Source organism: Acinetobacter sp. Z1 (genome assembly GCF_024296945.1).
GTDB classification, from domain to species: domain Bacteria; phylum Pseudomonadota; class Gammaproteobacteria; order Pseudomonadales; family Moraxellaceae; genus Acinetobacter; species Acinetobacter beijerinckii.
The window spans coordinates 1,441,781-1,557,123 of the sequence record NZ_CP101115.1 but is presented as its reverse complement, the minus strand read 5'-3'; the positions used below and the strand labels follow the sequence as shown (position 1 = coordinate 1,557,123).

Genomic DNA, 115,343 nt, shown 5'->3' with positions numbered 1-115,343 from the left:
GCTTGGGGTTTGATGCTTACTGGCAAGCTGATGGAAACACCTAAGCAAACCAGCTTATCTAGTGTTTTGACAGGCTTATTGGCTCGCAGTGGTCGTGGCATCATCCGTAAAGCAGTTGACGTCGCAATGCGTATGATGGGCGAACAGTTCGTAACTGGTGAAACTATTCAAGAAGCACTTGAACATGCTAAACCATTTGAGCACAAAGGTTTCCGCTACTCATACGATATGTTGGGCGAAGCTGCACTTACTGAACATGATGCTGAGCGTTATTACAACGATTACACCCAAGCGATTCATGCCATTGGAAAAGCATCAAATGGTCGTGGTGTTTACGAAGGCCCTGGTATCTCAATCAAGCTATCTGCTTTGCATCCACGTTATCAGCGTGCGCAAATTGATCGTGTGCATCATGAGCTTTACAACAAAGTTTTCGAGCTTGCGTGCTTAGCAAAACAATACGACATCGGTTTAAATATTGATGCTGAAGAATCTGAACGTTTAGAAATTTCACTCGAATTACTTGAACGCTTATGTTTCGAACCGAAACTTGCCAACTGGAAAGGTATTGGTTTCGTTATTCAGGCATATCAAAAACGTTGTTTCTATGTGGTTGATTACATCGTTGATCTTGCAAAGCGTAGTAACAAACGCCTGATGATCCGTTTAGTAAAAGGCGCATATTGGGACAGCGAAATCAAGAAAGCGCAAATTGATGGCATGACTGACTATCCTGTGTTTACACGTAAAGTGCACACGGATTTATCATACATTGCTTGTGCCAAGAAACTTCTTGCTGCACCAGATCAAGTATATCCGCAATTTGCGACACACAATGCGCAATCACTAGCAACCATCTACACCTTGGCTGATCCAAGCAAATATTATCCAGGTCAATACGAGTTTCAATGCTTACACGGTATGGGTGAGCCATTGTATGAGCAAGTTGTTGGTGCTAAAGAAGATAATAAACTCGGTATTCCATGTCGTGTTTATGCACCTGTTGGTAACCACGAAACCTTATTGGCTTACTTAGTTCGTCGTTTACTTGAAAATGGCGCAAACACATCGTTTGTAAACCGTATCGCAGACAAAACTTTGAAAGTTGATGATTTAATTCAATCACCGATCAAAGATATTCAAAATGCTGCAAAAGAAGAAGGTCAACTTGGTTTAAAACATCCTGCGATCCCACTTCCGCATGATCTTTACCCATTACGTCCAAACTCAAATGGCTTTGATCTGAATAACGATCAACCATTAGCTGACTTGGATGCGACTGCACAGAAATTGCGTAGTCAGATTTGGAAAAGTGCACCGTTACTTGGTTTCGAATCAACAGTACATGACCAAAGTAATGCACTTGCAATTACAAACCCTGCACAAAATAGCGAAGTTGTCGGTTATGTGAATGAAGCGACGAGCGCTGATGTACAACTGGCACTAGAAGCTGCAGTACAAGCTGAGCAAAGCTGGGCTGCAACCGATAAAGTTGAACGCGCTGCATGCTTAAAACGTGCTGCTGACCTAATGGAAGCTCGCATTCAAGAATTGATGGTATTACTTTGCCGTGAAAGTGGTAAAACTTATGCCAATGCGATTGCGGAAGTTCGTGAAGCTGTAGACTTCTTACGTTACTACGCAACTCAAATTGAGAACTTACCTGCAAAGGCGCAAGTAAAGCCATTAGGTACAGTCTTGTGTATTAGCCCATGGAACTTCCCTCTTGCGATTTTCTCGGGTCAGATTGCAGCAGCATTGGTGAGTGGCAACTGTGTGATTGCCAAACCAGCTGAGCAAACACCATTGATCGCGGCTCAAGCAGTACAAATGCTTTGGGAAGCTGGTGTGCCACGCGGCGTTGTTCAACTTCTTCCGGGTCGCGGTGAAACAGTTGGTGCGCAATTAAGCCAAGATGATCGTATTCAAGGCATTATGTTCACTGGTTCTACTGAAGTTGCTAAAATCTTGCAAAAAACAGTGGCAAAACGTTTATCTCCAAATGGTCAACCAATTCCGCTTATCGCGGAAACGGGTGGTCAAAATGCGATGATTGTAGATTCTTCTGCACTTACTGAACAAGTGGTTCTCGATGTCGTCAGTTCTGCATTTGATAGTGCTGGTCAACGTTGTTCTGCACTTCGTATCTTATGTGTGCAAGAAGATAGCGCTGCAACAGTCATCAAAATGTTAAAAGGTGCAATGCAACAGTTGATCGTAGGTAATCCTGCAATCTTGAAAACTGACATTGGTCCTGTAATCGATACTGAAGCTAAAGGAACCATTGATACGCATATTCAAAAGATGAAATCTAAGGGCTACCCTGTTCATCAGTTGATGTTTAACGATGCAGTAAGTCAACAAGCACTTGCACAAGGTACATTTGTTCCACCTACAGCGATTGAATTACCAAATCTTGATGATTTAGAGCGTGAAGTATTTGGTCCTGTCTTGCACATCATCACTTATAAGTATGGTGAGCTTGAGCAGTTGATCGACCGTATCAATGCTAAAGGCTATGGCTTAACGATGGGTCTACATACTCGTATCGATGAAACCATCAATACAGTGATCCAACGTGCTGAGGTGGGTAACTTATATATCAACCGTAATATCGTCGGTGCTGTTGTAGGCGTTCAACCATTTGGTGGAGAAGGCTTATCTGGTACTGGTCCGAAAGCGGGTGGTCCTCTGTATATGTACCGTTTGATGGAACATTGTTCAGAAAAAGTTTTAGCAACACCTTTTGCGGTAAAAGCTGAAATCTCTCAATTTGATGCTATTTCTAATGTTGCGTACCAAAACTTATTGACTTGGGCTAAACAAAACATGCCACAAGCAATTCCTACGATTCCAGCATTTGGTGTTGGTAAATTCTATGAGTTGCAAGGCCCAACTGGTGAAAGCAATCAATACATTATCTTACCTCGTCATCGTGTGCTTTCTATCGCAAATGATGAAGCGAGTCAGTTACAACAGTTACTAGCGATTTTCTCTGTTAGCAGTTCTGCTGCTGTAACTCAAGATAATGCTTTCTTAGTGAAACATCAAAAATCTTTACCCAAAGATGTTTTAGCTGCAATCACAGTCATTTCTAGCATTGAAAAAGATGCTTTTGATGCTGTTTTACATCATGGTTCAGTTGATCAATTGACTGAACTACAAACTAAAATTGCGAACCGTTCTGGAGCAATCGTGGGCATTACTCATCTTAAGAAAGATGAGCAGGTTCCTTTAGAACGTCTAGTCATTGAACGCGCTATTAGCGTAAATACTGCTGCTGCCGGTGGTAATGCGAGTTTAATGACTTTATCTGAAGACTAATTTAAGTCTTCAAATCTCCCAGCCCGAATCATGTTTACATGGTTCGGGTTTTTTATTAATGCAAATAATTAAACAGTTTTAATTCAATCTACCCACCAAGATAAGCATATCAATAAGTGAATGTCATAATTTCCTGCACCTTACTACGCTTTTTTGATACCATTCCCGTTTAGATTTCACCTGTAGTTTTCTTTTTTATGACTGTATCCTACCAACAGCAACTTCAAGAGAAAGTTGAACGCATTACCAGACAATTTGCACCGTTCAATCCCCCTGCTTTAGAAGTGTTTCAATCACCTGAGCAACATTTCCGTATGCGCGCAGAATTTCGTATCTGGCATACTGAAGATGATTTGTTCTATGCCATGTTTGAACGTGCTGAAGATGCTAAACAAAAAGAAGTAATCCGCGTCGATGAGTTTCCGATTGCGGATCAAAGCATCAATGATTTGATGCCACGTTTATTAGATGAATTAAAAGCAGCCCCTATTTTATCGCAACGTGTTTTTGAGGCAGACTTTCTCTCAACCTTAAGTGGCGAAATGCTGGTCACGCTGATATACCACCGTAAATTAGATGCTGAATGGGAAATTGCTGCGAAAGCCTTAGCAGAAAAACTAAATATTAAAATTATGGGTCGTAGCCGTGGTCAAAAAGTTATTATTGGTGATGACTACGTGGTTGAGCAGCTCACTGTTCACGGTCGTACGTTTAAATACAAACAAATTGAAAGCAGCTTTACTCAGCCTAATGCACAAGTATGTCAACATATGTTGGAATGGGCCTGTGATGCTGCCGCAAGCTCTCAGAAAGATCTATTAGAGTTATACTGCGGTAATGGTAATTTTACCCTTCCATTATCTTTGAAATTTAAACGTGTGCTGGCAACAGAACTGGCAAAGTCTTCGGTTTATGCTGCACAATGGAACATCGAACAAAATAACATTGATAATATTCAAGTGGCGCGTTTATCTGCCGAAGAGTTTACTCAGGCATATCAAGGTGAACGTGAATTTAGGCGTTTACAAGAAGCTGAAATTAACATTCACAGCTACGATTTTGACACGGTTTTTGTTGATCCTCCTCGCGCAGGCATTGATGATGAAACGTTAAAATTACTTCAAGGTTTTAAACGGATTCTCTATATCTCATGCAACCCAGATACCCTGCATGACAATTTAGAAATACTCAGTCAAACACATCGGATTGTGAAATTTGCCATGTTTGATCAGTTTCCTTTTACCCATCATGTTGAATCGGGTGTTTTGCTTGAAAAGATTTAAACAAATTATTGCAACGTAACAGTTTTAAATAAAGGGTTGCTTTAACCCTTTATTTTTTATCAAACTAATTTATTAAAAAAGTTATAATTTTCAAAGATCAAGTCATTATACCGTCATAATTTCGTTTAATTTTTAAATTATCATCGAAAAAATTGAAGTTTAACTGCTGCTTTTATCACTTATGTTGACTTGTATTTTATTTTAAAGTGATTATATTTCGATCTATGTTAGGTCGTATATGAAGGCTCTATGAGTTTCTGGCAAAAACTGTTTAATGCAGATGAACAATACAATGAACACAAGAACCAAACTTCTTGTGTTGAAAATGATTGCTCTTGCAAATCAAACGAACAACTGTTGGATGCTTTAGTAAAAGCAACAGATGAAGATGTTATTCGTGGCATCAAAAAAGTACTTATTTCTCGTGGTTATAGTCGTAAAGAACTTCTTGCGATGATCAATCCACCAATTCAATAAAAATAACAGCCCTAGTCTTTTTCGAGTAAAAAGATTAGGGCATCATCATTTTTTGCAATTTTCTACATCAATTTCAGCAACAATTGGCCCTAAATTGAAGGTTTCATCATTTCTTTTAATTTGCGCTGAATATAAACTGGAAATTGAACCATCTAAATATAAAGCATCTTCGATTTTCAATTGTTGTTTAAAAAAATCAGCAAATTGATAGAAGCTGACGCGCTGCTGAGAAATCACAAAATATAACTGATTATTTTTTACACCCACTCCATTTCTAATTTTTAACGAGTTTGAGTTAGGTAGAAATTGCTTATTTATTTGACCTTGACTCACCAACATTGGCCCTGACTGCGTTGCAAACTGGGCTTTAAATTGATCATGCTTATAATCAGCCGTGGTTTTTATTACTGCTCGACGATCATTCCAAGCAACGACACCATTGGGCTGCATAAAGAAATTACCAAAACCCTTTGCCTCATTTAGCTGAGTAAGCACTTTGCCATTTTCCACATATAAACCGACTGGTTTAAAATCTGCATGATACATCCCCGCATTCATAGCAAAATTTAAATATTTACAAGCAGCTAACTTATCCTGAAGATTACTGAACTTTTGATAATACCGATTAGTGCTTTTATCTTTGAGAAACAGCTTTAATTTATTTAAATTTTCTATTTTTACGACATTATATTGAATACCATCGGCTTCAATCAGGTTATGTTCTGCCGCATAAGTTGGCATACTCATAACGATCATAAATGGAAGTAAAAAACTAATTCTCATCATAGTTTATTTTTCTAACAACTTATTCATAATATTTTCCCATAGCGAGATGGTTATCTAAAGCTTAGATACAAACTCAACACATATACCCTATTTTCAGTGTATAAACGTACTCGATTCATTCATCCTTTTTCACTAAAATTACTATGTAAATACAATATCTTTGTATCCCCAATGCAGCCCAAACAACAACGCTTTCCGCTTGGTTCACATCTCATCGTTAAACATTTTGGCTATAGTCATCATGGAATCTATGCCGGTCGTGGTAGAGTCATACACTATTCAGGATTTGCTCATATATTCAAAAAGCACCCTATAGAAATGACAACGATTGAACGATTCGCACGCGGTAAAACAATTTATACGAGACTTTACCCTTCACCACGCTATCAAGCTAAAGCTGTTGTTAAGCGTATGCGTTCACGTATGCATGAAAATCACTATCATTTAATTATTAACAACTGTGAGCACTTATGTACATGGGCAATTACAGGCGTTGAATCAAGCACGCAAGTCGAGCGAATGCAACGTCGCCTTGCCACTATCGGTTATGTGAGCTCAATTATGAGCTATATGAATAGTTTAATGCTGACTGTAGCGACAGCGTGCTTTGCGATTGTTTTGTACATTAAACTTATGCTTAGAAAACAAGCGAAAAAGACGATTCCAACCTACTTACAACTTAAAAAGAAAACCTCTAAAAAATAATTAGAGAGTAATTTCCCAAAACTCTACTCCCCAATATAAAGTAAAATTCACATAAATATTTACTTGTTTTATTCAATCTCATATAATTCTTTCGGATACATTTCGTATCTCTTCTATATTGAGGGTTTTATGTTGGAGATAGCAGTAATCTGATAATCGTATTTCAATAACAAATTGAAATGGGTTATCGACGCGATTTTATTGGCTTTTTAAAGCTTAACTTTGCTTATGATTACTTATCTGGATAACAACATGAACTTATCTAAGTCCGAACAAAGGACACTTCACGTCTTAGCTAAAGGCGGAAAAATCGTAAAAGTTAAAAATGATTCAGGACAACTCATCGCTGTAGAATGTTATAGCCGTGAAGGTTTTGTATTGTCTGACTGCACTCTCGATGTTTTTCGAAAACTTAAAAAGAAACGATTGATCAAATCACAGGAAGGACAACCCTATCAAATCAATTTGAACGGGCTTAGAAGCGTACGTCCTCAACTCGACAATCAATAAACATAGGTAACAACTAATCTGATGAAATATGAACATGATTTTGCTTCATCAGTGATTTTAAAAAGTAATAGGTAACTAAAATGAACATTCAAATACGTAATGAACAGAACACTGACATACAAGCCATTTTTGATTTAACACAATCAGCATTCACACAAGTTAAATATTCAAGCCACACTGAACAATTCATTGTAAATGCGCTTAGAGAAAATAATCAGTTAACCCTTTCTTTAATCGCTGAAATTAACAATCAAGTTGTTGGGCATATTGCCTTTTCACCAGTCTCTATTTCAGATGGTGCGACAGATTGGTATGGTTTAGGTCCTATTTCAGTTCTACCAGAATATCAAGCAAATGGTATAGGCTCTCAACTTATCAAAGAAGGTTTGAATAGGATCAAGGCACTGAATGCAAAAGGATGCGTATTACTCGGTGATCCTAATTATTATGGAAAATTTGGCTTTAAGGCTGATGCTAGATTGATCTTAGAAGATGTTCCCGCAGACTATTTTCAAATTCTTGCTCTTACCGATCATATACCAAATGGTTATGTGACTTATTCAGAAGCATTCAATGCTACTGCATAGTCATTGTATCTAGATAATAAACAAATAAAAAAGCTCACAGCTATTGAGCGTGAGCTTTTTTGAAGTTTAAGTACTTCGATATTACTTAGCAGCAGTTGCTTCAGTTGTAATATTCACAGTGATCTTATCCCCTACATTCGGAACATAGTTTCCGATACCAAATGCAGAACGATCAAATGAAGTCGTTGCATTAAATCCAATTGCAGGCACTTTAGCCATTGGATGCTCACCTTGTTTATTAAGCACAGCATCTAAAACCACAGGCTTTGTTACACCTTTAACTGTTAAATCACCCGTAATTTTGAAGTGTTTCTTGTCTTTAGTTTCGACTTTAGTACTTTTAAAAGTGATATTCGGATACTTAGCAGCGTTAAACCAAGCTTCTTCTTGGAACTCTTTATCCAAAGCAGGTACATTGGTATTTACACTACTTAAAGGAATCGTCACTTCTACAGATGAGCTTGCTGGTTTTGCATTATCAACTTTAATCGTACCTTGAATATCAGTGAAATTTGCGCTTGGAGTTGAAAAACCAAAGTGATTCCAGCTGAATACTGTTGCTGTATGTGTTGGATCAATTTTATAGTCTACAGGCGCAGCTAAAGTTACAGAACTTGCGATGGCAACAGCTAAACCGAGGCTTAATGTTTTAAATTGCATTTTTCGTATCCTTGTTTGGTATAGGCAATAGTGTATAGATCAAGTATTTTTATTCACCATTCTTTATAAAACGATATGTTTCATCCGTGCAACAATAAAAGCGTTACAGTACTTATCAAACACAATTATGATAAGACTATTCGATACTAGACAATTGAGCTTATAAGCAACAAGATCAATTGGTATATTTTGATTTAGATACTTCACGATAAACAACAAGGTAAAACATGACACATACAGCACAAGCACTCAGTACAACAACACCTTATCGAGTTACATTGACAGATCCTGCTGGCCATACATGGTATGCAGATGAGCCTACAGATAAAGGTGGTCAAGATACTGCACCCAACCCAATCCAGATACTCTTGTCTGCTTTAGGTGCTTGTACAACTATTACACTGGAAATGTATGCCAGTCATAAGGGAATTAAACTTGATCATGTTCAAGTAGATCTTTCATTAAATCCAAATGGTCAACCAGAGTCTGGTCAAAACAATATTGAACGTAAAATTATCTTAAAAGGTGAATTTACCGAAGATCAGCACAAACGCTTGTTAAAGGTAGCAGAAAGCTGCCCTGTTCATAAATTATTAACGTCGAATATTTCTATTCAGAGTGAATTGAATATAGGATAAGTGCGCTTACTAAATTTCAATTAAATCTGTTTTCCATTCCAATGATTCACTCATAGTAACGATTATCGCTGAATTCACCGTTTCGATGAATTCGGCAGGAATGTATGAATACAAGATTCCCCCATCAAAATGAATCCATAATTCTGGTGGTGGAGTATCGCATCCATCGATAAACCCACCTGTTTCACCTTCACCCAAACTGTCAAACATGGTTAAATGAACATTCAAAGCTAAAATTTTCCCTTCTAATTTTAATGATGACTTATTTATATCTAGCTTAAGTCTATTTTGAATTACCTTATCAAAATAGGAATGTAATCGAGAAGAATAGTTATCAACTCTCTTTTATCTTTGAACTTTAGTGGAGAAAACGAATCAAAAAATCATATTCAGCATGTTGCCAAAATCTTTTATCTACGTTCAAATTAAAAAAGTATAAAGATTTGACATTATTTAATATTTTTTCAAAAGCACTAAGTTCGAATTCACTTTTCATCGCAACACCTTAATCTCTTAAATTTCAATAAAGTACCACTGATCGGCTATATAATTATCAGCTTCATATTCTGAATGGATATAACGGATTTTTATCCCTCGTTCATACATATTCTCAGGAATTTGCAGATTCCAACTTTGAGCCAAACTTAACTCATCTACCAACATAAATTGAGAATCATATCTATCTGCTGATAATGTATGTGCATTAAAATAATCTTCATCCAGATATAAGCAAAACTCGCTAGCAAACATATTTGGCTGTTCAATCATACAAACCACTTTACAGAATTTTAATCCTTGAGGTTTCGCTTCAATTAAATATTTACAAGCATTGATTAGGTATTGAGCACATTCTGCTTTGATTTCATAGCTTGCATGCTTACCCTCAACAAGATTTATCGGAACAGGTATTTTCCAATTATAGTATCGATCTTCATATCCATTTAAATCAGGAAAATATCCTCTAAAACTTTCACTCCAGCATCTAAGATTTCTTAATTTCCTTGGTATTCCTCGTTCTTTCTTATTCGATAAAGCTAATCTTCTCATTTATTATTCCAATTTAAAAAAAGCGCCCTAATCAGGACGCTTTTTACCACTTAATTTGATTAAGCAGTCAATTCTTTAACCGCAGCAACAACCGCTTCAGTGGTAATACCGAAGAATTGGAACAAGTCTTTTGCTGGAGCAGATTCGCCATAAGTGGTCATACCGATCACTTTGCCGTCTAAACCAACAAACTTCCACCAGTAATCCACATGAGCCGCTTCAACCGCTACACGTGCACGGATATGCGCAGGCAATACCGCTTCACGATATGCAGCATCTTGCTTCATGAATTCTTCAGCACATGGCATAGACACAACACGCACACCTTCAAGCTGTGCATATGCTTCGATCGCTAATGAAACTTCTGAACCTGTTGCGATGATAATTGCTTTTAACTCACCTTTCTCTTCTGCAAGTACATAGCCACCTTTTGCAACGTTTTGAATTTGAGCTTCATTACGTGCTTGGAATGGCAAGTTTTGACGAGAGAAGATTAATGCTGTTGGACCATCTTTACGTTGTAGCGCAGATTTCCAAGAAACAGCCGCTTCAACCGTATCACATGGACGCCATGTATTTAAATTTGGCGTACCACGTAATGATGCAATTTGCTCAATTGGCTGATGTGTAGGACCATCCTCACCTAAACCGATTGAATCATGTGTATATACATGAATCACACGTTGCTTCATCAATGCAGACATACGCACTGCATTACGTGCATATTCCATAAACATCAGGAATGTTGCAACGTAAGGAACAAAACCACCGTGTAAAGCCACACCATTCGCAATCGCGGTCATACCGAATTCACGAACGCCGTAATACACGTAGTTACCCGCTGGATTTTCTTGTACGCCTTGGCAACCTTTCCAAAGTGTTAAGTTAGAACCCGCTAAGTCAGCAGAACCACCTAATAATTCAGGAAGTAATGGGCCGAATGCCTGTAAAGTATTTTGGCTTGCTTTACGTGTTGCGATGGTTTCTGCTTTTGCATTTGTTTCAGCAATAAATGCATCTGCTTGTGCAGCAAATTCAGCAGGTAAATCACCATTGATACGACGTAATAATTCAGCTGCATCAGTTGGATAATTTGCTTGGTATTGAGCAAACAATTCATTCCAAGCTGCTTCAGAGCTTTGACCTTTTGCTTTTGCATCCCAAGCTGCATAAACATCTTCAGGAATAACAAATGCGTCTTCTTTCCAGCCTAGAGCTTCACGTGTTAAAGCAATCTCATCTTTACCCAATGGTGCACCGTGGCAATCTTCTTTGCCTTGTTTATTCGGTGAACCTAAACCAATAATCGTTTTACAGATAATGATCGTTGGCTTATTGCTTTCCGCTTTCGCTTCAATAGTTGCTTGGCGAATCGCATCAGCATCATGACCGTCTACACGAAGTACTTGCCAGCCATAAGCTTTGAAACGTTGTTCAGTATCATCACTGAACCAACCTTCTACTTCACCATCAATCGAAATACCATTGTCGTCATAGTAAGCAATCAACTTACCAAGACCTAAAGTACCTGCAAGTGAACATACTTCGTGAGAAATACCTTCCATCAAGCAGCCATCACCTAAGAAACAGTAAGTGAAGTGATCAACAACGTTTAAACCATCTTTGTTAAATTGTGCAGCTAAAGTTCTTTCAGCTAAAGCAAAACCAACAGCATTGGCAATGCCCTGACCCAATGGACCAGTTGTAGTTTCAATACCAGGCGCATAACCCAACTCTGGATGACCTGGTGTTTTAGAGTGTAATTGACGGAATTGTTTTAAATCTTCAATTGATAATTCATAACCAGTCAAATGCAATAAAGCATATTGCAACATAGAACCATGACCATTTGACAATACAAAACGATCTCGGTTTGCCCATTGTGGGTTTGTTGGATTATGATTTAAAAATTCACGCCAAACTACATCAGCGATATCTGCCATCCCCATTGGAGCACCAGGATGCCCTGAGTTTGCTTGTTGCACAGCATCCATAGCCAAGACACGAATTGCATTTGCAATACGACGTTCATTTAAAGGGGTTGTCATAAGTCAGAATCCGATTAAATCAATTAGATGAGAGAAGATGAGAAATCACCTTTCAAAAGATGCGACTATTGTCTTAAAAAAAACACATGGGGTAAAGCCTAATACACGATATTTCTTATATTTCGATCAATCACCAACAATTATATAAACAAACGTTCAACCCATAGCCGAGTCCAGAAGGTTTTTATAAAATTGGCAGACAACTAAATTCAGAAAAACTTTACAATATAAGATTTAATATCAATTTTATTGATACACATATCAATAAAAAGATGATGAAAATGAAATAAATTCATGCATTTTAGTCAGCTTATGCTAGTCCTATACGTCAAGTCGATGTAACATACTCTGTCTTTTTGAAAATACCAGTGATAGGACGTTCATGCGCGAGTATGCTGTTTTTACTTCAGAATCTGTAAGCGAAGGTCATCCAGACAAAATGGCTGACCAAATTAGTGATGCTATTTTAGATGCAATCCTAAAAGAAGACCCGTATGCGCGTGTCGCTTGTGAAACATTAGTAAAAACAGGTGCCGTTGTTCTTGCTGGTGAAATCACAACAACAGCAAATGTGGACTTTGAAGCGATTGTACGTCAAACCGTAAATGGAATTGGTTATCACCATTCTGATTTAGGTTTTGATGGTTCAACTTGTGCGGTCATCAATATGATCGGTAAACAATCTCCTGAGATTGCGCAAGGTGTTGATCGTCAAAAACCTGAAGACCAAGGTGCAGGCGACCAAGGCTTAATGTTTGGATATGCAAGCCGTGAAACCGATGTTCTTATGCCAGCTCCTATTTCTTATGCGCACCGCTTAATGGAACGTCAAGCTGAGTTACGTCGTTCTGGCGCATTACCTTGGTTACGTCCTGATGCGAAGAGCCAAGTCACATTCGCTTATGAAAATGGCAAGCCTGTTCGTTTAGATGCAGTTGTTTTATCAACTCAACATGATCCTGAAGTTTCTCAAGCTCAGTTAAAAGAAGCAATCATTGAAGAAATTGTTAAACCGATCATCCCTGCTGAAATGTTCCATGCGGGCACTAAATTTCACATCAACCCAACTGGTATGTTTGTAATTGGTGGACCGGTAGGTGACTGTGGTTTGACAGGTCGTAAAATTATTGTGGATACCTATGGCGGTATGGCGCGTCACGGTGGTGGTGCTTTCTCTGGTAAAGATCCATCGAAAGTTGACCGCTCAGCAGCGTACGCTGGTCGTTATGTCGCAAAAAACATTGTTGCTGCTGGTTTAGCAGACAAATGTGAAATCCAAGTAAGTTACGCAATTGGTGTTGCTGAGCCAACTTCGATTTCGATTAATACATTCAACACAGGCAAAGTATCTGATGAGTTGATTATTCAACTTGTTCGTGAACACTTCGATTTACGTCCATACGGCATTACCCGTATGTTGAATCTGATTCAACCGATGTATAAGCAGACTGCTGCTTATGGTCACTTCGGTCGTGAAGGTTCTGATTCTGCATTTACATGGGAAAAAACCGATAAAGTTGAAATCCTAAAAGATGCTGCTGGATTGTAATAATTGTTAAATAAAAAAGCTCGCTTATTGCGAGCTTTTTTATTTATTCTTTACTTATTTGAATCAGAATTATTTTGCTTCAAAACTTCAAATATTGAATTTGTTTGTACAGGTTGTTCATCTTGATGATGCTGAGAATATAAATGAGCTATTTTTACAATAACAACAACTGCTAGACAAGCTGCAAAACAGAACATCCACAACCCATAAGGGCTACGAATATGATGCGAACCGCAATAAGGACACTCTTTATCAGTAGATGCGACGACCTTGTCACAACACGCACAATGATATTGATATAACATCATTTATTTCCTCCTAGTCGTTTTTTTATTTTCTTTTTACAACAATTTCCACCGTCATAGTTTTCATCCTATGAGAAACAAAAAGAGAATTCAATCCAGTTTTATGACTTACTCATTCAAATTAACAAAAAAATATGACAGTTTTATGAGTTTTCCGCTGTATTTAAATCATGAGCTATGAAGTATTCTTTTGATTTTTCACATAGTTTGTTAAACTATTTTTTTAGATTGTGGGGAAAATATAATGACACAATTAATTAATAAAGGTGGATTCCGTGAGCGAGCTAACCGCAATCGAAAATACAAACACTCAGAAAATGAAATAACCACCTTGAAGCCAAATCAATATCAGCCCGCAAAGAAAGATGATGAAAATGACTCAGAAATGAACTTGCTTGAGCAAAATAAAAAAAAGAAATAAAAAAAGCACACTCGTTTTAGTGTGCTTTCGATAAATTTTAAAAATTAATTTACATCTTTAAATTCAATTTTCTTTTGGTCAGGTTTAACTTCTCGTGCTTCACCATCAATAATAGTTGAATCCCGATATTGACCACCACCTTGTTGATTTTGCATGTCTTGCATTTGACGCATAAGGTCTGCAAATGGATTTTGACCTGCCGCATCATTACCCATGCCTCCCATCATCTTATCCATCATTGCTTGTTGACGCTTTGCCATCGTTTTCATTAACGCATTACGAAAAGCAGTCTGAACTGAAGGAATCAAAACAAGCATAGCTAAGACATCTGTGATTAAACCTGGAACCATCAACAAAAAACCAGCCATAGCCAATGCAAGTTTCTTAGTAACCGCTGGGTCGCCACCTAACTGTCCTGTCATTTGCATTTGTTGCAACTGCGGCATAATTGTTGAAGTACTTGATCGAACTAGATTCAAGCCGATGAAAAACGCAATCACAAACCAGAAGAATACGTACCACATACTCCCCACAAGGTCGCCTACGCCGATCCACACTAAAACTTCAGCAATTGCGCCAAACACCACGATAAGAAGTAGATTCATGTTAATGTTTCGTCTATCTCAAAATAAGAAAAATTTATACAAATAGAATTTTATATTGGATCTTCCAATACAACAAATATAATTGCATTAAATAATTGATGGGTGCTATTTGTCATTTATCAAGAGCAGAAGCTAAAATTAAGATATCTCTACATTAAAATGACGTGGAGAGATATCTTAAATTGAAAGGTTAACCGCAGTTCGCACTAATGATTTTTTTAGATTGCGGATCAACAGTAACAGTAATCCTATTATCTCTATAATCCATTGTCACAGGCTGATTTGGTCCAACACTGCGTACAATTTCCGACTTCGTTTTTTGTTTAATTTGCTGTTCAGATAGACCTGATTGGCCGATAAGCTTCTGAGCTTCTTCAGCTATACATTTAGGTTGATTTGTTCGAAAAAGCTCCCACTCCTCAACTACTTGACCATTTGGCAACTTACAATATCCAACTTGCCCGTTCGCCTCATTTCTAATATCAAGTTGACCACCCTGCTCAATACAGTATTTACTCGCTGGATTTGCCATTCCAATTTTTGGTGGGGTCATATCATGATTGGGTGTTGCTGAACAAGCTGCCAATGAGGCTACAACTGCACCTAAAAGTAAGATCTTTTTCATAGTTTGAATTCTGATAAAGTGAAAAGGCAAAGATACCAAAAAAACTTAGATCATTATGTCTATGATTTGAAACACAAACTAACCCTATCAGTTCTATTTATAATTTTTGCATAAAACTCAAAAATCTCTTAAATATATTAATTTTATTCTTATTTGATGGCTGATTACGGGAGCTATTATCTTCTGCTATTCTTCTTAGACGATACTGCATTTCATTGGCGATTTCCCTGTTTTCACTCTTTGCATATTTTCTTAACAATTCAAAGGCTTCGGCAGTACCAATATCAGCTAATGCATGACTAAACCATTTTGCGATTACACCATCGTCGGAAGCCGTATACTCAAAACGTTTAAAATCTTGTTCAAGTATCTTGGCAATAATGGCAACACTTGATGGATGACCAATATCTTGCAGCTTTTTAGTAATCACTTGATAGGCTTTGTTGCACAAAGGTTTGAAAGACAATACTACCCTAATTGAGCTAAATTTAAGTGACAACTTGGGTATGAGGTCGACCTAATTCTGTGAATTTATTCAAAACTGCTACACGTGCATGAATCTCATTCACCTGACTAGGAAAACTCCTTGCTGTTAATTTATCGCCTAATAATTTGATGCAATGCATTTTGGTTTCCACTAAACTTCGACGATGATAACCAGACCATTTTTTCCAAAGTGACCTACCTAGCCGTTTGACTGTTTTTAATAATTCATTCCTCTCTAAAGATCTCAATTTCTTATCTTTCCAAAGCTTTGCATTCTTCCTAGGTGGAATGACTGCATGTGCATCTCGATCTAAAATGACTTGTCGGCAGTGCTTTGTGTCATAAGCACCATCTGTATAGACTGAATCAATTCGTTCATCCAACGGAATTTGATCAAGCAAATCACCAAGTACCTGTGAATCACTCACATTGTTTGTTGTGAGCTGAACTGCTCGTATTTGAAGGGTCTTAGCATCTATACCAATATGAAGTTTGCGCCATTGGCGACGATATTCAGGCTGATGTTTCTTACGCTTCCATTCGCCTTCACCTAAAAATTTTAACCCTGTAGAATCGACGAGTAGGTGTAACCCATCACGACTTTTCTGATAGCTTATCGCAATATCAATATGCTTTTGTCGTCTACAGAGGGTGGAGTAATCTGGTGCTGTCCAATTCAAACCACAGAGTTTAATCAGGCTTTGAGAAAAGCCAGTGACCATACGTAAAGAAAGACGGAATAGAGATTTGATCATTAAACAGCATTGAATCGCTGTATCGGAATAAGTTTGATTTCGTCCATGCTTGCCTTGTGGCTGTGCATACCATTCGGTTTTGGGATCAAACCAGATTGAAATATTTCCTCGCTTGATTAAAGCTTGGTTATACGAGCACCAATTGGTTGTACGGTAGATTTTAGGGGCAGGCTTCTTCATCTGGAAATTATATTGCTGAAGAAACCTTCAAGAATAGCTTTGTGCAACAAAGCCGTTCATAACGAACAAACCAATCATTGCTCTCACTATGCATAATTTAACCATATATTTTTTTAATCTCATTGGACAATGAAATATTCAAGACGAATCGCTTGATCAACTAAGTAATGCTCTTTAATCTTATAAAAATGTGGTCGAGTATTGATCCATTCATCCATCGCCATTATTGCTTTTGTATATCCTTTTGATGCTGAAAAATCTATTATTTGCATGATATCCATAAGCTTATTCCTTTTTTATTAAGCCTATCATACCAAACAACAATTTTCACACTTACAGATTCATCCTGATGAGTCAATTTTTAAAAATTTTCTGACTTAAGGCATCAATGATTAAAATTAAAAAAAGCATCCGAAGATGCTTTTTTGTTTCTCATAGGCTTGTTGCAATCAATACTACAAAGCTAAATAGCAAAGTGCCTAAAGATCTTTTGCAATGCACATGAACTTCATGCTCAAACCCATGAGCATATGTCTCTAAGTTTTCCATAACTTTAACGCTCATTAAATGTACTACAGTTATTAATTTGCCTAAAAACTTAATGAAATTAAATTAGCAAAAAGTCGTATATCTAACTAGAGCATTTTATATCACTTAAAGCCACATACTGACAAAGAATGTCAAAATCATTAAATAAATTCTTAATATTTAAAATTCTAATATTAAAAAAGCTCACCAAAGTGAGCTTTTTTTTGGAATACCGTTAAATTAAGCAACTACAGTAATACCTGTTGCTTGAGGTCCTTTTTTACCATCAGCGATAGTAAAAGAAACACGTTGTCCTTCATGAAGAACTTTAAAACCACTACTTTGAATTTCGCTAAAATGAGCAAAAACATCTTGTCCAGAATCAGCATGAATAAAGCCAAAGCCTTTAGTTTCGTTGAACCATTTAACTGTACCAGTCACAGTGTTAGACATATACTTAACCTACTTTAAAAATTTGGAGTGCTTAGCAGCAAAGTAACTTGGAATCATAAACTCTGAGATTAAATCTGATAAAACGAAAGGTTTGACTAAACTACGAGATGAAAGATTTGCTGAATCAACAGTGTTATTCTTCTAGTTGTTCCCAACTATACACCACTTTACTTTTTTGACGCAATATTAATCTACTATTTCACTTGATTTAACAGTCTTTATTTTTATAAATATTTAATTTTATTGGAATATTAATTTATTAAATCAACCTTTAACCTCCAAAAAACAAAGAAGCCCACTTATGTGAGCTCCTTTTTTACCGAATTACTTCTGTTAGATAACGGTGATGTTTGTAGCTTGAGGTCCTTTTTTACCTTGACCAAGCACAAATTTAACGCGTTGACCTTCGTGTAAAACTTTAAAACCACTGCTTTGGATTTCGCTAAAATGAGCAAAAACATCTTGCCCAGAGTCAGCTTGAATAAAACCAAAACCTTTAGTTTCGTTGAACCACTTTACAGTTCCGTTAACAGTTTCAGACATAAAACCTAAACCTTTAAAATCTTTTGTTAAAAAAAGAGCAAAAATAAAGACAGAATGTCTTCTAATTTCTACTCTATCTATTTTACTTAAATAGATACTATAAGCATAACAAATTTTAAGTCAAACGATATAGCTGATTGACTGAAGTATAGAAACTTTTTCCATCTTGGTTGAATTCAATTTCTTGACCAGACTGCAAAAGTACTTTTTTTCCAACTTCAACCCACTTAAAACCATCCATTGTACTTTGTCGACGTTTAAGTGGAATAATTTGTACACTAATTTCGTTGCCATTTGTGGCAGTGGCAATATGCCATTTACTGATAATATTCAAAACTCTATACTCATTACTGAGCTCAAGTGATTGATCTTAATTTACTACATTGCTAGATAATAAGAGATTACATAACTAGAATTTAATAATTTTTAGCTTTTTGGGGTTATTTAAGCTAATTTAGTTGCTATTTGTTCTTTCCAGAATAGCAACTCTAATTCCATCACAGAGCATAATTCAAAAATTCGGTTGGTAGCGGGAGCTGGATTTGAACCAACGACCTTTGGGTTATGAGCCCAACGAGCTACCAGACTGCTCCATCCCGCACCGAAGATTTAGCTTTATACGCGCTTAAACTTCATAATGCAAATTATTTAAGTAAAAAACTCTTATTTGCCAATCAAGTGCTCAGAATAGATACAAATACGACTGAAAATTCATTTTCTCAAATATCAATTAGATTTTTTGAATCCTCAATAAAATATTGATTATTTGCATATTAACATCGAAACTTTTTGTTATTTTAAACATCTACAAAAAAAATATGCAGTAAAAAGTTGATTATGTAACAATATCAATAATCTTTTAATCATAAAGTGCTTCATGTCATTAATTATTGGTATTGATCCTGGTTCGCGTTTAACAGGTTATGGAATTATCGAAAAAGATGGCAATAAATTACGGTTTGTGGATGCGGGAACAATCCGTACTGAAACCCAAGCCATGCCTGAACGTCTAAAACGTATTTTTGCAGGTGTTGAACGTATTGTTAAATTTCACGGCCCAACAGAAGCTGCTGTGGAACAAGTATTTATGGCACAAAATCCTGATTCTGCTTTAAAACTAGGTCAAGCAAGAGGTGCAGCAATTGCAGCTCTCGTAAATTTAGATTTACAAGTTGCTGAATATACAGCTCGTCAAATTAAACAATCAGTTGTAGGTTATGGCGCCGCCGATAAAGAACAAGTACAAATGATGGTCATGCGTTTGCTCAATCTAAGCATTCAACCACAATCCGATGCGGCAGATGCGCTAGCAGCCGCTATTTGCCATGCTCATGCTTCTGGAAGTATGACTAAGCTAGCTGTGCTTAATGCTCTCGGAGGCATGGCTCGTGGGCGTAGTCGTGCAAGTACAAGACGACGTTAATATTCCCATTTGTTAATTTTTAAAAAATATTCGTATGTCTTTCAGTAATTATTGATCATACGAATATTTTTGAAACCAGCTTATTCTAGATGGTCGTGTTTTTAGATCAGTTTTTTCTAATCTCTCATTTCTTAATTCAAATGTCTTTTTAAAATACCTTTGCTCATTAACTCATAAACTTGCTCTAAATCTAATTGATTCGATTCTGCTAATAACTGAGTGTGCATTTTTAAAATATTTTCATCACCTCGTCTTGCTGGTCCAGTCTGCATCTCTTTAGGATCATTTGCGACTGCCTTACTTGCAGTTTCTAAAATTAATGGAAATAACAAACTAAAATCGACCTGTTCAACATCTACCACTTGCTTTGCCATGTCATAACAATAATTACTAAAATTACAGGCAAATACGGCTGCTAAGTGTAAAGTTTGACGTTGTTTTGAACTATATTGATACACTCTCTGGCTTAAACTATTTGCTAAAGCTGTTAAAAAACTTAAATCCTCATAATGACTTGCCTCAATAAAGAGAGGTGTAGTCATCCAATTCACTTCTCTTTCCATACTGAATGTTTGTAATGGGTAGAAAACACCTGATCGCTGATGCACTTCTTCAAGTCTCTGTAAATTGGTACTACCAGAAGTATGAACAATTAAATTATTTGGCAAATATCCATGAATAGACTTAATCACACTTTGAATAGCTTGATCACTTACCGCAATGATTACTAAATCAGTGTCTTGAGTGAGTTGCTCAACTTGGTTAATGGCGTGTGCATTAATTTTTTCAGCAAGTTCTTGTGCATTTAACAGGTTACGACTAAAGATTTGAACGATTTGATGTTGTGTGTGTAATACTTTTGCTAGATGGGTTGCGACTCTTCCAGCACCAATTAATGTAATTCGCATAATCTCAATCTAAAACAATTTTGGCTCTAGCATGCCAATAAACAAACAACGAATCAATTCTTCCTTTCTACGAAGCATTACAAGAAATTTATTAATTCTTTTTTTTAAATAATATTCCATCATTTCATTAGCTGATAAATCCATAATAATGATATACATGCTATAAATAGACTAAAATATGGAAACGTTTTAGACTTTGTTTTTACTCTAGGTTCAATTATCTCTTCAGTTATTTTATTATTTATTTGTACTTGCTCATGAACTTGGTAAAGCGGTTGTAAAACTTCACCACTCCAAATAGGTAATAAAGATTCAATTGAATCTCGGTGTCGACGCAAATAATAAAGAATATCTAAAGTATCATTATTAAAATGATTTGAAAGTACAGCTAAACTTTTTGGAATAGCTCTGTTTAAAGTTATTTCAGCTTCTACAATTGAAACTTTGCCTGCTGATAACCTTATAAGCAAAGCATTTTTCACTTGATCATTTCTTTCAAGTAAATCTGCAAATGTAGGCACCAACATTTCTTTTAACATATCAATAATCTGTGGTTTCGTTAAAAAACGATAAAGCAATATTGGATAAAATCTTGATAAAATATCATTTTTTTCATTCATCAAACATGTTTTATCATTTACAATTAATGCAGACACATTTGTCTTTAATAATTCCATTGGGTTCATATCAGTCATATTCACTCCAAAATATCAATTAAAATCTCATTTTTATAGTTTTAAGTTGTTTATGTCGCATTTTTAAGTCGTTACTTTAGTATATTTTTTATTGCTGTTCTTCTATTTTTATAAATTAGATACAATATCTACATCACATTTAACAAAGCAGAATAAAGTAGTTTGAATTACTTTATTCTGCTGATTTTATTTATGCAAAAGTATGCAACACTTTTCCAGTCAAGTTTTGTCCAAGTAATGGCGTATTTTTCCCTTGTGAAACAATTGTCTCCTTTGAAACATTCCACTCTAAATCTGGATCAACAAGTACCCATCCTGCTTCTTGTTGCCAACGCTCAGCCATGTTAGCCACGACAGCTGGCGTCAATGTCACTTTTTCTACCCATTCTAAAGGTTCAAATATTCCCTCTTTAACAAGCTGCACACCTAAAGCAACATAAGTATCAAAAGCGGTAATTCCTGATAGCGTCTCTGCAAATGGTGCCATTTTTGCTGAACTACTGAGTGGCTCGTGGTGTGTACAGATAGCATCAATCACACCATCTTTTACCCCTTGTCTTAATAACTCTTTGTCTTGTTCAGAACGTAACGGCGGACGGACATGCGCAAGAGAGTTAAAACCATCAGTGAGTTGTTCAGTTAAATGCAACTGATGCATTGCAACGTCTGCTGTGATCGGTAAGCCTTTTGCTTTGGCTGCACGAATTAACTCAACTGAAGCACCACATGACAATAAACCAAAGTGCGCTTTCACACCTGTTGCTTCAATCATCAGAATATATTTTGCAATTGCGACCGTTTCAGCAATCGCTGGAATCATGGGTAAGCCCTGACGAGAAGCAATGAATCCTTCATGTGCACAGCCATCTTTGGCAATTTGAGGCTCTTCAGCATAAAAAACCACGGTTAGGCCTAAACCAGCAGCGTATTCAAGCGTGCGAATAACCACATCGTCATTCTCAAATGCAGCATTGGCATTTGAAACAGCAGTACAGCCACCTTTTTTTAAGCCAGCCATATTTGAAGGTTGTTTACCATTTAAGCCTTGCGTCTGTGCCCCAATGATTTGTAAATAAATACCACCATCAAGTTGCGCTTTTTCAATTAAACCATGAATTAAAGCACCATTATCTTGCACAATCGGCTTAGAGTCAGGCGGCGTCATCACATGCAAAATACCATTGGCGCGTGCAGCTTTACCTTCTGATTTTAAGGTACCATGTTGTTGTTGCCCTGGCTCGCGTAAACGTGCACATAAATCAACCATGGTCGGCATCAACCACTTACCTTGGCCATCTATGATTTCACTAACACTTTCAACACTATCTATCAATTTACCATTTTCAATATAAACAGTTTTTATTTGATCTGTTTTTTGAATCGGATCAAGCACACGGACATTTTCAATTTTTACAATACTCATGTGATTTATCCTTTACAGTGAAATTGCTTCAATTAAACCTTGTTCTTGCAACTGTCCTTGCATTGCAAGTGCCAGTACAGCCATACGAACGGCAATACCATTGGTAACTTGTTTTAGAATCACAGACTGCACACCATCAGCCACACTTGAATCAATTTCAACGCCACGATTCATAGGGCCTGGATGCATAACGATACAATCAGGTTTCGCTAATGCTAAACGTTCTTTATTTAAGCCATACATTTTGTAAAATTCAGCTTGTGAAGATAGCGCTGGAGAATCAATACGCTCATTTTGAATACGCAATGCAATAATCACATCACAATCAGTCACACCTGCATCCATTTGATTAAATAAACGGACATGTTCGCCATATTCATTAAATCCAACAGGTAATAACGTATTTGGTGCAATGACACGAATATCTTTACAACCTAATGTTTGTAGAGCTGCAACATTTGAACGTGCCACACGTGAATGTTTAATATCACCAATAATCGCAACACTGAGTTGTTCAAATGGCTTTTTAGTCTCACGACGGATGGTTAACATATCCAACATGGCTTGAGTTGGATGTGCATGACGCCCATCTCCAGCATTAATAATTGCCACGTTTGGACAGACATCTTTTGCAATAAAATGAGCTGCACCAGAAGAAGAATGACGCACTACAAAAATATCCGCAGCCATCGCTTCTAAATTCCAAAGCGTGTCTCGTAAAGTTTCACCTTTGGATGTGCTAGAACGTGCAATATCAATATTCAATACATTGGCAGACAATCGTTTAGCTGCTGCTTCAAAGGTGGTACGAGTACGAGTAGAGTTTTCAAAAAACAGGTTCATAACCGTTAACCCTTCTAACAAGGGACGATTAATCAAATTATTATTATCATCTAAAAAGCTTTGCGCGGTATCTAAAATCTTGGTTAAGCTTTCTTTAGACAGTCCCTCAATCGTTAAAAAATGTTTTAAGTTTCCTTGTTGATTGAGTTGAATCTGACTCAGAGTATGCATTGCTGCCAAGTGCATAAGAGATTCCCTATACGTTAAGTTAACGCATTATACAGATTTTAGATTTCATTCGTCGTTGAAGTTTTCAGCACTTAAGTAAAAATCTTTTAGATTGTTTTGAGTTGATTATTGTTCTTCAATACCACAAGCAAGTTTACCCAGATCTGTATCCATTGCTAAAACTGTAGGCTCTTGTTCTTGAAAATGTCCTAAATTTCCAAACTCATCAAATAAGAAAAATGTACGTTTTAAGCTTTGATCTTCACAGGACAACTCAGTTTTAGTGATTGAATGTCGAGGAAAACTGCCATAAGAAGCATTAATGGCTTTTTCGATAACAACTTTAACGCCCGTAGAATCCAACTCTTTAGCTCTAAAGAGAATAAATTGACTTTTATCCCCTGTTTCATACCCTTGCATAAAATTTGGATGCTTTTGTACTGTATAGACTTCATCTACAAACTGAGTAACATTGATCGTAATTGGTTCAGCAAAGACGTTTTGACTAGAAAGTAATATATTGAGGCGACTATTTTTTTCATTTTATGGTTTAAAAAAATGGGTGTGAAAATATAATACACACCCAATACATTTTTAATTATTATTTAATTTATGTATTTTTATTAATCATCGCAATGCACCAATATAGTGATGCGCGACTTGAGCTTTATAAATTTCTTCTTCTGTAACTTCCATGAAATAGGTTTCTTCTTCTTTTTCTTCTATCTTATTATTTTCAACTATGTCCAGTGTAGGCTCAGGATATAAGTCAATCAAAGGACGTAGACGGTCTACATAGTGAGCCAATTCCTGATCACTGGTAGCTAAAGCAATTTCTATAATGTGTTTTGCATATTCTTTATTGTGGACTAAGTACATCACATCAATTACACGACTAGATACACGTCTTAAACGAACATACATTTGAGTTGCTATTGCAAAAGCTTCAGCATTTACCTTAATTTCACTATTCATGCTTTCTTTCATAAAGTCCTCACGTCGTTGGGAGAAATGTTTATTCTTAACTCATTCCAAAGAAAGCAAAATATGTACCAACAATTAAAAAACACTTAAACTTGAAAATATTTTTATTATGAATGATTAAAAATTCTCAAAATAATAGTGAATAAAGCGGACGATCACACAAATTTGCACCGACAGTTTCATTAAAAATCAGTTAAAATAGCCGATTGCTAAAAATGTTTTGGAAAATTTGAATGAATGCTAAACAACGTCTAACAGACTATTGGGTTACCTGTGCGGACGGGCTTGAAACCTTATTACAAGAAGAGCTTGAAGATATTGGCATTCAAAACATCCAACGCTTTGCTGGACGTTTAATTTTCCAAGGTACGCTTGAACAAGCTTACCGAATTTGTATGTGGTCGCGTCTCGCGTCACGTGTACTCTTACCCATTCACACGCATGAACTTGAATACACTCATGATGCTCGTGATGTTGCAGAAGAACTCTATGAAGGTGCAATTAGCTTTGACTGGTCTCTAATTTTTGCACCACAAAGTACCTTTGCTATTCGTTTGCACGTGGAAAGAGATATTAAGGTCAATACCCAATTTGCCACATTACGCGTGAAAGATGGTGTTGTTGATTCATTCATGGAAGCTGTTGGTAAACGTCCTAGTATTGATATCAAGCAACCCGAAATTACACTTTATGTTTTAGCAGGAAAAACGCAACATACCTATTGCTTAGATTTATCTGGTGACTCTTTACATAAACGTGGTTATCGCCACTATATGACCGATGCGCCAATTAAAGAAAATTTAGCAGCTGCTATTCTTCAAAAGGCACAATTAAAGCAATTAAATCCAGACTTAATTGTCGATCCAATGTGTGGCTCGGGTACATTTATCATCGAATCGCTCATGATTTTGACTGATCGAGCACCTGGATTAGTTCGTCGTTTTGGTTTCAATGGTTGGCATGGTCATGATCGTGATTTGTGGCTAAACATTAAAGCTGAAGCAGCCGAAAGACACGAGATTGCTTTAGAACAACCATTAGCTAAGTTTTATGCCTACGATGCTGACTGGGAAGCAGTGAAAGCTACACGTCAAAATATTATTGCTGCTGGTTTTGAAAAACTGCTTAATCATATTCAAATTGAAGAAAGAACATTAGCAGATTGGGAAGACTTCGAAGCAGAAGGTAAAAAAGCCTTTATTGTTACCAATCCCCCTTATGGCGAGCGTTTAGGTGATAAAGCTTCAAGCCGATCTTTTTACTTAGGTTTGTCAGGTTTATTACAAAAGAATTTTCCGAATCAACCTGTCGCTGTTATTGCAGCTCAAATTGAGCAGGCAGATGTTCTAGCAATCAATGAACCTCAAACATTACGTTTGATGAATGGTAAACTGCCAATTTATGTTCGATTTGGCACAATCAAACCTGCAAGTGTTACACAACCATTTTTAGCAAACTGGCAACCTCAACAATTTGAAAAAATTGAAGGTGCTGAAGATTTTACCAATCGTTTGCAAAAAAATATGCAAAACCTAAAAAAATGGGCCGTTAAAGAAAATATCTATTGTTTACGTCTTTATGACGCAGACTTACCCGACTTCAATGTTGCGGTTGACATTTATGGTGATCGATTACATGTACAAGAATATGCACCACCAAAAACAATTGATCCTGAAAAAGCCAAAAAACGCTTTAATCTCGCTCTTGCCGCGATACGTGCAGTAACAGGATTGAATCGTGATGCGATTTTTATCAAAACACGTGCAAAGCAAGCGGGTGCTAATCAATATACCAAACAGAGCACTGCCTCTAAGCGATTTATTGTCCAAGAAGGTAATGCCAAAATTTTAGTAAATTTGACTGATTATTTAGATACCGGTTTATTCCTAGATCATCGTCAAATTCGCCTAAGAATTGCGAAAGAAGCAAAAGGCAAACATTTCCTTAACCTTTATAGCTATACCTCTACGGCAAGTCTACATGCTGCTTTAGGCGGAGCTGCTAGTACGACAAGTGTTGATTTATCAAATACTTACTTGAATTGGTCTAAAGAAAATTTCGTCTTAAATGGTTTAACTGTAGATCACGCAGATGAACAACATATGTTCTTTTCAAGTGACTGTTTTGAATGGCTCAAAGAAGGTCATGAGCAATATGATTTAATTTTTATTGATCCACCAACCTTCTCAAACTCTAAAAAGTTTTATGGAACGTTCGATGTACAACGTGATCACGTTTCATTGATTAAACGTGCAATGAATCGACTCACAAGTGATGGTACACTTTACTTTTCAAACAACTATCGTGGTTTTGAATTAGATGAAGAAATTGAAGCAATGTATCACATTGAAGAGATTACTTCTGAAACGATTGGGTTGGATTTTAAGCGTAATCATAAAATCCATCGTGCATGGAAAATTCAACACCCAAGTGTTTAAAGCTTGATTCTCGATTTCACCTATATGTTATTTTCGATCTTTTAATATTAGGTGAATCGAACTCATATATCATAAAGCGATCTGGAGACTCATCATGAGGCTTCATGGTCGCTTTCTTTTTCTCGCGACCATCTGATACAGCTGTTTTCTTTTGCTCTTCATAAGGCGATAAAGCACCTTCAGCCAACATATTTATACGAATTTCCCTTAAATTACGATCACTTAATACCTTTTGAGCAAGCCATCGCTCTTGCAAAGGTTTTTGAGCATCTTGCTCTGCTTTTTCAATAATCCTAGGTAAAGCGTTATTTAATACACCTGTTTGGAGTGCCAATGATCCTTCAGCTAGTGGTTGTACAGCCCAACCCGCTAAGGGTAAGACAGCAGTAAACAAAATCACACCCATGCTAGTGTAATGATGTTGCTTTTTCTCCATTGCAATTCATCCTGAATTTTTTTCTTATTTGGTTTTCAAACTAGCAAGTTTTTAATCAAGTAGCAATGTCATTGGTAATTTTCCTCTATAAATCTGACAAGTTGCATCAATAAAAAAAGGCGATGACTTTTGTCACCGCCTTTTACTGATTGTTAAAATTTAAGCTTAACTCAATTTCATTTTGTCAAAGACCAAATGCCCATCTTCAGCTTTAATCAGGATATTATCACCTGCTTGAAATGCGCCAGATAGAATTTTTTGAGCTAAACTATTTTCCACTTGCTGTTGAATAGCACGTTTTAAAGGACGCGCGCCATACACAGGATCAAAGCCAGCATCGATTAATAAGTCAAACGCTGTATCATCAACAGTTAAACCCATATCTCGCTCACTTAAACGTGAACGTAAACGATCCAACTGAATATCTGCAATCCCACGAATCTGAGCTTTTTTGAGTGAATGGAACACCACTAACTCATCAATACGGTTAATAAATTCAGGTCGGAAATGCTGACTCACAGCAGCCATGACGACAGTTCGAACTTCATCATCACTAGCACCCTCACCTAATTCGCGAACGTCTTGCGAACCTAAGTTGGACGTCATGACGATTACCGTATTTTTAAAGTCAACCACACGACCTTGCGAATCAGTTAAACGACCATCATCCAACACCTGCAATAAAATATTGAATACATCCGGATGTGCTTTCTCAACCTCATCAAATAGAACAACGCTATAAGGTTTACGGCGAACCGCTTCTGTCAACACACCACCTTCTTCATAGCCGACATACCCTGGAGGTGCGCCGACTAAACGACTAACTGAATGCTTTTCCATAAACTCAGACATATCAATACGAATCATGGCATCATCACTATCAAACAAAAAGTTTGCTAATGCTTTGGTCAACTCTGTTTTACCAACACCTGTTGGACCTAAGAATAAAAATGATCCGCTTGGTCGATTTGGATCAGACAAGCCAGCACGTGAGCGACGAACTGCATTCGATACAGCAACAACAGCTTCATCCTGCCCAACCACACGATTATGTAAAAACTCTTCCATATTTAGAAGTTTTTCACGCTCACCTTGCAGCATTTTCGACACAGGAATGCCTGTTGCAGCACTCACAACTTCTGCAATTTCATTCTCAGTCACTTTGGTACGAATGAGTTTCGGCTCTTCGTTTTCTTCAGCGACTTCGGCTTGTTCCAAACGTTTTTGAAGTTCTGGAATTACACCATACTGTAAACGTGCTGCTTCAGCCAAATCACCTTCACGCTTTGCTTTTTCCAAAGCCACACGTGCTTGATCGAGTTCAACTTGTGCCTTCTTATCACCTTCAACCAGTGTTTTTTCGGCTTTCCAAATCTCTTCAAGATCATTGTACTCTTTTTGCTTTTCAGCAATTTGCTGTTCAAGATGATTGACTTCGGCTTTACTACCAGCATCTTCATCTTTTTTGACTGCTTCTAACTGCATCTTTAACTGAATAAGACGGCGATCAAGTTTGTCCAAAGCTTCTGGCTTTGAGTCAATTTCCATCTTAATACGCGATGCAGCTTCATCAATTAAATCAATCGCTTTATCAGGTAATTGGCGATCTGTAATATAACGATGTGACATTTTTGCAGCAGCAATAATGGCTGAGTCTAAAATTTGTACGCCATGATGCGTTGCATATTTCTCTTTTAGACCACGCAAAATCGCGATGGTATCTTCAACACTTGGCTCATCAACCAACACTTTTTGGAAACGACGTTCCAGCGCAGCATCTTTTTCAATGTACTGACGATACTCATCTAAAGTCGTTGCACCTACACAACGTAACTCACCTCGTGCCAATGCAGGTTTCAACATATTACCCGCATCCATAGCACCATCACCTTTACCTGCACCAACAAGCGTATGTAACTCATCGATGAATAGAATGATTTCACCTTCATGTTTTGCAAGATCTTTAAGAACTGCTTTTAAGCGTTCCTCAAACTCACCACGATACTTTGCGCCAGCAAGTAATGACCCTAAATCTAATGAAAGTACCCGTTTACTTTTAAGACTTTCTGGTACTTCACCATTAATAATACGCTGTGCTAAACCTTCAACAATCGCAGTCTTACCGACCCCTGGCTCACCAATGAGAACAGGATTATTCTTAGTACGACGTGACAAAACTTGAATGGTTCGACGAATTTCATCATCACGACCAATCACTGGATCTAACTTACCAGCTAAAGCACGTTCAGTTAAATCAATCGTATATTTATTAAGAGAGTCACGTTGATCTTCATGATTATTGCTCATGACTTTGTCATTTCCTCTAATATTTTCAATCACTTTTCGTAAGCTATCTGATGTTATACCCACACTATTTAATATCGTTTTGGTCTCACCTGTTTCGGCTAAGCCCAACAAAACCCAATCTGTAGATAAAAACTCATCACCGACCTTTTGTGCGTACCGATCAGCTAAATTCAGTGCTTTTACAGCTTCAGGATTGAGATTAATGTCTCCAGTAGGATTCGCCAATGTCGGTGCATTTTGCAAAGCTTGTTCTAACTTTTGCTTTAATTCAGGTAAACGAGCACCTGCCTGCTGTAGCAAACTCAAATTAGCGGGTTCTTCTAATAAAGTCATTAGAAGATGAATTCCTGCGATCGCAGTATGATCCTTACCCATTGCTAATGATTGTGCATCTGAAAGGGCTTGCTGTAGACGGTTTGTAAATTTTTCAAAACGCATTCTTGTTATTCCTCACAACAAATTTTTAACTTATCACTTAGATGGGAACGTTTTTTTAAATTTCAAATAAATTTTATATATTTTTCAAAATCTTATAAATAAATACATAAATAAAACTCAGTAATAATATGGGTCTATAAACAATCTATTTCAAGTATATTTTGTATAATTTTTCATTGAGCCGGAATATCAGAAAAGTATCATTGCTTATATTCTCTATTTCACCTACTTTAAACTGAATAATTTCTTAGCATTAAAAAAAATGTACTTTAATAAAATTTTTATATGTTCTGCTCTTCTTACAATTTCATATACCTCATCGGCAGAATTACCTCAAGATTCACGCAGAGCAGGCGGCATAGCGGTCATTCCTTTATCTGCTCATACAACTCAAGTTTTTTATGAGCGAAATCCTGTATTAATTACACAACAAAATGAACAGCGTTATGCTGTCCTAGGTATTCCTCTTTCTGCACCTACAGGTAAGTTAACTTTAACGACCAATACTAAGCCAATAGAAATTGAAATAATCTCTTATCCTTATGCCGAGCAGCGACTAACTGTAGTAAATCAAGATTATGTTAATCCTAACCAAGATCAGCTAGATCGTTATGCACGCGAGGCTAAAGAGCAAAACGATGTATATAGTTCATTTAGCAATAATAATTGGACTCATTTTCCAAATTTTATTCGCCCAACGGCAGGAAAATTTAGTAATTCATTTGGTCGAAAACGTTTTTTTAATGGTGAAGAACGCGCTCCTCACTCTGGTCTAGATATACCAGCCCCAATTGGACAGAAAGTCATCGCACCTGCTAATGGTATTGTGGTGCAAACTGGTAATTATTTTTTTAATGGCAATACTGTACTCATTGATCATGGTCAAGGTTTAATCAGCATGTTCTGTCATTTAAGTAAAATTAACGTAGAAAAAGGACAACCTATACGTCAAGGGGAACTACTAGGCTTAGTCGGTAGAACAGGACGTGTTACGGGTCCACATCTACACTGGGGAATGAGTCTTAATAATGCGCGTATAGATCCAACATTATTTCTAAAATAACAATCTAATAAAAAAGTGATCTACTTAAACATAGATCACTTTTTAGAAAAACTAAACAATATCGTGTTATTCTGCTTCTACAATCTCAAAATCGTGGGTGATTTCAACACCACCATCTGCAAGCATTTTACTTGCTGAACAGTATTTTTCAGCAGAAAGCTCAACTGCTTTTTCAACTTGTTTGGCTTTTACCGCTTTACCTGTCACAATGAAATGCAAATGGATTTTAGTAAACACTGCTGGGATTGAATCTGCTCTATCAGCTTTTAGCTGACATACAACACCTGTCACATCTTGGCGAGATTTCTTTAAAATGGTCACAATATCAAACGAAGCACAACCACCAAGTCCCATTAAAATCAACTCCATAGGACGTGGACCACGGTTTTCACCCCCATATTCAGCCGAACCATCCATCACCACACTGTGGCCACTTTCTGATTTCGCTTCAAAAGCAACATTCTCTAACCAATGTACACTTGTTTGCATTGCAACTACCCACGAAACGTTATAAATTTACTCTGTTCTTGTACACTAACATAAAATGAGTTGATAAGGAATTTCAGCTCTTCTGTGTAGAAAAGGCTCAAACAGAGCCTGTGCGATCGGTTTTATCCAAATTCGGAAATTTTAAGCATGACTTCAAATTTTTCACAACTTAGCACTGACGCTTTATCACCAGGCCAACTACCTGAATCAGTTAAAGCCTTGCTAAAACGTGCTCATATTAACAGATACCCTAAACGCACCGCGATTGTTGACGCTGGAACGGAATCAAAATCACTGTATTTAATATTAAAAGGTTCAGTGTCAATTATATTACGTGAAGATGACGAGCGTGAGATTGTTGTTGCCTACTTAAACCCAGGCGATTTCTTTGGTGAAATGGGTCTTTTTGAAACCAATCCTCAACGAACTGCTGAAGTACGTACCCGTGATGTATGTGAAATAGCAGAAATTACCTATGATAACTTCCATGAGTTAAGCAAACAGTATCCTGATCTAAGCTATGCTGTATTCGCTCAACTTGTGCGTCGTTTGAAAAATACAACGCGTAAAGTGACAGATCTTGCTTTTATCGATGTTTCTGGTCGTATTGCACGCTGTTTAATTGATTTATCTGCTCAACCAGAGGCAATGATTTTACCTAATGGTCGTCAGATTCGTATTACACGTCAAGAAATTGGTCGTATCGTAGGCTGTTCTCGTGAAATGGTTGGTCGTGTTCTTAAAACACTAGAAGATCAAGGCATGATTCAAACTGATGGTAAAGCGATTTTAATCTTCGATACTTCTTTAGAAGAAAACACATTTACTGAAGAAGAGTTTGATGACGAGGAATAAACATCCTTGTTGTTAACCAAGATATAAGCCAGTGTTTACACTGGCTTTAATTTTTTATGGATGTTTGTTTTAAAGTACAAAATAACATTGATTACATAATTACTATGATTATAGAGATATTCAGAATGTAATCCGATCTAAACATTTTCTATAATCCTTATTAATCATGAATATATTCAAAAATACTGATTTGGAGCGAGTAATATGAAGAAATTGGCTTTAAGCCTTTGCGCGATGACAATATTAGGGGTTTCTGGCTGCGCATCATTTGCAGAAATGGCAGGTGCTGACACAGCAACCTTGAATGCTCAATCGGCTCAAGGTTTTTCAAAAATGACTCAAGAAGCTCGTGCGAAAAATCAACTTGATACAAGCTCAAGCACTTATCAGCGTATTAATACCGTATTTTTACGCCTTAAACCGTACGCGGATCAAATGAATCAAACAGGCCAACGTTTTGATTGGCAATTGGCAGTATTAAAATCTGATACGGTCAATGCTTATGTTGCGCCAGGCGGAAAAGTTGTTTTCTACACAGGTATTGTAAATAAACTCAATCTTACCAATGATGAGATTGCAGCAATTATGGGTCATGAGATGACTCACGCCCTTGAAGAGCATGCTAAAAGTAAAATTGGTGCGCAAGCCCTGACTAACTTAGCCATCGGAATTGGTACTTCTTATGCGGGTGCTAACATTGGTGAGGCTGGGAATGCTGCAATTAACTTAGGCAGTCAAATTGGTATTGGTCTACCTTATTCACGTAATCTTGAAAGTCGCGCAGACTATGGTGGCTTAATGCTGATGGCTAGAGCGGGCTATAATCCAAATGCAGCGATTAGTCTGTGGGAAAAAATGAATCGTTTAGATGGTGCAGGTGGCGGTTCATTCTTATCAACCCACCCATCAAATACACAGCGTATTAGCGATATGCGTAAAAACTTGCCTGCTGCAATGGCATTGTACAATAAGCGTCGCTAATTCACATTTAAGCCATTAAATCATCAATTGATTTTAATGGCTTTTAGTCGATTGACAGAGAAATAATTTTAATTAATTTCAGCTATTTTTGTATCAGCAACCACCGTCTGATTTAGATTGAACAGCTTTTGAATTTTTCCCGTTTCATGCGCAACAACTGGAACTTCCATTTTCATTGCTTCCATAATGGCAATGGTATCACCCTTTTCAACTTGATTATTTTCTTGCACCTTCCAAGTTGTAATTACACCACTAATCGGTGCTAGAACTGCATTATCATTTTGAACAGGATCTGAATCATATGATTTTTGATTGAGCTGTTGTGTTCCCATTAAACTAAAAAGCCCATTTGGTAAACCAATCTGATGCAACTTGCCATCTATTTCAAGTGGATAACGTTTTAGCTCAGTTTGATTACTCAGTTTACTGCGTGAAGAGTGAGGATAATCATGCTGACAATCTTGTTCAATCCAACGCGTATGCACTTTAAATTCATCAATGAAATCATTATCTGACAAGATCGCACGATGAAATGGTAATACTGAGGCAATCCCTTCTATTTTAAAATGAGCCAGTGCTCTTTTAGCGCGTTGAATTGCAATCTCACGTGTCGCACCACTCACAATTAATTTCGCAATTAAAGAATCAAAATGACTTGAAACCATACTTCCAGTTTGCACGCCAGTATCAAGGCGAATACCAATTCCTGAGGGTGGTTGAAACTGAGTGATCTGTCCAAATGCTGGAATAAAACCACGCGCTGGATCTTCTGCATTAATCCGAAATTCGATTGCATGACCTACTGGTTTTGGCATTTCCTGAACAGAAAGTGGTTCACCTAATGCAATTCGAATTTGTTCAACCACTAAGTCTAGACCAGAAGTTTGTTCCGTCACAGGATGTTCAACCTGTAAGCGCGTATTGACCTCTAGAAATGACAGTTGACCATCTTGGCTGAGTAAGTATTCTACTGTACCCGCCCCGACATAATCAGCAGTTCGGCAAATTGCAATTGAAGATTGCACTAATTGCGATTGAATTTGCTCATTGATAAATGGCACAGGTGCTTCTTCTACCAACTTCTGATTACGGCGTTGTAAAGAGCAATCACGGGTTCCAACCACTACAATATTACCATGCTGATCGGCAATTACTTGGGCTTCCAGATGTCTAGGTTTATCTAGATATTGCTCAACAAAACATTCCCCGCGACCAAATGCAGTTAATGCTTCCCGCACAGCAGATTCATATAGAGCGGTGACTTCGTTCAATTGCCTTGCAACTTTCAAACCACGCCCACCGCCGCCATAGGCAGCTTTAATCGCGATTGGCAGACCATACTGTTTCGCAAAATCAACTGCTTCTTGAGCCGATTGGAGTGGTTGTTCAGTTCCGTGTACCAGAGGCGCATTTACCGATTGTGCAATCTTACGCGCCTGTATTTTGTCACCAAGTTTATTAATACTTTCAGGAGATGGGCCAATCCAGATCAGACCAGCATCTATCACTGCATGGGCAAATTCAGCACGTTCCGATAAAAAACCATAACCCGGATGAATCATTGAGACTTGGGCTTTATTCGCAATATCCAAAATTTTATTGATATCTAAATAAGTTTGCTGTGCTGTTTGCCCTGATAATGCCCAAGCCTCATCGGCAAGTTGAACATGCAAACTAGCAATATCATCATCTGCATAAATAGCCACTGATGTGATGTCCATATCTTTACAGGCTTGAATAATACGGACAGCAATTTCCCCACGATTAGCAATCAATAGCTTATGTTTTTTATGCATTTTCTTTGATGTCCATGAATTCTGAGACTTTATTAAATTGGATAGAGCATCCAACTGGAATCTGTGCGATCAAGTCCAAATGATAGGATGCGACCGCCGCAATCACAGGATAACCACCTGTAATCGGATGATCATTCATAAATAATACAGGTTGACCATTGGGTGGGATTTGCAAAGCACCAGTACAACAGCCTTCACTGGCTAATTCTTGATTGAACTGGCGTTCTAAAGGCATATTACCCACTAATTTCAATCCAATTCGATTGCTCTCTGTGCTAACCAACCAAGTTTGTTTAAACAATAAATCAAGGCTTTCTTCAACAAACCAATCCGTACGAGGTCCTAAGACAAGATCAACGTTAATCGTCTCACCTTGTTTCGGTAATTTAATCGGGATTGCGTTTAAACTAACAGGTTGAGTTTTTAATTCAGCAGAATAAATTTTATCATCGATTTGAACTGGCCGTGGACCTAAGCCTGCTAAAGAGTCATAACTGGCACTATTTAAAACCTGTTCAACGGCAATACCTCCACGTACTGCAACATAATTACGAATGCCTGCTGTAGGCGCTGCAATATAAATTTCATCGCCAGAATCTAAAGCAGTTGGCTGGTACATCGACACTTTTACTTTATCGGTACCAATATACCTAATCCAAACTTCTGTCTCTGCACCTGTCACAGCAATAACCGTTGGCTCTAAAACCTCGAATCTTAATCCACCACTTAAAACTTCTAAAACTGCTGCATTCTTTGGATTACCAACAATTAAATTAGCCTGTTGAAATGCAGTTTGATCCATTGCACCTGCTCGCCCTACGCCTAATTCAGCCAAATGCTTACGCCCTTCATCTTGGAGTAATACTTGTAAACCAACATTCTTAACGTGAAGTACGGCTGATTTTTTAAAAGAATCATCTTGAGAAAATGACTGCGCAGGCACGCTAACTTGCGTTGGATTACGGCTTATATCCTTAAAAATGACACGATCACTTGGCAGTAATAGAGCAGGTTGTTTTCGTTGGACATCCCATAACATCTCATCAGTCTGTCCAATTAACTGCCATCCTCCGGGGCTTTCTTTGGGGTAAATACCGCTATATTCACCTGCTAGTCCTACAGCACCCGCACTGACTTTTTTTCGGGGGGATGCTAAGCGCGGAATACTACCAAATACTTGTTTTGGGTTGATGAGATAAGCAAAGCCAGGCGCAAATCCAATAAATGCAACTTGCCAATCGGAATTAGTGTGTTTCTGAATGACTTGGCCTGTACTGATTCCCAGATATTCAGCGACATTGTTTAAATCAATTCCGTTATAGCGTGTATTGATCACTATTTCCTTACCTTGACGCAAAACATCCTGACTGATTTTTTGGTTTGAAATCCATTGAATAAGTGATCGAATTTCTACTAGCAAAGGATCAAAGTAAATCAATATGCTACGTGCCGCAGGAATGAGTTCTTTTATATGCGGATGCTGTGCCTGTTTTAAGCAGTAATAAACTGCCATCGTTTCTTCTAAACTTTGAAACTCAATAAGAAAACAATCTAAATTAACGGATAAAAATCGCATAAATCACTCGTTGGAAACATTCAAAATTTACTTAACGACTAAAAGCACGAATTTCAATTTTATTTTCTAACAATACATCACGAATCTTTGCCGCCATTTTGACTGCCCCTAACGTATCCCCATGCAAACAAATTGTATCAGCCTGAATGAGCGTGAAATCCCCTTCAATCGACTCAATACCGCCATTCTGGATCATATTCAGTACACGCTGCGCTATGATTTCAGCATCATGTAAAACCGCCCCCTCTAAGCGACGAGAAACTAGCGTTCCATCACGATGGTAAGCACGATCAGCAAATGCTTCAGAAATAACACTAAGCCCATGTTCACGAGCAAATTTAATTAATGGTGAACCCGCCAATGCGACTAAGACTAATGTTTCATCAAAATGCTGTATTGCATCAATTACCGCTTGAGCTTGAGTCAAATTGGTGGCAATAGTGTTATACAATGCGCCATGTGGTTTGACATAACTTACTTTGGTTCCTGCAACTTGAGCTAAACCTTGTAAAGCTGAGATTTGATAAAGCACGTCTGCATATAGTTCATCATAGGATAAATCCATATTACGGCGACCAAAACCCACCAAATCTGGATACGAAACATGCGCACCAACACATACATCATGCTTAACTGCTTGTTTCAAAGTCCTGAGAATATTTAAGGGGTCACCTGCATGAAAACCGCATGCGATATTGGCGCTACTAACAATTCCAAGAATCTGCTCATCATTGCCCATTTTCCAAGCGCCATAGCTTTCGCCTAAATCACTATTCAAATCAATATGCTTGCTGGTCATAGGTCCATAATTTTTAGATTTTAATAGAAATAATATATATAGTTTTTAGCCAATTACCTATCTTTAGGGCATAAATATTGGCATGAATTTGAGTCAAAATAGTGAATATTCATACCAGTAAACAAGTTAATTTACTCTTAATATCTCTTCCCAATTGGTTAAATAGCTTGGGGATTTGAAGTTCTGATTCATTGCCCATTTGCGACCATTTGGTGTAATTAATCGTCCTAATAACATCGTATCTTTACCAAATTTTTTATTAATATCATCAAACGTAACTGATAGCTCTTGTCGTCTTAACATTGCTGTGGTGTCTTGAAATAAATCAATAGCATGGCTATGTCGTGGAATAATATCTAGTAAGATAATTTCAGCTTTTTTATAGCGATGACCCGCTTGATAAATTCGATCTAAACCATGCTGTACTGCTTTGATAATTTCCAACCGATCATCACTATAGTCAGCTAAATAAACCGTAGTAAACGGACGACTATAGTGTGCATGATTAAATCGATTGGTACGAATACTGACACCAATAGCCTTACACAAAAGTTTCTGACTGCGTAAGCGCTCTACCGCTCTTAAAGTAAATTCAGTAAGCGCCTCACTTAAACTATCCTTATCTAAAATAGGCTGCCCAAAAGAGCGGCTACTTAAAACTTGTCGACGATCTGGAACGATATGTTCTACTTCTAAACAGGCGATGCCCCGTAACTCTTTTACCGTATTTTCTAATACTACCGAAAATTGTTTTCCAATCATCTTAGGATCAGCTTCAACTAAATCTAAAACTGAGGTGATCTGCATTTTTTCTAAACGTTGTCGTATCTTTCTCCCTACTCCCCACACTTCTCCAACTGGAGTTTGAGATAATAAGTCCTCAATAACGCATGGATCTTCGTCGACTATATTGCATATGCTATTAAAACATGGATTTTGCTTTGCTAAATTATTCGCCAATTTTGCTTGGGTTTTTGAATAACCAATACCAATACAGCAAGGAAGCCCCAACCAATTGTTAATTGTATTGAGTATATTACGCGCATAGTCAGTTAACTGAAAATGTTGCTGATACGCTGTTAACTCTAAAAAGCATTCATCAATCGAATAAATTTCTTGCTCACAAGAATCCACAAAACCACTTAATATATTCATGAAACGCCTAGACATTTCTGCATATAAAGCATAATTACTAGACAGAACTGCAACTTGATGCTGTTGAACAATCTCTTCAATTTGAAAAAATGGCACGGCCATTTTTATACCAAGTTTTTTTGCTTCGTAGGACCGCGAAACTACACAACCGTCGTTATTGGACAATACTACCACTGGGCGATTTTCCAGCTTTGGATTGAACACACGCTCACAACTCACATACGCGTTATTCACATCAATCAAAGCAAAAATTCGTTGTGGCAAACCCATATCGATTACCTCATCGGCTTCAAGTTATAAGTCACTACACCCCAAATCTGCAATTCTTGCCCTTCGTCAATATAGATATTCTGATAGTCTGGATTCTCAGCTTTTAACCACACTTTGGGCGGACTAAAATGGTGGTCAATCATCAATCTTTTTACTGTGAAATCATTGTCAATTAATGCTATGACAATATCTCCCGACTTTGCAGGAATACTTCGATCAACCACGAGAGGGTCATCAATATCAATTCCAACATCTAACATCGACAGTGAATTTGCCTTTACAATAAAAGTTGAGTTTTCATTGCGAATTAAATATTGATTTAAATCTAAGGCTTGCTCTACATGATCTTGCGCTGGCGATGGAAAACCTGCCGCAACACGTTCCGTTGCCAAAGGAATGTGGTAAATTCGATCATTGTTGGCTTGTACGTTCTGGATTTTTAATGAAGTGCTTAGATCAGAATGCTGACCTGTTTTGACATTATTCAGTAGCCAATTTTTGATGAAATCAACTTGAGATTCTGGCACTCGAATAACTTTGGTCGGCTCACTAAACTGAGCTTTACGTCCAGCATTATGTCTAGCACCGCCGTGTTCATATTCTGTTTTTTTGGACATAACTTCCCCCTCCCAACTCTGATTTGCATTAAATCAATTTAACTTGAAAAAGTTACAAATTCAAGTTGACGTAGAATATTTTTTGCATAACAATAAATTCCATAGATCAGATTTTAGCTTGTTCAACTTAGACAAGGATGTAAAACAAACTAAAATTAATATTTTAAATCAGTATCTTAGGTCTATTTAGCATATCATGCACGATATTAAGTTATTGATCTAATTGACTAATATATTTGATCTTTCAGCAGATAGTTTTTATTCAAATATTTTTGATGTGGAGACATGAAAAATGAACAATCAACGTGATGCTATTCTTGGCTATGCTGATGAACAACATGCCTATTTTATTCGCTTAATTGAGAATAACACGGTATTAGGTAACTGCTATGGACTGTTTTGTGAAAGTCCAGACAGTGAAGCAGCTGAAAGTATTATGACCACTTTGTTTTTAAAGAAATCATTTTGGTTAAATGGCAGTGAATTCCAACATATCGTACAAGGTTTACAACCCTTATAAATCGTAGATGAAAAAAGAATTTATAAGCTGCTTTAACACTAGATAAACCAAAGCAGCTTCTAGATCTATTTGATTAATCTTAAATGAAGCATGTGTGTTGCGATCGTATGTCGAAGATGGTCAGCTCGAGTATTAAAATAGCGATGACTTAAACCATCACCTGATAAATCTTCAGCAACTTCAAAACCCATATGATTTACAGAGTCATGGAATAACTTAGGTCGAAACTGCCCTTTTAACGGTTCTTTCAAAAATCGAGTAAATTGGGAAACAAAAAGGCTGCCAAATCGCTCTACACCTGATAATTCTCGATAATCAATCGAGTAGTCTAGAACTACTTCACTTTTTGGAGCAGCAATTTTTGCAATGCTTTTTAAAGTGTTCAATGTTGTTTGTGGTTCAAGATAATGTGTTGTTCCTAACCATGAAAAAAATGCAGGTTTATCTTGTTTGAAACTACTTCTCGATAATGCATCTGCAATCGATTCTTTCTCAAAATCAATTGCCACGAATTCAACATTTTTAGGAATTTCACCAAATCGTTGTAATTTTCTTTGTTTCGCTGCTTGTGTATCAGGATGATCCACTTCAAAAATTTTCAGATTCGGATATTGTTGTGCTTGTCGTAATATAAATGAATCTAATCCCGCACCAACCAATACATATTGCGTTATTTTCTTCTCAATCGCCTGTTGAAGTAAATCCTCTGCATAGCGTGAGCGACCAACAACTTGTCCTGTGAGCAATCCCAAGGTTCGATTAAGCACAGGAGAATTGATTAATTTAACGGTTAACTGTGTCGTAAGTAATTTTTGCCACCCTTTACTGGTCAAATCAAATGCAAATGGATCAGAAAAAACGGGATTTTCAGCATTTTTGAAATGATTAGCACGTAATGCTGCCGCTGCTTCAGCAGTTCGGCTCGATTGTCCTTCTTTCATATCTCTTTCCCAAGTTCTTTATATCTGGCAAAAAATAAGCAGTAAATTCCATCCTAAGATAAAATTTACTGCTCATACACTATTTATCTGAGATTATTTAGTTTTTTCAGTTTGATACGTGACTTGATAATCATTCAAATCCATATGCTTTAAACGTTGCTTTAATTTCTTCAACGACCAAGGCCAAGCCGCAAAGTTACGACCATTCGCATCTAAATAATAACTCTTACATCCACCCGCGTTGAATACCGTGGTTTTAAGATGCTTTTGTACCAACTCATTATGCTTCTTGATCACATCAGGCTTGATATTTAATTTAGCAATCCCTTGATCGCGGATTTTTAATAGACCATCGACAATATAATCCAATTGCGCTTCAGCCAAACCAATGAAAGAATCATATACCAACACGTTTGGACCTAACACCAAGAATGCATTTGGTACATTTTCAATACTGGTTCCTAAGTATGCTTCTGGTGAACTGCTCTTCCATAGATCATTTAAAATCTCGCCTTTTTCATTGGTAACACGCTTACCAATTGGCGGGTGAGAAACTTCAAATCCTGTACCCCAAATGATCACGTCTACTTCATGACGTTCACCATTCGCCGATACAACGGTATTGCCTTCTACTTTGACTAAACCATGCGGAATTAGATTAGTATTTGGTTGTTGTAACGCTGGATAATAGTTGTTAGCGAACAATAGACGTTTACAACCAATAGTGAAGTTTGGCGTAACATTTTTACGCAGTTCTGGATCTTCAATTTGGAAACGTAATATGAGTTTAGCCAACTCACCTACAGGCTTTAACACAGCTGGATTACGTAAACCAAAGTTAATCGCATTCAATGATTGAGCAACGGCTTGACGCCATGTTTTTTGAATGAGCGGGAACTGTTCGATAAGTTTTTTGCTGACATCACCCAAATCTGTATCAGGCTTTGGAACAACCCACGGCGCTGTACGTTGGTAAACATATAACTCTTTTGCCAAAGGTTGAATTTGTGGCACAAACTGAATTGCTGATGCGCCCGTTCCAATCACGGCAATACGCTTACCAGTCAAATCATAATCATGATTCCATTTTGCTGAATGGAACATTTCACCTTTGAATGTTTCCAAACCTTCAAGTTTTGGGATCTGTGCTTCAGTAATTGGACCTGTTGCAAAAATCGTAGTACGAGCCAAGAACTGTCCTTTATTGGTATCCATCACCCATAAATTACGTTCATTGTCCCACTTGGCATTGATAAGTTCTGTACCAAATTCTATTTTTGAACTTACACCAAAATTTTCACTGACTTCTTCTAAATAGTTCAGAATTTCAGGTTGACGCGCAAATAAGTGACTCCATTTTGCGCTCGGTGCAAATGAGTATGAATATAATGCTGATGGCACGTCACATCCGCAACCAGGATAAGTGTTTTCACGCCATGTACCACCAACACGTGTTGCCTTTTCAATAATCTTGTAGTTGCTATAACCGACTTGATCTAGACGGATCGCAGTCGCAATACCTGAAATACCTGCACCCACGATAAAGGTATCGTAGATATGTTGAGGTAATGCTTTTTTGTCAGCAGAATTTAATTTTTTTGCTTGAGCTGTCATTTAAACTATCCTTTCATCTAAAAACAGATGTCTATAACGGTGTCTTACCGAATTCTCATCTAAATTTCATCATTAGCCTTCGGCTCGACCTACTTTTCTTTCGGGAAAAGTAGGCAAAACCATTTTCATCCGCAAAACCTGTTCACCACTTGCATTTATTTAATACCTTCTTGAATATAAAACCTTATTATCTTTTAATACCATGCAGGTTGCGGATGAACTTTACACGTATCAAAACTCGGTAGAAATTTTATATTTGCTTAGGCTATTTCATTAACCGATATGAAGTTCCCAAAATTTTTGCATATAAATTAGGTGCAGTACGCTTCATTAACCAGAACAACTTGGCATCGATTTGCGGAATGGTATAAAGCTCGCCTTTATCCAAACGATCTAATGTTAGCTTTGCGACCTTATCACTGGTCGTAAATGCCAAATTGGTCAAGGCATAATCTAAAAGGCCTTTGTGCGGTACTTTGCCATTTTTAATAATATTGGTCGGTACTAAGGTCGGGCACAGTACATTCACTTTGATGTTTGACTTTCTAAGTTCAGCGGACAAAGTCTCTGATAAAGCACGTACCCCTGCTTTAGAAACGTTATAAACCGTCATCTCTGGTGCAGCAGTAAAAGAGGCTGCTGAAGCAACATTGATAATTGCACCATGACCCAGCTTTTTAAACTTTGGTACAAAGGCACGACAACCATAGATAACGCCCCATAGGTTGATATCCATGCACCATTTCCAGTCTTCTGATGACATTTCATCAAACTTACCACCTAGACCAATACCTGCATTATTAATCACTAAGGTGGCAGGATTTTGCATCAATTGCTCAGCTTGTTCAGCCAATTGATTCACCTGCTCCTCTTTAGCAACATCACATTGCACTGCAAAGGCTTTTGCACCAAGTGCTTCGACCATAGCAACAGTTTCATTCGCTGCATCAAGATTAATGTCTGAACACACAACTGTGCCTCCACGTTTTGCTAATTCAAGTGCAAAACTACGACCTATCCCACTTCCCGCACCAGTCACAACAGCAAACGCTTTTTGACTTGGCTTTGTTCTTTTTCCAAATAATTTCATATTTGTTTTCCAGCAATCTCGTGTTTAAACAGACCAAGTTATGCAGAAGCTGCACGTACAGGTGGGGTAAATTCTTTGAGGAAATAGGGTGTCAATAAACCTGTTTCTGGGTTTAATAAACGATCCTTGTAATATTCCATGTAGGCTGAGGTATCATGATCGTTTGGATGAAAACTTGGACGTAAATATTCCAAGATATGCATAAAGCTACTACCAAATACGCCTCGTTTACTGCCGAACAATAATGCAGTACTTTCGACAACATCTTTCATATAACGCGGATTAATGAGATTACTTGGCTTTCTCAAAAATGGCATGAGATAGCCACCTAAAGACACACCACCCAAAATAGTTAAGCTTGCAAGCAAGAAACCAGTAATCCGAACCCAGTAATCACCCGATAGCTCTAAAAAAACATCATAAGCAATATCTTTATGCTCTGATTCTTCTAGCATGTGCCACATCCACATCGCACGCTGTCTTTCATCTTGTGAGCCGAGCAAATAGTCTTCATGCTGCATCATAAATTCAGCAAGGACAGCCGTGTAATGCTCAATCCCAGCCATCAATGACAATTGCATTGAGTTTGGTAACTTATAAATGCCGTACTCAAATACTTTATCTGCAATTGCACGTAGCAGCTCCACGGGATAACCATTCTCTTTTAGAACTTCATCATTGAATTGATTATGAATTTTAGAGTGAATTGCTTCTTGTCCAATCAAAGAGGTTAATCTTTGTTTTAAAATAGGATCTTGAATAAAATCACGATGATGGCGAGCGGTATCGATAACAACATCTTCACCAAAGGTTAAGAATATCGATAGCGCATGAAAGTATGATGTCGCTAATTCTTTATTTAGAAAAAACCTCTCATCCAATTCATTTGGGTTGAATTTAAAATCAAAATGACGAATTGGAATGGGTGATTTATTCACAAAATTTTGAATAATGCCTTGATACTTAGTGCTTAATTTTTCTGAAAAAGCATTTCGAATAATTTGAGCGACCATAACTTGATCCCCATAGAGAGAGTTAAATAAAGCTAAAGAGCTAAAAATCAACTGGAACGATAAAATTGTCTATTAAGATTATTTCTGCAATTTTATTGATTCCAATTCCTACAAAATCTAAGTTTGATGACTTAGCTCATTTCGTCTTAGAAAATCCTTCAATTGATAAACTTTGAAGAATATTGATTGCATAGTGCACTAGCAAAATATGGGCAACAAGAACCAAATTGCTCATAAACATTTGAACGTTTATGCCAACTGAACTTACTGAATTTGTAATGCACTATTCATCCACTAACTGGATAATTAAGCCGCTTGAACTTTGGGCGTAAACTCTTTCACAAAGAAAGGATGTAATGCGCCACCTTCAGACAATAATTTCTTTTCGTAATACTCAAAATACGCAGAAGCATCATGATCATTCGGATGGAAATCGGTACGTAAATAATCAAAAATTCGACCTTGTGTACTACCAAAAACACCATCTTTAGGACTAAAGATCAACTTCACACCACGTCTTGCATCTTTCCAAAACTTAGCTGTCAGCATTTCTTGTGGTTTACGTAAAATCGGTACCATCGTCGCAGAGAATGGAATCAATCCAAGAATGGTGAAATATGCAAGGAAGAAACCTGAAATACGTAATGCATAGTTACCGTTTAAAGTTTGATAAACATCATAAGCAACGTCTTTATGTTCAGATTCCTCTAACATGTGCCACATCCACAATGCACGTGTTTTAGCATCATCTGAAAAATAGAAATTTTGCTCATGTGCCATCATGTATTCAGCCAACACAGCAGTAAAATGTTCAATTCCAGCCATCATTGAAAGTTTTAATGGTTGTGGGAATTTCAGGAAGATATGCTCAAAGAATTTTTCACCTAGAAAGCGATACAGTCTCACGGGATAATCCAATTCAACTATTGCATCATTAAATTCATTGTGTAGTTTTGAATGAATAGCTTCTTGACCAATGAGTGAAGTCACACGTTGCTTTAAGATAGGATCTTTTAATAAATCTCGGTGATGGCGTGCTGTTTCAATCACTAAATCTTCGCCATAAGTCAAAAACACAGACAACGTAGCAAAAAAAATCGTAGCAAACTGATTGTTCATATAGAATGATAAGTCGACTTGCTTGCCTTCAAATCCAATCGCCAAATGTCGAATTGGAATGCTTTTTTTACTTGCAAAGTCAATTTGCTCAGTTATTGGGTTAGATTTAAATAAACTTAAACCTTTCTTTAATGTGTTGCTGATCATGGCTACACCTACCTACTTCACTTGAGCGTCATTTGCCCTTAACATTTTTGAATCAGGTTCATCTCTTTTCGTATAACTAAATAATTTTTTGAGTTACGAAAAAATATTCGGGAGATTTTCTTGAACCTAATTTCCTACTACAAACACTGTAAACTGATCTTATGTTCGGATTCAATTCGGGTAAAATGCTATTCATCGCAGATAATAATATTTTCTAAAAAGTATCTTTTCAAAAGTTAAACTATATCTTAAGTGTTTTCAAAAATTTATTTATATTAATATATTTCAATAACTTAATTTTAAAATTAAAAATTAAAATTAATAAGAAATCATGACTCAATTAGTTAAAAATATTTTTTATTACAGTTTTAAATTAGATATTAAAAACAGTGTAATTTTATTTGTTCGGATTAATAACAGTATGCTTTCTCTCATTTCAACAGCATGTTAATCTGACAGTATGTTCGGATTTTAATAATAATACTTATGGCAACTCGTAAACCTCGTCAATCTCGCTCGAAAGTTACTGTAGATACCATTATTGAAGCAGGTTTTATAGCTGTTGCAACCAATGGTACCAGTGGTACAACCACACGCCACATTGCTGATATTGCAGGTGTGAGTGTTGGCTCTTTATATGAGTATTTTAAAAATAAAGAAGATATTTACGATGCCATGGCGAAATCTTTTGTCAAAGAAGTGCTTGATATGGTGAAGGAGCTGACGCCCATTATTGTTGAAATGGAGCTAGAACCTCTATTCGAAATGATTTTTTATACTTTCCGCGACTTGCTGACACGTGACAATGATCGCTATCTAATTTGCTTGCGCTATGCAACAGAGCTCAAGTATGAGCGTTATATTGGTCAGATCGAAATGGCGCTTATGGAGGTTCTGATGAAATATATGATGCGCCATCCAAGATATCTCAAAGTGAATAACTTAAGCGTGACGGCCTATATTAGTATTAATAGCAGTATCTTTAATGTGGCACGCCACCTGATTTTACCAAATCCACAAATTACTTTTGATGAAATGGTGAAAGGTTTAAGCAGAATGATCATTTGTTATATTGAAGCAGAATTAGCTGATGCTGAAAGTTAAAAAAGAGTCTTAATACTCTTTTTTAACTTATTTCATTTTCAATAAATATTATTCTTCTACTTGAACATCATGTCGTTGCTTGAAAGTTGATATTTCTTTACCTTTTGGATCAACATAGACTAATACAACCCAACGACTTAAAGCATGACCAAATTTCTGATTTTCATCTTTAATTATTTTTTACCTTTCGCCTCGACTGCGACTCGATCTAAATGAATCCCTTGTTATTGAAGGTATGCGAGCACATTCTGCGCTCGTCTCTCGAAAATTTAAATTATATTGTTCGCTTGCACCAGCATCAGTAAAGCCATACAAAGTTAACGTGTAGGTTGGATTATCTTTTAAGAATATTACAACTTGATTTAATACATTAATTGATTCTTTTGATAAGTTTGATTGATCTAAAGCAAAGTGAACTACATTTGGTACATTTGATGGAACTTTAGCTACCTATGGTTCAGCGATAACTTTCTGTTCAGGCGACCAAATTGGCCACTTGCCTTTGACTCCATGACAACCCTTAGCATCACCATTCAATTCTTGTAAAGATGGATAATTAATTTTAGGTAATTCTAATGCTGTTGCAGACTTACACGCAGACGCTTTGAGATTTGATTGATCAATTAAACTTTGAGCAGATAAAAATAGTTCTCTTGAGTGTCGCCATCCAAGTTCACAATATTCTGCTGCTGCCCAAACCAATATTACTTCCGCTTGAGCGATCTCAGCCTGAGCACATGAAAAACCTTCAGTTTGTTTTAATAATTCAGCATTTGCCCAAAGATCTCTGCGCATGACACTTGATTCAGAAAGAATAGCAGTTGTCAGCGTAAATTTTTCAATTTGTCCTTGTTCTAAAGCCTCAATAATATATTTTGCTTGTTGAAGTGCTTCAGTTCTCGCAGAACTTGGACTCTTTTCACTTCCTTCGTGAGCAGCGTAACTTAACCACGATAAGGCTTTTATCGCTTGATAATATGCAATATTTTCAGATGGTTTTAAATAAGGTATCAGACGTGTTTGTAATGCCGCAACTTGCTTATCTTTAGGATTATAAGGCTTCTGTTTATTGACATATTGTACCAAAGAACTAGATTGCTCTCCAACAACAATTTGCTCAGATGCAGACTCAGCAAATACAGAAGTGTTTACTGCAAACAAACCAGCAGAAACTCCTATATAAAAATAAGAACACATTTTATATAAATTATTGTGAAGATATTTCATGTTTATGGTTCTCTTGAAGCATTTATTCCAGCGTTATTACCAGCAAATAGATTCTCATCGAACTTGAATCTAAAACGAACATAAGCGCCCTGAATTGTAGTATCACTATCGACCAGATCATCATCTTTATAACCAGAGAAGTTATAGCCACCTGATAACCATAAATTTGCTGCAACGAGATACCCAACCTCACCACCAACGAGAACTCGACGCCCTGAACTCATATCAGACCATAATACACCTGTATGTACACCTGCATCCCATCTTTCATTGATGTCATACATTGCTCTAGCACTAAACATATGTGTCACACCTGTAGACTCTAAACCAGAGAATGTAGTCTGAACATTTTTCGCAGCATATTGACCCGACAACGTAAGATCTCTTGTTGGATGATAATTTAAATGATTTGAGAAAATATAAACATGTTTAAGATATGGATTACTTAAATCTGTTTTATTGTCATCATAACGATATTCAACTTTAGCTAAGGCATCAAAACGATTGTGTTCAGTATCACGATAAGCTAATCCTAATTGGAAGCGATCTACTAAACGATCACCGCTGCTATCATTTTTGCTATCTGTTAGACTGACAACATTTTTTGCCAATAATGTCACATCATCCGAATATTTATAAGCAGCACCTAAATTGTTCAAAATAGTATCTGATTGATCTGACCATCTTGCTTCAATACGAGCAACCGTTTTCCAGTTAGGATTCTTTAAATACTCAATACCTAAAGATGCCGCTGTACTATCAGAACTTAAATTATTTGCACTTGATAAAGTTTTGGTTTGTTCAAAACTCGTATTGGCATAAAAACCTTTTTCAAGTTCCCAACGATTACGTAAACCAATTGCTGCCTCTGCTTCTCTAGCGCTAATGCCATCGCGAATACGATATTCACTAAAGGCGGTACCGTTATTGTTATACTTACTATCCAAACCAAATACGGTTACATTGCGGCGCTGATTACTATTCAGATCATAAAGACCACTTAGACTAGAAACTAATTCATGGCGGCCATAAGCACGAAGTTTTGAATTAATTTGATAATTTGCCCCTAGTGCAAAAACACGGCGATCGGCTTCAGAAATGTCTTGTTCATATTCAGCGAAAACATTCGAACCTTGCCAAGGAAGTTGACTGGTTAACTTAGATCGAACGGTCACACCATGGTATGGCGCAATTTGTGTGGTATTCAGCGTTGCTGGGTTTGATGATTCATCATAATATTTTAGACCGAGCTCTACAGCTAAAATGCGATTTATTGCACGCTCAATACTGGCTGAAACACCTTGATTTACACCACTCAATTGATCTTCAGTACGAATCGCTTCTAGCTTCGCCAAACCAACTTTATTAAGTTGTACGCGCCCTTTAATTCCACTCTCTTTGCGACCAGCTGTAATCGGTGCGGCAGTATTATAAAAACTTGTATCTGCTTGGTTATGATAAACCTTCATTTCCAAGTCTTTATAAGCGTAGTTGAGTTCAACTCGTGCAGCATCACCTGATAATTTACCAGTTGCATCTGGTTGTACATTAATTTGTGTTAATGAATTCAGACCATCATTAATATTCTCAGATCGTGCAAATTCAGCAATTAACTTACCTTTATCATTGGCAAATTTAACAACACTATTCACACTCGCCAACTGATCTTGAGTCTGTGGATTATTGCTCTTGACATAAGAAGCTCCCACTTTCACTTTATCTGAGACTTTTACAGAACCAGATACACCGCCGACCGTATATTCTTCACCACCCTGATCAGATTCAACGGTGATGCGTAGAAATACGGGATTTAAATCTACATCGACACTTGGAACCGGGTCTTTGAGATAAATACTATTACTGAAGGTATCGACTTCATAATCCGTAAAACGGGCCAAGGTTGTACGCGTAATAATTAAACCTGGATTATTACGATCACGCGTAATCACTTCTACTTTTTCACTATTATCACGGACATCCTGAGCATTAACACCACCTAAACTATATGGACCAGAAATCCCCATAGCACGTTGTTCATTAACAACTTGTTGTGTATTTGTCTGCGCAGCAAATGCCGTAACTTTATATTTATCAGCTTCTACAGTACTACGTACACCTGTTAATGAACGGTTATATTGACCTAAAGATAAACCTTCATCGTTTTCAGTCCGTGTAACGTAATCACCATACATAGCATATGAACGACCTTTATCGACACGAATATACAATTTGCTAGTTGATTGAGCATCAAAGCCTTTAGCAGCAGAGTCACCGTAAACTGGGTAATATTCATCAGGGCGAATATCGCGGAATAATCTTTGCTTCTTATCTTTATCTGAATCATATGCAAGTGTAAGAAGGTATTCACCTTTTACCTTACCTTTCAAAAATAATGCAGCTCGACCAGTTACATTACGCTTTCCATCTTTTGACGCTGAAATCTCGTTTAATTCTTCTTCAAAACCATCATTTGAATTAATACCACTCAGTTCTTTAGGGTCAAACTTTTTAAAATTAAATGAACCTTCAACCATACCAACAGCAATAATTGGTCTTAAATCAGGTAAGAATCGAATAGGTGTATTTGAATGAAAGATACCACTTTCAACAGATAGAGTGCCTTCACCTGCTTCAATTGGTGCTTGAATTGGAACAATTAGAGTTCCGCCTTCAACGAATACTTGAATACCCGGTTGTTTTGGATCTAAGTCCAATAAATCAATCTTACCAATTGAGCTATCTAAGGTGATTGGTGTACGACTTGATACAAGCGTACCATGTCGATCAACAATTTTTAAATTGACATTAAAACGATCACGACCATTCGCTTGCGGAATCGTTTTACTAGGTTCAAGTTGCAATTTATCTAACTGGTCAGGTGCAATAACATTAATACGTTTAATGTCTCGGGTATTACCCATCATATCCACTTGGCGTACTTCGATGGTGTTCTGACCTGCACTTAAGTCAATACCAATAAAGTCTAAGCCTGAAACCTGCATATTTGGTAATACAGCACGTTTACCAATACGTTTTTCAGGAACACGTGTTCCATTTACCCAAAGCTCAAGCTGAGTGCCTGCCGCACCCTTAACCTGAATAGAGGTCTGAGGATAAGGCAATACTTGCCCATCTTTAAGGTTTAAAATTTCTAGTTGATTATTCACAGCTGTTTCTAAAGCTGTTTCAAGATTAATCATTTTCGCAGCATTAACTGTATCTACGTAATCTTCTTTTGGCAAAGCAAGAGTTGAAGAACTTGGTAAAGAGACAGATGATTGAACACCAGACTTTTCAGGTTCGAATTGTATTTGTTTGATTTCTTTAATTTGTTCCTTTGAAAAATCAAGATTACAATTCGCCTGAATTCCGACTGCTGAAATACAGCCACTTGATGGTTGTCCACGAACATCTGTAACTTTAGAAAAAATTGGATCAGCCGTTAAATCGGAACGCAATATTTGCTCTAAATTTGTATTATCCTGTTCAATGCTTTTTTTACGCTCTAGCACACGTTCAATTAGAGATTCTGAACATTGCCCTTCACCTTGAGCAATCGCAAAATCAGCACGATGCAACTCACCACGTTTTAAATCAACAAAACGGCTATTAGGATCACCTGCTTGTCGATTACTAATCAATACTAATTCAGAGCCAATCGGCAAACTTGTACGATCGACTTTTAAGACATGTGTTTTTGCACTAATCCCGTAGAAGTCATACTTACCTTCACTATCAGTAATAACATAACTACCATCTTCAAGATAAATACGGACACCAGGAACCCCTATTTCACCAACATCTTGGATACCATTCCGATTGCAGTCAGTGAAGATTTTACCCACAATAAAACCATCTGAAATCATCGCACCAGGCGTTACTTCTACCTTTGCCGATGCCTCATTAGACTCGATACCTTTCGCATCTTTGGCACGTACACGGTTAATACCATCGCCATTGAGTGCATTGGGTCCAATATAAACACGATATTGAACTTTAACTTCTTTACTTGGTGTGAGTGTGCCTAATCCAAGCTTTAAATAAGGACCTTTACCACCTAACGGATCTTCAACTTTGGTCCCGTCAACACGCATCGAACCTTGTACGTAAATAAAGCCTCGAGGAAGTGTATCGGTGATTGAGACATTTACCGAATCTGCAGTTCCACGATTTGCAACAGTAACCGTATATTCTTCAAATTCACCAATCTCAGCCGTCTTGTTTGAAGCAGCTTTTTTAACAAATAGAGATGAATTAGTATTTGTTACTTCTGGGTCAATTGGAATATCGATATTAAGTGCTGGATCACCATTATTTAATGTAAACTGCCCCGCATATGACCATCTTAAATCGACTGCTTTGTCTGCTGGAAAACTCGGATATGCAGTGCGATCACTTACAAAGGTATAACGCGTGTTACCTGGAATAGTCTGGGTATCAACAACAAAACTATACGTACCAGCTTTGACAAGTGGATAAATAAATTCACCTGCACTATTGGTCACCTGTGTTGCTGGTATAGAAGTCGTCTCACCAGTTTGAGTATCAATTTCAAATGCAACATTACTGCCAATTGGTTGACCATTTTGATCTAATAAAGTAACTGTAGCACCCGCTACAGGTAAACCAGTTTTAGCATCAAATACTGTACCATACGGATCCATTAACACACTTGTATTAATATCGGTGATTGTTCCTGTAGATTGGCCTTGCGCATCCAAGCAGTCGGTTAAACTAATATCAACCTTATCGCGTTTGAGCGTTTGCAAGACTGCATCAAATGAAATACCTTTATCTGATAATGTTGTTGGTAATGTATAATGAAATACACCTGTATTTGGCCCAGTCTCAACACCAACCACTTCTTCTAAATCACCAGTTTTTGTTGATTTAATTCGAATTTTTACACGATCTGCAGTATAACGATCTGCATTACAGCTTGCATTTTTAGCCTCGATATTCAGCGGTTTATTTATACTACCTGTTGCTAAAATACTCTTAAAATCACTTGAATTATTAGTAATATCTGCTGAACCGCTAACTAATGTAGATGCAACGTTTGAAAACACATCTTTTTGACTATCAGTAACAGCGTACGAAACTTTATAAGTATTTTTTACTGTGGTCTTTGCAATATTGCGATTCATACTAACAACAAGATCAACTTGCTCAGAGGTATTCGCTGCAATTTGTGGGAAACCTACAACAAGTTGGTTAATCTGTGTAACGTCACTTGGAGCAACAGTACTATAACTATTATTAGCAAGTTTGTATAAAATTTTGGCTTGAGTGTTTTTTACTAAAGCAGATTTAAATGTTGTATTTGGCGGTAAATCATCAACCAACAAAACCATCTTCTGTGTTTGACCATCCACCATAACATCGGTTGGATTAGCTGGCTTCTTACCTTCGTTGCTAATATTGAGCGTGTAATTTAAATCATAATTTGCACTTGCAGAAGGTTCAAAAGTTTTTTGTTGTACTTCTTTAGTTGCGATTAATTTTGCGCCATAGCTAATTGCACTATCTGTAGCAGTTGCAATTACAGTTTTGTCTTCAACAACTGTTGCTGTAATTGGTAAATTAAATTGCTGACCTTCAGTTAAATTTGAACTTGTGGTAGCAACAACCCATAGATTGACACTTTGACCAATTTCTAAAGGTACATTGGTTATTACTTGTTGATCATTCGTATCAAATTGACCATCTTTGTTGCTATCTATGTAGATTTTAATATTGTTTAATTCATTAATTGTTAACGCTTCTAGCTGAACATGAACTAGTGCGTTACTATTGTTAGATAAAGTATTTGCCCATATTACTCGCACACTAGGTTCAACATCGAGTACTGGCGGCGTAGTTAAAGTAATAGCATACAAAGCTGAAACATTAACTTCGACTGTATTTGAAACTGCTTGTTGTTCTTTACCATTTGCTGCTGTAAAAGTTGCGTAAGCAACGTTTTGGATTGTACTTCCAACTTCTGGAATATTCGCGGCGTGACCATACTGCGCGGACAATATTGATATTGTCAACGTTGATAACATGAAAGACATGTTTCGACTTACACGAATTTGCTTCTGTTGTAGCACAGCGCTCTACCCTTCAACTAAATAGTCTAAATAAAAAAACTTTAAAATTATTGTTGTGGACACCTGCTTTGCGCAAATGCCCACATATTTAATCAATTCATTTTAGGCAATCTAAATTGTTCAATGAATATTAATTATTTACTTTGATTACAAACTCTAATACCGCACTTGTATTAGGTACAAGAGGTGTTTTCTCAGCAGCGATAGTACCTGTTGATCCATCAGTTAATGCAGCGGTTGAAGTACTCAATGTCGCATTTGTAGCTACTGGAGATGCGCTTGCAATTACTTTCAAAGTTGTATATGCAGGTGTAGCATCGCTAATCACAACATTAGTTACGTCAGCATTACCTTCATTCGTTGCAGTAATTTTATACTTCACACATTCGCCTGGTTTAGCAGAAACTGTATTTTGAGTATAAGTACCAGCAACACCTGTTGAACAATTTGCTAAAGATTGCTCTTTCACTAAACGTACTTGACCACTTGTAACAGTCGTTAAGTCAGTATTCACTAGATCAGCAACAGACTGACCACCAACAACTGTTGGTTTGATCGTCAATACAACTGCACTAGGTGTTCCAGCAGTTGCATTTGTTGGCGCTTGAACTTTGATGAGTAAGTTAACAGATTCACCACGAGCAATACTTCCAGTTTTCACTGCAAGATCATTACCTGTAACTAATTCATTAGCATCAGCCACACCATCGTTATTCGAGTCAACAAATAAACTTGTTGTCCAACCATTTGCAGCCTGATCGTTTGTAAGCGTATAAAGCAAGCTACCTGCTGCTGCACCCTCTACAATGTTACCGTTGTTCGTCAAAGTATGCTTATAGACCACTGTACCGCCAGGAGCAACTTGACCAGTCCGATCATTTTGCAAGCTTAGTACACGATTAGTTTCAACCGTTACACGATCAGACATTACATCTGTTAAGCCAGTAGCAGGGGAAGCAACTTTAAAGATAACTTCTTGATCACCAGCTGCAGCATTTGCAGGAGGCGTTACAACTGCAACAAGTTGAACACTACCACCACTTGGTACATTACCAGTATTCGTGATTGGAGCACCTGTTGGGTTACCTGCACCATCAGCTAAGTAATATTGAACTGTCCAACCCGCAGGTAATGTAGGTGATGTAGATAAATTATAGTTATCTCCAGTTGCACCTTTATTATCAATAGTTAATGGGAAGTTAGTTGCTTGACCAGGTTTAGTTGATTTAGTATCAATAAATTGACCCGTATCTTTACCTGACGCGCCAACAACAGTACCTGTACTATTTGTTGCATCACCATTATGTAAGTCAACTGTAGATGCAACGACTTTATCAATAACTAAATTGATTGTATCTGTACCAGTAGAATTAGTAACAGGTGTTGAAGTTAAGATCGTGCTGATTGGCGTTGTAGAAGAGTAGCCAGAAGGTAGAGTTACCTTAGCAACAACTTGGTATGTAGCCCCGCTTGCGATTGGACCAGTGTCTGCAACACCATCACCATTCGTATCAGTTAATGGCGTTACACCATCAGCTTTGAATAATTCAACAATGCTACCAGCTGGTAAAGAGTTTTTGTTTACAGTAATGTTGAATGCTTCTGTAACATTACCAGTGTTATGTACAACGATTGGCTCACCACCGCCCGCAGTAACACCAAAGGTAACTGGAGTGCCTTGAGTTGTTGACTTAGTAATTACGTCATCAGCTGGAGCCGTAGAAGCTTGTCCATCAGCAAAGGCATCTGTCGTACTGTCGTTAATTGTACCTTTTTTAACACCTAACACTGTAATGTCATTCGGGTTAGATGGTGTTTTACCTTCTGTACCTGGACCATCTGGATCCACTTCAGCGATGTTTGTAATGATACCAGCTGGAGTATTTTGGTTTACTCGAACTTTGAATTTCAATACACCACTGCTATTTGCAACAACTGTAGGAATAACTAATGTAGCCGTTCCTGAAGTGAAGTTATATCCATCAGAATCAGCAGTACCATCGTTTACAGCTGTACCATTTACTGTAGCAGAACCAGCAACATAAGTTAAACCAGATGGAAGTACGTCTGTAATCGTAACGTTAGTTGCAGTCGTGTTACCAGTATTTTGATAAGCTAAAGTATATTCTACTTCACGTGCGGCAGGGTTTGATAATGTTGCATCTACATTGCTCACGCTTGCAGATTTTAATAAACTAATTACAGCACCGTTTGTAATCTTAACTGTATCTACGTTTTTAGCAGTTACACTTGTATCAAAACCACTGATTGCTGAAACCGTTAATTTACCTAAAGCATCCACAGCAGCATTGTTTGCTGTTGTTGCTTGAACGATTAAATTAACAGACTCGCCTGCGGCTAAAGTTACGCTTGTAACAGGAGTTTGACTATCTGGAACACCATCTTTATTTGCATCTAAATAAACGTTTAAACCACTGAAATCATAATTATCAGTCGTGTTATCACGTGTATCATTATTGGCAACAGCTACGTTAAAAGTATCACTACCATTACCAGTATTTGTTAATGTGTGAGATAAAGATACTTGACCGTTCGCGTTAGCAGTTTTAGTTTGATCAGTGATTAAAGTAAAGCTTGCGACTTGCAACACAGTCGTAGTAACTACATTTGATGTCACAGTTTTATTAGAACCATTGCTATCAGTATAGCTTGCAGATGCAATGTTACTAATGTTTGTACCCGCACTAGGAGCTGCTGCGTGTGCTGAAGGAAGGAAAGCTGCACCACCTGCAACAAATGCAATCGAAGCTGCTAATTGCGTTAGTTTTAAACGTTGAGTTTGATTTGACATTCGGAACTTACCCCTGTTGAATATTCAATGTCAGTTTGTTTAATTTTTGGTTTTGTCACTGTTAATACGTGTTTGTGCTGAGACCGTTACAGATTTTCCAGCAGGAAGTTCTGCGATTGTCCAACGTAATGCACGATAATCTTTCAGTGGAACATTCACCATTTGATTACCCTCTTTGCGTTTTAAAGGCATCGGGGCAAAATTTGTACCGTCTGTGCTTGCTTGTGCATTTTCTGGCTCAGACTTAGCCAAAAATAGAGTCTCAACTGGTATTGGTAACGTAGCAGTTAAATTTTTAATTTTTCCTGATGTATTATTCGTATAAGTTGCACGGTACTCGACTACATCATTGGGTTTAACTTTATTCACTAACTTAACATTTGCTTTACCTTCAGAATTAATACTTACCAAATAGGTTTTCAATTCCACCGAAACAGGCTCTTTAGAAGGTTTTGTCTCAGCAAAAGTACTTGTTGCCAAAAATAAAGCGGCTATCCCAAGTAAGTATTTTTTCCATTCACTATTCAAGTACATCTCTTTGATTCCTAAACTATTTTTTTGGACTCCTTGAACCTTGCTTAGGGCATATTTCAAAGAGACTACACTAATTACAAAAATACATCATTTTTATGCATTTTTGTTAAAAAAAATCACTTTTTTGTAAAAAAACATCTACCAGTTCAAATAAAGCAACTTCTATACCAACTAACATTACAAAATATGCTAAATAAATAATAACTTCGACATACTTCATCAGTTATCAACTATTGCGACACACAAAATCTTAAGGCACCCGAAGCTGATGGATTTAATAATCCAGTCAGGCTCCATTCAAGATAATCACCAGAATGGCTTGTATTACAAGTATTTCCGCTTGGTGTTACGCTACAACTCATACTGCCGAAATTAGTACCAATTGGTAAACTATCTTTCACTCTTACGTTGTGTAGTTTCTTAATACTGTTATTTTTGTAGGTGATTTCATACTCTAAATTATCTTGCTTAGCGACCTGATTAGTCGTTACAAATGCATTTGTATCGGAAGAAGTTGAAGGACAGCTTGCAACTGCACGAACTTTTTTTGTCAGTGTTAAACCAGCACTACCAATTAGTGTCACATCCTGACGTTTAAGCGTTTGACCTAAAATCGTTTGTGACGGATTTATCAGAGCAAATTGATAACTTGCTTGAAGAGTTCCGATATGCTGTGCACCAGCGGTAACATTAGTTGGTACATGAACTCGCTGTACTAAACAAATATCAACACTTGGCTGTAATAGAACAGTACTTGCAGCAGTTGGGTTAAATACAACTTCACCCATATCTACCTGACCATTACAGTTCGTATCTCGATAAACCAACACTTGCCATGGCTGATCAGCACTTGAATTCGGTTGCTGTGTTTGCGTCAGCAATAGTTGAGTAAGTTGAACTGGAATTTGTGTACTTAAGCGGTGAGGATAGTCCGTGACATCTCCAGCAATGGCTGTATGTTGCCCATCTTCATTCAACACAACATTAACAATCACATCACCAAAATTATTTGCTGTATAACTTGTCGCACTTGTCTTGGTTAAAGCAATTGTATCTGTTGAACGAGTGTAGCCCGTTGTGCCACTGACAGAAATATATTCAGGTAAATTCTGCTGAACAATACAAAATGATGATGGTAATAGGCTTTGTTCAATTGAGAAAGCATAATCACCATTTGCACTTGTAACTGTTGAAGCTAACTGCGTAGTACTGCAGTTATTCAAACGAATTGTACTATTTGCAATCCCAACTTCACCCGCATCTTGTATGCCATTATATGCTTTACTTACATCTAATGTTGTTCCGCTATTATCAACAAATACTCGTCCAGTAATATCAACGTAAATAAGCTTAGTATTTGTAAACGTACAGGTAATATTCGCGCCGTCTTTTATGCGAGCAGCAGGAATCGTCACAATATTATTGACAAGCGTCCAGAAATTACCTGTATTACCAGTTACGCCGCTATTTGCATCGACACAACTTACACCAGATAAAACATATCCAGCTAAAGCACTTTCAGTAATGGAAACATCAGTATTCAATGTTTGCGCCCAAAACTGTTGTGCAGAGGTTGCTGTTGTTCCTGCTGTCACTGTGGTTATAGAATCTGTTGTAACTGATGTTGTACTATTTACAAGATTGCTGAGATTAATATAGTTAAACGTACCTATCCCATTCACAGAGTTTTTAGCAATCTTAATTTTTGCACCATCTATAATATTGATACTTGCAGGGACCCCACTAGTAGTTGCATTGTCATAGTTTGCAGTTGAACAACTACCACTAAGTGATAAACCAATCGATCCATAACCACCAGCAGCACGCTCACTCACCCCAGCATAGGTGTTTCTATTTGCAATACGATAAGTAATTCGGTGATAACCTGGTGCTAAAGCAGAAGATGTTGATGCTGAAATCCCACCACCCAAATAGTTATTTGAGCTACTCACTACAACACCATCCACCATAATATAGCCACTATCATCAATACCGACACTTGTGTTACCCATACATACAGTGACTGTTTGTGAATTAGCAATATATACACCTGTGGTAAATTCCCATGCTCGACGGTTATCTCCAATATCAGGTGTATTAATTAAATTAAGTTGTACAGTTGAATTTGCATCTGAACTCATGCTAGTAATAATTCTTTGAATCATCGCAGAAGCTGTTGTGCTTGATGCTCCATAAGTTGAATCACTGGTACCATTATTACCAGAAACTAAATAACCACCTGTTGGACTCGCTTGATTTGCAGGCCATGCACTCACGATTGATGAACTTTCATCGGTAAAAGCACCAACTTTTGCAGTACCACCAGCTCCTTCATAGCCCACCCAAAATGCACCATTAGGTCTATATTCATTTTGTTGATTGGTTCCCCAAACTTTATAAAGTGTTTCACCGACACCACTACCAGGGTTAAATTCATCACTCGATACTTTAACAGTCGCTTGCTGAGCGGTGCCCAAAGTGGAAGCGGCTGTTGTACTGTAACTCACAGATAATTGTTTTATAGCCCCATTAGCCACGCTACCTAAAGGGCATGTCCAGTTGCTACCACTTTGAGCACATGCTGCCCCGCCAACAACACTAACCCCTATTACACTCACCCCAGTTTGTGGCGCAGCGACATATGTCGCAATTGTATTCGTTGCATTGTTCGGCCCTTCATTCTTAATATCGATAAGTTGAGAGCCTACTCGACCTCGAACAATGGTAGGCAAATTGGGAGTAACGCTAAAACGAGCTTCTAAAATACTTGTATCAGCAGTCACTGCTGTTGGATTTACGATAATCGCATTTACAGAACTCTGATCGTTAAGATTGCCAGTATCATTAGAATTAGCATCAACGCTTACAGCATTAGTAATATTCCCTACTATCGCGGCAGTCGTTTGAACCGTAAACTTACAAGTAGCACCAGTAGGCCCACTAAAATTACCACCTATACTATAACCTGTTGCATCTGTTCCAGTTAGAACAGGTGTACAGGTAGTTCCTGTACCAGTTGTTGAAGTTGCGCCAACTAATGAGACTGCTTTTAAATTTGAAGGAATTAAATCAGATATAGTTGCTAAATAAACACTACCGCCTAAAGTGGAGCCCGCTGGTTGATTATTACTAATTGTTATCTCGTACTGTAAGATCGAATTAACAGGCACATTATTTAATTGAGTTTGCACAAAAGTTCCAGAAGTACCAACTCTTTGTTTTTTAACCACACTTAAATCTGTATCAGCATCCATACTAGAAACACCAAAGTAAAATGCATCAGCCGCTACCCCCCATGTGGCCGCTCTACCATCTCCTCGAACATAAATATCAAATGTTAATGATGTAATCCCTTTACCTTTGATATATACACTTCCACTTGCTCCACCACTCCCACTACTCGCTGCAATTGTAGAGGCATTGTTTGTAATATCATTCCCACTAACTGTTAGCTCTTTACTTCCTGCTAAACGGCTCATTACCACGGGAACATTACTACCTGTTAATGTAAACTCAGCACTGAAACCCAATGATCCACTCTGTGCTCCAAGCGCGCTCGCTTGCAATATAGGATTAGTTACTGGGCGATTAAAGCTTATAACTATAGTGCCCATTTTAATTCTAGTATTTGTTGGCGCATTTGTGGCATTCAATCCCCGTGTAGTCATTTCCATAGCGACACCATGGTTTGTACTAACACTAATGCCACCATTCGCACTTAAACAAGCTGTACCATTACTACAACCTGTTGGCGCATTCTGCAAAGAAGCAGCAAACATATTGTCAGCAGGACTACCATAACCATTCATCGGTCTTAAAATATTTACAGGTTGTACAACATTATTTGTATCCGTGTCTCCACCCATAAAAATATCCGGCCTAGTCAATGAACTAGGAGCGCTTGAATACGGCGTACGGTTATATACTGAGTTAGTAATCGCATAACTAACAGTTGTTGTTGGTGCGTATGTCTCACTATTATTATCAGATGGATTATTCCTATTTAGCAAAAAAGTGTGCGTACCTGAGGATGCAGTTGGACCCTGCCCAGATCCAGAGCCTGAATAAATCTCAATAGTTGGTGGAGCAGCCAATACAGCTTGGCTACACATCAAACAAGTTAAGATAAACAAAACCAAGGTATATATATAACTAACTTTATGATTCATCATGCTGTAATTAGAGATATTCTTTTTCATTTTTTGCTTACTGACCAACATAGCGCACCCCAAAATTAAATTCATAACTTTGATTTGCAGCTACACTATTTAATGTTCCTGAAACCGCACCAGCATTACCAACTGTGGGAGCTGTCATACCACTACATGATGTGCAGATAGGCGATTGAGATAAAACTGTATAGGCAGGCGTCATATCTCTAAAGGTAAATGCAGTACTCAAACCAGTAGCACTTGTATTGGTTAAAATCACCTTATACAAAACACACTGACCTTGGCCATTTGCTTGTTTACCGATATTTAGACTATTTGTTGTATAGGACTCATCAGCTGTGCCATTACAATCAAAATCACGTGCTTGTAACTTATTCAACTTCAATTGTGTCTGATTCACTGTAGTTACATCAGTAATTGATGCCAAAACTTGACCATTAGCATTATTCGTTAAATTAATCGTGGTGGTATTCGCTTGGGCAATATTATTTGCTACAAGATTTTTAACCTGAAGCAATAATTTGACTTGAGTATGTGCTGCTAATTTTCCACCCGGCAAGTCAGCTAAACTTCTCATCACCAAATCCCCAGCATCAAAAACACCATTTGCATTTACGTCATAGAAAAGAGTGCTGTTAAACTCAACCTGATCGTTATTCGAAAGAAAACTGTAGTTCCCTGTATAATCAACATCAGTATTATTGATTAAAAGATGACTATAAATGACGGTGCCTAATGGCGAGACTTGTCCACGAGAATTTGGCGTGAATTCTACTTTAGCCACAGAATTGACACTTTGAATGGTGATCGCATCCTTAATAATATCTTGGCTCGGATTACTACTATTATTACCGCTTACAAAACTTGTAGAAAGAGCGCGAAAATAGATCGGTGTAGTTACACTACTATTCAACTGATCTACTTCGACAACAGCACAGATTAACTGACTTTCACCATTATTCAGATAGATGGTTTTACCTGTTTCACTACCTAAGACACTACAGTTTGAACCATTTCCAGAAACATAAAAACGAACACGGTTCACGCCATTAGGCAAAGTTAGGCTTGTAAAATCACTTGTTGAGTTCGCACTGAGTAAATATTCAGTTCCAATACCAGTATGGCTCACTTTTAATGGGAATATTGCTTGCCCACCCGCAACAGGATTGGTACTTGTTGATGCAATCACAGTTTTCCATGGGTTGCCAGCATTATCAACATTTCCATTACCCAAACCATTGTTTTCAGGACTATTCGTCAAATCAACTAAACGTGCTACCGTTGTGGCAAGTAAATTACCCTGATCTTTAATCAAACTCGTTTTGCTAATATCACCTAAAGACTGAGCTTGAGGTGAAACTTCGAATGTCGTATCAGTTGTTACAGCATAACTACTAGGTAAACGCACTTTAACAACGATTGGTAAATTTACGCCTGCGGATAATAAACCTGTATCAGGAATACCATCACCATTACTATCTAATAATGGGGTTACGCCATCTGCACGATAAAATTCAATTTGGCTACCTGCCGGAAAGGTACTGCCCGTCATCGTTACATTAAATCGATCAGTACTATTACCTGTATTCCAAACATAGTTATTAAACGTAAGCTCTCCACCTTGAGCCGCACCAGAAGCAATAACCGTAGCACTATTGTTTACATCACTTGCACTACCATTAATTTTGACAGCATAAATTGAAGCAACATTAAGTACAGCTATGTTACTGAGATCAGATATATTTGCAGTTGTTGCGTTATTATCATGATCATACTGTAAATTAACGGTATTATTGATTGATCCAGCAGTTGTTTTATTTACTTTAACTTTAAATTCAATATAGCCAGTTGCATTTGCTGGTATTGAGCTAATGACCGCAGTTACAGTATTTGCTGTCACACTGTAATTGATTCCTGCTGGATCATTACTCCCAGTACTTGGATTTACAGTTGTACCGTTCCAATTTTCACCAGCATTTAGTTGATAAGCCAAACTTGAATCAAGTGTATCCGTTAAAGTTACAGAGCCAGTCGCTGTGCTACCTAAGTTTTGATAATCCAAACGAACGGTAACAATGTCTCCAGTTGCCACACTTGTTTGAGAAAACTTTTTACGAACAAGCAAAGCAGACTGATTCGTAACAGTTGCTGTATCGATATTGGTTTTTGTTCCAGATGCACTATTTAAAGAATTTACAGTTAATGTTAATAATCCATTTTGACTAACCGTTACACCACTCGGTACATTTGCCGCCACAATAAGACCAACTGACTCACCTGCACTTAATGAATAAGAAGTAATCGCTGCGCCATCAGGCACGCCATCATTATCTTTATCTAAAAATACAGATAGATTACTGTAGTCATAGCTATCTCCAGTATTATTTGTCACTGCAAAGGTATACTGGTCGACTTCATTACCCGTATTAGTCAAAGTATGGTTGAAATATACAGTCTGACCCGCTACGACATTTTTAGTATTATTTGCCGTCAAATTAACAGAATAAACTGGAAGAATCGTTGTTTGAACTAAATTAGAACGGCTGACTTGAACAACGGTTGAACCTTCTTCAGTGTACTCACCTATCGCCATATTACTAATGATTTGGCGTGTAGGAACAGCAGCAGAGCTAGACTGATGCACTCCCAATAAAGTAATCAACAAAATCCCTAAAGTGATCTTGCTGTTGCGGAAATTTCCTAATGTATTGATTATATTCATCTTCTAGCATCCGCCTAACTTAAGGTGTAACCTGAATAGAAAAATACAACGCTGCTTGCTCCTGTGGTGCAAGTGCTCCAATATTTCCAGATATTTGATCTCCACTCACAGCTACAGAACCCTTACTCACTGACGGCGGCAATGCATTTCGCAAAATACTATAAGCAGGTACAACATCATTAATCACAACATTCGCTGCTGGTGTTGAACCATCATTTTTAATTGTTAAACGATAGGTAACGCATTGATTTGGCTTAATCGTCAATGGGTTACTTGCATAGGTCGCAGTGGCAACATTCATAAGTGCACATGCTTCATCTTTAGACTGTTCTTTGGTCAAACGAAGTTGCGTAGGATCAACTGTTGTTAAATCTGTATTTTGAATTGTTGTAAGTGTTAAACCTTGGATTGTATTCGTAGCAGAGACGACGATATTTGCTGCACTAGAAATACCATTTGCTGCTGTTAGTGGAGCTTGAACTTTTAAAATTAGCTGAACTGAACTTTGAGGGTTTAATCCACCTGTTATAGACAAATCAGTAGCGATCGGGTCTGTAGTATCTAATACACCATTATTATTGGCATCGTAATATAAAGTATAAGTGAAACCATCATTAATATTTTGAGGGACTACGCTAAGACTTACTTTTCCGCTTGTATCACCTTCAACAAATGTACCCATATTTTTTAATGTATGGAGATATACAACCGTACCACCTACATTAATCCGCCCTTGTTGATCATTTGCTAAAGTCAACTTGCGTACAGCCACATCAACTTGATCTTTAATACTGTCACCTTGAGCATTCATCGGTGATTTCATAGCGAACCAAATTGGTAAACTTGTTAAAGTCGTATTCGCAGGAACAGTGACAACTGCACAATACTGTTTAGTTGTTCCAGCCGCCATGTTGCCAGTACTGGTAATTTCTCCTTGTAACGTTTGACATGTTGCATCACCATTATAGAACTTCACTACCCAATCTGTTGGTAACGTCGTATTGATACTATTAATGTCAATCGTTGTACTCGATGCATACAAATTATAATTATTTGAGGCCGTGCTGTTATTTCGAATAACAAGTGGGAAAACAGCGGTTGCACCTTTTACGGCATTTTTCACCAATAAGCCCTGCCCACCTGAACCAGTAACGTTTCCAACTCCTACACCTGAATTGTTACTGTTATACAAATCGCTTTCGCCCACAGCAACTGTATTGACTAATCGATCACGCGTACTATTTTTTACACTAGTATCTGTTACGGAAGTTGCGGTAATATCGAAATCCATTGTGCTTGTAGAAGTACAATTCGCTGGGAAATAAACCCCTAATTTAATTCTTTTTGAAGTGCCGTAAGCCAATCCGCCTGTATCAATTACACCATCGCCATTAGTATCTGTCAGCAATGTACGACCATCTGCATGATATAAACGAACTACAGCACAACTTGGTACGTTACTTTTAACGAAGCTTAAATTATAAGTATCAGTCGCCTGTCCTGTATTCCAAACATAATTATCAAACTGGATTTCTTTTGCTACGCCCCCAAAAGTATTGTTTTGGGTCTGTAAATTATTCAAGCCACCATTTGGCTCGCCATCATCATTCGCATTACTTGGGCTATAGTTAAGTACAACACCTAAGGTTTGCTGAACGTTAAAAATTACAGTATTCGTTAGCGTATTTTTCAGAATAGCATTTGATGCATTGTATTGTTGATAATCAGCGGTATTCGCAACTTTTTCGGCAGCATTCGCATTCACAGTGACTTTAAAACTTACTGTGCCTTTACTTAAAGCTGCTACACTTGCAAGCTCTACATCTACTTGTCCATTACTCACTTTATATTTTATTGGCGTATTTGCACCCGTCTCAACATCATCAGCATCAGTTAAAGATCCTGAACCATTCCCCCAACTACCACTACCCGATTTATATGTTACATCTGTAGCTAATATATCTCTTAACACAAGTCTTGCTGCCGCAGTACCCGTATTTGTATAAGCTAAGGTATAAGTAATTTCTGTGCCAGTTTTACCTGTACTGATATTCTGTGATTTCGTCACTTGAATTACAGCATCATCCACAACTTTTGCTGTATCACTTACGGTCATAGCGATCGCATTATCATGCTGGCTTGTAGCTGTTAAAGTAAAGTTAGCGACGTTATTTGCAGTTACGTTGGTTGGAATACTTCCAACGACAACTAATGAGGCAAACTCGCCAGCTTCTAAACGAAAACTTGTGGTTGAATTCAGTAAATTATTATCATCAGGCTCGCCATTCTGATCCCGATCGATGTAAACGGCTACATTATCTAAATTAAATTGATCATTCGTTAACTGAGTAAGGTTTAATTTATAGTCGTCTACAATGTTACCAGTGTTGGTTAAAACATGCGGGAAGTTAACTTTGCTTCCAATAGTCCCGATATTTTGTTGATTACTTTGTAAAGTTAAAGAGTAAATTGGTTGAACAGTTAAAATAACTGCATTTGAATTAATAACTTGCAAATTACCTTGTTCATCATAGAAGTCACCACTTGCAATATTCGTGATACTACTTCCTGCTTTAGGTTGAGCAAATGCAATAGAACTATAAAATCCAACAAATAAGCCAAATAAAGCGATAAATGAAGTTTTTGAGACAGCACTTTTCTTGAATCGGCTTATCATGTTTCAGAACCCACAAAAATATATAAATAGATTTTTATTAACAAATTGTACTAATTTATTGACAATTTTAACAAAAGAATACTACAAAAATATCGACTTGAACACATAAATTGACAAAAACGTGATTTTTCTATTCAACTATACCAAATGGTAAAAAAACTTATAGATCAATGCTATGTCGGAATGATAATCTGATGATGATTAAAGATTGATTAATTTTATCCATTTTTTAATTATCATAATATATATTAATAAAAAATAAATTATATCAATATTTTAAACTAATCACTGAATTTATGACTGCCGAAAAATTTCATATATGATCTTTTCTGAAGGGAATAGTAATACTAAATTTGCTATTGTTATTAAAATTTTTATATTCAATCAATCCATTGTGTGCAATAACAATCGCATGCACAACCGCTAAACCTAAACCTGTTCCACCAAACTCTTTATTTCGGGACTGTTCCAATCTAAAAAAAGGATTAAATAATTCCTGCTGATGTTGTTGAGGAATACCAGGTCCCTGATCCTCAATCTCTAGAACCCATTGATCCGTTTCTATTTTTGATCTTATTTGCACTATTCCTGCATTTGCATATCGAACTACATTATCAATCAAAGCAATTAATACCTGCTCCATTCGTTGTCGATCACAATCTACACACTGTTCTGAAAGTTCTGTTTGAATATTAATTTGAGCATTTTTGAGTCGTTCGCTAAACATCGAAATAACTTTATCAACACTTAACTGAAAATTTACAGACTCAATATTTAATCTTAACTGCTGATTTTCGACTAAACTGAGTGTTCTTAAATCTTCGACCAAGTAAGATAGCCCTTCAACTTGGTTTAATAAATTTTGCATAAGTGTTGGATTCGGCTCAAATACACCGTCGACAATTCCCTGTAAACGCCCTTGTAAAATAGTAATTGGTGTTCTTAATTCATGTGCAATTGCTGCATTCCACATCTGCGCATTTTTTACAGAATTTTCTAACTTCTCCGCCATATCATTAAAATTATGAATTAATCCTGCAATTTCAGCCGAATGAGTTTGGCTATTATCTGCTCTTGCTGAAAGATCACCTAAACTGATCGTATTTGCTGCTTCTGCCAATGAGTTAATAGGTCCGACGAAACGCTTTGCGAGTTGCATGCCGATAATAAGAGAAATCACGGAACCGCCTAAAATAACGGTAAATAACCAAATCCAATCCACAAAATGAAAATCTGCCCAATCCTCTTGCACCTCATTCAGTAATAGCCAGCCATTTTCTATTGCATAATTATAAATAAAGTACCCAATAAAAGCTGAAAACAAGGTCACACTCAAATTTAATATGCTTAAAGCAATAAAAAGCTGCTTACTAATGCCGGATTTATTTTTCATAATGCTTTCCCAGATCGTTTATTTTTTTGCAGTCTATATAAAAGCTTAGCTGTCTCATGGATGGTCTAAGCGATAACCAACCCCGCGCACATTAATCAAGAAGTCTTGTAAACCTTGTTCCTCCAATTTCTTTCTCAGCTTACTCACATGACTATCCACAGTACGCTCTAAGGCATCACTATCAGGTAAGCAATGATGCATTAGCTCTCCACGACTAAAAACTTTGTGAGGCTGATCAATCATTAGAAGTAAAATTTTATATTCGGTCAGTGTCAGATTCAGCATAATTTTTCGATCTTGCTGATACACGTAGACACTATGAAGGTCGGTATTAATTTCAATATTTTTATAAGCTAAGGTTTTGTTTAAAACTTGACTATTTTGTTGTGTTCTTCTTAAAACAGCTTGCACCCGCGCCACGACCTCATTCGGGTTAAAAGGCTTCACCACAAAGTCATCAGCGCCAATTCTCAATGCCATGACCTTATCAATATCCTGATCGAGTGCTGTGAGCATAATCACAGGCGTTTGAGCTTTTTGGCGGATTTTACTCAGCACCTCCCAACCATTCAATTCAGGTAGTTTGATATCAAGTAAAATTAAGTCAATTGATTGTGCTGCGTGGATTTCAATCGCCTGCTTACCGTTCATAGCACGAATGACGCGCATGCCCTCACGCTTAAGATATTGCTCAATAATATCGCCAATATCATACTCATCTTCTACAACGAGAATCTGCTTATCACGACAATCAAAAGAAAATGAGGCTTCGAGCATGTATCAATCATCGAGTAATTTGAGGCAATCTTGATGATACGCTGATTTATCTTTTTATCTCCACACTTTTTCCACATTTCAAAGATCATCGTTACACAATCCTGAAAAATAATATCAGCATCAAAAACTCCCAAGGTTTGGACAGAATGCAAAAGCATCTATTACTTCCATTATTTTTATCCATCGGGCTTGTGCTACAAGGCTGTGGTTCAGAAGAGGCAAAGCCAACAGAAACACCTCCTGCGAAAGTGAGTGTTTTGAATGTTCAACCTCAATCAGTGAACTTTAGTGAAAACTTACCAGCACGGGTACAGGCTTTCCGAACTGCTGAGATTCGCCCTCAAGTCGGCGGTATTATTGAAAAGGTATTATTCAGACAAGGCAGTGAAGTCCTAGCAGGACAAGCACTTTTTAAAATTAACGCTGAAACTTTCCAAGCAGATGTAAACAGTAATCGTGCTTCTTTGAATAAAGCTGAAGATGAAGTCGTCCGTTTAAAAATTCAATTGGAACGTTTTGAACAATTACTTCCAAGTAATGCAATCAGTAAGCAAGAAGTCAGTAATGCTCAAGCTGCATATCGTCAGGCTTTGGCTGATGTTGCTCAGATGAAAGCCTTATTAGCTCGTCAAAACCTAAATCTGCAATATGCCACTGTCCGTGCCCCAATTTCAGGTCGTATTGGGCAATCATTCGTAACAGAAGGTGCCCTAGTCAGCCAAGGCGATACAAATAAAATGGCAACCATACAACAGATCGACAAGGTTTATGTGGATGTAAAACAGTCAATTAGTGAATACGAGAGTTTGCAGGCTGCGCTACAAAGTGGTGAATTGTATGCCAATAATGAAAAAACTGTCCGTATTTCTAATAGCCATGGTCAAGCGTATAACGTCACCGCCAAAATGCTCTTTGAAGACATTAATGTTGACCCTGAAACAGGTGATGTCACCATTCGTATCGAAGTTCAGAATCCTGAACGGAAACTCCTTCCTGGTATGTATGTGCGAGTGAATATCGACCGTGCTTCAGTGCCTCAAGCTTTGCTTGTCCCTGCCCAAGCAATTCAACGCAATATCAATGGCGAGCCACAAGTTTATGTGATCAATGCCAAAGGTTCCGCAGATATTCGCCCGATTGAACTGGGACAACAATATGATCAGTTCTACATTGCCAATAAAGGCCTAAAAACAGGCGATAAAGTGGTTGTAGAAGGTGTAGACCGTATTCAGCCCAATCAAAAACTTGAAATTAGCAACTGGAAAGTACCTGCAACACAAGGAGCTCAATGATGATGTCACAATTCTTCATTCGCCGTCCTGTCTTCGCATGGGTGATTGCGATTTTCATTATCTTGTTCGGATTACTCAGCATTCCCAAACTTCCGATTGCCCGCTTTCCAAGTGTTGCACCACCACAAGTCAATATTAGTGCGACTTATCCGGGTGCGACGGCAAAAACTATCAATGATAGCGTCGTCACGCTCATTGAAAGAGAATTATCGGGTGTAAAAAATCTGCTCTATTACAGCTCAACTACGGATACTTCAGGTACGGCAGAAATTTCTGCAACGTTTAAACCGGGTACAGATGTTGAAATGGCACAGGTCGATGTACAAAACAAGATCAAAGCTATTGAAGCTCGTTTACCGCAAGTGGTTCGTCAGCAAGGTTTGCAAGTTGAGGCATCGTCATCAGGTTTCTTGATGTTGGTCGGAATCAATTCACCCAATGGACAGTATTCTGAAGTTGACTTGAGTGATTATCTGGTCCGTAACGTCGTCGAAGAACTGAAACGTGTTGAAGGCGTGGGTAAAGTTCAATCCTTCGGTGCCGAAAAAGCCATGCGTATCTGGGTTGATCCCAATAAATTGGTGTCTTATGGTCAATCGATTAGTGACGTTAATAATGCCATCCGTGAAAATAACGTCGAGATCGCACCAGGACGATTAGGTGATCTTCCTGCAGCAAAAGGTCAATTGATTACCATTCCATTATCGGCACAAGGTCAATTAGGTGATGTTGAACAATTTAAAAATATCAGCCTAAAAAGTAAAACCAGCGGTAGCGTGATTAAACTTTCTGATGTGGCTAAAGTTGAAATGGGTTCACAGGCCTATAACTTTGCCATTTTAGAAGATGGCAAACCTGCAACGGCTGCTGCGATTCAGCTCAGTCCAGGTGCCAATGCTGTCAAAACGGCGGAAGGTGTCAGAGCCAAAATTGAAGAATTAAAACTCAATTTACCTGAGGGCATGCATTTCAGTATTCCTTATGACACCGCACCTTTTGTAAAAATTTCGATTGAAAAAGTGATTCATACCTTATTTGAAGCCATGGTACTGGTTTTCATTGTGATGTATTTATTCTTACATAATGTTCGTTATACCTTGATTCCAGCCATTGTTGCACCGATTGCGCTACTCGGTACATTTGCGGTGATGCTACTGGCAGGTTTCTCGATTAACGTACTGACCATGTTTGGTATGGTGCTCGCGATTGGTATTATCGTCGATGATGCGATTGTGGTGGTAGAAAACGTCGAACGAATTATGGCGACTGAAGGACTGTCTCCAAAAGAAGCAACTTCCAAGGCAATGAAGGAAATTACCAGTCCGATTATTGGGATTACCTTAGTATTGGCAGCGGTGTTCTTACCGATGGCCTTTGCCAGTGGTTCGGTCGGTATTATCTATCAACAATTTACCTTAACGATGTCAGTCTCAATTCTGTTCTCAGCACTATTGGCACTGATTTTAACACCTGCACTATGTGCCACGATTCTTAAACCCATTGATGGCCATCATCAGAAGAAAGGCTTTTTTGCATGGTTTGATCGCAGCTTCGACAAGGTGACTAAAAAGTATGAATTGATCCTGCTTAAAGTGATTAAACATAGCATTCCAATGATGGTGATCTTTGTAGTGATTACAGGGCTTACATTTGCAGGCATGAAGTATTGGCCTACAGCATTTATGCCAGAAGAAGACCAAGGCTGGTTCTTGACGTCGTTCCAATTGCCATCGGATGCCACTGCTGAAAGAACGCGAGCTGTGATCAATGAATTTGAAAGCAGTCTAAAAGACAATCCAAATGTTAAAAGTAACACGACCATCATGGGTTGGGGCTTTAGTGGCTCAGGTCAAAACGTGGCTGTCGCTTTTACCACATTAACTGACTTTAAAGACCGTACTTCAACAGCAACTGAAATGACCAACACTGTCAATGCCACGATGGCGCACAGTAAAGAAGGTGCAACAATGGCTGTACTTCCACCAGCGATTGATGAGTTGGGTACCTTTTCAGGTTTTAGTTTACGTTTGCAAGACCGTGCCAACTTGGGTATGCCTGCACTTTTAGCTGCACAGGACCAGCTTATGGAAATGGCCGCCAAGAACAAAAAGTTCTATATGGTTTGGAATGAAGGCTTACCGCAAGGCGACAATATTTCTTTAAAAATCGACCGTGCAAAATTAAATGTTCTCGGTGTGAAGTTCTCTGATGTTTCCGACATCATTTCTACTTCAATGGGTTCAATGTATATCAACGACTTCCCAAATCAGGGACGTATGCAACAAGTCATTGTGCAAGTCGATGCCAAATCACGTATGCAACTCAAAGATATTTTGAATCTGAAAGTCATGGGTTCAAATGGGCAATTGGTCTCTTTATCTGAAGTGGTGACTCCTCAATGGAATAAAGCACCACAACAATATAACCGCTATAACGGTCGCCCATCGTTGAGTATTGCAGGTATTCCGAACTTTGATACTTCATCAGGTGATGCGATGCGTGAAATGGAGAACCTGATTGCCAAATTGCCAAAAGGCATCGGTTATGAATGGACAGGTATTTCCTTACAGGAAAAACAATCTGAATCGCAGATGGCCTTTCTGCTAGCGTTATCAATGCTTGTTGTGTTCTTGGTATTGGCAGCGCTTTATGAAAGTTGGGCAATTCCGCTTTCAGTGATGTTGGTCGTCCCATTGGGTATTTTTGGCGCAGTGGTTGCGATTATGTCTCGTGGCTTGATGAATGATGTGTTCTTTAAAATTGGTCTGATTACCATTATTGGTTTATCTGCCAAGAACGCGATTCTGATTGTTGAATTTGCCAAGATGCTGAAAGAAGAAGGTATGAGTTTAGTCGAGGCCACTGTGGCAGCAGCAAAACTTCGTCTACGCCCTATTCTGATGACGTCTTTAGCTTTTACTTGTGGTGTGATTCCATTGGTTATCGCCTCAGGTGCAAGTTCAGAAACGCAGCATGCCTTAGGTACAGGTGTATTTGGCGGCATGATTTCAGCGACGATTCTGGCAATTTTCTTTGTCCCAGTGTTCTTTATTTTCATTCTGGGTGCAGTTGAAAAGCTGTTTTCATCGAAACAAAAAAATCCATCTTAAATGATATAGAGCAGAGGGAATCAACGGGTTTCCTCTGACTCTTCCTCTGCATTTATTCTTATCTTATTTGGAGAAGACCATGTCTAAAGCGACTGTCTTATCTCGTGGCCTACTTGTCTCTACGCTCTCAATTGCCTTGACCGCGTGTATGAATATGCAGGCACCAAAACCTGTGATTCAATCGGATATTCCACAGAATTTTTCTCAAACCACAACTGGAAATTCGATTGCCAATCAAGGTTATCAACAATTTTTTTCTGACCCACGCTTATTACAAGTGATTGAAATCAGTTTAAATCACAACCGTGATTTACGTACTGCAACACTGAATATTCAACGTGCACAGCAACAATATCAAATCAGTAAAAATGATCAGTTACCGACCATTGGTGCGACTGGCAGCGCTGTAAGACAGGTGAATCCATCTGCGAACCCAAACAATCCTTATTCAACTTTTCAAGTCGGTCTAGGAATGACGGCTTATGAGCTGGACTTTTGGGGCCGAGTCAAAAGCTTAAAAGATGTGGCCTTAAATAATTACTTTGCTACCCAAAGTGCAAGAGAAGCCACACAGATCAGTTTAGTCAGCCAAGTGTCGCAAGCTTGGTTAGATTATGCCTATGCAAAAGCCAATTTAAATCTGGCTGAGCAGACCTTAAAAGCACAGCTCGACTCTTATCATCTGAATAAAAAACGTTTTGATGTCGGAATTGATAGCGAGGTTCCGCTGCGTCAGGCGCAGATTTCAGTTGAAACAGCACGAAATGATGTCGCAAATTATAAAACCCAAATTTCGCAAGCACAGAATTTACTTGATCTATTGGCTGGACAAACGATTCCTAAGAACTTACTACCTGACCAAGCAATCTTGAATATTACCCAAGAAAAAATCTTTGCAACTGGATTAAGCAGCGATTTACTCAATAGCCGTCCAGACTTAAAAGGTGCTGAATATCAGTTGCAGGCTGCTGGCGCAAATGTCGGCGCAGCGAAAGCACGCATGTTCCCGACCATCAGTCTGACAGGTTCAGCGGGATATGCGTCGACAGATCTCAAAGATTTATTTAAATCAGGAGGATTCTCTTGGTCTGTTGGGCCAAGTATTGATCTTCCGATTTTTGATTGGGGAACGCGTAAAGCCAATATTAAAATTTCTGAAACAGAGCAAAAAATTGCAGTTGCCGACTATGAAAAAGCCATTCAATCTGCTTTTCGTGAAGTCAATGATGCCCTTGCTGCCCGTGCCCATATTGAAGATCGTTTAAGTGCTCAACGCCGTTTGGTTTCCGCAACCGATACCACCTATAAATTATCCACTGCACGGTTTAGAGCGGGTATTGTTAGTTATTTAACGGTTTTGGACGCACAACGTTCTGCATATGCCGCCCAGCAAGGCTTGCTCATACTTGAACAAACCAAGTTAAATAATCAAATTGAATTGTATAAAGCTTTAGGTGGTGGATTATCTCGGCATTCGTAAACGCTTAAGTCTATAATTTGGGCTGATTTTTAAAAACTCAGCCCTTATAGTGTTTAGGTTTAAATCAGAAAACAATAGTTAATTTATGTTTACACTTTCGATTACACCTAGATTCTATGAAACTGATGCTTTTGGACATATCAACAATACGGTGATCACTGGCTGGTTTGAAACAGCACGTGAACCTGTTTTTCGCTTATTCAATCCAAGTATGGAAATCAAAAACCTACCTTTGATTCTAGCTCGGGTTGAAGTCGATTTTGTAGCTCAAATCTATTATGGCGCTGATATCGAAATCAAAACATGGATTGAACAAATCGGGAATTCTTCTTTTATTGTGGCGCATGAAGCATGGCAAAATGAGCATTGCGTTGCACGTGGCAAGGCTGTTCAGGTGTATTTTGATTTCAGCACACAAAAATCAGGTCGTATCCCAGATCAATTCCGTGACCAGTTACAACAATATCTGAAAAGCCAATAAATATTGCCCGCTGAAATAAACTGATTTATTTCAGCGGATTAAACTTACTCGCCTAAATCTTCAAGAAAATCAAAAGTAGGTACAAAAAATAAGCTGCCTGAAACTGCGGTACTAAAATCAAGTAAACGATCGACATGTCCAGTTTCTTTACCTAAGAACATATTTTCAAGCATGGTTTTGGTGATATTAAAAGAACGTGAATAACCAATGAAGAAAGTGCCATATTCGCCTTCTGTTGGATTAGAAAATGGCATATTGGCTCTTAAGATTTTAAGCTCGTTCCCATCCGCATCATGTGCCTTACTTGCGACATTATGTGCACTTTGTGGTTTGACATCATCGCCAAGCTCGACGTCATCATATTTCTTTCGACCAATCACTTTTTCCTGCTCTTCGGTACTTAGACCCTTCCACATCTCCATGTTATGCAGGTACTTTTGGATAAATACATAACTGCCATCAAGGAACTCGGCATCTTCTTGTCCGACATAGGCAATCTCTCTGGCAATTTCATGCTCAGGATTTTCAGTACCATCGACAAAGCCAATAATCGCGCGACCATCAAAGTATCTAAAACCTTTGGTTTCACTGATTGGATAGGTATCTTCTTTTAACTGCTCATGCAAAATCGAGGCGAGTTCAAAACAAATTGCCATTTGATTGGCGCGAATATGAAAGAATAAATCACCTGTTGTCGCTACCGCTGTATGTCTTGGCCCTTTGATCTCTTGAAATGGTGCAAGCTCTTTCGGCTTATTTAAATCTGGGAACAGTAAATCCCAAGCATTTGAGCCAATCCCTACCGAAGCACTAAAATTACTGTTTGGAAAACGATTGGTCAGACTGCGGACCAATGCGGAAAAATTAGCAAGGAAATCAATTACACCAGAATGATCTGGATTGGTATTGATTCCGAGTACGATAAATAAAGCATTTTCACCTGAAAGATTATTGATTACAGGCTGAGGTCTTAAAGGTGTATTCATAATATTTGGGAATAAAAAACTTAATGCTTATATCCTACACAAATCAATGCATTAGAGATGAGACAAATCACAATTTTTTACTATTATTGCGTGTATAAAACAAAGCTATCACCACGGCAAAAACTAGCTAAGGTGAGATTCAATTTGTTTGCCATGTCAATCGCCATACTGGTTGGCGCAGAAATGGTCGCTAATAAACCAATATTGTATTGCGCACATTTACGAATCAGCTCATAACTGGCACGGCTGGTCATTACCACAAAACCTTCAGCAACATCGAGTTTTTGTTCTGCCAAATAACCCAATAATTTATCCAATGCATTATGCCTCCCAACATCTTCAAATAACGCTACGATCTGACCTTTCACGACCCATGCTGCGGCGTGTGCTCCACCAGTGAGTTCAGTAATTTTCTGTCTGACTTTTAATTGTGCAATTGCATTTGGAATTTGGCTTAACCATGTTGAAGAAACGTGGGTACTCACCGCAGGTAGATTTGTATAGAGTTGATTGAGACTCTCAATGCCACATAAGCCACAACCTGTACGCCCGACCATCATCCTTCGCTGTTCTTTTAAAGCCATAAAAGCACGAGATGAAATCGTCATTTCAATTTGCACACCTAATTCATTTTGAGTTATTTCTAGAGAATAAAGTTCGTTTAAGCTGCGCAAAATACCTTCAGATAAACTAAAACCTTTGGCAAAGACCTCAAGATCAGATGGTGTTGCCATCATCACCGCATGAGAAATGCCATTATATATCAGCGCAACAGGATACTCTTGAACAATATAGTCCATTTCATTTTCATAAATATCCTGATGAAAACGATGTACTTGCATCGTTTCGTAGCCGCGTATTTTTGTATCCACCTTTAAGCTCATTTATGCGCCTGACTCAAAAAATAGATGATGAATCAGCTATGCACTCCCCACTCGTTCATTGGCATGTTCGGGATCAACCTCAACTGCCAAGTTAAAATGCGCGGGAGCTTGCCCTGCATGAAGAATCACAGGAACACTTTTTGATGCTGGAATCTTAGCGTATTTATCATGACTACTTAATGCGACGAGTGGATTGGTTTCAGGATAATAAGCCGCCAGACTGCCTTGAGGAATGTTATAAGGCACGATGCGGAAACTATGTACAATCCGTTTAACCCCATCTGAGAATACACTTTCAATATCGACCCATTGATCAGCCTCAAAACCTGCCTCATCAATATCTTTTTGATTCATAAACAAGACACGTCGCTGCCCATATACCCCGCGATAACGATCATCTAAACCATATAATGTCGTATTGTATTGATCGTGAGAACGAGTCGTCATCAAGGTATATACTTTGCGTTCACTATAGGCTGCTGCATATTGATTTTCTTTATCTTCATAGACTTCTGCCAATGGCGTAATCATGAATTGTGCTTTACCACTGGGCGTATTCCAGACATGCTGATTGGCAGGATGTTCCAAATGAAAACCGCTTGGTTGATAGACTCGTTGATTGAAGTCATGAAACTCATCAAAAACATCGGCAATCGAGTCACGAATACGATCATAGCTATCGATATACCAACGCCATTTCACTTGACTGTTAGGTAAAGCCGCTTCAGCCATACGGGCTACAATATCAGGTTCAGATAAGATATTTTCAGAGATCGGAGGATTACGCCCTGCTGAAAGATGCACATTTGACATCGAATCTTCTACTGAAATTGCTTGAGGCCCATGCATTTGCATATCAACTTCTGTACGACCTAAACACGGCAGCATTAAAGCATCTTTACCACAAATCAGATGGCTACGATTCAACTTGGTCGTGATATTGACCGTTAAATTACAACGGCGTAATGCCTCTTGGGTATAAGGCGTATCAGGTGTAGCAACTGCAAAGTTTCCACCCAAACCAATAAAGACTTTTACTTCATTTTCGTACATCGCTTTAATCGTATCGACCACACCAAAGCCATGTTTACGCGGTGATTTAATCCCAAAGACACGATCAATACTATCTAGCAAGGCATCATTTGGGTTTTCATTGATCCCCATAGTTCGGTCGCCTTGCACATTACTGTGCCCTCGCACTGGACAGAGGCCTGCCCCCGGACGACCGATATGTCCTCGTGCCAGCATCAAGTTCGACAACATATGAATATTGGCTGTACCATGACGGTGTTGGGTAATTCCCATCCCCCAACAGAAAATAGCGGTTTTTGCGTCCAGATACATCTTGGCAATCGATTCTAAATGCTCAGGTGAAAGTCCCGTGTGCTTGTGAATTTCAGACCATGCTGTACCATCAATCTCTGCCAGCATGTCATCAAAACCAATGCTATTCATCTCAATAAAACTACGATCAAAAACGCTTGGCTTCCCTTTTGCAAGTGCTTTTTTATCCCACTCCAGCAAATGTTTCATCACCCCAAACATCAGGGCATAGTCACCCCCAATTTTAGGCTGGAAGTAATAACGACTAATTGGCGTACTGCCATTGGTCATCATTTCCAGTGGTGCTTGTGGATCTTGGAACCGTTCCAATCCACGCTCTTTGATTGGATTAATGGCAACAATATTACCGCCTCGTCGAGAGACTTCTCTTAAGGTTGCTAACATGCGTGGATGATTTGTACCGGGATTATGTCCAAAACTAAAGATCGCATCCGCCAAATCAAAGTCATCTAAAATGACAGTGCCTTTACCTAAACCAATTGTATCTTTTAAACCGACACTGGTAGTTTCATGGCACATATTGGAACAATCAGGAAAGTTATTGGTTCCGAAGCTTCTCACAAAAAGCTGATATAAAAAGGCTGCTTCGTTACTAGCACGACCAGACGTATAAAAAGCAGCTTGATCAGGATGATCGAGTGCTTGTAGATGTTTGGCAATCAACTGAAAAGCCTCATCCCAACAAATCGGCACATATTTATCTGTCACAGGATCGTAACGCATAGGGTCAGTTAAGCGTCCGAGATCTTCCAAATAAAAATCACTTTGTTCAGCGAGCCAACTCACAGTATGCTGCGCAAAAAAATCAGGTGTGACCGTTTTACTGGTTGCCTCAAATGCAACGGCTTTGGCACCGTTTTCACAAAAGTTAAAGGCATGCGCATCTTTTTTCTCAGGCCAAGCACAACCCGGACAATCAAAACCTGTAGGCTGATTTATGTTAAGTAATGTGATTGAACCTTTCTTTAAAATATCTTGTCTTTTGAGATTACGAGCAACACTGAGTAATGCTCCCCAACCACCCGCAGGTTGAGTATAAGGTTCGATTCTGGCGTAGCTCGTATTTGCTTGCTTATGAATGGTTTGTTCTGAGTCGTCCATCATGTTGCCCTCATCTGAGCTATTCTTAAAAATTATTAGCATTAGGATTAACACGATTTTTTATTCTTTTCTATTCTTGATTTGTCTAATTAAGCATCTAAAAATCAAGCCCAGATGAACTAGGCTTGATCAAGTTTTACAATACCAATATTGGTTTTTATTATTCCCCAGCCAAAGAGCATTCGAAATTTGTTTTATCTATTGAACAACGCGCTTTTTTTAATACAGACATCATACCTGCATCGTAAATACCTCTCTGCGTCAACTCAATACGACCATCACGCATCATTTTTTGATATTTCAATTTATCTTCCGGCGTAAGATTCATTTTGTATTTTGCAGAAATTTCAGCCTCAAGACGCTTGATCGTAGCGAAGACTTTTGGAAGCTGTTTGACTGACCAATCACGAGATTTCTGACCAAAACCTGCTGGAAATCTTTCAGGACGTATGACTAAGTTTGCCGTCACTTGCAGTACAGGAAAATTATACATAACACCATTTTTACCTAAGCCCTTGCTAAGCTCCAATGGTTTATAGGCATACGCTGGCGCACCAATCATATCCACCTGACCATTATTAAATTTAGCAGCGAAGTTAGAAATATCCGAAAGTACTGCTTGCGCACCAACACGTTGTACAATCAATTTTTGTGCATCGTCATACCCCAATACCGCAAATTTTTTCCCTGCAGCTTTTTCAATTGAGTTGATACTTTTGTCACGGACAAAGATATACGCTGAACCTAATGGAGAAATACCGGCGACTTCATATTTATTGCCAGCTAAATTTGTGGTCATTTTCGCTGCATTACGCGGGTCAGATACGAAAGTAATGGCACGTTTCGCAATCTCATCACTGGGTACACCACCAAGTGAATCAATCGAACCGACAAATTTATTATATGGACGGGCACGCATTGAGGTCATTGCCACACCCGCACATTTCCCTGCTTTAAAATTGTTGTCGGCAACTTGCTCATCAGTAATGGCAAGAAGATTAACATCAGCACCCCAACCTTTTGCTGCCAGTGCCCAGTCTTGCATCATTTTATAAGCCTCTCCAGACTTTCCTAAAATATCAAACACACAAACGTCAATTGCTGCTTGGGTCGAAGCAGAGACACTCAAAATTGAAGTTGTTGCGATAGCAAGTGCGATTTTTTTCATAAGTTCTTCCTTTGACAAACGTATCGTTTGATTTCCACATGACGACTACATTAAGTTTTTTTGATCGCTAATTTATGGCTTGATTCATATTTATCAGACGAAATAAACACATTTTTTCATTTACTTAGCATTTGAACCGCTGGAGAGCGTGCTAAATAATCCAAAGCTTGTTGTGTATTTCCCTCTGTTTCAGGATGAAATTTTGGTGATAACCAACGTACTGTTGTTTTAAGTAAAAATGTCAGCGTAGGACCATTATCTGTTTGTTTTGCTTGTCGATGATATTTGCTAAGTAATCCAACTAATGTCCGATTAGCAATTTTCTGAACGGCTTGATCAGGATCTTGCTTTCCAAGTTTGCGCCCTACATCAGCAAGAACATAAATGAAAATAGGAAAGACAAGCAGCATTAAAAACTGACGATATAAATAAAAAAACACTTTATTTGGCATCATTTCTTTAAATAAATCAAAAGCTACACTTCGATGCTCAACCTCTTCAGCCAAATGCCAACGAAACATATCTGCAATGACTGGATCTGCTTTGTCCCAAGACTTATTGTCCATACACCACTGACCAAGCGCACCTGTAAAATGTTCGATCGCTGCAACTACACCCACTCTAGTGACTAACCAGAAATGTTCTAATGGCTTTAACTCTAAGGCTTTAATACCTAAAGGACTTTCACCAAGTAAGACACCGAAAATCCAATTAATTTTTTTTAAAGCAGGATCAAGATCATAACCATGTTGAATAAGAAACTCTTGTGCACTCTGATGTGCTCGAGCATGAGTTGCTTCTTGACGAATAAATCCTTTTACATCATCGATTAAAACTGGATGATGAATGTAAGGAAGTGTCTTGTTATAAACACGACAAAACCAAAACTCACCTGCGGGCAAGATTAGATTTATTCCATTAATCAGATGCGAACAAACAGGATCATTTGGAATCCACTGCACAGGAGAATTAGAAAAATCAAACTTAACTGCTCTTGCGACCAGCTTGTGATGTTGAACAATCGCGTTCATATTGACCTCTACTTACAATCTAGGTTTATAACGTCTAAATATTTGAAATTAAAAAAATTACTACTCACCACTTAAAGAACATTCAAAATTTGTTCTTTCGACCGTACAACGCGCACGCTTTAAAACACTCATCATTAATGGATCATAAATGCCTAATTTTGTGAGTTCTATTCGTCCATCTCTCAACATTTGCTGATAGCGGCGGGTATCTTCTGATGAAAGAGATTGTTTATATTTCGCAGGAATTTCCGCTTCTAATCGTGCAATCGTGGCAAAATTTTTCGGCAGTTGTTTAATTGCCCAATCACGTGATTTCAGACCAAAACCAGCTGGAAATTTTTCAGGACGGATAATGATGTCTCCCGTTAGATTGATCACTGGGAAATTAAACATTGCACCCTGAGTACCTAGCCCTTTGGCTATTTCTAATGGCTTATAGGCATATGCTGGTGCGGCAATCACATCGACTTGTTTATTATTAAATTTTTTTGCAAAATCTGATATTTCTGAAGGCACTCCCACCAAATCTAATCGATCGACTATCATTTTTTGCGCTTGGTCATAATGTAAATAAGCAAATTTTTTGCCTTTACCTTTCTCAATCGTATTTATATTTTTATCTCGTACAAACACATACGCTAAACCAATTTGAGCAATCGCAGCGACTTCAAACGCTTCGCCATTAATACGAGAAACCATTCGATTTTTATTACGCGAATCCAATACATAACTAATTGCTTTTTTGGCAATTGAATTACTGGTAATCGCACCTAATGCATCAATTGATCCTGCAAATTTATTGTATTTACGCGCTCGCATCGATGTCATAGAGACGCCATCACATTTACCTGCTTCAAAGTCGCTTTGTGCTTTTGCCTCATCTTGATATGGCATTAAATTAAGATCAGCATTCCAAGATTTAGCTGCTAAAGACCATTCTTCTACCATTTTGTATGACTCACCTGCTTTTCCAAGCAAATCAAATACGCATATATCAATTTTTGCATGTGTATTTGTTGATAAGACTGTGATGAAGGCTGCAATCAAAATTCCGTTTTTCATGACTCATCCTAATATTATTTTTAATCTAAGCACCCAAATCGAAAGTGATCATTAAGCTATGTAACGAAGCAATCGCTTAAGATTTATTGAGGCTATTTTTAAATAAAAAAAAATGCTGTAATAGTTCATAGCAAGCCATTTTGGTATCATTTTCCGACATTGCTTTTATGAAACTGAACAAAGAAATAGAAAAAACTGTTCCGGGTACATACATCGCCTTAATGGTCGATGTCGTTTCGCGTTGGGATATTTCAGCAGATGAAATTCTAAAAGGATCAGGTTTTAACACGGAGCAATTGTTGCAACCCTTATGGCGTGCAGATGCGAAAACTGTAATGGGTATCCTGCGACGAGCGCTTGATATTACCCAAGTGCCTGCATTGGAATTTGGTTTTTATTTAGGTATGCAAATGACCATTACATGTCACGGTCTATTGGGCATGACCGCGATGTTGGCAAGCGATGTCAGACAAGCCTTAAATATCGCTCAAGAGTTTATTTCTCTGCAATCCAGCATTCATACCATCAAACTTGAAGTCTTAGATGATCGCGCTGTAATTATCTTCGAGCAAACCGATGCATATTATCTTGATGAAGTCATTCAAATTGCTTTATTGATTGGATTTGCTCAAATGGGGAAAACAATTTCTGGGCAAGAGCTAAGAGGTTTTGCAGATGTTCAGTTTAGCAAACCCGACTATTTTGACAAATTACTCCCTCTAATTCCCGGTGAGGTAAGATTTGATCGTCCAGCTACACGATTAGAATTTGATAGCGAAATATTAAACCTTCCACTGCTCCACTCTGATGCGATTGCAGAGCGACTCGCACGAGAAGAATGTAAATCTCAACTGCGTAAATTACTCAATCAAGATAGTTTCACCAGTTTTGTTCAAGATTTGATTTACGATGAAGCGATGGGAATCAGTTCACTCACTGATATTTTACAAAAGGCACAAATTTCTGAGCGTAATTTACAACGCAAATTAGAAAGTGAAGGAACGAGTTTTAGAGCGCTTGTAGATAAAATACGATGTGAAAAAGCAATTCAACTGTTAAAAAATCCGAACCTATCTCTTGAAATGATTGCTGAACATTTAGGCTATACAAATTCAAAAAATTTCTCTCGTGCATTTAAACGTTGGACAACGACTTCTCCAAGACGTTTTGAATAAAAAAAACTTACTGATTACAGCTCAAATAATCAGTAAGTGAGTGGAAAAAATATTTTACTGTTCTTTATTATTTATTTGATGACATATTGTGCTGAACTTGATTGATATTCTGCTTCTGTTGTGACGGCATATAATCTGGTTGGTTACTGACCGCGAGAAAGAAGAAAACTAAAAATAAGCAACCGAGTAAAATACTGATTCCAACGACTAAATAAGGAAATTTTGACTGCTCTTGAGACATATCGTCTACTCCTATTTAAATACAAATATTCAGCTCTTAAATGTTTAAATCATGGATAAGGTTTTATAACTTGATCCATTTTGGATTCGGGTTTGCATGTATTCGGCATAGACTGATAACTTTTCAAAAATATGTTCCGAATAAAACATATCTTCAATCAAATGGGCTGCCTGGATTTCACTAAGTTGACTTATTTGTGCAATAAGTTTTGCGTTTAAAGATGAGAACAATGTACAAATATTTCGATGGAAATCATCTTTGTTTTTAAACAACAATTTCCGAGTATTTAACATTTCATCCTTTACAATACTTTCTTCACAAACTGTCTGAATGACACTAATCTTTACACTCAAGAAATCCTGCAACTGTTGAAGTTGGCGATGATTCATCCCTAATGATGTGATCAGAAAAATTTGCGAAATATCTGATCGACAGAGTGCTTTAACCAAGTTTCTAAATAGAAAGTCTTCTTGGTTTTTGGGTTGATCGACAACATCTACATAAACTTTCAGACTTTGCAGCAAATCTATGACATTCAACCTCACTCTTTTTTCCGCCTGATAATATTGATTTAAAATCTTTAGCACTGACGCTGAGTTGAGGGTGGTATAAATCACGGGAAGATTTAAATTGGCAAGTACAAATGGCGCAAATAAATATGCTAGATTCTGATCATTGTCATGAATTTGTGCTTGAGCAATATAGGTGAGTTTTTCCTTAGCAAAACCTCTTAACACCTTTGCTCTTAATAAAGTTGCCTCAAGATTGACATATTCAAAATGTAGTTGGGCTTGTACCGTTTGTGAAGGCTCACTAGATTGAAAAATCTGAGTGATCATATTCAGCTCTTTTGTTTCAAACATTGATAAGCGCCCTTTTCCAATCGAATCATGATTTATAAACACTTCAATCTAAAATTTTGAATTAGATTGAATCGTTGATGCTGTTATTTTGATCGCTCTTTTAATTATTGAATAGCTACAGAGTTTACTTAAAAAAATATAACAGATGATTCTAATTATCTAAATCTGTTATAAAATAAAAATAGATTTTAATTTAAAACGGCTTTGTTGCACAAAGCTATTCTTGAAGGTTTCTTCAGCAATATAATTTCCAGATGAAGAAGCCTGCCCCTAAAATCTACCGTACAACCAATTGGTCCTCGTATAACCAAGCTTTAATCAAGCGAGGAAATATTTCAATCTGGTTTGATCCCAAAACCGAATGGTATGCACAGCCACAAGGCAAGCATGGACGAAATCAAACTTATTCCGATACAGCAATTCAATGCTGTTTAATGATCAAATCTCTATTCCATCTTTCTTTACGTATGGTCACAGGCTTTGTTCAAAGTCTCATTAAACTGTGTGGCTTGAATTGGACAGCACCAGATTATTCCACCCTCTGTAGACGACAAAAGCATATTGATATTGCGATAAGCTATCAGAAAAGTCGTGATGGGTTACACCTACTCGTCGATTCTACAGGGTTAAAATTTTTAGGTGAAGGCGAATGGAAGCGTAAGAAACATCAGCCTGAATATCGTCGCCAATGGCGCAAACTTCATATTAGTATAGATGCTAAGACCCTTCAAATACGAGCAGTTCAGCTCACAACAAACAATGTGAGTGATTCACAGGTACTTGGTGATTTGCTTGATCAAATTCCGTTGGATGAACGAATTGATTCAGTCTATACAGATGGTGCTTATGACACAAAGCACTGCCGACAAGTCATTTTAGATCGAGATGCACATGCAGTCATTCCACCTAGGAAGAATGCAAAGCTTTGGAAAGATAAGAAATTGAGATCTTTAGAGAGGAATGAATTATTAAAAACAGTCAAACGGCTAGGTAGGTCACTTTGGAAAAAATGGTCTGGTTATCATCGTCGAAGTTTAGTGGAAACCAAAATGCATTGCATCAAATTATTAGGCGATAAATTAACAGCAAGGAGTTTTCCTAGTCAGGTGAATGAGATTCATGCACGTGTAGCAGTTTTGAATAAATTCACAGAATTAGGTCGACCTCATACCCAAGTTGTCACTTAAATTTAGCTCAATTAGGGTAGTATTGTCTTTCAAACCTTTGTGCAACAAAGCCATTTAAAACATAAGCAGATATTACTAAGGCTGCAAACTTTATGTATAAGTCAGAACAGTTAGCACAGAACCTAAAATTACTGATCGAAAATGGTACTTGGAAGGCGCATAGCAAACTTCCCTCTCTACGTGAGCAAGTACAACGTTCAGGTTTTAGCTTGATCACAGTGATGAATGCTTACCAAGAATTAGAGTCGCAAGGATTAATTTATTCAAAAGAAAAGTCAGGTTATTTTGTCGCGGAGCAAGTAACAACCCAAATTCCACAAACGCACGCTGTTGTAGCATTGAATCCCAAAATTGAAATTAACTCTTTGGTGTTTAAATATCTAAAATCAATTCAATCCAAACATATCAGCCCACTAGGCTCGGCATTTCCTGACAGTCAGTTACTCTATCCACCCAAGCTGATTCAAATCATGGGGCAACTCTCCCGCAATCGACATAGTTATGACCAAACCACCAATCTTCCACCTGGAAATCTGGAGCTTCGGAAACTAATCGCCCAACGCTATTGTATGCAAGGTATACCAACCGATGAGGATGATATTGTCATCACTTCTGGCGGCTTGGAAGCACTCAATCTTTCTTTGCAAGCGATCACCCAATCTGGTGATTATATTTTATTACAGCAAACTATTTTTTATGGTGCTTGGCAGGCAGCCGAACGTCTAGGATTAAAAGTTATTACACTGCCTGAACATCCACAGCATGGTTTTGATATTGAAGCCTTTGAACAAGTAATTCAGACGTATCCGATCAAAGTCTGCTGGTTTATGCTCAATGCACACAATCCAATAGGCTTTACGGTCAGTGATGAAATCAAATATAAAATTGCTAAACTTTTACACGAACATCAAATCCATTTAATTGAAGATGATGTCTATGAGGAATTGTTTTATGGCAGTCAAAAACCACTTCCGATGAAATATTTTGATCAACAAAATTTGGTTTTGCACTGCTCTTCATTCTCGAAAACTTTAGGTTCTGGTTTTCGTATGGGCTGGGTCTATGCAGGTAAATTCTCAGAGCACATCCAACATTTACAACTAATGAGTACAATTTCTGCGAATGCGCTCATACAAAATGCCCTCGTTGAATTTTTATCACATCATCATTATGAAAAGCATTTAAGAATGCTTAGACGTGCACTAGAGAAAAATAAAAAACAATTTTTCCAATATCTAAAACAACATTTACCCGAAGGCTGCAAGGTATATAATTATCCAAGTGGTTATTTTCTTTGGATTCAACTGCCTGATAAAGTCAGTAGTATGCAAGTCTACGAACAGCTGATTCAACAACAGGTGGGCGTTGCGCCAAGCCCTTTATTTAATGTGTTGCCCTCACATCAACATTTTATTCGTATGAATTGTTCTTTTGAATGGACAGAACAGATTCAACATGCCGTAGATCAGTTTGTGAAAATCATTGATAATAGCTTATTAAAACCAAGCACCTGATTTTAAAAATATTAAATTTAAATTCTTAGCAATCCCATCAGAAAACCATTTAAAAATTAATACTAATGATTAGGAAATTAATAATTTATACTTATCTAAAATTTTACCATTAACAAATAACAAAAAATCTTGTAGAGAAAACCTCAGATTTTCTGATAAATAAATGGAATCATAACTTTCCAAAAGTTGTGTTATTTCATCTATAAATTTAATTAAATCTATATTTTCAATAAAAAAATCATTTTCATTATTAGAGTTATCAATTAAATCACGAAATACAGGCATATTTTCTAATTGCGCACCATTAATTTGTGAGAAAAATGCACTAAAGCTGCCTAAATAAAATGATTTTATATCATCCTGTTTATTATAAATAATAATAGCAATCCCCATTCTTAGATACTCTCAATAAAAAACCTTAATAAATTTTTAATAACCAAAAAATTATTAAAAATATAAAATTAATTCACTATAGATAAACACCTTTTCCGATACTGACTTGGTGTTTCTCCAAATGTCTTTTTAAAGGCACGGATAAAATTGGTCGCTTCTTCATAGCCAACAACACTTGCAATATCCTGAATGCTATATTGTTTTTGTTGCAGCATTTTTTTAGCTTCGGTAAATCGCACATCAGCTAAAATCTGTAAAAAAGTTGTCCCTTGTGCCTGTAAATGTCTTTTTAGAGTTCGTTCAGACATATTCAAACGTTCAGCAATCATAGGCAATGTGGGATAACCATTGCTTGAGTTATACAATAATTCTGAGCGAATACTTTTCTGTAAATCCCTTATATTTTCTTTAACTAACCGCCCTTTATCATTTTCACAATACAAAAGTGCCTGCTGAAAAGAAACTTGATCAGCATTTTTATTTTTGCAGTTAAGGAAGAATTTAGGAAAACGAAGCCCATTTCTTTTTTGACTAAAATGTATCTTAACTTTTGAAAGCTCAATACACTGGTAATCTTTACTTTCTTCCCAATCAAGGAAAACATCACTTTGTTCTATAATTTCTTTTGAGAATAAACTTAAAAAATGAATCGCTCCAAAGATCAAACATTCAACTAGAAAAGATCGTAATTGTGCAGATTGTTGCTCATCACCAAATCTAACGGGATGTACATCATCCAAATAAACATATACAAAATTTTCATCTACAGTCCATTCAGGTGTGAAATTTTGAATCCGTGTACAGAAATACTGCTGACAGAGAGTCAAAGCAGTTTCAACATCAGCGCAACTTAAAAATGCAAAGCCCAATGCCCCATGAGAAGTTGGTCGTAGTTTGAATCCATACTCAATGCCCAAACGATGATTGCCTGTGAGTTGTAATGCATTCACCACTAGCTTAGACCACTGATGAGCACTCATTTTGGCATCAGCATGTTTCATAGCTGCTAGAACCAACCCTGTATTATGTAAAACCGTTTGATTCTCGATGCCATATGCTTCAGTAATTTCTAATAATACATGAGCATAAGAAACAGAAATGTTTTCTTGAAACAGCCCAAAAGGATCACGCATAGCACATCCAATGTCCTAAAATGATCATTAATATGGCATAGTCTCCCCTATTGGGCGAGAAGTTTATTCTGAATAATCAGTCATAGATAAATGAATAAACTTAGAGGAATTGCTTAAATGGCAAGCCTACATCTCGATAAACAACAATCCATTTATGTGCTTACATTAATCAACGGCGATCAGGAAAATGCGCTCAACAAAGACGTTTTAGATGAATATATTTCGGTTTTTGATGAAATTGAAAACGATAAAAATAACGCAAGTCTGATTATTCGAAGTGATCATCACAAAACGTTTTGTAATGGATTAGACCTTGCATGGTTGATGCAACAATCTATCGAAGATAAAAAAGCATTTACTTCACAACTAGAAGATATGTTACTTCGCTTAGCATTATTGAATCTCCCTGTCATTGCTGAAATCAATGGCAATTCTTATGCAGGCGGTGCAATCTTAGCAACAGCTTGTGACTTTAGATTTATGCGGTCGGATAAAGGTCGATTCTGTTTTCCTGAAATAAAACTTACCATTCCTTTTACCGATATTATTGCAGAAATTGTCCAACTCCTTCCCAATCAACATATGGTTTGGGAAATGTCTTTAACGGGCAAATCAATGACAGGCGTTGAATGTTTACAAGCTCAAGTCGTGAGCCAAATACATTCTGTTGAATCCTTACAGACTGAAACTTTACGATTTGCAGAAGATATGTCACAGAAACATCGTATGACCTATGCCGTAATTAAACGTCAATTACGCCATAGAATTACAGATATAGCCAAACAACGCCAGTTATATGATGCTGAAAAATTTGCACACCCTTTCATGATCTAATTCAACGGTTACAACAATTCAAATTTAGGAAATATCAATGAATAATATGCAAGGAAGAACTGTTTTTATTACCGGTGGAAGTCGTGGTATTGGTCGAGCAATTGCATTAAAGGCAGCCCAAGCCGGTGCGAATGTCGTGATTGCAGCAAAGACTGCTGTCGAGACGGCCAAACTCTCAGGCACGATTTATAGTGTAGCGGAAGAAATTGAAGCTGAGGGAGGCAAAGCACTTCCACTTATTTTAGATGTACGCGATGAGCAACAAATTCATTCTGCTATTCAACAAACAGTTGAAACTTTTGGTGGATTGGATGTGCTTATCAATAATGCAGGCGCGATCGCTCTCACTGGTGTTGAATCAACTTCACTGAAACAATATGATTTGATCCAGACCATCAATCACAGAGCAACATTTATCTGTGCTCAAGCAGCATTGCCTTACTTAAAAAAATCTTCAAATCCGCATATTTTAAGTTTGTCTCCACCAGTCAATATGTCACCGAAATGGTTGGGGATGCTCTCGCCTTATGCGCTGTCAAAGTATGGTATGACCATTCTGACTTTAGGTATGGCTGAGGAATTTCGTCACTATGGTATTTCATGTAATACGCTATGGCCCGAAACTTATATTGCGACTGCTGCTGTTTCAAAAAATCTAGGCGAAGAGAATACATTACATGTAAGTCGCAAACCTGAAATTATGGCAGATGCAGCTTATGCAATTTATACGACCAATCGCGGTGAGCTGACTGGTCAGAGTTTAACTGATGAGCAAGCTCTAGCAAGAATTGGAATTACTGATCTTAGAAGTTATGCATGTATTGAAGGTAACACTCAACTACAAAAAGATTTCTTTTTAGACTAACACCAACACAAAAAAGCGACCTTAAAACTATAGTTTTAAGGTCGCTTAAAGTTATTTCACCCGTATTAACCCGGGAAAATACCACGCTCTTTACGTGCTTTTAAAATACGCTCACAACCTAAAATAAAGGCTGCTGTACGTAAAGTACATTCTTTCTCGCTTGATTTATGCCATACATCATTAATGGCTTGAATCATCAACTTATCCAGTCTTTCATTAATTTCTTCTTCAGACCAGAAGTAGCTCGACATATCTTGAACCCATTCAAAGTAAGATACCGTTACACCACCTGCGTTACAGATCACATCAGGAACAACAGTAATACCACGTTGAACCAAAACATCATCCGCTTCTGGGAATGTTGGACCGTTCGCGCCTTCAAGCACTAACTTCGCAGTTAACTTTTGAGCACGTTCAACTGTGATTTGGCTTTCCAATGCAGCAGGGATCAATATATCCATTTCTACATTCCAGAACTCTTCATCACTGATTACTTGCGCACCAGCAAAACCACCCACACCTTGATGCGTTTCCATGTGAGTTTTTAATGCAGCAAGATCGATCCCTTCAGGATTGAAAATCGTACCAGTGTGATCTTGAATCGTCACAATGATCGATTTTGAATCAGCAAACAAATATGCAGCTTCGCTACCTACGTTACCAAACCCTTGAATTGCGATTTTTGCGCCATCTAAAGGTAATTTGATTTTTTCAGCAATTTGTTGACCTGTGATAAATACGCCACGGCCTGTCGCTTTGATACGACCAAGAGAACCACCGAGATGTACCGGTTTACCCGTTACAACACCAGTCACAGTATGACCTTGACCAGATGAATAGGTATCCATGATCCAACCCATTACGTTTGGATTGGTACCCACGTCTGGTGCAGGAATATCTTTTTGTGGACCAATGATATGGCTGATTTCACTGGTATAACGACGTGTTAAACGCTCTAATTCACGTGGTGAAAGTTGACGCGGGTCAACACGGATGCCACCTTTTGCACCGCCAAATGGTAAATTTACCACCGCAGTTTTAATTGTCATCCATGCTGAAAGTGCCATTACTTCATTTAAATCTACATCTGGGTGATAGCGAATACCGCCTTTACCCGGACCACGTGACAAGTTGTGTTGTACACGATAACCTTCAAAATGACGAATTGTGCCATCGTCCATAACAATTGGCACGTCAACAATCAAAGCACGTTTTGGGCGCTTCAATGTGTCAACATAGTCTTGTAAACCATCTAGATATGGAGCAACACGCTCGATCTGTTCAAGATAAGTTGCCCATGGACCTTCATTTTGAGAGACATAAGATAAATTAGACATGTTTTAACCTTTTGATGAATTCACATGATCCATCAATCAAATATGTAGTTAAAAATTATATAAGCGGCTAATTTGGAGGTTCTACTATCCAAATCCAACCGTGGGTTACATTCTGCCACATCAAAAACCTTAATTTTTCCTGTTTCCTTTATGGCAGCTAACAGTGGGTCAAAGACTGACAAATCAATACCTTTAACCGCTGGTGCGCTTACACCTGGCGCAATGCTAGCACTAAATACATCAAGATCAACCGTAATATACAAATAGTCAACTTTTCCAATAAAATCTTGGACTTTTGAGATGATATTTTCCACATTTTCAGGCTGTAATTGATGATCATAGATATATGTGCAGTTCAAACGATCAGCCGTTTCAAACAACACTTTGGTATTGGAATGTTTTGCGACACCAATACATAAATAATGAAATTCTTGATGATGCTCTTCTGAGAGTTGAGCAGCATTTAAAAATGGCGTACCTGAGGTTACATTTTCAGCTTCACGTAAATCAAAATGTGCATCAAAGTTAATGATACCAATTTTCTTATTTGGCTGACAGTTTTGGACATATTGAAATAAACCAGAAAAACTGCCAAAAGCAACTTCATGGCCGCCACCTAAAACAATCGGTTTCATTCTTTGTTTTAAGCTTCGTTCAACCTGTTCTGCGAGTTCAGCTTGTGCTTGTTCCAATTTAGAACCGTCACAAATAACAGTTCCTATATCTGCAATGGTAATCGGTTGATGAACGGGTAAATTTGCTAATTGCGCACGAATCGAATCAGGCGCATCTGCTGCACCTAAACGTCCTTTATTCCGTTTGACGCCTTCATCAGAGCTAAAACCGATCAAAGCAAAATCAGCATGAGGACTCGTATTAATGACTTGATGAATGCGTAGATGATCTACACCCTCACCATCTTTTCGTCCTTGCCATATAAATGAATGATTCATATTCAACATCACTAATTAAAACTGTTCGCACTACACAAAAATTTCATTGCCATGCTGAATAATACGTTTAGACAAATCTCCACCGAGCCAATACACAATCTCAGATGGATGTTCAATTTCCCAAGCAATAAAGTCAGCAACTTTGCCTACTTCTAAACTGCCATGTGAATCTTGTAGTCCTAAAGCATGTGCCGCGTGAATGGTTACGCCTGCCAATGTTTGTTCAGGTGTTAAGCGAAATAAAGTACTTCCCATATTCATCATCAAACGTAATGACAATGCTGGAGAAGTTCCTGGGTTCAAGTCGCTCGACAACGCAATCCGAACACCATGTTGATGCAAACTCTCTAGCGGAGGAAGTTGTGTTTCCCTCAAAAAATAGAATGCACCAGGTAATAACACTGCAACTGTTCCTGAGCTAGCCATTGCTTTAACATCGTCTTCAGTCATAAATTCCAAATGATCTGCCGACAATGCGTGATAACGAGCTGCAAGACTAGAGCCACCTAGAGAAGACAATTGTTCTGCATGCAATTTAACTGGGATATTGAGTGCATGTGCTGTATTAAATATACGTTCAACTTGTGCTGGTGAAAATGCTAAATACTCACAAAATGCATCGACCGCATCCACCAGTCCTTCTTGATGCAGTTTTGGCAACATTTCTGTACAAATATGATCGACATAGGCATCACTTTGACCTTTATATTCAGGAGGTAATGCATGCGCTGCTAAGCATGTACTGCGTACAGTCATTGGCAAAATATTTGCAATTTTACGAATCACACGTAACATTTTACGTTCATTCAGATAGTCCAAACCGTATCCAGATTTAATCTCGATGGTGGTGACCCCATCTTTGAGTAAACAACGAATACGTTTTAGCGCTGAAGCAAGTAACTCATCTTCGCTCGCCTCGCGTGTTGCACGAACAGTACTGGCAATACCGCCACCATTTGCCGCAATCTCTGCATAGCTCACACCCTGCAAACGCTGCTCAAATTCAACACTACGATTTCCACCAAACACACTATGGGTATGGCAATCAATTAAACCAGGTGTTAACCATGCCCCATTCAAATCAATGGTTTCAGCATAGTTGTCATTTGGAATATCACTTTCACGACCAATCCAATGAATATGCTGTCCAAATGTCACTAAAGCAGCATGTTCAATACTGTTGTATTTCCCATCCTGCATAGTAGCGATATGACAGTTTTTCCAAAGCTTTTTCATTTCAGATCATCTCCCTGTCCAAGAGCTATGCGCTCTTGAACAGTTGGGTTATTAGCTTTCCATTTTGAGATTTTGGGGTAAATCCTCATCAACTTTAATTGCATCTTGCTTTGGTTTAACCCAAATATTGTATGCAATACACAGTAAAACTAACCATCCAATACCAACATACAGTGCTGGTCTTGAGTCAGGGAAATAACCCATCATTGCCAAAATAAACAGCATGAATGCAATGGCAAATGCAGGAGCATACGGCCAACCGATCACAGGAAAATCAAGTGCTTTAATCTGTTCTTTCGACAACTTACGACGCATCGCAACTTGTGAAAGTAAGATCATGAGCCACACCCAAACCGTTGCAAAAGTTGCAATTGACGCAATGATGAGGAATACATTTTCTGGAATTAAATAGTTGAGAACCACACCGATAAGTAAGACTCCAGCCATAACCACGACTGTCATCCACGGCACACCATTTTTAGAGATTTTTTGGAACACTTGCGGTGCTTGTCCACGGCTTGACATACCAAATAACATACGTCCCGCACCAAATACATCACTATTAATCGCAGATACCGCAGCGGTAATTACTACAATGTTTAAAACTGTCGCAGCAGAACCAATACCTAGATTTTCAAAAATTTGTACAAATGGGCTACCTTGACTACCAATCTGATTCCAAGGGAAAATCGACATCAATACAAAAATCGTCAAGACATAGAATAGTAAAATACGGACAGGGACAGCGTTAATTGCCTTCGGAATAGAAGTCTTTGGATCTTTAGATTCACCCGCCGTAATCCCAATAATTTCAATACCACCAAAAGCGAAAACGACGACAGATAAACATGCAATCAGACCCGCAATACCATTAGGCATAAAGCCTTCATGAATCCATAGATTTTGAATGCCTGTGGTAAAACCACTATGATCTGCTTGGAAACCATAGAACATCAGTCCTAAACCACCTAAGATCATGGCAATAATTGCAGTCACTTTCACAATAGAAAGCCAAAACTCAAGCTCACCAAAAACTTTGACGTGAATGAGGTTGATTGCACCTAAGAACATGATGAGTGACAGAATCCAAATCCATCGCGGAACATCGGGATACCAAAATCCCATATATATTCCAAACGCAGTTACGTCAGCCAACGCAACAATGATCATCTCAAAAACATAGGTCCAACCTGTTGTAAAACCTGCAAGTGGTCCAATGTATTGTGAAGCATAATGACTGAAAGAGCCTGAAACTGGATTTTGAACCGCCATCTCACCTAATGCGCGCATCACAATATAAATTGCGATCCCTGCAACGATATATGCGAGCAAAACTGATGGACCTGCCATTTTAATGGCTGTTGCTGAACCGTAAAAAAGCCCCGTTCCTATTGCTGAACCTAATGCTAAAAAACGGATGTGACGGGTGTTTAATCCCCGCTGTAAAGTGGAGTGTTGTGACATTATTATCTCCAATCCTTGAGGAAATATAGTTAGAGTCGGTCACTCCATGTGACCGTTATGCTGATTACGCGTTAGATAGGCTTGGTAACAGATTTGGAATGATTAACTCATTCAAACAACCACTTGCGAGTAATTCACTCGCTTGTTCAATATCAGGAGCGAAGAAACGATCTTCACTGTAATACGGCACTTGGTCACGTAATGCTTTACGTGCACGTTCAAGTTTTGGAGAGCTTTTTAAACCTTCACGGAAATCAAGACCTTGACATGCCCCTAACCATTCCACAGCAAGAATGCCACGAACGTTGTCCGCCATATACCACAAACGCTTACCCGCATTTGGTGCCATAGAAACATGGTCTTCTTGGTTTGCTGATGTTGGTAAACTGTCTACACTTGCAGGATGTGCTAAAGCTTTGTTGTCACTTGCTAAAGCTGCGGCAGTCACTTGGGCAATCATAAATCCAGAATTAACACCACCATTGGCAACTAAGAACGGTGGAAGTTGTGACATATGGCGATCCATCATCATCGAAATACGACGTTCAGACAGTGAACCGATTTCTGCAATTGCCAGTGCCAAATTATCTGCCGCCATCGCAACAGGCTCAGCATGGAAATTACCACCTGAAATCACATCACCTTCAGCTGCGAAAACCAGTGGGTTATCTGATACAGCATTTGATTCAATTGCTAATACTTCTGCTGCCTGACGAATTTGAGTCAAACACGCACCCATCACTTGCGGTTGGCAACGCAGTGAATATGGGTCTTGAACTTTGCTGCAATCTTCATGTGAATGTGCGATTTCACTTGAATCAGTGAGCAAGTCACGATAAGCCGCAGCAACATCAATTTGACCACGTTGACCACGAACTTCATGAACACGCGCATCAAATGGTGCACGAGAACCTAACATTGCCTCAACGCTTAAACCACCACAAACCGTTGCAGCAGCAAATAAATCTTCAGCTTCAAATAAACCACGTAAAGCATATGCAGTGGAAACTTGCGTACCATTTAACAGTGCTAAACCTTCTTTAGCTGCTAGAGAGATTGGCTCTAAACCTGCGATTTTAAGCGCCTCTACTGCTGGCAACCATTTACCTTTATAACGTGCTTTACTTTCGCCTAATAACACCAATGACATATGCGCAAGTGGCGCTAAGTCACCCGAAGCTCCTACCGAACCTTTCAGTGGAATATGTGGATAGACTTCTGCGTTGATCAACGCAAGAATGGCATCAATCACTTTACGGCGAATACCAGAGAAGCCACGTGCCAAGCTGTTTGCTTTGAGTAACATGATTAAACGAACCATTGCATCATCTAATGGTTCACCAACACCTGCGGCATGTGAAAGTACCAAAGAACGTTGTAATTGTTCTAAGTCTTCTGGTGCAATTTTAGTTGAAGCAAGCAAGCCAAAACCTGTGTTAATCCCGTAAGCAGTACGACCTTCATTTACTATTTTTTCGACACATGCAACACTGGCATTAATACCTGCTGATGCACTTTCATCAAGTTTGACTTGGATTGGATTTAGGTAAGCTTTACGAAGATCTGCTAAGGTAAGTTTGCCGGGTTGAATTAAAAGTTCCATCGTTGGCGTCCTGTTTTTGCATTGTATTGTTCGCTTACGATGCTGATTACACAATTGCAAAAAGCATCGTAATGTTGTTGTCTGTTTACTGTGTGATCATTGGCAAGTTCAAACCTTGCTCTTTCGCGCATTCAACTGCAATCTCATAACCTGCATCAGCATGACGCATTACTCCAGTTGCAGGATCATTGGTTAATACACGAGCGATACGTGCTGCCGCCTCATCTGTACCATCACATACAATCACGACACCTGAATGTTGAGAGAAGCCCATACCGACACCACCGCCATGATGTAAAGAAACCCAAGTTGCGCCGCCTGCTGTATTCAAGAGCGCATTTAATAATGGCCAATCTGATACTGCATCTGAACCATCTTGCATCGCTTCTGTCTCACGATTCGGACTTGATACTGAACCTGAATCTAAATGATCACGACCAATGACGATCGGCGCTGAAAGCTCACCACTACGAACCATTTCATTAAAAGCTAAACCAAGTTTGGCACGTAGACCTAAACCGACCCAACAAATACGTGCTGGTAGACCTTGGAAGCTAATACGCTCACGCGCCATGTCTAACCAACGATGCAAATGTTCATCATCAGAGATTAACTCTTTTACTTTGGCATCTGTTTTATAGATATCTTCTGGATCACCTGAAAGTGCAACCCAACGGAATGGTCCTACGCCACGACAGAACAATGGACGAATATAAGCTGGGACGAAGCCTGGGAAATCAAAAGCGTTCGTAACACCTTCTTCTTGTGCCATTTGACGAATGTTGTTGCCATAGTCAAATGTAGGTACACCCATTTTTTGGAAATCAAGCATCGCTTGAACGTGCTGCGCCATAGATTGTTTAGCCGCTTTTACCACAGCTTCTGGTTCAGCTTTAGCACGCTCACGGTACTCTTCCCATGTCCAACCCACTGGCAAATAACCATTGAGTGGATCATGTGCGCTCGTTTGGTCAGTGACCATATCAGGACGTACACCGCGACGGACTAATTCAGGTAAAATTTCTGCTGCATTACCATGCAATGCAATCGAAACAGCTTTACCTTCTTTGGTGTATTTTTCAATACGCGCCAATGCATCATCCAAATCAGTCGCTTGTTCATCAACATAACGTGTACGTAAACGGAAATCGATACTGATTTGTTGACATTCGATATTCAGTGAACATGCACCAGCCAATGTTGCTGCCAATGGTTGAGCACCGCCCATACCACCTAAACCAGCAGTCAGTACCCAACGACCTGTTAAATCACCGTTGTAATGTTGACGACCTGCTTCAACAAAAGTTTCATATGTACCTTGTACGATACCTTGGCTACCAATGTAGATCCAAGAACCTGCTGTCATTTGACCATACATTGCCAAACCCTTTGCATCTAGCTCATTGAAGTGTTCCCAATTCGCCCAATGTGGAACTAAGTTCGAGTTTGCAATCAAAACACGTGGCGCATCTTTATGGGTTTTGAATACGCCAACAGGTTTACCTGATTGAACCAACAAGGTTTCATCCGCTTCTAATTTTTTTAAAGTTTCAACAATTTTATCAAAGCATTCCCAGTTACGTGCAGCACGACCGATCCCACCATAAACAACGAGTTCTTTTGGATTTTCTGCCACATCAGGGTCAAGATTATTCATCAGCATACGTAACGGCGCTTCAGTTAACCAACTTTTTGCATTCAGTTGTGTACCACGTGGTGCGCGAATTTCTACGTCACGAAATTTTGTTGTCATTGTAGTCACAATCGGACTCCTTCCTTTGAGATTTGAACCGCAAATTAAACTGCTTTTAACGTATAGCAATGTATTAACTTGTATATACATCTATATACTACACAAATCTTTTATCTTGAAAAGATACATTTCATTCCATTTATGAAAATAAATTTTAAACATATGAAATAAATTGATTTATTTTTATTGTGACCATAAAAAACCCATACAACTAAAAATTGTATGGGTTTCAAAAAAGTGTGAATTATTTAAATTTTTGTAAGTCGAATCGCACAAACTTGTTTTTTATCACGCTTACCAAAAGAAATACTTTTCAAGTAATTTTGATCTTTTATGATTAAACTTTCTTGATGTTCAAGATAGAAAATAGATTTATTTATTTTAATTTCTAAAGGTTCTAAACTTTGATTAAAAACAAAAATTAAATCAGCTGAACTCGTTATTTCAGAAGCAGCAGACTCGAACATCCATTCATAATCTGCGTGAAATTTTTTAGCATCATATATCAGATTAAAGTCTCGAATCTTTCCATTGGGCAATTCACAACTAACCTGGCTGTCTCCACTGAACTTTATCGATTCCAGGTATTGTAAATGCTTCACTTGATGATCAATATTCAGCAAAATATCTTGACCTTCCAAAACCGTCAGATAGCGTTGCATACCTTTAAATTTGGAAAACGAACCAGACGTTTTCACGTCCGCCATGGAAATACGCCAATCAAATGACTCAAGGCTACTCCCTTCGCTTCGAGCAAGTTCAATTGTATATCCTGCACCATTTTTCCACAGCATGTGTTTATAATCTGCTGAGCTTAGATGCTGAATCATTGCGTAAATTTACCTTCCAAATAATAACGACTACCTGGATAAATCAAACGTGCACTAGAAATCAGTTGTTTATTTGACCATGTGCGACGGCGAATCAATAGGCAAGGTTCTGTCTTATTAATCTTCAACCATTTACATTCTTGAGCCGAAGCTAAAATCGCTGTGACCACATGCTCACCCTCAGTCACAGGCGCTTTTGACATCAAATATGCATTCGGGGTAATCGCTTTAAAATCTTGTGCTAAATAATCTGGTATCAAGACTGGATCGACTAAACGATCTTCTATTTGCACAGGCACATCATTTTCATAATGTACAATAATCGAATGAAATAGCTTTTGCCCTTCACGCATCTGCATTAACACGCTTTGCTCTGTGTTGGCTTGAATTTGTTCCAACATCAATACTTCTGCACGGTGTTTATGATTTCGGGCGATAATCTCTTCGGCAATATTATTCACATGAAATAAAGCTGTGCGTCCTTGCCCTTCCGCAACAAAAGAACCCACACCTTGTATGCGTACAAGCAAGCCTTCGCTGGTCAACTCACGCAAAGCGCGATTAACTGTCATTCGACTACAGCCAAGCAAATTCACTAATTCACTTTCGGATGGAATCTTTTTATTGATTGTCCAAGTACCTTCATAGATTTTTTGTGAAATCATTTGCTTGACACGTAAATACAAAGGTACAGGACTGTCCTCCCCGAGTGATAAATCCAAATCAGTTGGCTTGGATGTTCTTGACATTGACTAAAACTCATACACAATACTTTGAGCTATTGTATATAGATTATCGCCAATTTGTATATACAAGCTTATACAATTAAACTTCTAAAATTAAATTAATGTTGAATTTCATTTGCTTGGTTTTTCAAAATTCTCAACTTGTACAACCCTAAACTGTATAACGCTTACTCAAACCCCAATCTGCCAATATACGGCGATACATGGTCGAAGAACGATCCGCTTCAAAATGTGCTTCCATCGTAATATCTACAGGTAACTCTTCAGGTTTTTGAGACTCTACCATCTCTTGATCCTCTGCAAAAATTTGTGCATTAAAGTCATAAACAGCTTGCAAATCCCCAGTGGTATCAAAGTTACGTGTCAGTGGTACAAACAATCGAGTTTTGTTATGCGAAGTTGGGCAACAGGCATTTAAAATCTTTAACACACCATCATTTGGAAAATGAATCGTCAATACTGCTGAGAATGGTGGATAAACATCAAAAATCCGCTCCCAAAGAAAATCATCAGGCGCTAAATGTTGCATCCCATGCGGGTAATTACTGACGTTACTGACATATTCAGTATGTAATCCATAATCTGTTCGTTCAGTTAAATATTTCGGAACAACTGGATTTTCACGGTCAGCAAAGGCTTCATGATGCACCCAAGCAAAATGTGCCACGTCAATAAAGCCCTCTAATTGACGACCACTCGAACCAGCAATATCAACATATGGCGGTAGAATTGCTTGATGCTGCTCTTCATCCCATGTATCCAGTACTGGGAAATTCGCCAAGCTTTCATCTCTGCCTAAAATACTCGTCCATACCAAACCATATTTTATGACTACTGGAAATTTGGTTAAGGAAAAACGATCAGAAATTTTGGTTAGATCAGGTTGTGCAGGAATTTTTATGCATTTACCTTGTTCATTGAAATGCAAACCGTGATAAGGGCAAATAATGGTTTCGCCTTCAACCCAACCTTTGCTTAACGGTACACCTCGATGTGGGCAAATATCACGAACTAAATGAAGGTTGCCTGACTCAGTTTTATAAATCGCCATATTCAGATCAAGCAACGTGACTTGCTGTGGCTTAGTCGTTACATCTTCAACTCGTGCAACGGGATACCAATGTTGAGCCAATATGTGCCAATCCTGATTGTCAAACTGACTGTAACAAGGTTTATTTGGAAGATTGATTAACGAAATTGCATTCATGCTTTGCTCTCATTTTCTGCTATAGATCATGGATCTGTATGGCTTAAATGCAGTGTGGAACAGAATGTCCTTTTCGTCTATTAGAATGAATTTGATCAATCATTCTAAAAATTAGAACAGGAACGGCACTAAAATTGCTTTTGTATAAATACTTATTTTTATAAAACGTACATGTAATGACATTACCCTTTTCTCGCTTCGCTGAATATTTTATTGCAGTCGCCAAAACAGGTAGTTTAAGAAAAGCTGCGGATCAGCTTTTTATTTCAGTTTCAGCGGTACATCGTCAAATCGTTTTGGCTGAAGAGGAACTCGGTGTAGCTCTATTTGAACGCCTACCGAATGGCCTAAAACTAACTTTGGCTGGTGAGTTGCTATATGCAGATTTGCGAAGTTGGCAAAAAGATTTTCAAATAACACAAAAACGCTTGAATGAAATTCAAGGCTTACAGCGTGGTTCAATTGATTTTGGTGTAATTTCCGCACTCAGTGAAAGTTTTATTACGGATGTTATTCAGTCTATTCATCAAGATTATCCTTGGATTAATTTCAATATTCGCGTCTTAGATAGCGAGTATGTTGCTGAACTTGTAATTAACGCAGAACTCGATTTTGGTTTAATCCTCAATCCGAAACATCAGCATCAATTGCAAGTCAGCTCTTTTATTGAAATGCCACTTGGTTTCGTCATTCCTAAACAACATCCTTTAGCAAATAAAGAAAAAATCTATTTCTCCGATACATTGGAATTCAATCATATCATCGCTGCTGCACCGTTGATTATTCATGATCATGTGATGGCTTTATACAAGAAACATGATTTTAATCCACCCCATCAAATTGAATGCAATGATATTCGTATGATGCTTTCATTGCTTAGAAATAATCTAGGCATTGGTATCATGAGTTATCTAGATGCCTATGCTTTTATTGAAAATGGTGAATTTCTGTTCAGAACAATTCACGAAAATGGACTACATCCAATAACACTTGCCTTGTGTATTGCACCAAAACGGCAACTCTCGCGAATCTCACAAATTATGATGAATCAAATCATTGAACACATGGAAGCACTAAAATTGAGCATGGCTGAAATCACCCAATAAAAAAACTCAATTAACGCACCAAAACAAATCAATCAAACATTTGATTTATATTGTTTTATTATTTGACACCCAAACAATTCATCGAGTAATTTAATGAGAAGTTTCACATTTCTATCTTCTTAGGCAAACCCATGACACTCTTAGATCAAAATAGCCATGTCGCCCATGATTATCCTCGAGATATGCTAGGTTATGCCAATCATCCTCCACATGCTCAGTGGCCAAATCAAGCAAAAATTGCCGTTCAGTTTGTATTGAATTATGAAGAAGGTGGAGAAAAACACATTTTGCATGGTGATGAAGGCTCAGAGCAGTTCCTTTCCGAAATCAGTGGCGCTGATAGTTATCCTGCGCGTCATCTTTCGATGGATTCCATCTACGAGTATGGTTCACGTGTCGGGTTTTGGCGCATTCACCAAGAGTTTGCCAAACGTAATTTACCTATGAGTATCTTTGCAGTCGCCATGGCACTACAACGAAATCCGTTGGTTGTAGAAGCAATTAAACAGCATCATTATGATGTTGTTTCGCATGGTTTACGTTGGATTCATTATCAAAATATAGATATTGATACCGAGAAAGCACATATGGCTGAAGCCATGCAAATTTTAAAAGATTTATTCGGGGAATATCCAACAGGTTGGTATACAGGTCGTGATAGTCCCAATACCCGTCAACTCTTGTCTGACTATGATCAGATTCAATATGACAGTGATTATTATGGGGATGATCTACCTTTTTGGACAACACTATCGAAAGAGAATGGTGAAACTCGGCCACATCTCATTATTCCATATACGCTTGATACGAATGATATGAAGTTCGCCTCTCCGACTGGTTTCAATCGTAGTGAAGATTTTTTTGAGTATTTAAAAGATGCTTTTGATGTGCTGTATGCTGAAGGAGCGACTTCACCGAAAATGTTATCTATCGGGATGCATTGTCGAATTCTAGGTCGCCCTGCCCGTTTTAAAGCATTACAGCGCTTTTTGGATTATGTGCAAAATCATGATCGGGTATGGATTTGTACTCGTCAGCAAATTGCGGAACATTGGCATAAATATCATCCTTATAGCATGATATAGCTTAAAAAAACCATCTAAGTATTTTTGCGTGTTTAGGTAAAGTTTTAACTATTATTTACTATTGTGGTTGGCGGCAGGGATGCCGCCGTTGAGCTGTGGCATCAAGGATGTGCCATCAGCTCAACAAAGCGGTTTTGTTACTTTTGCCCAGTCAAAAGTAAGGCTAAAGCTTATACAAGAATAATTCGTCTTTGGATAAATTAAAAAGTAATACCAACGCATACAATTTAAGAATCCAGCCATAGAAAAATAATTAAAAATTAGTTTTGCCTTAAACTCAAGCTATCTTTGCCATTTCCATACTCCGCTGTTGTAACAGCTTCACAGATTGTTTAGCTTGCCAAGCCAGCTCCATCATATCTAGATCAGGAATTTGGTCATTTTCAACTACTATTTTACCTGCAATAAACATCGCTTGGATATGTGCTCGACCACCGCTTGTAACAGGACCAATTGCCATATCATGTAATCCAAAATAGCGTGGATCATCCAAACGATACAAGACCAAATCCGCTTGTTGACCAACCTCAATCGTACCGACTTGATCTAAACCGAGAACTTTCGCACCGCCAACTGTTCCCCAGCGAATAATATCTTCAATACTTGCCGCATCAGCACCGCCTTCAAATTGTCCACCGTCATACTGTGGTTTTGCCAACATACCTTTTCTCGCACGTTGTAATAACCATGCAGCATGCGTTTCTGACAACATATCAGCAGCCTCATTGGAAGCTGCACCATCAACTCCTATTGAAATTGTCATTCCTGCTTTTTCTAAAGTCACTAGATCAGCAATACCACTGCCTAAACGCGCATTACTTTGTGGACAATGTGCAATTCCTGTTTTTGTTTGACCCAAAATTTGGATCTCTTCTGGTAATAGCTTCACCAAATGCGCAAACCAAACATCATTACCCACCCAATCATTTTCAGCACAATATTGCACAGGTGTCATATTAAATTTAGCTTTTGCTGCATCCAAATAGTCTACCGTTTCAGATAAATGACTATGCATTCGAATACCAAGTTGACGCGCGATCTTGGCACTTTCTCGAAACTGTTGCGCTGTTGTTGAATGTAGTGTAGATGTTGGCGCCATAACAATTTTACGAAATGCATCTGAGCTCGGCTGATGATAGTGAGCAACTAAACGCTCAACATCGACCATGTAATCTTCAAACTTCTCAGGTCGCAAAGCTTGTGGTAAATCACTTTCTAAGCCACGCGTAAGTGTTGCACCACCTCGACACAGCACAAAGCGCATGCCCAGCTTTTCGGCTTCGTCAAATAAAATGGCAGCGCCATCAAATGGCATTTTCGGCCAATATAAATAATGATGATCTGCAACCGTAGAGCAACCTGAACGTAGTAACTCAATTAAGCCAATACGTACTGCGATTCTAAATGTCGTTTCATCAAATGCACCTCGAAATCGATACGGTGTCGTCGCAAGCCATGAACTTAAGTTCTGATTTAAACCCTGAGGTTCCCCTTTTAATAAAGACTGAAATAAATGGTGATGAGTATTCACCCATGCAGGATAAATAACACAATATTTTGCATTTACAACCTGTTCATTTTCAAGCTCAGTTAACTGCCCAATTTCAGAAATTTTTCCATTTTGAATCCGAATATCCGTAGCAGATGAACGCGCTGCTGTACCAGATAAACCTGTCAAAATTGCATGCGCATTTTTAATCAAATAGCTATTATTCATCATGCTTGTTCACTCTCATGCCATTTACTGAGAAATACACGACTTAATAAAGACATCAATAAGAACAGCCCTAAGCCTGTACAAGTAATGAGAAATAGTGCAGCAAACATTAACGGTAAATCTAGTTGGAATCCTGCTTGCAAAATTTGATACGCCAAGCCTGCACTTGTACCCCCAGCACCAGCAACAAACTCGGAAACTACTGCTCCAATCAGCGCCAAACCACAAGAAATACGTAAGCCACCAAAAAAATAAGGTAAGGCATTCGGCACACGCAGACGCATCAGAATTTGCCAACGACTGGCTTTATTAATCTGGAAAAGATTAAGTAGCCCTTTATTGACACTACGCAGACCTAAAGTTGTGTTGGTGAGTATCGGGAAAACAGCGACTAACATGGCACATACCACCAATGCCAAAGTGGTATTTTGAATCCAAATAATTACTAAAGGCGCAATCGCTACAATCGGTGTAACTTGAAATAAAATAGCATAAGGCATAAAACATGCTTCGATAACACGACTTTGCACGAATAGAAAAGCAATTAAAGTTCCAATAATCACTGCGCACGCAAAAGCAAGTAAGGTGATTTTTAACGTCACCCATAAACTACCCAACAACAGCGAAGATTGATTGATCAATGCCATCACAATATCACTGGGCTTAGGTACGACATATACAGGCACTTCAAGTTGCTGAAAGCTCAATTGCCATATCAACAAAAATAAAAAACCAAGTATTAATGGTGCTGCAATACGTTGCACAATAGGATGTTGTATTAATGGTTTAATCATGATCTTGTCCTCCACTTGCTTGCGCCAATAGTTCAGAAAAATGTGAACATTGTTTAATAAAGCTTTCGGATGTTCTAAATGATTCATCACGATGATAAGGTCCATCCACCTCAAGATCAGCAATAACTCGACCTGGGCGTGCGCCCATCACAATCACTCGAGAAGATAAATACACCGCTTCATAAATACTATGAGTGACAAAAACCACGGTTAAATCTCGTTCTGACCAAAGTTTACGGATATCACTATCGAGTTTATGTCGAGTAAATTCATCCAAAGCCCCAAACGGTTCATCCATAAGCAATAAATCAGGCTCCGTTACCAATGCACGAGCTAAAGAAGCACGCATTTGCATACCACCAGATAGTTCACGCGGATAAGCTTTCGCAAATTTATCTAAGCCAACTGCTTTCAAAGCATCTAAAACTTTTTCTTTACTCAATGATTTTGCAATATGTCGTAAATCAAGTGGTAAGCGTACATTTTCCTCAATGGTGGCCCAAGGCATAAGTGTGGCTTCTTGGAATACCATTGCCATTTTGCATTGTGATTGGATATCTGCCTTGCCATTCCAACGGACTTGACCTGCTGATGGTTGTTCGAGATCGGCAAACATTTTCAATAACGTACTTTTTCCACAGCCTGATGGCCCGAGCAACGAAATAATTTCACCTTTGGCAATATTGAGGTCAAGACGTTGTAAGGCGTGTGTGCCATTTGGATAAGTTTTTTCGACGCCTCTTACCATGATCATGGGCGTAACAAAGTTTGATGTTGTTGGAATATCTACTGATAAAACTGAATTCATGCGGCTTCCCCTTGAGACATATGTCTTATTTGCTAACCTGCTGGATAATCGTTATTTCTTCGCAGGATTGAACTGCGTGGTATAAGCCGATTTCCAGTTGGTTTTGGCATTCAACAAACCTGCATTCACCATAAAATCACGTGTTGCTTTCCAGCGTGCATCTGTCATCGCACCAATTCCCTTGGATTTTGCATCGCCACCATCTATGAGTTGCAGTTTTTTCATTTGTCTGACAGCAAAAGCTAATAGCTCATCATTCATATTTGGATTTTCTTTTTTTATAATGGCGTTACCTAAGCGGGGGTCAGCCAAATAGTTTTTCCAACCTTCCATCGAGGCTTGTACAAAACGTTTAACTACCTCTGGTTTTGCTTGAATGACATCATTTCGAGTCACTAAAATTCCGCCATAAGCTGGATATCCTGCTTCGGCGAACAAGAAGAAATTACTTGCTGGTTCTGCTTTTTTAGCCTGAAAAACCTCAGATGTTGCATAAGCTTGTTGTGCAACGTTTTTGCCTGCAAGGAATGGTTGCATATTAAAAGTATAAGGACGTGCTTGTGCTACATTTAAATGATATTTAGCTTTTAACCATGGCCACCAACTTGCTTGTCCACTGGTAGATACAAGAATTGTTTTCCCTTTTAAATCAGCTAAAGATTTTACATCACTGTGGGTTAAAATCCCTTGCGGATCAAATTGAAATGGTGCTGCAATCGCTTTAATGGGAAAATTACTTTCAATGCCTTTTAATACTTGTAAATCATAATTAATAATAATGTCAGCACGTTTAGACAGTAAAAGTGACATATTATTAACCTGAGGACCACCGATTTTAATATCAACATCTAAACCATATTTTTTATAAATACCTTGCGCGAGTGCTTGATAATAGCCACCTTGCTCTGCTTGCGCGTACCAAGTCGTTTGTAAAACCAATTTATCGGCAGCATGCGTAAATGAACTAAGAAATAATGTACTAGCAATAACTGTTAATGTTGTTTTGCCTACAAAGTGCTGAATTTTCATAAGTAAGACCCCTAAATATGTTTGAACTCATTTCACTGTTCATTAGGGGAATAAAAACCAAATGTATTAACCACATAGATTCTCTCAAAGCCAATGAAATGACTTTGTCCCCCTTGGAGGAACAGCTAACGCTGTAGAGCAATGTCCCATGTGTTTTACACACTAACCGCTTATACTCAGTTAAGATTTAGCAAACACCATGCCAGTATTTATTAATAGTTGTTTTTTCATAGTTAATTGTTGTGATCATTAAATCTTTATTGAATTTTGCTGAATAATTTTTGTCTTCGCATTTATTTAAATAAAAAACATATGACATTAAACTTAGAATGCACCATTTTAAAACACCGCACCGCACGAAAAAGAGTCGGAAAAATAATACTTAAATTTTTATTGATTCATATCGTCTTATTTTCATCAATATACTATACAGATAAACATCTTCTTATATTTGGTATAGAAAATGCTTATATAGATTTGTCAGAGTAGAAGCGTTCAGCATATATCAAAAAATATATGTGGGTCATTGCTCAGGAATAAGCTCACTTTCTATTTGTTTAGAACGTGTTGCTCTTTTTTGAAAAATGATCCAGTCTCCTTTCATTCAATTTGATTGGGTCATGGTTTATCCAAAAAATTGAGGTGAAATATGAATAGCGCAAACATGACCAATTTAGCTGAAATCAATTACAGCTTAGAAGAACTCCAGAAAGAATCTCGCATGGGTGCTTTGGGTCAAGAGACTTACGACCGTGAAGTTCGTATCATTGATCTTTCCAACTTTGAAGATCGTAAACATGAAATTGCAGAACAGCTTTGGTCTGCTGCAACTGATATTGGCTTTTTCCAAGTTTCAAATCATGGACTTGATTTGGATAAAATCCATAATGCTTTTGAAATGACAAAAAAGTTTTTTGATTTACCTGCGAACACAAAAGTGCAATATCCTTTAAATCGTAATGGAGGCTGGGAAAGTAAAGCTCAAATTCGACCATCGACAAGCACTCCAGATCAAAAGGAATCTTATCAAATCACTCGCCCACGAATGGATGGGTTATATCCTACTGAACAAGAACTACCTAATTTTAAAAATACTATGCTGGAATTTGAACAAGAGTGCTGGCAAGTGGGTATGAAAATATTATCTTGTTTCGCCTACAAACTTGGATTCGCAGATAATTTCTTTACACTTGCACATGATCCCGATCAAGAAACCTATCAAAGTACACTGCGGATGTTGCACTACTATGCAATTGATCCTGCGATCAAAGATCAACTAGGGTTATGGCGTGCTGGTGCACACACCGATTTTGATTGCTTAACCTTACTATTTCAGCGTAAAGGTCAAGGTGGTCTACAAGTTTGTCCTGGTAAAGACATGGAACAACAACAATGGACAAGTATCGAACCGCGTGATGATGTAATCACTTGTAATATTGGGGACATGCTCATGCGCTGGAGTGATGATCAGCTTCCATCGAATTTTCATCGTGTCAAAAATCCTGAAGCTGATGAATATCAAGGCGCACGTTATAGTTTGGCATTTTTCTGTCAAGCCAATGAAGATGTCCTGATCGAAAGTCCACAGAAAAAATATCCAGCAATCACGGCAAAGGAATATCTAAAACAAAGAATTAGTGCAAATTTTAAAGGGAAATACTAAACACTTTTAGAGTCAGAGATTAATAATCTCTGACCCTTTCTGTTCAATAATCCAATAAGATCGATCCAAAGGATGAACATCACAATTTTGTCCACCACCAATACGATCGACCACTAAAAAATCACTTTCAGCTTCCAATGTAATCAACGGATGATGCCAAACTCCTTGGTGATAGGTAACACCCTGCTTACCATTACTTAAAAAGGCATAAATTTGCTGTTCATTCGGTTGTTTTTGATCTAAAGGTAACGCCACGATAATAATAAATTTTTGCTGTTGTAATGGAATGAATGATTGCGAACCGTGAGGATGACGTTCAAGCATGTCTATTTTAAACGGAATCTGCGTTGCACATAAATTATGAAAAATACTCATCCCCACAGCAACATGATCACCAGTAATTTGAGCAACTGATAGTGCATGATAGCGCTGAGTTAAGCCTTGGTTAATCGAAAAAAAATCATGGTTTTCTTTTTCAATCACATCACCAAAAGCGGAAAAACTCTCTTGAGTTAAAGGCTGAATTTGGATGTTTTTTCTCATATATTGAACTTCACTTTATTTTAGCAGAATGAAACTTCGTAGATTGTTCTTCTCTAATCCAATGCATAATGAATATTTGCTATCGAGCTAGGCGGCATGGATGCCGCCCGTTAGGTTGTCTTGAGCTGCAACCCAAGCAGTACTTTGGTTTTGCTCAGGATGTGCCATCAGCCTAACGAAAGATTTTTGTTACTTTTGATCTTTCAAAAGTAAGCAAATACCAATTCAAACATGATCTTTTTTATCAAAACTTATATGACCTTGCTCATTACTGAAGAAACAATTTCATTCTGTGATTTTGCCCCACAAGCGAATCCGACTAATTCCACCATCTGGGATCATATTGACACGAATGTAGTTCACTTTTTGATGCTGCAAGATTTCAGCTATAAATGTGTGAATCGCGTCCATTGATAAAGGCTGCTGTTCTAATAAATAAGTCCAAAACATACTTTGAGGAATCAACTGTGCATCCGTAGCATCTTCAACATAAGCGGCTTGGATCGAACAAATTGCAGGAAAATTTCCTTTAAAATGTGCTGTATCAACTTCTATTTTTTCTACTTTCCCAGCTTGACCTAACGCAATAACGCACCAGTCAAAACCAGGTTCACGACGACGCTTGGTTTCCCAACCATCTCCCATATTGATGCCGCGATCTGGGCTAAGTAAGTTATTTGGATGCCCATAATGCGCATCACTAAATGCAACAATACGTCCACCATTTTTCAAACCAATCAGATCAATTTGTTGGGTTGAATCTATATTTTCCAGTAAAACATTGCCATAAACACGTAAACGCGCAACACCACCGTCAGGGAAAATATTAAGTCGAATGTGGCTGATTTTATGTGCTTCGCAATTATAAAAATGATGATGATCTGGAGACAAAACTGAATTTTCTAATAACGGAATCCATGTGATATTTTCCAGTTTATCATCAGGTGCATAACACCCTTCAATTGATGCAGAAGCAGGATAATTCCCTGTAAAAAAAGAAGTATCGAGGTCAAAGCCTGAGATTTTTCCAGTGACACCCAAACGCACAATACACCAATCGTACCCTGCTTCTCGCTTACGACGCGTTTCCCAGCCATCCATCCATTTGCCATGATCATCGAACTTGCCTTCAATGAATTTCGCAGGTTCTGGTTGTAACATTCTTTCCGCACTTGCAAAAAACTCATCAGAACACGACACAATGACTGCGCCAATACGAGCGTCAGCTAAATTGGTTAAACCCTGTAAGTTATCTGGCAAAGTCACTACTTTGGCAATATGCACCGTCATTGATCAATCCTAAAAAACATTTTCATATAGTTCATTCTATGCAAAATCCAGTCCAACTGGTCTGACCTGTTGTAAATAATTATCTATTTTTAGCTTTGAAGCAATTTAAATTTATGAATTTTGTGTAGAATCAAATTGTTCATTTTTATTTTCGGAAACGATGTTTATGAGTCCACAAGCAATGCTTAATGGAAAATCATCTCAGGTGACTGAGCAAGCTGTGGAAATTATTCATCAACGCATTCAACAAGGCAGTTATGCAATTGGTTCTGCATTACCCTCTCAACGTGATTTAGCGGCACAACTCGGTATAAGCCGTGCCTCTCTACGTGAAGCCCTGACTCGTCTTGCAGCCTTAGGTCTATTAGAAATCAAAGCAGGTAAAGGCGTTTATGTTATTTCACAACATAGTCAAGCGGCTGAACAATGGGATGGGGAACATCGAGTTTCATTAAAAGACTTTTATCAATTACGTTATGTACTTGAAGGCTTTTGTGCCCTACTTGCATGTGAATATTTAACTGATCAAGATAAAACAACATTGCAGCAACATTATGAAAATCTAGCACATGCAATCAAAGAACAGGACTGGCAAGCCGCTTCTGAATTTGACTATGCTTTTCATCAACATATCATTGAATTAAGTCACAATCAATCTATTATTCAAACACTTAAAATGCATACTGAATGGATTAAAAAGAGTCAAATTCTTCCATTTGTTCAACCAAATTTAGCATTCAAGACCATTCAAGAACATGATTTGATATTGCAAGCACTTTTCCAACAAGACGCACCTGCTGCTGAAAAAGCCATGCGTGTACATATTATTGGTGCTGCACAAAGAGCTGGTGTTTATTTTTCTCGACATGATAGCTAAAGGTACACAAATTAACTTTGAATATATCCAACCGATAAGATCAGCACAAGTTGCACCACTTTATTTCACCTTCTGAACAATGATATTGCGCCTCACCCTATCTTGCATTCTAATGATGCAAAACTACTGGTATGACCAGTAAAACCAGTTTATAAAATTGGCACAGTTCTCGCTTAAGACTTATTAGAAATTTATAGTTCTAAAATTAGGGTCTAAAAGATGAATATTGCGATTGTAGGTGCAGGTATGGGCGGTTTAACTGCTGGTATCGCTTTAAAAAAATTTGGGCATCAAGTCACGATTTATGAGCAAGCAGCTGAAATATTACCTGTAGGAGCAGCGATATCACTCTGGTCGAACGGCGTAAAATGCCTAAATTATCTTGGTTTGACTGAGCAAATTCAAACTTTAGGCGGTGAAATGGAATCATTAGCCTACATCGATGGTCTCAATGATCAAACCATGACTCAGTTTGATTTAACTCCTTTATATAAAGAAGTTGGACAACGTGCCTACCCTGTCGCACGTGCAGATTTACAACGACTTCTCATGGAAACGTTTGGTTTAGAAAATATTAAACTGGGTATGAAAATGACTGAGATTGAAGATCAGTCTGAATATGTCAATATTCATTTTGCCGATGGTTCCCAGATAAAAGCAGATCTATTGATTGGTGCAGATGGCACTCACTCTATCACGCGAAAGTTTGTACTCGACTATCAAGTCGAACGGCGCTATGCAGGTTATGTCAATTGGAATGGACTGGTTCAAATCGATGAAAAAATTGCACCAGCACAACAATGGACAACCTATGTCGGTGAAGGAAAACGTGTCTCACTTATGCCTGTAGCACAAAATCGTTTCTATTTCTTTTTCGATGTGCCTATAGAATCTGGTCTACCAAACCAACGTGAACAATATAAAGCTGAACTAAAAAAATATTTCAAAGACTGGTGTGCACCTGTACATCAACTGATTGATTGTTTAGATGAGCAAAAAACCAATCGCGTTGAAATTCATGATAT

General features: G+C 38.0%; 96 protein-coding genes, 1 tRNA gene and 1 pseudogene (2 of these 98 running past the window's edge). 30 read left to right on the top strand and 68 right to left on the bottom strand.

Annotation, left to right across the window (positions count from 1 at the left end):
- The 3 genes from putA to NGC85_RS07230 form a co-directional block, all read left to right on the top strand.
- Positions 1–3,324 carry the 3' portion of a trifunctional transcriptional regulator/proline dehydrogenase/L-glutamate gamma-semialdehyde dehydrogenase gene (gene putA / locus NGC85_RS07240; RefSeq protein ID WP_254805364.1) on the top strand. Its footprint begins 441 nt before the window's first position, so only the last 3,324 of its 3,765 coding nucleotides appear in the window; its start codon lies beyond the left edge, outside the window; the stop codon is at positions 3,322–3,324.
- A 197-nt stretch (positions 3,325–3,521) separates the two neighbouring features.
- Positions 3,522–4,607, top strand: coding sequence for a tRNA (uridine(54)-C5)-methyltransferase TrmA (trmA, locus tag NGC85_RS07235; RefSeq protein ID WP_254805363.1), 1,086 nt, complete (start codon positions 3,522–3,524; stop codon positions 4,605–4,607).
- A 249-nt stretch (positions 4,608–4,856) separates the two neighbouring features.
- Positions 4,857–5,084, top strand: coding sequence for a hypothetical protein (locus NGC85_RS07230; RefSeq protein WP_005054329.1), 228 nt, complete (start codon positions 4,857–4,859; stop codon positions 5,082–5,084).
- Between the two features lie 45 nt (positions 5,085–5,129).
- Here the strand turns inward: NGC85_RS07230 and NGC85_RS07225 are convergent, their stop codons facing one another.
- A complete protein-coding gene (locus NGC85_RS07225; protein WP_254805362.1) occupies positions 5,130–5,831 on the bottom strand; it encodes a phosphodiester glycosidase family protein in 702 nt (233 codons plus the stop codon).
- A gap of 210 nt (positions 5,832–6,041) precedes the next feature.
- On the opposite strand from NGC85_RS07225, the gene NGC85_RS07220 reads away from it, so the two are divergent.
- From NGC85_RS07220 to NGC85_RS07210, 3 genes are all read left to right on the top strand, one after another.
- The gene (locus NGC85_RS07220) at positions 6,042–6,575 is read left to right on the top strand and encodes a lecithin retinol acyltransferase family protein (RefSeq protein WP_254805361.1); all 534 of its coding nucleotides are present in this window, start codon (positions 6,042–6,044) and stop codon (positions 6,573–6,575) included.
- A 252-nt stretch (positions 6,576–6,827) separates the two neighbouring features.
- The gene (locus tag NGC85_RS07215) at positions 6,828–7,085 is read left to right on the top strand and encodes a YjhX family toxin (protein WP_254805360.1); all 258 of its coding nucleotides are present in this window, start codon (positions 6,828–6,830) and stop codon (positions 7,083–7,085) included.
- Positions 7,086–7,165: 80 nt separating this feature from the next.
- Positions 7,166–7,672 (top strand): GNAT family N-acetyltransferase, encoded by a 507-nt coding sequence (locus NGC85_RS07210; protein ID WP_254805359.1) that lies wholly within the window; start codon positions 7,166–7,168, stop codon positions 7,670–7,672.
- Positions 7,673–7,753: 81 nt separating this feature from the next.
- On the opposite strand, the gene NGC85_RS07205 is transcribed toward NGC85_RS07210, so the two are convergent.
- Positions 7,754–8,332: a YceI family protein gene (locus NGC85_RS07205; RefSeq protein ID WP_254805358.1), complete on the bottom strand. Its 579-nt coding sequence runs from the start codon at positions 8,330–8,332 to the stop codon at positions 7,754–7,756.
- Positions 8,333–8,559: 227 nt separating this feature from the next.
- Here NGC85_RS07205 and NGC85_RS07200 point away from each other — a divergent pair, with 227 nt between their 5' ends.
- On the top strand, positions 8,560–8,970 hold the full coding sequence (locus NGC85_RS07200) for an OsmC family protein (RefSeq protein WP_254805357.1): 411 nt from the start codon (positions 8,560–8,562) through the stop codon (positions 8,968–8,970).
- 9 nt (positions 8,971–8,979) lie between these two features.
- Here the strand turns inward: NGC85_RS07200 and NGC85_RS07195 are convergent.
- The 3 genes and pseudogenes from NGC85_RS07195 to tkt form a co-directional block, all read right to left on the bottom strand.
- A pseudogene (locus tag NGC85_RS07195) lies at positions 8,980–9,466 on the bottom strand (hypothetical protein).
- A gap of 17 nt (positions 9,467–9,483) precedes the next feature.
- Entirely contained in the window at positions 9,484–10,017 is a 534-nt protein-coding gene (locus NGC85_RS07190) for a DUF3916 domain-containing protein (protein ID WP_254805356.1), read from the bottom strand.
- Positions 10,018–10,076: 59 nt separating this feature from the next.
- Positions 10,077–12,065, bottom strand: coding sequence for a transketolase (gene tkt, locus NGC85_RS07185; protein ID WP_254805355.1), 1,989 nt, complete (start codon positions 12,063–12,065; stop codon positions 10,077–10,079).
- Between the two features lie 382 nt (positions 12,066–12,447).
- Here tkt and metK point away from each other — a divergent pair, with 382 nt between their 5' ends.
- Entirely contained in the window at positions 12,448–13,614 is a 1,167-nt protein-coding gene (metK, locus tag NGC85_RS07180; protein WP_169110887.1) for a methionine adenosyltransferase, read from the top strand.
- A 50-nt stretch (positions 13,615–13,664) separates the two neighbouring features.
- Here the strand turns inward: metK and NGC85_RS07175 are convergent, their stop codons facing one another.
- A complete protein-coding gene (locus tag NGC85_RS07175; RefSeq protein WP_005062086.1) occupies positions 13,665–13,922 on the bottom strand; it encodes a hypothetical protein in 258 nt (85 codons plus the stop codon).
- A 241-nt stretch (positions 13,923–14,163) separates the two neighbouring features.
- Between NGC85_RS07175 and NGC85_RS07170 the strand changes: the two genes are divergently transcribed.
- Positions 14,164–14,340, top strand: coding sequence for a hypothetical protein (locus NGC85_RS07170; RefSeq protein WP_254805354.1), 177 nt, complete (start codon positions 14,164–14,166; stop codon positions 14,338–14,340).
- A gap of 44 nt (positions 14,341–14,384) precedes the next feature.
- Here the strand turns inward: NGC85_RS07170 and NGC85_RS07165 are convergent, their stop codons facing one another.
- The 9 genes from NGC85_RS07165 to NGC85_RS07125 form a co-directional block, all read right to left on the bottom strand.
- Entirely contained in the window at positions 14,385–14,945 is a 561-nt protein-coding gene (locus NGC85_RS07165) for an FxsA family protein (protein ID WP_169110890.1), read from the bottom strand.
- A 190-nt stretch (positions 14,946–15,135) separates the two neighbouring features.
- Positions 15,136–15,570 (bottom strand): DUF333 domain-containing protein, encoded by a 435-nt coding sequence (locus NGC85_RS07160; RefSeq protein ID WP_254805353.1) that lies wholly within the window; start codon positions 15,568–15,570, stop codon positions 15,136–15,138.
- A gap of 97 nt (positions 15,571–15,667) precedes the next feature.
- Positions 15,668–16,036 carry a hypothetical protein gene (locus NGC85_RS07155; protein ID WP_254805352.1) on the bottom strand — a complete coding sequence of 123 codons (369 nt, stop codon included), beginning with the start codon at positions 16,034–16,036 and terminating at the stop codon, positions 15,668–15,670.
- 22 nt (positions 16,037–16,058) lie between these two features.
- Entirely contained in the window at positions 16,059–16,991 is a 933-nt protein-coding gene (locus NGC85_RS07150) for an IS5 family transposase (protein ID WP_254805351.1), read from the bottom strand.
- A gap of 119 nt (positions 16,992–17,110) precedes the next feature.
- Complete coding sequence (locus NGC85_RS07145) at positions 17,111–17,272, bottom strand: hypothetical protein (RefSeq protein ID WP_005054355.1); 162 nt, start codon at positions 17,270–17,272, stop codon at positions 17,111–17,113.
- A 487-nt stretch (positions 17,273–17,759) separates the two neighbouring features.
- Positions 17,760–17,972 (bottom strand): cold-shock protein, encoded by a 213-nt coding sequence (locus NGC85_RS07140; RefSeq protein WP_005054358.1) that lies wholly within the window; start codon positions 17,970–17,972, stop codon positions 17,760–17,762.
- Positions 17,973–18,305: 333 nt separating this feature from the next.
- Positions 18,306–18,515 (bottom strand): cold-shock protein, encoded by a 210-nt coding sequence (locus tag NGC85_RS07135; protein ID WP_005054361.1) that lies wholly within the window; start codon positions 18,513–18,515, stop codon positions 18,306–18,308.
- Positions 18,516–18,630: 115 nt separating this feature from the next.
- Positions 18,631–18,849 carry a hypothetical protein gene (locus NGC85_RS07130; protein ID WP_005054363.1) on the bottom strand — a complete coding sequence of 73 codons (219 nt, stop codon included), beginning with the start codon at positions 18,847–18,849 and terminating at the stop codon, positions 18,631–18,633.
- Between the two features lie 190 nt (positions 18,850–19,039).
- A tRNA-Met gene (locus tag NGC85_RS07125) sits at positions 19,040–19,116 on the bottom strand.
- Positions 19,117–19,392: 276 nt separating this feature from the next.
- On the opposite strand from NGC85_RS07125, the gene ruvC reads away from it, so the two are divergent.
- On the top strand, positions 19,393–19,938 hold the full coding sequence (gene ruvC / locus NGC85_RS07120; RefSeq protein WP_005054365.1) for a crossover junction endodeoxyribonuclease RuvC: 546 nt from the start codon (positions 19,393–19,395) through the stop codon (positions 19,936–19,938).
- A 131-nt stretch (positions 19,939–20,069) separates the two neighbouring features.
- Here ruvC and NGC85_RS07115 read toward each other — a convergent pair whose 3' ends face one another.
- The 6 genes from NGC85_RS07115 to NGC85_RS07090 form a co-directional block, all read right to left on the bottom strand.
- Positions 20,070–20,846 carry a Rossmann-like and DUF2520 domain-containing protein gene (locus NGC85_RS07115; RefSeq protein ID WP_254805350.1) on the bottom strand — a complete coding sequence of 259 codons (777 nt, stop codon included), beginning with the start codon at positions 20,844–20,846 and terminating at the stop codon, positions 20,070–20,072.
- 119 nt (positions 20,847–20,965) lie between these two features.
- A complete protein-coding gene (locus NGC85_RS07110; protein ID WP_254805349.1) occupies positions 20,966–21,541 on the bottom strand; it encodes a hypothetical protein in 576 nt (191 codons plus the stop codon).
- A 190-nt stretch (positions 21,542–21,731) separates the two neighbouring features.
- Positions 21,732–22,964 carry a dihydroorotase gene (locus tag NGC85_RS07105; protein ID WP_254805348.1) on the bottom strand — a complete coding sequence of 411 codons (1,233 nt, stop codon included), beginning with the start codon at positions 22,962–22,964 and terminating at the stop codon, positions 21,732–21,734.
- 12 nt (positions 22,965–22,976) lie between these two features.
- Positions 22,977–23,993 carry an aspartate carbamoyltransferase catalytic subunit gene (locus NGC85_RS07100; protein WP_005062097.1) on the bottom strand — a complete coding sequence of 339 codons (1,017 nt, stop codon included), beginning with the start codon at positions 23,991–23,993 and terminating at the stop codon, positions 22,977–22,979.
- Between the two features lie 108 nt (positions 23,994–24,101).
- The gene (locus NGC85_RS07095; RefSeq protein ID WP_254805347.1) at positions 24,102–24,395 is read right to left on the bottom strand and encodes a hypothetical protein; all 294 of its coding nucleotides are present in this window, start codon (positions 24,393–24,395) and stop codon (positions 24,102–24,104) included.
- A gap of 207 nt (positions 24,396–24,602) precedes the next feature.
- On the bottom strand, positions 24,603–24,962 hold the full coding sequence (locus NGC85_RS07090; RefSeq protein WP_005054377.1) for a hypothetical protein: 360 nt from the start codon (positions 24,960–24,962) through the stop codon (positions 24,603–24,605).
- Positions 24,963–25,192: 230 nt separating this feature from the next.
- Here NGC85_RS07090 and rlmKL point away from each other — a divergent pair, with 230 nt between their 5' ends.
- Positions 25,193–27,397, top strand: a complete 2,205-nt coding sequence (rlmKL, locus tag NGC85_RS07085; RefSeq protein WP_254805346.1) for a bifunctional 23S rRNA (guanine(2069)-N(7))-methyltransferase RlmK/23S rRNA (guanine(2445)-N(2))-methyltransferase RlmL — start codon at positions 25,193–25,195, stop codon at positions 27,395–27,397.
- Positions 27,398–27,413: 16 nt separating this feature from the next.
- On the opposite strand, the gene NGC85_RS07080 is transcribed toward rlmKL, so the two are convergent.
- Both NGC85_RS07080 and clpB read right to left on the bottom strand, forming a co-directional pair.
- Positions 27,414–27,833 carry a hypothetical protein gene (locus NGC85_RS07080; RefSeq protein ID WP_005054381.1) on the bottom strand — a complete coding sequence of 140 codons (420 nt, stop codon included), beginning with the start codon at positions 27,831–27,833 and terminating at the stop codon, positions 27,414–27,416.
- A 165-nt stretch (positions 27,834–27,998) separates the two neighbouring features.
- Complete coding sequence (gene clpB / locus NGC85_RS07075) at positions 27,999–30,578, bottom strand: ATP-dependent chaperone ClpB (protein ID WP_254805345.1); 2,580 nt, start codon at positions 30,576–30,578, stop codon at positions 27,999–28,001.
- Positions 30,579–30,840: 262 nt separating this feature from the next.
- Between clpB and NGC85_RS07070 the strand changes: the two genes are divergently transcribed.
- Positions 30,841–31,641 (top strand): peptidoglycan DD-metalloendopeptidase family protein, encoded by an 801-nt coding sequence (locus tag NGC85_RS07070; protein ID WP_254805344.1) that lies wholly within the window; start codon positions 30,841–30,843, stop codon positions 31,639–31,641.
- A 66-nt stretch (positions 31,642–31,707) separates the two neighbouring features.
- Here NGC85_RS07070 and NGC85_RS07065 read toward each other — a convergent pair whose 3' ends face one another.
- A complete protein-coding gene (locus NGC85_RS07065; protein WP_005054387.1) occupies positions 31,708–32,130 on the bottom strand; it encodes an OsmC family protein in 423 nt (140 codons plus the stop codon).
- Between the two features lie 147 nt (positions 32,131–32,277).
- Here NGC85_RS07065 and crp point away from each other — a divergent pair, with 147 nt between their 5' ends.
- Together crp and NGC85_RS07055 are read left to right on the top strand one after the other, a co-directional pair.
- Positions 32,278–32,985, top strand: a complete 708-nt coding sequence (crp, locus tag NGC85_RS07060; RefSeq protein ID WP_005054388.1) for a cAMP-activated global transcriptional regulator CRP — start codon at positions 32,278–32,280, stop codon at positions 32,983–32,985.
- A 204-nt stretch (positions 32,986–33,189) separates the two neighbouring features.
- On the top strand, positions 33,190–33,966 hold the full coding sequence (locus NGC85_RS07055) for a M48 family metallopeptidase (RefSeq protein ID WP_005062113.1): 777 nt from the start codon (positions 33,190–33,192) through the stop codon (positions 33,964–33,966).
- A 68-nt stretch (positions 33,967–34,034) separates the two neighbouring features.
- Here the strand turns inward: NGC85_RS07055 and NGC85_RS07050 are convergent, their stop codons facing one another.
- The 5 genes from NGC85_RS07050 to NGC85_RS07030 form a co-directional block, all read right to left on the bottom strand.
- Positions 34,035–35,762, bottom strand: a complete 1,728-nt coding sequence (locus tag NGC85_RS07050) for a biotin carboxylase N-terminal domain-containing protein (protein ID WP_254805343.1) — start codon at positions 35,760–35,762, stop codon at positions 34,035–34,037.
- Entirely contained in the window at positions 35,755–37,338 is a 1,584-nt protein-coding gene (locus tag NGC85_RS07045) for an urea amidolyase family protein (RefSeq protein WP_254805342.1), read from the bottom strand. The genes NGC85_RS07050 and NGC85_RS07045 overlap by 8 nt, the downstream gene beginning before the upstream one ends.
- A gap of 31 nt (positions 37,339–37,369) precedes the next feature.
- Entirely contained in the window at positions 37,370–38,137 is a 768-nt protein-coding gene (gene pxpA / locus NGC85_RS07040) for a LamB/YcsF family protein (protein ID WP_254805341.1), read from the bottom strand.
- A 126-nt stretch (positions 38,138–38,263) separates the two neighbouring features.
- Positions 38,264–39,562, bottom strand: coding sequence for a Y-family DNA polymerase (locus NGC85_RS07035; protein WP_254805340.1), 1,299 nt, complete (start codon positions 39,560–39,562; stop codon positions 38,264–38,266).
- A 5-nt stretch (positions 39,563–39,567) separates the two neighbouring features.
- On the bottom strand, positions 39,568–40,179 hold the full coding sequence (locus tag NGC85_RS07030) for a LexA family transcriptional regulator (protein WP_005062124.1): 612 nt from the start codon (positions 40,177–40,179) through the stop codon (positions 39,568–39,570).
- Between the two features lie 292 nt (positions 40,180–40,471).
- Between NGC85_RS07030 and NGC85_RS07025 the strand changes: the two genes are divergently transcribed.
- Positions 40,472–40,699 carry a hypothetical protein gene (locus NGC85_RS07025; RefSeq protein ID WP_005054400.1) on the top strand — a complete coding sequence of 76 codons (228 nt, stop codon included), beginning with the start codon at positions 40,472–40,474 and terminating at the stop codon, positions 40,697–40,699.
- Between the two features lie 65 nt (positions 40,700–40,764).
- Here NGC85_RS07025 and NGC85_RS07020 read toward each other — a convergent pair whose 3' ends face one another.
- The 5 genes from NGC85_RS07020 to NGC85_RS07000 all read right to left on the bottom strand — a co-directional run bounded on the left by NGC85_RS07020 (position 40,765) and on the right by NGC85_RS07000 (position 46,623).
- Entirely contained in the window at positions 40,765–41,640 is an 876-nt protein-coding gene (locus NGC85_RS07020) for a class I SAM-dependent methyltransferase (RefSeq protein WP_254805339.1), read from the bottom strand.
- 93 nt (positions 41,641–41,733) lie between these two features.
- Positions 41,734–43,254 (bottom strand): NAD(P)/FAD-dependent oxidoreductase, encoded by a 1,521-nt coding sequence (locus NGC85_RS07015; protein ID WP_005054402.1) that lies wholly within the window; start codon positions 43,252–43,254, stop codon positions 41,734–41,736.
- Positions 43,255–43,519: 265 nt separating this feature from the next.
- A complete protein-coding gene (locus tag NGC85_RS07010) occupies positions 43,520–44,344 on the bottom strand; it encodes an SDR family oxidoreductase (protein ID WP_254805338.1) in 825 nt (274 codons plus the stop codon).
- Positions 44,345–44,382: 38 nt separating this feature from the next.
- Positions 44,383–45,357, bottom strand: a complete 975-nt coding sequence (locus NGC85_RS07005) for a metal-dependent hydrolase (RefSeq protein WP_254805337.1) — start codon at positions 45,355–45,357, stop codon at positions 44,383–44,385.
- Positions 45,358–45,663: 306 nt separating this feature from the next.
- Entirely contained in the window at positions 45,664–46,623 is a 960-nt protein-coding gene (locus NGC85_RS07000; RefSeq protein WP_005062132.1) for a metal-dependent hydrolase, read from the bottom strand.
- A 486-nt stretch (positions 46,624–47,109) separates the two neighbouring features.
- Here NGC85_RS07000 and NGC85_RS06995 point away from each other — a divergent pair, with 486 nt between their 5' ends.
- Positions 47,110–47,727 carry a TetR/AcrR family transcriptional regulator gene (locus NGC85_RS06995; protein WP_254805336.1) on the top strand — a complete coding sequence of 206 codons (618 nt, stop codon included), beginning with the start codon at positions 47,110–47,112 and terminating at the stop codon, positions 47,725–47,727.
- A gap of 450 nt (positions 47,728–48,177) precedes the next feature.
- Here NGC85_RS06995 and NGC85_RS06990 read toward each other — a convergent pair whose 3' ends face one another.
- The 9 genes from NGC85_RS06990 to adeR all read right to left on the bottom strand — a co-directional run bounded on the left by NGC85_RS06990 (position 48,178) and on the right by adeR (position 70,133).
- Positions 48,178–48,888 carry a hypothetical protein gene (locus tag NGC85_RS06990; RefSeq protein ID WP_254805335.1) on the bottom strand — a complete coding sequence of 237 codons (711 nt, stop codon included), beginning with the start codon at positions 48,886–48,888 and terminating at the stop codon, positions 48,178–48,180.
- A gap of 68 nt (positions 48,889–48,956) precedes the next feature.
- Positions 48,957–55,046, bottom strand: coding sequence for an SdrD B-like domain-containing protein (locus NGC85_RS06985; RefSeq protein ID WP_254805334.1), 6,090 nt, complete (start codon positions 55,044–55,046; stop codon positions 48,957–48,959).
- A 130-nt stretch (positions 55,047–55,176) separates the two neighbouring features.
- On the bottom strand, positions 55,177–57,858 hold the full coding sequence (locus NGC85_RS06980) for an NEW3 domain-containing protein (RefSeq protein ID WP_254805333.1): 2,682 nt from the start codon (positions 57,856–57,858) through the stop codon (positions 55,177–55,179).
- 39 nt (positions 57,859–57,897) lie between these two features.
- Positions 57,898–58,392 (bottom strand): hypothetical protein, encoded by a 495-nt coding sequence (locus tag NGC85_RS06975; protein WP_254805332.1) that lies wholly within the window; start codon positions 58,390–58,392, stop codon positions 57,898–57,900.
- 230 nt (positions 58,393–58,622) lie between these two features.
- Positions 58,623–62,612, bottom strand: coding sequence for an SdrD B-like domain-containing protein (locus NGC85_RS06970; protein ID WP_254805331.1), 3,990 nt, complete (start codon positions 62,610–62,612; stop codon positions 58,623–58,625).
- Positions 62,599–65,286: a hypothetical protein gene (locus NGC85_RS06965; RefSeq protein ID WP_254805330.1), complete on the bottom strand. Its 2,688-nt coding sequence runs from the start codon at positions 65,284–65,286 to the stop codon at positions 62,599–62,601. Before NGC85_RS06965 ends, NGC85_RS06970 begins: the two co-directional genes overlap by 14 nt.
- A gap of 19 nt (positions 65,287–65,305) precedes the next feature.
- A complete protein-coding gene (locus tag NGC85_RS06960) occupies positions 65,306–67,963 on the bottom strand; it encodes a hypothetical protein (RefSeq protein ID WP_254805329.1) in 2,658 nt (885 codons plus the stop codon).
- A 313-nt stretch (positions 67,964–68,276) separates the two neighbouring features.
- On the bottom strand, positions 68,277–69,356 hold the full coding sequence (adeS, locus tag NGC85_RS06955) for a two-component sensor histidine kinase AdeS (RefSeq protein ID WP_254805328.1): 1,080 nt from the start codon (positions 69,354–69,356) through the stop codon (positions 68,277–68,279).
- Between the two features lie 54 nt (positions 69,357–69,410).
- A complete protein-coding gene (adeR, locus tag NGC85_RS06950; RefSeq protein ID WP_254805327.1) occupies positions 69,411–70,133 on the bottom strand; it encodes an efflux system response regulator transcription factor AdeR in 723 nt (240 codons plus the stop codon).
- 146 nt (positions 70,134–70,279) lie between these two features.
- Between adeR and NGC85_RS06945 the strand changes: the two genes are divergently transcribed.
- The 4 genes from NGC85_RS06945 to NGC85_RS06930 all read left to right on the top strand — a co-directional run bounded on the left by NGC85_RS06945 (position 70,280) and on the right by NGC85_RS06930 (position 76,496).
- Positions 70,280–71,425 carry an efflux RND transporter periplasmic adaptor subunit gene (locus NGC85_RS06945; protein WP_254805326.1) on the top strand — a complete coding sequence of 382 codons (1,146 nt, stop codon included), beginning with the start codon at positions 70,280–70,282 and terminating at the stop codon, positions 71,423–71,425.
- Positions 71,425–74,535, top strand: a complete 3,111-nt coding sequence (locus tag NGC85_RS06940; RefSeq protein ID WP_254805325.1) for an efflux RND transporter permease subunit — start codon at positions 71,425–71,427, stop codon at positions 74,533–74,535. Before NGC85_RS06945 ends, NGC85_RS06940 begins: the two co-directional genes overlap by 1 nt.
- 79 nt (positions 74,536–74,614) lie before the next feature.
- Positions 74,615–76,015: an AdeC/AdeK/OprM family multidrug efflux complex outer membrane factor gene (gene adeC, locus NGC85_RS06935; RefSeq protein ID WP_254805324.1), complete on the top strand. Its 1,401-nt coding sequence runs from the start codon at positions 74,615–74,617 to the stop codon at positions 76,013–76,015.
- A gap of 85 nt (positions 76,016–76,100) precedes the next feature.
- The gene (locus tag NGC85_RS06930; protein ID WP_254805323.1) at positions 76,101–76,496 is read left to right on the top strand and encodes a thioesterase family protein; all 396 of its coding nucleotides are present in this window, start codon (positions 76,101–76,103) and stop codon (positions 76,494–76,496) included.
- Between the two features lie 44 nt (positions 76,497–76,540).
- Here NGC85_RS06930 and NGC85_RS06925 read toward each other — a convergent pair whose 3' ends face one another.
- The 6 genes from NGC85_RS06925 to NGC85_RS06900 all read right to left on the bottom strand — a co-directional run bounded on the left by NGC85_RS06925 (position 76,541) and on the right by NGC85_RS06900 (position 84,072).
- The gene (locus tag NGC85_RS06925) at positions 76,541–77,482 is read right to left on the bottom strand and encodes a Dyp-type peroxidase (RefSeq protein ID WP_254805322.1); all 942 of its coding nucleotides are present in this window, start codon (positions 77,480–77,482) and stop codon (positions 76,541–76,543) included.
- A gap of 83 nt (positions 77,483–77,565) precedes the next feature.
- On the bottom strand, positions 77,566–78,354 hold the full coding sequence (gene fdhD, locus NGC85_RS06920; RefSeq protein ID WP_254805565.1) for a formate dehydrogenase accessory sulfurtransferase FdhD: 789 nt from the start codon (positions 78,352–78,354) through the stop codon (positions 77,566–77,568).
- A gap of 48 nt (positions 78,355–78,402) precedes the next feature.
- Positions 78,403–80,811, bottom strand: coding sequence for an FdhF/YdeP family oxidoreductase (locus tag NGC85_RS06915; protein WP_254805564.1), 2,409 nt, complete (start codon positions 80,809–80,811; stop codon positions 78,403–78,405).
- A gap of 160 nt (positions 80,812–80,971) precedes the next feature.
- Entirely contained in the window at positions 80,972–81,979 is a 1,008-nt protein-coding gene (locus NGC85_RS06910) for a putative solute-binding protein (RefSeq protein WP_254805321.1), read from the bottom strand.
- Between the two features lie 116 nt (positions 81,980–82,095).
- On the bottom strand, positions 82,096–83,010 hold the full coding sequence (locus NGC85_RS06905) for a metal-dependent hydrolase (RefSeq protein ID WP_005054421.1): 915 nt from the start codon (positions 83,008–83,010) through the stop codon (positions 82,096–82,098).
- A 60-nt stretch (positions 83,011–83,070) separates the two neighbouring features.
- Positions 83,071–84,072: a putative solute-binding protein gene (locus tag NGC85_RS06900; RefSeq protein WP_254805320.1), complete on the bottom strand. Its 1,002-nt coding sequence runs from the start codon at positions 84,070–84,072 to the stop codon at positions 83,071–83,073.
- A 167-nt stretch (positions 84,073–84,239) separates the two neighbouring features.
- On the opposite strand from NGC85_RS06900, the gene NGC85_RS06895 reads away from it, so the two are divergent.
- Positions 84,240–85,247, top strand: coding sequence for an AraC family transcriptional regulator (locus NGC85_RS06895; RefSeq protein WP_254805319.1), 1,008 nt, complete (start codon positions 84,240–84,242; stop codon positions 85,245–85,247).
- A gap of 67 nt (positions 85,248–85,314) precedes the next feature.
- Here the strand turns inward: NGC85_RS06895 and NGC85_RS06890 are convergent, their stop codons facing one another.
- Positions 85,315–85,488, bottom strand: a complete 174-nt coding sequence (locus NGC85_RS06890) for a cbb3-type cytochrome oxidase assembly protein (protein ID WP_005054427.1) — start codon at positions 85,486–85,488, stop codon at positions 85,315–85,317.
- Positions 85,489–85,532: 44 nt separating this feature from the next.
- Entirely contained in the window at positions 85,533–86,351 is an 819-nt protein-coding gene (locus NGC85_RS06885) for a hypothetical protein (RefSeq protein WP_254805318.1), read from the bottom strand.
- Between the two features lie 254 nt (positions 86,352–86,605).
- Here NGC85_RS06885 and NGC85_RS06880 point away from each other — a divergent pair, with 254 nt between their 5' ends.
- Positions 86,606–87,538, top strand: a complete 933-nt coding sequence (locus NGC85_RS06880; protein ID WP_254732375.1) for an IS5 family transposase — start codon at positions 86,606–86,608, stop codon at positions 87,536–87,538.
- A gap of 92 nt (positions 87,539–87,630) precedes the next feature.
- Positions 87,631–89,052 carry a PLP-dependent aminotransferase family protein gene (locus NGC85_RS06875; RefSeq protein ID WP_254805317.1) on the top strand — a complete coding sequence of 474 codons (1,422 nt, stop codon included), beginning with the start codon at positions 87,631–87,633 and terminating at the stop codon, positions 89,050–89,052.
- A gap of 69 nt (positions 89,053–89,121) precedes the next feature.
- Here NGC85_RS06875 and NGC85_RS06870 read toward each other — a convergent pair whose 3' ends face one another.
- Both NGC85_RS06870 and NGC85_RS06865 read right to left on the bottom strand, forming a co-directional pair.
- Entirely contained in the window at positions 89,122–89,445 is a 324-nt protein-coding gene (locus tag NGC85_RS06870) for a hypothetical protein (RefSeq protein WP_254805316.1), read from the bottom strand.
- Positions 89,446–89,513: 68 nt separating this feature from the next.
- A complete protein-coding gene (locus tag NGC85_RS06865) occupies positions 89,514–90,578 on the bottom strand; it encodes an AraC family transcriptional regulator (protein WP_254805315.1) in 1,065 nt (354 codons plus the stop codon).
- A 117-nt stretch (positions 90,579–90,695) separates the two neighbouring features.
- On the opposite strand from NGC85_RS06865, the gene NGC85_RS06860 reads away from it, so the two are divergent.
- Complete coding sequence (locus NGC85_RS06860; protein WP_254805314.1) at positions 90,696–91,412, top strand: enoyl-CoA hydratase/isomerase family protein; 717 nt, start codon at positions 90,696–90,698, stop codon at positions 91,410–91,412.
- Between the two features lie 37 nt (positions 91,413–91,449).
- A complete protein-coding gene (locus NGC85_RS06855; protein WP_254805313.1) occupies positions 91,450–92,277 on the top strand; it encodes an NAD(P)-dependent oxidoreductase in 828 nt (275 codons plus the stop codon).
- A gap of 65 nt (positions 92,278–92,342) precedes the next feature.
- On the opposite strand, the gene NGC85_RS06850 is transcribed toward NGC85_RS06855, so the two are convergent.
- From NGC85_RS06850 to NGC85_RS06810, 9 genes are all read right to left on the bottom strand, one after another.
- On the bottom strand, positions 92,343–93,614 hold the full coding sequence (locus tag NGC85_RS06850) for a Glu/Leu/Phe/Val dehydrogenase (protein WP_254805312.1): 1,272 nt from the start codon (positions 93,612–93,614) through the stop codon (positions 92,343–92,345).
- Positions 93,615–93,646: 32 nt separating this feature from the next.
- Positions 93,647–94,567, bottom strand: a complete 921-nt coding sequence (gene hutG / locus NGC85_RS06845; RefSeq protein ID WP_254805311.1) for a formimidoylglutamase — start codon at positions 94,565–94,567, stop codon at positions 93,647–93,649.
- 30 nt (positions 94,568–94,597) lie between these two features.
- A complete protein-coding gene (hutI, locus tag NGC85_RS06840; RefSeq protein ID WP_254805310.1) occupies positions 94,598–95,803 on the bottom strand; it encodes an imidazolonepropionase in 1,206 nt (401 codons plus the stop codon).
- Positions 95,804–95,854: 51 nt separating this feature from the next.
- Complete coding sequence (locus NGC85_RS06835; protein ID WP_254805309.1) at positions 95,855–97,267, bottom strand: amino acid permease; 1,413 nt, start codon at positions 97,265–97,267, stop codon at positions 95,855–95,857.
- A gap of 64 nt (positions 97,268–97,331) precedes the next feature.
- A complete protein-coding gene (gene hutH / locus NGC85_RS06830) occupies positions 97,332–98,870 on the bottom strand; it encodes a histidine ammonia-lyase (RefSeq protein WP_254805308.1) in 1,539 nt (512 codons plus the stop codon).
- Between the two features lie 85 nt (positions 98,871–98,955).
- Positions 98,956–100,623, bottom strand: coding sequence for a urocanate hydratase (gene hutU / locus NGC85_RS06825; protein WP_254805563.1), 1,668 nt, complete (start codon positions 100,621–100,623; stop codon positions 98,956–98,958).
- A gap of 248 nt (positions 100,624–100,871) precedes the next feature.
- Entirely contained in the window at positions 100,872–101,453 is a 582-nt protein-coding gene (locus NGC85_RS06820) for a HutD family protein (protein ID WP_254805307.1), read from the bottom strand.
- Positions 101,450–102,202, bottom strand: a complete 753-nt coding sequence (hutC, locus tag NGC85_RS06815) for a histidine utilization repressor (protein ID WP_254805306.1) — start codon at positions 102,200–102,202, stop codon at positions 101,450–101,452. The genes NGC85_RS06820 and hutC overlap by 4 nt, the downstream gene beginning before the upstream one ends.
- A 148-nt stretch (positions 102,203–102,350) precedes the next feature.
- Positions 102,351–103,406, bottom strand: a complete 1,056-nt coding sequence (locus NGC85_RS06810) for an aromatic ring-hydroxylating dioxygenase subunit alpha (RefSeq protein ID WP_254805305.1) — start codon at positions 103,404–103,406, stop codon at positions 102,351–102,353.
- A 176-nt stretch (positions 103,407–103,582) separates the two neighbouring features.
- On the opposite strand from NGC85_RS06810, the gene NGC85_RS06805 reads away from it, so the two are divergent.
- Together NGC85_RS06805 and puuE are read left to right on the top strand one after the other, a co-directional pair.
- Positions 103,583–104,512, top strand: coding sequence for a LysR family transcriptional regulator (locus NGC85_RS06805; protein WP_254805304.1), 930 nt, complete (start codon positions 103,583–103,585; stop codon positions 104,510–104,512).
- Positions 104,513–104,643: 131 nt separating this feature from the next.
- Entirely contained in the window at positions 104,644–105,597 is a 954-nt protein-coding gene (gene puuE / locus NGC85_RS06800; RefSeq protein ID WP_254805303.1) for an allantoinase PuuE, read from the top strand.
- A gap of 277 nt (positions 105,598–105,874) precedes the next feature.
- Here puuE and NGC85_RS06795 read toward each other — a convergent pair whose 3' ends face one another.
- Genes NGC85_RS06795 through NGC85_RS06780 form a run of 4 tightly spaced genes read right to left on the bottom strand, consistent with a single transcriptional unit; the run spans position 105,875 to position 109,945 of the window.
- Positions 105,875–107,317, bottom strand: a complete 1,443-nt coding sequence (locus tag NGC85_RS06795) for an amidohydrolase family protein (RefSeq protein ID WP_254805302.1) — start codon at positions 107,315–107,317, stop codon at positions 105,875–105,877.
- Positions 107,314–108,108 carry an ABC transporter permease gene (locus NGC85_RS06790; RefSeq protein ID WP_254805301.1) on the bottom strand — a complete coding sequence of 265 codons (795 nt, stop codon included), beginning with the start codon at positions 108,106–108,108 and terminating at the stop codon, positions 107,314–107,316. The genes NGC85_RS06795 and NGC85_RS06790 overlap by 4 nt, the downstream gene beginning before the upstream one ends.
- A complete protein-coding gene (locus NGC85_RS06785) occupies positions 108,101–108,916 on the bottom strand; it encodes an ABC transporter ATP-binding protein (protein WP_254805300.1) in 816 nt (271 codons plus the stop codon). The genes NGC85_RS06790 and NGC85_RS06785 overlap by 8 nt, the downstream gene beginning before the upstream one ends.
- 51 nt (positions 108,917–108,967) lie before the next feature.
- Complete coding sequence (locus NGC85_RS06780; RefSeq protein ID WP_254805299.1) at positions 108,968–109,945, bottom strand: ABC transporter substrate-binding protein; 978 nt, start codon at positions 109,943–109,945, stop codon at positions 108,968–108,970.
- A 649-nt stretch (positions 109,946–110,594) separates the two neighbouring features.
- Here NGC85_RS06780 and NGC85_RS06775 point away from each other — a divergent pair.
- Complete coding sequence (locus tag NGC85_RS06775) at positions 110,595–111,608, top strand: isopenicillin N synthase family oxygenase (RefSeq protein ID WP_254805298.1); 1,014 nt, start codon at positions 110,595–110,597, stop codon at positions 111,606–111,608.
- A gap of 12 nt (positions 111,609–111,620) precedes the next feature.
- On the opposite strand, the gene NGC85_RS06770 is transcribed toward NGC85_RS06775, so the two are convergent.
- Together NGC85_RS06770 and alc are read right to left on the bottom strand one after the other, a co-directional pair.
- Positions 111,621–112,151, bottom strand: coding sequence for an ureidoglycolate lyase (locus NGC85_RS06770; protein ID WP_254805297.1), 531 nt, complete (start codon positions 112,149–112,151; stop codon positions 111,621–111,623).
- Between the two features lie 285 nt (positions 112,152–112,436).
- The gene (gene alc, locus NGC85_RS06765) at positions 112,437–113,441 is read right to left on the bottom strand and encodes an allantoicase (RefSeq protein WP_254805296.1); all 1,005 of its coding nucleotides are present in this window, start codon (positions 113,439–113,441) and stop codon (positions 112,437–112,439) included.
- Between the two features lie 166 nt (positions 113,442–113,607).
- Between alc and NGC85_RS06760 the strand changes: the two genes are divergently transcribed.
- Positions 113,608–114,318 carry a FadR/GntR family transcriptional regulator gene (locus NGC85_RS06760; protein ID WP_254805295.1) on the top strand — a complete coding sequence of 237 codons (711 nt, stop codon included), beginning with the start codon at positions 113,608–113,610 and terminating at the stop codon, positions 114,316–114,318.
- A 219-nt stretch (positions 114,319–114,537) separates the two neighbouring features.
- Positions 114,538–115,343 carry the 5' portion of an FAD-dependent urate hydroxylase HpxO gene (gene hpxO, locus NGC85_RS06755; RefSeq protein WP_254805294.1) on the top strand. 352 nt of this gene lie beyond the right edge of the window, so only the first 806 of its 1,158 coding nucleotides appear in the window; it begins with the start codon at positions 114,538–114,540; the stop codon falls past the right edge of the window.

Excerpts from the sequence above, each read along its gene's own strand:
- NGC85_RS06960 (WP_254805329.1), bottom strand. The coding sequence starts at position 67,963 with ATGATAAGCCGATTCAAGAAAAGTGCTGTCTCAAAAACTTCATTTATC.
- NGC85_RS07080 (WP_005054381.1), bottom strand. The coding sequence starts at position 27,833 with ATGGAGAAAAAGCAACATCATTACACTAGCATGGGTGTGATTTTGTTT.
- hutG (WP_254805311.1), bottom strand. The coding sequence starts at position 94,567 with ATGAATCATTCATTTATATGGCAAGGACGAAAAGATGGTGAGGGTGTA.
- hutH (WP_254805308.1), bottom strand. The coding sequence starts at position 98,870 with ATGGAACTTTTAATTCAACCCGGCAAACTTACCTTAGCAGATCTTCGT.
- NGC85_RS07050 (WP_254805343.1), bottom strand. The coding sequence starts at position 35,762 with ATGCATAAAAAACATAAGCTATTGATTGCTAATCGTGGGGAAATTGCT.
- NGC85_RS06875 (WP_254805317.1), top strand. The coding sequence starts at position 87,631 with ATGTATAAGTCAGAACAGTTAGCACAGAACCTAAAATTACTGATCGAA.
- NGC85_RS06895 (WP_254805319.1), top strand. The coding sequence starts at position 84,240 with ATGAAACTGAACAAAGAAATAGAAAAAACTGTTCCGGGTACATACATC.
- NGC85_RS06775 (WP_254805298.1), top strand. The coding sequence starts at position 110,595 with ATGAATAGCGCAAACATGACCAATTTAGCTGAAATCAATTACAGCTTA.
- NGC85_RS07025 (WP_005054400.1), top strand. The coding sequence starts at position 40,472 with ATGAACAATCAACGTGATGCTATTCTTGGCTATGCTGATGAACAACAT.
- adeC (WP_254805324.1), top strand. The coding sequence starts at position 74,615 with ATGTCTAAAGCGACTGTCTTATCTCGTGGCCTACTTGTCTCTACGCTC.
- NGC85_RS07215 (WP_254805360.1), top strand. The coding sequence starts at position 6,828 with ATGAACTTATCTAAGTCCGAACAAAGGACACTTCACGTCTTAGCTAAA.
- ruvC (WP_005054365.1), top strand. The coding sequence starts at position 19,393 with ATGTCATTAATTATTGGTATTGATCCTGGTTCGCGTTTAACAGGTTAT.
- NGC85_RS06915 (WP_254805564.1), bottom strand. The coding sequence starts at position 80,811 with ATGGACGACTCAGAACAAACCATTCATAAGCAAGCAAATACGAGCTAC.
- pxpA (WP_254805341.1), bottom strand. The coding sequence starts at position 38,137 with ATGACCAGCAAGCATATTGATTTGAATAGTGATTTAGGCGAAAGCTAT.
- adeR (WP_254805327.1), bottom strand. The coding sequence starts at position 70,133 with ATGCTCGAAGCCTCATTTTCTTTTGATTGTCGTGATAAGCAGATTCTC.
- NGC85_RS06780 (WP_254805299.1), bottom strand. The coding sequence starts at position 109,945 with ATGAAAATTCAGCACTTTGTAGGCAAAACAACATTAACAGTTATTGCT.
- NGC85_RS07225 (WP_254805362.1), bottom strand. The coding sequence starts at position 5,831 with ATGAGTATGCCAACTTATGCGGCAGAACATAACCTGATTGAAGCCGAT.
- trmA (WP_254805363.1), top strand. The coding sequence starts at position 3,522 with ATGACTGTATCCTACCAACAGCAACTTCAAGAGAAAGTTGAACGCATT.
- NGC85_RS06910 (WP_254805321.1), bottom strand. The coding sequence starts at position 81,979 with ATGAAAAAAATCGCACTTGCTATCGCAACAACTTCAATTTTGAGTGTC.
- NGC85_RS06945 (WP_254805326.1), top strand. The coding sequence starts at position 70,280 with ATGCAAAAGCATCTATTACTTCCATTATTTTTATCCATCGGGCTTGTG.
- NGC85_RS06820 (WP_254805307.1), bottom strand. The coding sequence starts at position 101,453 with ATGATTCAGCATCTAAGCTCAGCAGATTATAAACACATGCTGTGGAAA.
- NGC85_RS07055 (WP_005062113.1), top strand. The coding sequence starts at position 33,190 with ATGAAGAAATTGGCTTTAAGCCTTTGCGCGATGACAATATTAGGGGTT.
- puuE (WP_254805303.1), top strand. The coding sequence starts at position 104,644 with ATGACACTCTTAGATCAAAATAGCCATGTCGCCCATGATTATCCTCGA.
- NGC85_RS07140 (WP_005054358.1), bottom strand. The coding sequence starts at position 17,972 with ATGTCTAACACTGTGACTGGTACAGTTAAATGGTTCAACGAAACTAAA.
- hutC (WP_254805306.1), bottom strand. The coding sequence starts at position 102,202 with ATGTCAAGAACATCCAAGCCAACTGATTTGGATTTATCACTCGGGGAG.
- NGC85_RS07070 (WP_254805344.1), top strand. The coding sequence starts at position 30,841 with ATGTACTTTAATAAAATTTTTATATGTTCTGCTCTTCTTACAATTTCA.
- hutU (WP_254805563.1), bottom strand. The coding sequence starts at position 100,623 with ATGACAACAAAATTTCGTGACGTAGAAATTCGCGCACCACGTGGTACA.
- NGC85_RS07110 (WP_254805349.1), bottom strand. The coding sequence starts at position 21,541 with ATGACTGATATGAACCCAATGGAATTATTAAAGACAAATGTGTCTGCA.
- NGC85_RS07010 (WP_254805338.1), bottom strand. The coding sequence starts at position 44,344 with ATGAAATTATTTGGAAAAAGAACAAAGCCAAGTCAAAAAGCGTTTGCT.
- adeS (WP_254805328.1), bottom strand. The coding sequence starts at position 69,356 with ATGAAAAATAAATCCGGCATTAGTAAGCAGCTTTTTATTGCTTTAAGC.
- NGC85_RS07145 (WP_005054355.1), bottom strand. The coding sequence starts at position 17,272 with ATGGATATCATGCAAATAATAGATTTTTCAGCATCAAAAGGATATACA.
- NGC85_RS06860 (WP_254805314.1), top strand. The coding sequence starts at position 90,696 with ATGGCAAGCCTACATCTCGATAAACAACAATCCATTTATGTGCTTACA.
- NGC85_RS07160 (WP_254805353.1), bottom strand. The coding sequence starts at position 15,570 with ATGAAAAAGATCTTACTTTTAGGTGCAGTTGTAGCCTCATTGGCAGCT.
- NGC85_RS07095 (WP_254805347.1), bottom strand. The coding sequence starts at position 24,395 with ATGCAAGGGTATGAAACAGGGGATAAAAGTCAATTTATTCTCTTTAGA.
- clpB (WP_254805345.1), bottom strand. The coding sequence starts at position 30,578 with ATGCGTTTTGAAAAATTTACAAACCGTCTACAGCAAGCCCTTTCAGAT.
- NGC85_RS07100 (WP_005062097.1), bottom strand. The coding sequence starts at position 23,993 with ATGCACTTGGCAGCAATGCATACTCTGAGTCAGATTCAACTCAATCAA.
- NGC85_RS06870 (WP_254805316.1), bottom strand. The coding sequence starts at position 89,445 with ATGGGGATTGCTATTATTATTTATAATAAACAGGATGATATAAAATCA.
- NGC85_RS06930 (WP_254805323.1), top strand. The coding sequence starts at position 76,101 with ATGTTTACACTTTCGATTACACCTAGATTCTATGAAACTGATGCTTTT.
- NGC85_RS07190 (WP_254805356.1), bottom strand. The coding sequence starts at position 10,017 with ATGAGAAGATTAGCTTTATCGAATAAGAAAGAACGAGGAATACCAAGG.
- NGC85_RS07220 (WP_254805361.1), top strand. The coding sequence starts at position 6,042 with ATGCAGCCCAAACAACAACGCTTTCCGCTTGGTTCACATCTCATCGTT.
- NGC85_RS07035 (WP_254805340.1), bottom strand. The coding sequence starts at position 39,562 with ATGGGTTTGCCACAACGAATTTTTGCTTTGATTGATGTGAATAACGCG.
- NGC85_RS06770 (WP_254805297.1), bottom strand. The coding sequence starts at position 112,151 with ATGAGAAAAAACATCCAAATTCAGCCTTTAACTCAAGAGAGTTTTTCC.
- NGC85_RS06890 (WP_005054427.1), bottom strand. The coding sequence starts at position 85,488 with ATGTCTCAAGAGCAGTCAAAATTTCCTTATTTAGTCGTTGGAATCAGT.
- alc (WP_254805296.1), bottom strand. The coding sequence starts at position 113,441 with ATGACGGTGCATATTGCCAAAGTAGTGACTTTGCCAGATAACTTACAG.
- NGC85_RS07045 (WP_254805342.1), bottom strand. The coding sequence starts at position 37,338 with ATGCGATTTTTATCCGTTAATTTAGATTGTTTTCTTATTGAGTTTCAA.
- NGC85_RS07170 (WP_254805354.1), top strand. The coding sequence starts at position 14,164 with ATGACACAATTAATTAATAAAGGTGGATTCCGTGAGCGAGCTAACCGC.
- NGC85_RS06995 (WP_254805336.1), top strand. The coding sequence starts at position 47,110 with ATGGCAACTCGTAAACCTCGTCAATCTCGCTCGAAAGTTACTGTAGAT.
- metK (WP_169110887.1), top strand. The coding sequence starts at position 12,448 with ATGCGCGAGTATGCTGTTTTTACTTCAGAATCTGTAAGCGAAGGTCAT.
- NGC85_RS07000 (WP_005062132.1), bottom strand. The coding sequence starts at position 46,623 with ATGATCAGCAACACATTAAAGAAAGGTTTAAGTTTATTTAAATCTAAC.
- NGC85_RS06900 (WP_254805320.1), bottom strand. The coding sequence starts at position 84,072 with ATGAAAAACGGAATTTTGATTGCAGCCTTCATCACAGTCTTATCAACA.
- NGC85_RS07230 (WP_005054329.1), top strand. The coding sequence starts at position 4,857 with ATGAGTTTCTGGCAAAAACTGTTTAATGCAGATGAACAATACAATGAA.
- NGC85_RS06790 (WP_254805301.1), bottom strand. The coding sequence starts at position 108,108 with ATGATTAAACCATTAATACAACATCCTATTGTGCAACGTATTGCAGCA.
- NGC85_RS07115 (WP_254805350.1), bottom strand. The coding sequence starts at position 20,846 with ATGCGAATTACATTAATTGGTGCTGGAAGAGTCGCAACCCATCTAGCA.
- NGC85_RS07150 (WP_254805351.1), bottom strand. The coding sequence starts at position 16,991 with ATGAAGAAGCCTGCCCCTAAAATCTACCGTACAACCAATTGGTGCTCG.
- NGC85_RS07210 (WP_254805359.1), top strand. The coding sequence starts at position 7,166 with ATGAACATTCAAATACGTAATGAACAGAACACTGACATACAAGCCATT.
- crp (WP_005054388.1), top strand. The coding sequence starts at position 32,278 with ATGACTTCAAATTTTTCACAACTTAGCACTGACGCTTTATCACCAGGC.
- NGC85_RS07200 (WP_254805357.1), top strand. The coding sequence starts at position 8,560 with ATGACACATACAGCACAAGCACTCAGTACAACAACACCTTATCGAGTT.
- NGC85_RS07005 (WP_254805337.1), bottom strand. The coding sequence starts at position 45,357 with ATGGTCGCTCAAATTATTCGAAATGCTTTTTCAGAAAAATTAAGCACT.
- NGC85_RS06925 (WP_254805322.1), bottom strand. The coding sequence starts at position 77,482 with ATGAATACACCTTTAAGACCTCAGCCTGTAATCAATAATCTTTCAGGT.
- NGC85_RS06965 (WP_254805330.1), bottom strand. The coding sequence starts at position 65,286 with ATGAATATAATCAATACATTAGGAAATTTCCGCAACAGCAAGATCACT.
- NGC85_RS06785 (WP_254805300.1), bottom strand. The coding sequence starts at position 108,916 with ATGAATTCAGTTTTATCAGTAGATATTCCAACAACATCAAACTTTGTT.
- NGC85_RS06975 (WP_254805332.1), bottom strand. The coding sequence starts at position 58,392 with ATGTACTTGAATAGTGAATGGAAAAAATACTTACTTGGGATAGCCGCT.
- NGC85_RS07065 (WP_005054387.1), bottom strand. The coding sequence starts at position 32,130 with ATGCAAACAAGTGTACATTGGTTAGAGAATGTTGCTTTTGAAGCGAAA.
- NGC85_RS06795 (WP_254805302.1), bottom strand. The coding sequence starts at position 107,317 with ATGATGAATAATAGCTATTTGATTAAAAATGCGCATGCAATTTTGACA.
- NGC85_RS07090 (WP_005054377.1), bottom strand. The coding sequence starts at position 24,962 with ATGAAAGAAAGCATGAATAGTGAAATTAAGGTAAATGCTGAAGCTTTT.
- NGC85_RS07105 (WP_254805348.1), bottom strand. The coding sequence starts at position 22,964 with ATGAGTATTGTAAAAATTGAAAATGTCCGTGTGCTTGATCCGATTCAA.
- NGC85_RS06885 (WP_254805318.1), bottom strand. The coding sequence starts at position 86,351 with ATGTTTGAAACAAAAGAGCTGAATATGATCACTCAGATTTTTCAATCT.
- hutI (WP_254805310.1), bottom strand. The coding sequence starts at position 95,803 with ATGAAAAAGCTTTGGAAAAACTGTCATATCGCTACTATGCAGGATGGG.
- NGC85_RS06970 (WP_254805331.1), bottom strand. The coding sequence starts at position 62,612 with ATGTTGGTCAGTAAGCAAAAAATGAAAAAGAATATCTCTAATTACAGC.
- NGC85_RS07175 (WP_005062086.1), bottom strand. The coding sequence starts at position 13,922 with ATGATGTTATATCAATATCATTGTGCGTGTTGTGACAAGGTCGTCGCA.
- NGC85_RS07030 (WP_005062124.1), bottom strand. The coding sequence starts at position 40,179 with ATGTCCAAAAAAACAGAATATGAACACGGCGGTGCTAGACATAATGCT.
- NGC85_RS06850 (WP_254805312.1), bottom strand. The coding sequence starts at position 93,614 with ATGTCTAATTTATCTTATGTCTCTCAAAATGAAGGTCCATGGGCAACT.
- NGC85_RS06940 (WP_254805325.1), top strand. The coding sequence starts at position 71,425 with ATGATGTCACAATTCTTCATTCGCCGTCCTGTCTTCGCATGGGTGATT.
- NGC85_RS06880 (WP_254732375.1), top strand. The coding sequence starts at position 86,606 with ATGAAGAAGCCTGCCCCTAAAATCTACCGTACAACCAATTGGTCCTCG.
- NGC85_RS06865 (WP_254805315.1), bottom strand. The coding sequence starts at position 90,578 with ATGCGTGATCCTTTTGGGCTGTTTCAAGAAAACATTTCTGTTTCTTAT.
- NGC85_RS07165 (WP_169110890.1), bottom strand. The coding sequence starts at position 14,945 with ATGAATCTACTTCTTATCGTGGTGTTTGGCGCAATTGCTGAAGTTTTA.
- NGC85_RS06855 (WP_254805313.1), top strand. The coding sequence starts at position 91,450 with ATGAATAATATGCAAGGAAGAACTGTTTTTATTACCGGTGGAAGTCGT.
- NGC85_RS06810 (WP_254805305.1), bottom strand. The coding sequence starts at position 103,406 with ATGAATGCAATTTCGTTAATCAATCTTCCAAATAAACCTTGTTACAGT.
- NGC85_RS07020 (WP_254805339.1), bottom strand. The coding sequence starts at position 41,640 with ATGAAAGAAGGACAATCGAGCCGAACTGCTGAAGCAGCGGCAGCATTA.
- NGC85_RS06905 (WP_005054421.1), bottom strand. The coding sequence starts at position 83,010 with ATGAACGCGATTGTTCAACATCACAAGCTGGTCGCAAGAGCAGTTAAG.
- NGC85_RS07015 (WP_005054402.1), bottom strand. The coding sequence starts at position 43,254 with ATGACAGCTCAAGCAAAAAAATTAAATTCTGCTGACAAAAAAGCATTA.
- rlmKL (WP_254805346.1), top strand. The coding sequence starts at position 25,193 with ATGAATGCTAAACAACGTCTAACAGACTATTGGGTTACCTGTGCGGAC.
- NGC85_RS07205 (WP_254805358.1), bottom strand. The coding sequence starts at position 8,332 with ATGCAATTTAAAACATTAAGCCTCGGTTTAGCTGTTGCCATCGCAAGT.
- NGC85_RS06760 (WP_254805295.1), top strand. The coding sequence starts at position 113,608 with ATGAGTCCACAAGCAATGCTTAATGGAAAATCATCTCAGGTGACTGAG.
- NGC85_RS06805 (WP_254805304.1), top strand. The coding sequence starts at position 103,583 with ATGACATTACCCTTTTCTCGCTTCGCTGAATATTTTATTGCAGTCGCC.
- NGC85_RS06835 (WP_254805309.1), bottom strand. The coding sequence starts at position 97,267 with ATGTCACAACACTCCACTTTACAGCGGGGATTAAACACCCGTCACATC.
- NGC85_RS07135 (WP_005054361.1), bottom strand. The coding sequence starts at position 18,515 with ATGTCTGAAACTGTTAACGGAACTGTAAAGTGGTTCAACGAAACTAAA.
- tkt (WP_254805355.1), bottom strand. The coding sequence starts at position 12,065 with ATGACAACCCCTTTAAATGAACGTCGTATTGCAAATGCAATTCGTGTC.
- NGC85_RS06980 (WP_254805333.1), bottom strand. The coding sequence starts at position 57,858 with ATGTCAAATCAAACTCAACGTTTAAAACTAACGCAATTAGCAGCTTCG.